The organism is Xanthomonas sp. PPL134 (assembly GCF_040595915.1).
In the GTDB taxonomy this organism is placed as follows: domain Bacteria; phylum Pseudomonadota; class Gammaproteobacteria; order Xanthomonadales; family Xanthomonadaceae; genus Xanthomonas_A; species Xanthomonas_A indica.
The window spans coordinates 56,888-171,040 of record NZ_JAMDLL010000001.1 but is presented as its reverse complement, the minus strand read 5'-3'; the positions used below and the strand labels follow the sequence as shown (position 1 = coordinate 171,040).

The following is a 114,153-nucleotide window of genomic DNA, read 5'->3' as shown; positions in this document are numbered from 1 at the left end:
CTCGGCATCGGCCAGCGGCGTGTCGCCGAGCAGCACCGCGAACTCTTCGCCGCCCAGGCGCGCCGGCAGGTCGGCGGCGCGGCAGGCACCCAGCAACAACTGCCCGACTTCGCGCAGCACCGCATCGCCGGTGGCATGCGAATAGCCGTCGTTGATCTGCTTGAAGCGGTCGATGTCCATCACCAGCAGGCACAGCGGCGCGCCGCTGCGCTGGGCGCGCTGCATGCTGTGCACCAGCACCTCGTCGAAGTGGCGCCGGTTCGGCAACGCGGTCAGCGCATCCTCGTGCGCCAGGCGTTCGAAGGCGGTGGCCTGGCGCTGCAGTTCCGCCAGCAACTGGCTCTTTTCGGCATCGGCCTGCAACAGGCGCTCGGTCTGCAGGCGCAGCGCGCTGGTGCGCCGCTCCACCAGCCGTTCCAGGCGCAGGGCGCGACGCTTGTAGCGCGCGATCAGGTAGCGATACAGCAGCACCAGTCCCAGCACCAGCAGCGCCACGGCCGCGGCATGCACGCTGTGCCGCTGCCACCACAGCGGCGCCACGCTGAAGCGCCACACGGCCTCACGGGTGCTCCAGGCGCCATCCGGATGCGCTGCGGCCACGTGCAGGGTGTAGTCGCCCGGCGGCAGGCCGATGAACTCCACGCTGCGCTGGTTGCCGCGGTCGACCCATCCGCTGTCCAGGCCGTCCAGCTTGGTGCGGTAACGGATGCGCTCGGGCAGCAAATAGCTCAGGCCGACATAGGACACGCTGATGCGCTTGGCGCCGGGCAACTGCGATTGGCTCCGCCAGGGGAACGGCTGACCGTCCAGCAGCACGCTCTCGATCGCTGCCGGCGGCGGCAGGCGATCGCGGAAACGGGCCAGGCGGCGCGGATCGACCGTGCTGACACCGCCGGCGGTGACCAGCCACACCGTGCCGTCGTGGCGCAGGATCATCGACGGCCCGGAGCTGCCGTTGCCCTGCGCATTCGACATGCCGTCGATCTCGTCGTAGCGGCTCACCTGCAGCCGGGCCTGGCGGCCGTCGGCGACCGCGTCCAGTGCCGCCGCAGTGGTCCGCAGCACGCCGCGGTTGCTGCTGATCCAGACATTGCCGAGGCGGTCGCGGACCAGTTGGAACACCGCATCCACCGGCAGGCCCTGCTCCAGTCCGACCCGCGCCAGGTGGCCGTCGCGGTCGCGGTGCAGGCCGCGGTCGGTGGAGATCCACATGTCGCGGCCCAGTGCCTGGAACCCGAACACGGTGCGCGCGCCGCCCAGCGGCTCCAGCGCCAGCTTCCGCACCCGGCCATCGCGCAGCACCGCCGCGCCTTCGACCGAGCCGATCCACAGCGCCCCGTCGACGCTGGCCAGGGCGGTGATCAGGCCATGCGGCAGGCCGGGCACGTCCGGCACCGACAGCTGCTCGCCATCGATGCGCATCACCCCGCTGCGCGTGCCGATCCAGACCGTGCCGGCGGCATCGACGCTGAGCGCACGCACCTGTCCACTCGGCAACCCCTCGCGCGTCCCGTAGTGGCGCACGACGCGGCCATTGCGCAGGCGGAACACGCCGTCGGCATAGGTGCCCATCCACAGGTCGCCGTCGCGGCCCCGCGCCAGGCTCAGCACCGAGGGCGCGTCGCGCATCGCGACCGGGGCGATCCGTCCGTCCGGCGCCATCCGGTCCAGGCCGGCGGCGCTGCCGATCCACAGCGCCCCGTCGGGCGTCTCCAGCAGCGCGCGCACGTAGTCGCCGCTGAGCCCGTCGCGGCGGGTGTAGCCGGCGAACAGGGTCTCGCGCAGGCGGAACAGACCGCCGTTGGCGCCGATCCAGATGCTGCCTTCGGCATCCTGCAGCAGGCTGACGATGCGCCCGTTGGGCAGCACGTCGCCCGGCAGCATGCGCTCGATGCCGTGCGCACTGATCCGCAGCAGCCCCTGGTTCTCGGTCCCCAGCCAGATCGCGCCGTCGCGATCGCGCAGCATCGACGTGAAATGGCCATAGCCCGGCAGGTGCTGCACCAGCACCGCGCGCTCGCCCTGCAACCGGTACAGGTTTTCGCCGGCCACCAGCCACAGCGAGCCGTCCGGCGCCCGGTACGGCCAGGCCAGCCCCGGCGGCAGGCCGAACGCGGCCGGCGCGCGCCGCAGCACTCCCTGCGCGTCGCGATACAGCAGGCCGTCGAGACTGCCGATCCAGACCCGCCCCCGGTCGTCGGCGGCCAGGTGCGGAAAGCTCGCCGCCAACGGCAGGTCGCGCGGCGCCGGCTGGTAATCGAAGCGGCCGTCGGGCCACAGGCAGCCCAGGCCATTGCCTTCGAACAGCAGCCACATGCGGCCGTCGCGGTCCTGGGTCATGGCGTGGATCAGCGCATGCGGCCAACCCGGCGGCTGCCGCCAGAAGCGCCAGTGGCCGGCCGCATCGTGGCGGCCGAGGTTGCCGCGCGAATCGCTGAGCCACAGCGCGCCGGCGCGATCCACGTACAGCGAACCGACGCCGTTGTCGGGCAGGCCCGGGCGGGTGCTGCGGTCGATGACGGTGAAGTCCAGGCCGTTGTAGCGCACCAGTCCTTCCCAGGTGGCGAACCACAGGCGGCCGTCCGGGGTCTGCGCCAGATCGCGCAAGGAGTTGTGCGGCAGGCCGTTGCGCGAGGTCCAGGAATCGATCGCGTAGTCGCGCAGCGGCGGTACCCCGTTCGCAGCGACGTCGGCGTCGGCGGCAACGGCGCGCCAGGCCGCGCCCAGCGCCAGCAGCAGGACCAGCAGCACCAGACACGCGCGCCCGCGGCCGCATGCGAGCACCGCGCCCCCCCTCCCCCTGGCGACGTTCACTGTCCCGACCCGATCCGACGCAGGCGGGGCGCGACAGGACCCTGGCGTGGGGGGCCAGAGTCGAAGGGACGGGGGCGACGCAGACTCATTACCGGAGCGGAACACGGGACGAGCGCCCATGGTAGGGCAAAAAAGCGCCGCAGCGGGCGCAGGCCTTAGCAGGTCACCGGAAAAAGACGCGTGAAGATTGCGAGGCGGTTAAGCCGGTAAGGGACTTGCGCGGGGACAGCGCCGACAAGGCTCGATCGCGCGCCCCCTTCTCCCACCGGGAGAATGTGCCCCGAAGGGGCGGATGAGGGTCCGGGCGAAGCCTGGGAAAAGTCGATTGCAGGAGCTGGGAAGGTACCGGCCAGGCCTGGTGTTGCCGTCCATCCCGCGAGGGGCTTCGCCCCCCGTACCCTCACCCCACCCCCTATCCCGGGGGGAGAGGGGCTCTGCTTGCTGCAGGCATGAGGAGGCACTGCAGGCTTCACAGGCCAGCAGCAATGCGCCGCCGTGCTCAGCCCATGCGCTGCCGCACCGCCTCGAACAGGGTCACGCCGGCGGCGACCGAAACATTGAGGCTCTCGATCTCGCCCGGCATCGGGATGCGGACCAGGCCGTCGCAGTGTTCGCGGGTCAGCCGGCGCAGGCCGTCGGACTCGCCGCCCAGCACCAGCGCCACGTTGCCGCGCAGGTCCTGCGCGTACAGCGAGGTCTCGGCCTCGCCGGCCAGGCCATAGATCCACACGCCCTGCTTCTGCAGGTCGCGCAGGCAGCGCGCCAGGTTGGTCACCGCCACGATCGGCAGGCGGTCGGCGGCGCCGGCCGAGGTCTTGCGCACGGTGGCGTTGACCGGCGCCGACTTGTCCTTGGGAATCACCACCGCGGTCACCCCGGCCGCGGCGGCGCTGCGCAGGCAGGCGCCGAGGTTATGCGGATCCTGCACGCCATCGAGCACCAGCAGCAGGGCGCGGCCCTCGGCGGCGCTGACCAGGCCTTCCAGTTCGCTCTCGGCCCAGGTCCGTGCCGCGGCGTAGCGCGCGGCCACGCCCTGGTGCCGGACCGAGCCGCCGACGCCGTCCAGCGCCTGGGTGTTCACCCGCCGCACCTCGATGCCCTTGCGCCGCGCGTTCTCCTCGATCTCCTGCAGGCGCGGATTCTTGCTGCCCGCCTCCACCAGCACCTCGCGCACGTTGTCCGCGTCGTTCTCGATCGACGAGGCCACGGCGTTGACGCCGACGATCCACTGGTTCTGCTTGCTCATGAGGCGGGACTACGCGAAAGGAAAGCGGGCATGGTAGGGGTTGTGGCCGCTGGCGTCATGCCTGGCGGGCGGGATTGGGGATTGGGGATTGGGGATTGGCAAAAGCCGCTTGCCCGCAACGTCATGCTTCCCACGATGTCGGAGGCATGCGTGTAGCGGCGGCAAGACCAGCGGCGCAGGGACGGCGGACAGATCGCAGCGCGGTTTTGTGGGAGGGACTTCAGTCCCGACGCGGTGACTTGGGGAACCCGCCCTCCTGCCTGGCGCGATCGATCGCCCGAGGTTGCCAGCGATCTCCCAACAACGCGCCGCGGGAGGTTGGCACTGCCGTAGCGGCTCAGGCCGGCCAGCGCGCGGTGTCGTGGTCCGGATGCTGGCGCGAGACAACATCGGCCAGGAACGACGCGGCGGCCAGGTCGCCTTCGGTGCGGGTCGCCGGCAGGCGATGCAGCGCGTCCACGAACGGCAGCTTCGCTTCGATGCCGTACTGGATGGTCGGCGGCAAGGCCTCGGGATGGTCGAAGGCGCCGGCCGCGATGGCAATGCCGTCCGGCGCTTCGTAGGTCAGCGGCGTGCCGCAATCGGCGCAGAAACCGCGCTGCACCAGGTTGGACGAGGCGAAGCGCCTGGGCGTGCCGCGGGTCCAGGTCAGCTCTGCGCCGCGGGTGGAGACCAGTGGCGCGTAGTACGCGCCGAACGCCTTCTGGCACATCCGGCAATGGCAGATCGAGGCATCGTGCAGCCGCCCGCGCACCCGGAAGCGCACCGCGCCGCATTGGCAACCGCCGCTGTACTCCTGTTCCTGCTCCATGTCTGCTCTCCGCTGCGAACCGCATCGCGCAGGTGACGCCTTCCGCACGATGCAAGGGAGACGCGATCGCGGCGGCCAGGCGGTCCGCCGCGACGCTGCGCCGTCAGTACTTCTTTTTCTTGCGCTTGGCCGGCTGCCCGCGCGGTGGCGGCGGCGGCAACTCGTCGTGCGCCGGTGCGCCTTCCTCGACCAGCCGGAAGTCGATCTTGCGCTCCTCCATGCTCGCCTTCAGCACCAGGATGCGCACGCGGTCGCCCAGGCGGAACTCGCGCCCGCGGCGCTCGCCGGTCAGGGTCTTGCGGGTGGCGTCGAACTGGTAATAGTCCTGCGGCAACTGGGTCACGTGGATCAGGCCGTTGACCTTGGACTGGTCCAGCTCGACGAACAGGCCGAAGCTGGTCACGCCGCTGACCACGCCGTCGAACTGCCCGCCGACGTGCTTCTCCATCCACGCGGCGCGGTAGCGCTCGTCGACCTCGCGCTCGGCCTCGTCGGCGCGGCGCTCGCGCTCGGAGCACTGCAGCGCCAGCGCCGCCATCTCGCGCGGCGCATACAGGTACTTGTCGGGCGCGCCGCGGGTCAGGGCGTACTTGATCGCGCGGTGCACCAGCAGATCCGGGTAGCGGCGGATCGGCGAGGTGAAGTGCGCGTAGGCCTCCAGCGCCAGGCCGAAGTGGCCGGCGTTGTCGGGCGAATACACCGCCATGCTCTGGCTGCGCAGCAGCACCGATTCCAGCAGCGCCGCGTCCGGGCGCTCGCGCACCTTCTTCAGCAGCTTGGTGAAGTCGCCCGGCACCACCTTGCTCCATGCCGGCAGGCTCAACTTGAACTCCTTGAGGAACTCCAGCAGGTCGGCATACTTGGATTCCGGCGGCCGCTCGTGCACGCGGAACGGCGCCGGCACGCGCGTCTCCAGCAGATAGCGCGCCGCGGCCACGTTGGCGGCGATCATGCACTCCTCGATCAGCTTGTGCGCGTCGTTGCGCACCAGCATGCCGGCCTGGGTCACCTCGCCGGTGTTGTCCAGTACGAAGCGCACTTCAGAGGACTCGAACTCGATCGCGCCGCGGCGCGCGCGCGCCTTGGCCAGCACGTGGTAGAGCTGGTGCAGGCGCTCCAACTGCGGCAGCACCGCCGCCACGTCCTTGCGCACCTGTTCGTCCTTCTCGCCCACCGCCTGCCACACCTGCTCGTAGGTGAGCCGCGCGTGCGAGTTCATCACCGCCTCGTAGAAGCGCGCGCCGGTCACCTCGCCCTGGCGGTCGATCTGCATATCGCAGACGAAGCACATGCGGTCGACCTTGGGATTGAGCGAGCAGATGCCGTTGGACAGCGTCTCCGGCAGCATCGGCACCACGAAGCCGGGGAAATACACCGAGGTCGCGCGCTTGACCGCTTCGGTATCCAGCGGCGTGCCCGGACGCACGTAGTGCGACACGTCGGCGATCGCCACGACCAGGCGGAAGCCGTCGGCGTTGGACTCGCAGAACACCGCGTCGTCGAAGTCCTTGGCGTCGGCGCCGTCGATGGTCACCAGCGGCGTCTGCCGCAGGTCCACGCGGCCCTTGATCGCCGCCGGCTCCACCGTCAGCGGCACCGCCGCGGCTTCGTCCAGCACCGCCTGCGGGAATTCGTAGGGCAGCTCGTGGCCGTGGATCGCCGCTTCCACCAGCAGCGACGGGGTCAGCTTGTCGCCGAGCACGGCGATGATCTTGCCGATCGGCGGGCGCCGCGCGTCCGGCGCGGAGGTGAGCTCGCACACCACCAGTTGCCCGTCGCGGGCCTCGCCGACGGCGTCGGCGGGGATCTGCACGTTGCGCTGGATGCGCTTGTCGTCGGGCACCACGAAGGCAATGCCGGCTTCCAGGCTGAAGCGGCCGATCATCCGGGTCAGGCCGCGCTCGAGCACGCGCGCGATGCTGCCTTCGCGGCGGCCGCGGCGGTCGATGCCGGTGACGTTGGCCAGCGCGCGGTCGCCGTGCAGCACCTTGCGCATCTCGTAGGGCGGCAGGAACAGGTCGTCGCCGCCCTCGTCCGGGCGCAGGAAGCCGAAGCCGTCCGGATTGGCGATCACCACGCCGGGGATCAGGTTGGTCTGCTGCAGCGGCGCGTAGCCGCCGCGGCGGTTCTGCACCAGTTGCGCCTCGCGCAGCATCGCGCCCAGGCGCTTGCTCAGCGCTTCCTTGCGGGTCGGCTCGGTCAGGCCGAGCTGTTCGGCCAGTTCGTCCAGGGTCTGCGGGCCATCGCAACGCTCGAGCAACTGCAGGATCGCCTCACGGCTGGCGATCGGCTGCGCATAGCGCTCGGCCTCGCGCGCGGCATACGGGTCTTGGATCGGCGCCGGCGCGTCGGCGGGCGCCGTGGAAGGAGGCGGCGACGGCGGGTGCAGGGGCTGCAGCGGCGGCTTGGGGCCGCGGCGCAGGAAACTGGGCATCCAGGCGGGCAGACGCGATTTCTTCGGCGTCTCGGCGGCGGGGGGGCGCTTGCTGGTGGGCGCGTCGCTGGACGCGGACTTGCCGGGCTTGCCGGGCTTGCTTTTGCGAGTTGTCATCCGGGCATGGTACTCCCATGCAGGTGGCCGGCACCGGAACCGGGCCGCGCCAGCGCCGCGAACGCGCGCCCCAGAAACGACGAAGCCCGCGTCAGCGGGCCGGTCGGTGCGAGAGTTCAGCGCTCTCGCGATGTTGCCTGTGGTGCCCAGGAGAGGACTCGAACCTCCACGGTTTTACCCGCTAGTACCTGAAACTAGTGCGTCTACCAATTCCGCCACCTGGGCGCTGAAGGCCGCGAATTCTGCGGTGCCCGCGCGACCTTGTCAACGCCTATTTTGCGTGCGGCCGCGATCGCCTGCGTCGATGACAGGTTGCGACCGCGGCACCCAGCGGTGCCCCACGTGCACCGGCCGCCGCGCGGCTGCGCACGCGCGCACGCTTCGACGGCGCGCGGAGTCGGTGGAAAACCGCAGGCGCGATGCCGATTCCGACACCGCGCTGTCACAAGCGGACCTGCTTCGAAGATGCGCCGTGACGGCCGCGGAAGTTCGCGATTTTGTCGGTTGACCCAACTCGGCACCCCGTTAGTTTGCATCCGGCAATCCGTCGCCCTCCCCCACGCTCCGGAGCATCCACCATGCACAGCCTGTCCGCTTCCCTGCTCGCCGCTGCCCTGTTCGCCAGCGCCACCAGCGCCTCCGCCGCCGCGGCCGGCGCCGACGACGCCACCCTCGGCTCGCTCACCGAGATCCAACGCGCCCTGGACAGCGGCGCCTCGGTCGCCGTGGCGATCGACCTGAGCCAGTGCACGCCCACCTCCGGCGGCGCCACGCCCAGCCAGACCCGCGGGGGCCTGCGCATCGGCGCCTACCGCGTCACCGCCGACGGCACCCTGTCCTTCGCCGACGAGCACGTGACCGTCGGCCGCGACGGCAAGCCGATCCAGCAGTTCCTGCGCTACCAGGTGCATCCGGACAACACGGTGGACTTCACCATGTTCGTGTTCGCCCTGCCCAGCTACCAACAGACCGGCAGCACCCTCGGCTATCGCTGTGCGATCAACCAGGGTCTGCGCTTCAACGTCGGCTACTGAGGGCACGACCGATGCGCACGCGACAGCGGTGCAACGCCGCTGTCGCAAAACGCTTGACAGCACCCACCGCGGCGCGCAGAATTCTCGTTCTGAGTTGCCCAGGTGGCGGAATTGGTAGACGCACTAGTTTCAGGTACTAGCGGGTAAAACCGTGGAGGTTCGAGTCCTCTCCTGGGCACCACGACCGATAGGTCGAGAAAGATCTCAAAACCCGCTTCGGCGGGTTTTTTGTTGGCTGCGTGCAGGCCGCGGCGCTCAGCGCTGCGGCGGACGCAACGGACCGATGTCCACGCGCACGCCCTTCACCCACACCGCCACCTTGTAGGCACGGTAGCCCGGGTTGTGGCGTTCGGCCGCACGCGCGGCCAGGTAGGCATTGGCGGCATGCACCAGCACCTGCAAGGACGGCTCCAGTTGCGCGATGCGCCGGAGTCTCACTTCGTAGGTGGCCATGCGCCCTCCCCCACGCACCGGCAGGCGCCGCGTCGTGCCGCTGTCGGCCAGCGCCTGGCGGCGGCGCACCGCGGCGCCGACACCCTCGTGTCCACAACCTCCATGTCCTGCATGCGCATCCTCGCGCGTCCGTGCATTCCGCACCGCGCGAGTATTGAATTTCCGAACAACTGGAGTCAAGCGTGACTGTACGACAAGCCGGCGGATGCTCCATATCTTGGTAGGCCCGCCGTCCCCCAAGGCCCACCGCGATGAATAGCTTCGGCGACCGGTTGCGCGAAGCCAGAAAAGCCGCCGGGCTGACCCAGGAACAGCTCGGCTTCGCGCTGGACGTGACCAAGTCGTCGGTGTCGGCCTGGGAGAACGACCGCGAAACGCCGAGCTTCCGCCTGCTGCCGACGCTTCGCAATGTGCTGAACCGCTCGCTCGACGAACTGGTGTGCGGCGTGGGCCCGGGCAAGCGCGTGCAGGACCTGCCTTCCGACTATCCGTTGCTGGCGCAGGACGCCCAGGAGCGCGCGCTGTTGGCGCGCTATCGCAACGCGCCGCCGGGCCACCGCGACGCCGTGCTGGAACTGCTCAAGCCCAGCAACGGCTGAGGCCGCGCCGGTAGCGAGCGACGAACGTCCATCGTAGGAGCGGCTTCAGCCGCGACGAGGGATTGCCGGTAGCGCTCGGTCGCGGCTGAAGCCGCTCCTACGAGGACCATGAAAGGACCATGGCGTGTGCTGCCGAGCCCGGAGCCGCGGCAAAGCGCATCGCTGGACGCCGCGGTTCAGCCGCCGACGCCGATCTCGCGCAAGGCCTCGCCCCAGATCGCGTAGCCGGCTTCGCTGGGATGGGTGCCGTCGGGCATCAGCGCCGCCGGCAGCGTGCCGTCCGGCTGCAGGAAGCGCGCGCCGATGTCGAGCCAGCGGACCTGCGGGTCGTGGCCGAAGCGCGCGGCCAGCAGGCGGTTGGTTTCCAGGATCGGCGCGCGCTGCGGCGCATCGGCGGCGAAGCCGCGCGGGAAGATGCCCATCAGCACGATCCGGCTGCGCGGCAGGCGCCGCCGGATCTCGGCGACCACCGCCGCCACGCCATCGGCGGTCTCCTGCGGCGTGTTGGTGCGCGCATGCTCGGTGCCGGCAAGATTGTTGGTGCCGAGGTTGATCACCACCCAGCGTGGCGCCAGGCCATCGACCTCGCCCTGGCGCAGCCGCCACAGCACGTTCTGCGTGCGGTCCCAGCCGAAGCCCAGGTTCAGCACGCGCGTGGCGCCGAAGGTGCGCTGCCAGGCCTGCGCGCCGTTCACCCGGATCGCCTGCGGCGCCCCCGCCCAGAAGTGGGTGATCGAATCGCCGAGCATCACCACCTGCGGCTGCAATTGGCGGGCGGCATCCAGCGCGGCATGGTGGCGGCCGTACCAGTCGTAGGAATCCTGCTCCAGCCAGGGCACCGCGATGCGCGCGGTGTCGACCTCGGTCATCGCGTCCAGCGGTACCCGCGGCGCTTCCTCGAGCAGCCGCGCCAGGGTCGGCTCGATCGCCTCGGCCATGCGCCGCTGCCCACGCGTGTCCGGGTGCAGTGCGCCGCTGCCGGGTTTCTCCCGCGGATCGTAGAACAGGCTTTGCTCCAGCGTGCCGTCGGGGCGCTGGAACACCGCGCCGATGTCCAGGTAGGCCACGCGCGGGTTGTCGCCGTAGCGCACCGCCAGCGCGCGGTTGACCTCGGCGTCGCGCGCGCGCTTCTGCGCCGACAGCCCGCTGGGCAGCAGGCCCAGCAACAGGATGCGCGTGCGCGGCAGGCGCTGCTCCAGCATGGCCACCACCGCATCGATGCCGCGCACCGTATCCGCCGCGCTCTGCCCTTCGTGGCCGGTGTTGTTGGTGCCGATCAGCAGGATCGCCACCTTGGGCCGCAGGCCGTCGACTTCGCCATGCTGCAGCCGCCACAGCACGTGTTCGGTGGCGTCGCCGCTGAAGCCGAGATTGAGCGCGCCGCGGCTGCCGTAGAAGGTCTGCCAGGTCGACTGGAAGTCCTGGTCCGGCGCCTGCGCCTTCTCGTAGTTCTGGGTGATCGAATCGCCGATCAACAGCAGCGGCGCCTCCGGGTGCGCGCGCACCTGCGCCAATACCTGCTGGTGGCGTTCGGCCCACCAGGCTTCGTGCAGGCGATCGGCCGGGGTCACCGGCACCGGCGAGGCCGCAGGCGGTGACGCGGCCCGGGCATGGCCCGGATGCGCGCCGAGGCACAGCAGCGCGAAGACGGCCGCGCGCGGAAGCGACGCGGCAAAGCGGGCGCCGAGGGCGCGAAGCAAGCGCTGCATGTGCGGGCTGCCGAAGGCTGCGAAGAACCGCATTCTGGTGCGCGGGCCGCGGCAGCGGCAAGTGCCGTGCCGGAGCGCGGCGCCAGACACGCGTGCCATGCCGGCAGCGATGCACGGCATGCCGGACGGCACGCCATCGTGCAATGGAACGCAGGCGACGCTGTCGCGTCATCGGCGCGGACTGTCTACAGTCCGCGCCGTGTGAACCCCGGCCTCAGTGACCGCCGGCAGCCGCCGCGCCACCGCCGCCGCCGAACGGCGGCTTGGCCAGCCACAGGAAGAAGATGATCCCGAGGAAGGTCCAGCCCAGCAGGTAGAAGATGTCGTTGAAGCCCATCTGCGAGGCCTGGTGGTTGATGGTGTTGTTGAGGAAGGCCGCGCCGTTCTGCAGGCTGCCGTTGCCCATCATCTGCACCTGTTCCTGCATGCCCGGCGTGTAGGTGGAGATGTGCTCGGTCAGGTGAGCATGGTGCAGCTGCGTGCGCTTGGCCCACAGGTAGGTGGTCAGCGAGGCGGCGAAGCTGCCGCCCAGCGTGCGCAGGAACGTGGCCAGGCCGGAACCGGCGGCGATCTCGCGCCCGTCCAGGTCCGAGAGCAGGATCTGCAGCACCGGCATGAAGAACAGCGCCACGCCCACGCCCATCAGCAACTGCACCCCGGCCACGTGCGGGAAATCCACCTGCAGGTTGAAGTCAGAGCGCATGAAGCTGGTGGCGGCCATGAAGATGAAGGCGATGCTGGCCAGCAGCCGCAGGTCGAAGCGCGAGGCGTACTTGCCGACGAACGGGGTCATGATCACCGGCAGGATGCCGATCGGCGCGGTGGCCAGGCCGGCCCAGATCGCGGTGTAGCCCATGTCGCGCTGCAGCCACTGCGGAATCAGCAGCGACACGCTGAAGAACGCGGCATACGCCACGATCAGCGCCATGGTGCCGGCGCGGAAGTTGCGGTGGCGGAACAGGCGCAGGTCGACGATCGGATCCTTGTCGGTCAGTTCCCAGATCAGGAACACCGCCAGCGCCACCGCCGAGATCGCGGCCAGCACGATGATCTTGGTCGAATTGAACCAGTCCTCGTCGTTGCCCAGGTCCAGCACCACCTGCAGGCAGCCCACACCGATGATCAGGGTGATCAGGCCGACGTAGTCCATGCGCGGGCGCTCGGTCGGCTCGGGACGGTCGCGCAGCTGCGAGCCGACCACCGTCGCGGCGATGATGCCCAGCGGCACGTTGATCAGGAAGATCCATTCCCAACTGTAGTTGTCGGTGATCCAGCCGCCGAGGATCGGCCCGGCGATGGGCGCGACCACGGTGATCATCGCCAGCAAGGCCAGCGCCTGGCCGCGTTTCTCGCGCGGATAGATCGACACCAGCAGGCTCTGGGTGATCGGGTACATCGGGCCGCAGACGAAGCCCTGCAGCGCCCGCGACACCACCAGCATGCCCATGCTCTGGGCCAGGCCGCACAGCAGCGAGGCCGCGGTGAAGGCCAGCGTGGCCCACACGAACAGCTTGGTCTCGCCGAAGCGGCGGCTGAGGAAGCCGGTCAGCGGCAGCGCGATGGCGTTGCTGACCGCGAACGAGGTGATGACCCAGGTGGCCTGCTGCGAACTGGCGCCGAGGTTGCCGGCGATGGTGGGCAGCGAGACGTTGGCGATGGTGGTGTCGAGCACCTGCATGAACGAGGCCAGCGCCAGGCCCACCGTGCACAACGCCACACTGGCCGGGCGGAACCCGGCGGCCGGTGCGCCCGGAACCCCGGGCGCGGCGGGAGCGGCAGCTTGGTTGGACATGACCGGGCTCAGTTCGCCTTGGCGGCGTCGGGCAGGTTGGCGTGGATGATCTGCTTCACTGCCGCATCGGCCTGCTGCAGCTGCTGCGCATAGACATCGGTATCCAGCAGCGTGCCGCTGGCCGGCTTGCTCGGCAGCACCGAGCCGTTCTGGTCATGCAGGTTGACGTCGACCTTCATCGACAGGCCGATGCGCAGCGGGTGCTGCTCCAGCTGCTTGGCGTCGATGGCGATGCGCACCGGCACGCGCTGCACGATCTTGATCCAGTTGCCGCTGGCGTTCTGCGCCGGCAGCAGCGAGAACGCGCTGCCGGTGCCGATGCCCAGGCTCTGCACGGTGCCGCGGTAGGTCACCGCGCCGCCGTACAGATCCGACTCCAGTTCCACCGGCTGGCCCAGGCGCATGTGCTTGAGCTGGGTTTCCTTGAAGTTGGCGTCCACCCACACCTGATTCAGCGGCACCACCGCCATCAGCGCGGTGCCGGGCTGCACGCGCTGGCCGACCTGCACCGAGCGCCGCGCCACGTAGCCGGCCACCGGCGCGACGATGGCGCTGCGGGCGTTGTTGAGGAAGGCCTGGCGCACCTGCGCGGCGGCCGCCTGCACGTCGGGCTGGTCGGCCACGCCGTTCTCGTCGATCAAGGCGCGGTTGCGCGCCAGGGTCTCGCGCGAGCCGCTGACCGCGGCCTCGGCGGCGGCCAGCTGGTCGCGGGCATGCGCCAGCTCTTCGGCGGAGATCGCACCGGTGGCGACCAGGCTGGCGCGGCGGGCGACGTCGGCGCGGGCGCGCTGCAGGGTCACCTGCTGCGCGGACAGTTCGGCCTGGGCCCCCTCGACCGAGCGGTACAGACCGCGCACCTGGCGCACGGTGCGCGCCAGATTGGCCTCGGCCTGCTGCAGCGCGACCTCGGTGTCGGCCGGGTCGAGCTTGACCAGCGGCTGGCCGCGCTCCACGCGCATGCCGTCGTCGGCGTCGATGCGCACCACGGTGCCGGCCACCATCGGGGTGATCTGCACCAGGTTGCCCTGCACGTAGGCGTCGTCGGTGTCCTCGTGCCAGCGGCCGACCAGGAAGTACCAGATCGCCAGCGCGATCAGCACCAGCACCACTACCACGGCCAGGCCGCGCAGCAGCTTGCCGCGCCGGCTGGCGGCGGGAGCGGGGGAAGCGGGGGTCGTTGTCTGATTCATTGCAGCGATCTCAGGAATGCGAAGGTGCGGAAGAAGAGCTCGGCGCGTCGGCGGCGGAGGTGGCGTCGTAGCCGCCGCCCAGCGCCTGATTCAGGCGCACCGAGACCAGGATCTGATTGGATTGCAGGGCCGCCAGGCGCTGCTGCGCGTCCAGCAACTGCTGCTGCGCGCTGAGCACGTCCAGGTAGTTGCCGATGCCGGCGCGGTAGCGCTGCTGCGACAGGTCGAAGGCGGCCTGCGCGGTCTCCAGCGCCTGCGCCTGCTGTTGCGCCTGCTCGGCCAGCGAACGCGCCGCGTTGACCTGGTCGGCCACCTCGCGCAACGCCGCCACCAGGGTCTGGTTGTAGTTGGCCACCGCCAGGTCGTACTGCGCATCGCGCTCGGCGAGCTGGCTGCGCAGCCGCCCGCTGTCGAACAGCGGCAGGCTCACGCCCGGGCTGAGCAGGCCCAGCACCGACGAACTCTTGAACAGGTCGCCCGGATTGGTGGCGGCGACGCCGCCCAGCAGACTCAGATTGACGCTGGGGTAGAACTGGGCCTTGGCCGCATGGATGCCCTGCGAGGCGGCTTCCACCCGCCAGCGCGCGGCGACCACGTCGGGCCGGCGGCCGAGCAGGTCGCTGGGCAGCACCGACGGCACCCGCGCAGCCTGCGGATCGAGCAGGCGCGGCCGCGCGATCTGCAGCCCGCGGTCCGGGCCGCGGCCCAGCAGCGCCGCCAGCGCGGTGCGCGCTTCGTCGATCTGTTGCTGCGCGGCGGCTTGCTGCTGGCGTGCCGCCGGCACCCGCGCCTCGGCCTGGCGCAGTTGCAGGTTGCTGTCGATGCCGGCGTCGCGGCGCTGCCGCACCAGCTTCAGGCTGTTCTCCGAGCGCGCCAGTTCGGCACCGGCCAGGTCGTACAGATGCCAGGCATAGCCCAGTTGCGCGTAGGCGCGGGCGACGCCGGCCGACAGGTCCAGGCGCGCGGCCTGCGCGTCGACCTCGGCCGCATGCGCCTGGTCCACCGCCGCTTCCCAGGACGCGCGCTTGCCGCCCCACAGGTCGAAGCCGTAGCTGAAATCCAGCAGCGCCTGTTCGTTGTGGATGTACTTGCCGCCGATCTCGTCGCCGGCCAGGCCCTTGGGCAGTTGCAGGCCGGTGTAGCCGGCCGACAGCGACAGCTTGGGGTCGCGGTCCGCATCGGCGGCGCCGGCCTGCGCCTGCGCCAGGCGCAGCCGCGCATCGGCGGCCTCCAGGCTGGGCGTGCCCTGCAGGGCCTCGGCGATCAGCGCGTCGAGCTGCGGATCGCCCAACGCCTTCCACCAGTCCTGCTGCGGCCAGGGCGCCGGCGCCAGCGCGTCGGCGGCCAGGGTCTTGCCCATATGCAGCTGGCGGTCGGCATCGAGCCGGCGCCCCTGCGGTTCCAGGCCACGGCTGCTGGCACAGGCCGCCAGCGCCAGGGTGAGGGCCGCGACCGCGAATGGACGCAGGCGGGAAAGCGAAGGAGACAGGTTCATGTGAGCGGATTCAGGGCGAATTGAGGGAGTCGCGGACGCGGGTCAACAGCGAAAACAGGTGCTCGCGCTCCTCGGCGGACAGATCGCGCAACGCATCGGCGATGGCGTCTTCGCCGCGCTGCTTGAGTTGCTGCCACAGCGCGCGGCCGTCGTCGGTGAGCACGATCTGCAACGCGCGGCGGTCCTGCGCATGCGCTTCGCGGCGTACCCAGCCCAGGTCTTCCAGCTTGTCCAGCAGGCGGGTCACCGCGCTGGGGTTCTGGTCGAGGGCCTGGGCCAGTTCGTTGGCGGTGCACGGCGACATGTAGGCCAAGGCCTTCATGCCGAGGTAGTGGCTGAAGCCCAGGTCCAGTTCCAGCCCGGCCATGGCCTCGTCCAGGCGCCGCATCAGGCCGTCACGCACCTGGCGCAGCAGCAGGCCGAACGAGGGCGGACCAGGCAGGGAGGGAGCGCAGTTCATGGGCGCCAATTATTTTCATTTAGAAATATATGTCAAGAAAATATCCCCGCAGAAAGTAGATGCTGCGTTGCAGCGAAGGAACACTGGCAGCGGTGCGCACTCTAGCGGCGGCGAGGCGTGGCCCGGTATTACAATCCGGACAATGGATATCGAAATCGCGCCAACCGGGTCCGCCCCTGCCTCCCCCGCCGTTGCATCCGGCAGCGCCCTGGACCCGCGTGCCCTCGACTGGTTCGAGCGCGCCGACGGCCCGCCCGCGCTGGCCTTCATGGCGCACTCGCCGGTGTCGCTGCGGCACGAGGTGGACTGGCACCGCCACGTGCGCGGCCAGTTGATCTATGTCGAGGAGGGCGTGCTGAGCACCTCCACCGCGCATGGCCAGTGGTCGCTGCCGCCGGGCTGCGCCGGCTGGATGCCGCCGCAGGAACTGCACACCGTGCAGGTGTCCGGGCGGGTGCGCAGTTACCTGGCGCTGCTCCGCCCCGACGTCTGCGCCGACCTGCCGCCGCGGACCTGCGTGATCGGCATGAACGGCCTGTTCCGGGAGGTGCTGCGGCGGATGACCCAATGGGGCGTGCCAGCGGCGCTGGACGCCGAACAGCAGCGCCTGTGCGCGGTGCTGCTGGACGAGGTGCGCAACGCCCCGATCGAGCACCTGCACCTGCCGATGCCGCGCGACCGGCGCCTGCTGCGCATCGCCACCCAGTTGCTGGAAACCCCCGCCGACGACCGTTCGCTGGCGCAGTGGGCACACTGGGCCGGGCTGTCGCCGCGCAGCCTGAGCCGGCACTTCCGCGACGAAACCGGCTTCGGCTTCGCCGGCTGGCGCCAGCAGGCGCGGCTGGCCGAGGCGCTGCGCCGGCTCAGCGACGGCGCCAGCGTCGCCGACACCGCCTTCCGCCTGGGCTACAGCAGCCCCAGCGCCTTCGTCACCGCCTTCCGCGGCCGCTTCGGCCACCCTCCGGCCCGCTACCTGGCCAGCGCCGGCGGCACGCGCGGCTTGGCATCGCCGGCCGCATCCGGATAATCGACCGGCTGACCTGCGGCGCCTGGCGCCGCGTTCCCCTATAGGTATTCCCTGCGCATGACCGATCTCGCCCGCCCCGCCTTCCATGGCTTCGAACAGCTGCCGCTGCGCGAATACGCCGAACGCGCCTACCTCGACTACTCCATGTACGTGGTGCTGGACCGCGCCCTGCCGTTCCTCGGCGACGGGCTCAAGCCGGTGCAGCGGCGCATCATCTATGCGATGAGCGAGCTGGGCCTGAACGCGGCGGCCAAGCCGAAGAAGTCCGCGCGCACCGTCGGCGACGTGATCGGCAAGTACCACCCGCACGGCGACAGCGCCTGCTACGAAGCGCTGGTGCTGATGGCGCAGCCGTTCTCCTACCGCTACCCGCTGATCGAGGGCCAGGGCAACTTCGGCTCCACCGACGACCCGAAGTCGTTCGCGGCGATGCGCTACACCGAGTCCAAACTGACCCCGATCGCCGAAGTGCTGCTGGGCGAACTGGGCCAGGGCACGGTGGACTGGTCGCCGAACTTCGACGGCACCCTGGACGAGCCGACCTGGATGCCGGCGCGGCTGCCGCACCTGCTGCTCAACGGCACCACCGGCATCGCCGTGGGCATGGCCACCGACGTGCCGCCGCACAACCTCAACGAGATCGTCAGCGCGCTGATCCGCCTGCTCGACGACCCCGATGCCAGCGTCGCCGACCTGTGCGAGCACGTGCGCGGCCCGGACTACCCGAGCACCGCCGAGATCATCACCCCGGCCGCCGACCTGCGCACCCTCTACGAAACCGGGCACGGCAGCGTGCGCGCCCGCGCCACCTACCAGAAGGAAAACGCCAACATCGTGGTCACGGCGCTGCCCTACCAGGTGTCGCCGTCGAAGGTGATCGAGCAGATCGCGCAGCAGATGCGCGCCAAGAAGCTGCCGTGGCTGGAAGACATCCGCGACGAATCCGACCACGCCAACCCGGTACGGGTGGTGCTGGTGCCGCGCTCCAACCGGGTCGACGCCGAACAGCTGATGGGCCACCTGTTCGCCACCACCGACCTGGAACGCAGCTACCGGGTCAACCTCAACGTGATCGGCTTGGACGGCCGCCCGCAGGTCAAGAACCTCAAGACCCTGCTGGAGGAATGGCTGCGCTTCCGCAGCGACACCGTGGTGCGCCGCCTCAACCATCGGCTGGACAAGGTCGAGCGCCGCCTGCACCTGTTGGAAGGCCTGCTGACCGCGTTCCTCAACCTGGATGAAGTGATCCGCGTCATCCGCACCGAGGACGAGCCGAAGCCGGCGCTGATCGCGCGCTTCGCACTCAGCGAGGAACAGGCCGACTACATCCTGGAAACGCGCCTGCGCCAGCTGGCGCGGCTGGAGGAGATGAAGATCCGCGGCGAGCAGGATGCGCTGGCCAAGGAACGCGAACAGCTGCAGGCGGTGCTGGCCAGCAAGACCAAGCTGAAGAAGCTGATCAAGGACGAGCTGATGGCCGACGCCAAGAAGTTCGGCGATGCGCGGCGGTCGCCGCTGGTGCAGCGCGACGCGGCCCAGGCGATCGACGAGACCGAGCTGGTGCCGAGCGAGCCGATGACCGTGGTGATGTCGGAGAAGGGCTGGATCCGCGCGGCCAAGGGCCACGACGTGGATCCGGCGGCGCTCTCCTACCGCGACGGCGACAGCCTGCTGGCGGCGGTGCGCGCGCGCAGCACGCAGCAGGTGGCGTTCCTGGATTCGGAAGGCCGCGCCTACTCGACCCTGGTGCATACCCTGCCCTCGGCACGCGGCAACGGCGAGCCGCTGACCGGGCGCTTCTCGCCCGCCGCCGGTGCCGCCTTCCAGGCCCTGGCCAGCGGCGACAACGACGCGCGCCTGGTACTGGCGTCCTCGCACGGCTACGGCTTCGTCACCCGTTTCGAGAACCTGACCAGCCGCAACAAGGCCGGCAAGGCCATGCTCAACCTGACCCCGAACGCCAAGGTGCTGCCCCCGGCGCCGGTGAGCGGCGCCGGCACCGACCGCATCGTCGCGGTCACCAGTGCCGGCCACCTGCTGGCCTTCCCGGTCGCCGACCTGCCCGAGCTGGACAAGGGCAAGGGCAACAAGATCATCGACATCCCCAAGGCCAAGCTCAGCACCGAACGGGTGGTGGCGATCGCCGCGGTGGCACCGGGCAACACGCTGCTGGTGAAGAGCGGCCAGCGCACCATGTCGCTGTCGTTCAAGGACCTGGACGCCTACCTGGGCGCCCGCGCCAGCCGCGGCGGGCTGCTGCCGCGCGGCTGGCAGAAGGTCGACGATCTGGCGGTGGAATAAGCCAGCTTCGCTGGACGAGCGTCCAGCGCCGGCATCGCAGTCATCCCAACGAAGGACCGCAACCATGCACGAGAACGTGATCAACGCCGGCAACGACGCTTCCTTGACGGCCAGGGTGGAGAGGCTGGAGCAACAACTCCAGGCCAAGGACCAACGCCTGCGCCGTGCCGTGACGGTCAACCGGGTGCTGCTGTTCGGCGTCGCCGCCCTGGTGGTCGCCAGCGCCGGCGCCATCACCAGCGTCGGCGAACAACTGAGCCAGTTCATGGAGTTCTCCAGCACGCCGGTGTCCTCGCCGGCGCTGGACACCTCGGTGCGCTGGGGCCGGCGCGATGCGTCCAATGTCGGCCCGGGCTACACCAACGAGATCCTGTCGCTGATCTCCGAGTCCGACCAGCAGAACTCCTTCAGTTGGCCGCTGTACATCCAGCTCAACGCGACCAAACATCCCAACGCGACCCAGGACAGTTCGCAGAGCGTAGGCGCCACCGTCCGCGCGTTCCAGCGCAGCACCGGTTCGCCGTGGCTGGCGGGTTTCCACAGCGAACTGTTCCACGGCTACGACGGGATCGCGGGGCAAAACGTCGCAACGCACGGCACCAGCATCCTGTTCAACGGCGAACTGACCTCCTACACCAACGGCGGTTCGACCATCGGCCTCAACCTGCTCAACACCCCGGGTTCCAGCACCGCCGGCACGCACGCCATCCAGATCCAGCCGGGCACGCGCGGCTGGCAGAACGGCATCCACTTCGACAGCGGCGCGCTCGGCAACATCGGCATCAACTTCGACCAGTCCAACTACAACATGGGCATCGACCTCGGCGACAACAGCCTCAGAATGAATGCCAATCAACGCATCATTCTCGAGAAGTACGGCAGCGTGTATCTGCGCTACAACAGTACGAGCGACAAGGTGGAAGTGGTCAAGAAGGGCAGCGTCGTCGCTTCCTGGTGAGGCCTTGAGCGGATCGCCAACTGTCCGCTTCGGCCAGTAGGCCCGTTTTATCGTAGGAGCGGCTTCAGCCGAGACGGCGCAGCGTGTCGCGGCTGAAGCCGCTCCTACGTCAAGCAGCCCCCGAATCGTCGCCGTTGTGCTCGAGCGCTCGACGGGTACGCGACGCCCTACCCGCATTTGCTCGCTGCCTCGCGATCGGAGGCGTAGATCAGGTCGGCCACGAGGCCGCGAACCGGTTGCAGTTGACGTGGATCGGCGTCGGGGACGACCTCGCTGAGCAAGCGCTCCTGCCGCTGATGATCTGCATGCCAATCCCCGGCGCCCGCGCAAGCCGTGACGGCCCGAGAAGACGGCGCGACCGGGTGCGCGCCGCTTCTCCCGCTTCGTTTCACTGATTCACACCGATGTCGGCGGCGCGTCCGTCCGCGCCGCCTGCACCGCACCCTGCGTGGTCGCCAGTGCGCGAATGCGTGCGGCCACGGCGGCGTCGACGGGAGTGTAGACGATCATGCCCAGATCCGGCCGGCCATCGACGGCGAAGGCCGAGTACTCGAGCGCGATCTCGCCGAGCACCGGATGCTTGAGACGTTTTTCGCCGTCGCCCTCGCCGTGGCTCAGCACCTCGTGGTCGTGCCACAAGGCCTCGAACTCGGCGCTGAGCGCGCACAGCTCGGTCACCAGGTCCCCCGCTTCCGAGGCGAGTCCCGCACGCACCACGTCGGCACGAAACGCGCCCACCACGAAGCGTGCCACCCTGTCCCAATCGTGCTGCTTGGCACGCGTGGCGGGATGACAGAACAGGAAGCGCAGGATATTGCGCTCGCCGACGGGCAGTTGGCCGTAATCGGTCAGCACCACGGCGGCCGCGCGATTCCAGGCCACCACGTCCCAGGTCGGCGTCTTGACGATGGCCGGACTCGTTTCCAGCGCATCGAGCACGCGCTGCAGCCGCGGGTTGACGCCGGCCACCGCGCGATAGCGCACCTCCGGCCGTCGCCCCAGTGCGACCATGAACAGATGCTCGCGTTCGGCATCGGTCAGTAGCAGCGCGCCGGCGATCCGCTCCAGCACCTGCGCCGAGGGCGCGCCACCGCGCCCCTGTTCCAGCCAGGTGTACCAGGTCGGGCTGATGTTGGCGCGCTGCGCGACTTCCTCGCGGCGCAGTCCCGGCGTGCGCCGACGGCCGGAGAAGCCGAAGCTGCTGGGATCGAGCCGGGTCCGCCGGCTGCGCAGAAACTCGCCTAGGGAACGGGCCGGATCGGACGTCATGGCGAGCCTGTTAGTCGTTTTACTACGATGAGATCACTACTTTAACGGGATAAGCGGATGCCGGAGAGTCGCTCGCACTCACCCAAGGGAGTTCACGATGCGTATCTTTCTGACGGGCGCGACCGGTTTCATCGGCTCGGCCCTGGTTCCCGAACTGCTCCAGGCCGGCCATCGCGTACTCGGCATGACCCGATCGGAGGCTGGCGCGCAGGCGCTGCGCGCGGCCGGCGCCGAGGTCCACCACGGCACGCTCGAGGATCCGGACAGCCTGGGTCGTGGTGCCGCGCAGGCCGATGCGGTGATCCATGCGGCGTTCGACCATGATTTCAGCAACTTCGCCGCCAATTGCGAGAAGGACAGGCGCGCGATCGCGGCCCTGGGCGCGGCGCTGCAGGGCTCCGATCGCCCGCTGCTGATCACCTCGGGCACGGGCGTGGGCAGCGGCGAACACGGCGAGCCGGCCAGCGAGGACGTCTTCAACGCCGCGCATCCGAATCCGCGCATCGCCTCCGAGCAGGCCGGCAATGCGTTGCGCGAGGCCGGCGTCAACGTCTCGGTGATGCGGCTGCCACAGGTGCACACCCCGTTGCGGCAAGGGCTGGTCACCCCGCTGGTGGCGATCGCGCGCGACAAGGGCGTGGTCGCCTATGTCGGCGACGGCAGCAACCGCTGGCCGGCCGGGCATCTGTCCGACGCGGTGCGGCTGTATCGTCTTGCGATCGAGAAGGCGCAGCCCGGCGCGCGCTATCACGCAGTCGGCGAGGAAGGCGTGCGCATCCGCGAGATCGCCGAGGCGCTCGGACGCGGCCTGACGCTGCCGGTGGTATCGATTGCGGCAGGCGAGGCGGCCGCGCATTTCGGCTGGATGGCGATGTTCGTGCAACTCGACATGCCGGCCTCGAGCGCGCTGACCCAGGCCAGGCTCGGCTGGACGCCGACCGGCCCGACGCTGATCGCGGATCTCGACGAAGGCAGGTTCGCCGCCGCGCCCTGATCCCGCCGGGGCGGCACCTGCAGCGCCTTGCGGGCGTCGCGCCGTGTCTGCGGACGCCTCGCTTGCAGTTGGCCTCAAGCCGCCGTTTGCTGGCGCGCGGTTCGCGCTGGCATCGGCCGCTGCGCCTTGCGATTGCGTTGGGTGGGCCACGCAGGTGCCGCACATCCGGAACCGACGCCACAGCCCCGCCTCACCCAGCCGCGGCCCCGTCGCGCAGTTGCTCGATATGGCTGGCGATCATCGCCGCCACGGTATCGGCCACCGCGCGGGCGCTCAGGCGGGTGTCGAACAGCAGCTCCACGGTCGCGTAGATCAGGTCGACCACGATGCGGCTGACCAGCCGCAACTGGCGCGGGTCGGCATCGGGGAAGGCCTCGCTGAGGAAGCGCACCTGGCCCTTGGTCACCTGCGCGTGCGAATCCAGGCGCACCTGCTGCAGCGCGGGCACCGCGCGCAGCGCGCGCAGCACCCACACCCCGCCCTCGGTCGCCTTGGTGACGCGGTAGGTATCCAGCACCAGCCCGGCCAGCGCACGCTGCAGCTCCTCGCGTGTGCCGCTCATCGCCTGCTGGGTGATCCACTTGGGAATGAGCTGGTTCTGCCGCTCCATCAGCCGCCGGCCCAGTTCCGACAGCAGCGCGTACTTGTTGGGGAAATAGCGGTACAGCGCCGGCGGCGTCAGCCCTGCACGCGCGCACACCAGGTTGGTGGACAGCCGCTCCACGCCGACATCGCCGAGCAGTTGCGCGGTGACCGAGAGGATCTGTTCGTAGGTCTCGGTGGCGCGATGCTGGGCCGGCACCTTGTTCCCGGTCAGGCGCGGGCGGTGCGGTGCGGGGGAACGCGGTGTGTCGGCGGGCATGGGATCTCGATGGTGGTGAAGCGGCAGACGCCACGCTGGCGGCGCTGCGTCGATCTGGCGGCATGCATCGCCACGGCAATGCATGCGCGGACGGCGCCGCAGCATCGCTGCACGCGCCGGCATCGCATCTTACCGCGCCCGCCCCTGGCACACCGGCTGCACTGCTCAGCGCCGCGCCAGCCAAGCGCTGAGGCCGGCCGCCAGGCGCTGCTGCAAGGACGTGTAGGGAGGAAAGAACGCTTTGACGATCGGCAGGCGGCCGCCCTGCAGCAACGCGCGCTCGTGCGAGAAGGCGCGAAAGCCGTGCACGCCGTGGCCGCTGCCGAAGCCCGAGGCGCCCACCCCGCCGAACGGCAGGCCGCTGTGCACGAACTGCTGCAGGCAGTGGTTGACCACCGCGCTGCCGGAACTGGTGCGCGCCAGCACCCGCGCGATGCCCGCGCGGTCGCGGCTCCACAGATACAGCGCCAGCGGCTTGGGCGCAGCGTCGAGCCGGTCGAGCACCTCGTCGAGGTGCGCGAACTCCACCACCGGCAACACCGGGCCGAAGATCTCTTCCTGCGCGATCCGTGCCTGCGCCGGCACCTGCGCCAGCAGCGTCGGCGCCACGTAGCGCCGTGCCGCGTCGTGCTCGCCACCGGCCAGCAGCTGCGCGCCGCCGGCGCGTGCCTCGTCGATCAGGTCGGCCACGCGCGCGGCATGCGCCGGGTGGATCATGCGCGCCAGGTGCGGGCTGGCGGCGACCGCCTGCGCATCGGTACCGTAGCGCTGCGCCAACAGCGCGCGGCAGTGGTCGAGCAGGCGCGCGCTGACATCGCGATGCACGAACAAGGTATCCGGTGCGATGCAGGTCTGTCCGGCGTTGACCAGCTTGGCCCAGACGATCACCTCGGCGGCGCGGCGCAGGTCGGCGCTGCGGTCGACGATCACCGGCGACTTGCCGCCCAGCTCCAGCGTCACCGGGGTCAACTGCCGCGCCGCCGCGGCCATCACCTGCCGGCCCACCGACGCCGAGCCGGTGAAGAACACATGGTCGAACGGACACGCCAGCAAGGCCTGCGCGGTCGCCGCACCGCCCTGCACCAGCGCCACTTCCTCCGGCGCGAACGCCTCCTCCAGCACTGCCTGCAGCACCGCGTTGACCTGCGGCGTGAATTCGGACGGCTTGATCAGCGCGGTGTTGCCGGCGGCCAGCGCCGATACCAGCGGCCCCAGCACGGTGGCCACCGGATAGTTCCAGGGCCCGATGATCAGGCAGCGGCCCTTGGGCTGGTAGGCGATGCGCGCGCGCGTGCCCAGGGCCAGCAGGGTCGGCGCGACCTTGCGCGGCCGCATCCAGCGCGGCAGCTGCGCGATGGCGGTGGCGATCTCGTCGACCACCGGCAGCAGCTCGGTCAATTCCACTTCCAGCGCAGGCTTGGCGAAATCTGCGGCGAAGGCGGCGACCAAGGCCTGCCGCCGCGCCAGCAACGCATCGCGCAGCGCCCGCAGATGCGCGCGCCGCGCGTTCGCCGACGAGCCGCGCCAAGCCAGCGCGGTGGCCTGCTGCGCGGCGAACAGCGCCGCGATCGTCTCCGGCGCGGTGTCGTGCACGGGCTCAGGCGACATCACCGTTCTCCTGCCGGACGTCGACAGCCACATTGCGCAGGGCAGCGCCCTGCCCCGCGCCACGCGTGCCCGACGGGCATGCGTCGCGGCCGCGATCACCGCGCATGCGAACCGGCCTGCACGGCGACCGGACCGCGTTGCCGCCGGCCGATCCACAGCGCCAGCAGCGCCGCCGCCAGCGCGAAGCCCAGGCCGACCAGCGGCACCGGCGCCGGATCGTCGGCGTGCAGCAACAGCGAGGCCAGCAACGGCCCGCAGGCCGAGCCGATCAATTGCGCGGCCGGTACCAGCACCGCCACCCGCCCCTGCGCATCGGCGCGCAGCGCCAGGCCGACATGGAACGGCATCAGGAACATCCAGGCGAAGCCGAAGGCCACGCACACCGCCGCGAACCCGAGTGCCGGATTGCCGGGAACCCGATACATGGCCGCGGCCACTAGGCACAGCACCAGGCTGCCCAGGGTCAGGGTCGCCGTCACCGACAGCCGCCGCACCCAGTAGATCGCCGCCAGTCCGCCGGCGATCTGCATGCCCAGCACCCACGAGGTCTGCAGTTGCGCCGCATGCGCGTCCAGCCCCGCACGCAGCGCCAGCGGTTCCAGGTAGGCCCACAGCGCGCCGATCGCCGACATCTGCAGGAACGCCACCAGCAGCGGCGCCAGCGTCGCCGGCGACCAGCGCAGCCTGGCGGTGGCGGTCGTCGCGCACGGCGCACTGGCTGCGGACGCCAGGGACGCTGGCGCGGTTAGTGCCGCCGCCAGCGGCAGCACCAGCAGGCAGGTCGCGGCCATGGCGACGAAGCCGCCCTTCCAGCCGGCCGCCGGCAACACCCACAGCGCCAGCGCCGCCGCCAGCGTGATCTGCGCCAAGGCCTGCAGCACCATGAACACCGCGGTGGTCCGGTCCGGCGTCGCCGCGCGCACGATGCTGACCGTGGCGACCCAGACCAGCAGGCCCTCGGCCAGGCCGGCGGCCGCGCGCAGCGCAACGAAGGCCGCGTCACCCTGCGCCTGCACCGTGGCCAGATTCAGCAGCGCCGCCAGCAGCGCCGCCACGATCGCGGTGGCGCGCTGCCAGGACACCGGCAGCAGCGCATCGCCCAGGGCCACGCCGATGCCCAGCGCGATGATCTCGCCCATCGCCACCACGCCCACCCCGGGCAGCGTGATCAGGCGCTGCTCGACCAGTGCGCCGAGCACGATCGGCTGTACGCCGAGGATCAGCAGGGCGATGGCCCCGATCGACAACGCCGCAGCGAGCGGACGCGTCGCCTGGACGGCGGTTGGCGCGATGGAAGACGGGGATGGCGTGGCGGTCATCGCGGTGGACCCTCAGTAGCCTTTGCTTTCGGCCGGCAATTCGCCCGCGGCGAAGGCCGCGGCGGCACGCATCTGGTCCTTGCGCAGCCGCCCGTTGGCGATGCGCCGGACCCACCAGGGCAACTCCCGCACCTGGCCACCGGTGGCGGCGGCGAGCACGTAGGCCTTGGCGCATTTCTCGAACAACTCCACGTTCAACGCCAGCCGCTGCGCGGTGATGCCCAGACACAGCGGGCGTGCGCCGAGCAGCAGCACGCTGCCGCCTGCCGGCGGCGCCGTCGCCAACGCCTCGACCGCAGAAAAAGGCGCCGGCATCGGCCCGATGTGCCGGGCCTGCTCGTCGAACACCTGCGGCAGCACGCCGCCGACATCGGCCAGGCGATGGCCGAACGCGCCCGCCGACCAGGCGCTGGCACCGACGTCGGGACGCCGCAGGTACACCTGCGCGTGCACCTGCGCCGCCACCGGCAGCGCCGGGTCGCGCCAGTCCAGCCACTGCGGCCGCTCCGCATCGAGCGCGCCGCAGCACATCGCCGTGCTGCCCGGACAGCGCAGCGCCAGCGCTGCCGCATCGTCGCCGAGCAGGCGCTTGGCCACGAGCCGCTCGCGGGTGTGCAGCCACAGCGATTCGATGTGCGAGAGGGTGGGCATGCGCTACACCAGCTTGAACACGTCGTCGAAGCGGTTCAGCGCTTCGTCCACCACCGCATCGGTATCGGCGCGGCTGGTGTAGATGCGGCTGCCGGCCAGGGTGATCAGCCCGTGCGCGGAGTACGCCGCGCCCATCTCCTCCATCATGTGCTTGCGCTGCTTGGCTTCGTTGCGCACGCGCCACAGCTTGTACAGGTTGCCGGTGTCCAGCAGCAGCACGCCGGAGGTCTGCAGGTGCACGATCGAGCCCATGTTGTAGACCACGTACGGCAGGCCGAGACGGCGGATGATCGCCTCCAGGCCCAGCCGCAGGCGATCGCCGGCACGGCCGGCCTGGCCGGCGGCATCGCTGCGCTGCGCCTCCAGCAAGGCGTGGTAGCCGGCCACGCAGGACAGCGGATTGGCCGACAGCGTGCCGCCGACGAAGGCCCGCCGCGCGGTGGTGCCGATGCCGCCGACCAGGCTCATCATCACCTCGCGGCGCCCACCGATCGCCCCGGCCATCGGATAGCCGCCGGCCAGGCATTTGCCGAGCACGGTGATGTCCGGCAGGACCCCGAAGTAGCCCTGCGCGCCGCCCGGGCCGAGCCGGAAGCAGGTGACCACTTCGTCGAAGATCAGCAGCGCGCCGAACTCGTCGCAGAGCGTGCGCACCTGCCGGTTGTAGTCGTGATGCACCGGCCGCGTGCCGCTCTCCGGCCCCAGCGGTTCCAGCAGCACCGCCGCGGTGCCGCCGCGCAGGCGGTTGAGCTGCAGCTTGCGGCGCAATGCCTCCAGATCGTTGGGATGGCATTCCTGGGTGTAGGCGGTGGCGCCACGCGGGATGCCGATCGCCTCCATGCGCCCGGTGCCCGGCAGGCGCATGCCGTACACCAACTGGTCGCTCCAGCCGTGGTAGGCGCCGCCGATCTTGATGATCCATTTCTTGCGGGTGTGGGTGCGGGCCAGGCGCACCGCACCCATCACCGCCTCGGTGCCGGAACCGAGCAAGCGCAGCATCTCCACCGCCGGCATGCTGGCGCAGACCAGTTCGGCCAGCTTGACCTCGTACTCGTGCAGCAGTCCGGTCACCGGGCCGCACTGGTCCAGCACCGCCTGCACGTGTTCGCGCAGTTCCGGCGGATTGGACCCGAGCAGGGTCGGGCCGCCGGCCTGCAGGAAGTCGATGTAGCGGTTGCCGTCGACGTCGGTCAGGTACGCGCCCTCGGCGCTGTGCATGGCCAGCGGGAACGGATGGTTGAACGCCAGGTTGTGCTGCACGCCGCCGGGAATCACCTGCTTGGCCGCATCGCCCAGGCGCTTGGAGCCCTGGCAACGCTCGTCGAAGTAGCGCATCACCTTGGCCATGCCGGCGGCGCCGATCGGCCGCATCGGCTGGTTCACCAGCGCATGGAAGCGCGCGTACAACTGGTCCACGTCGGGCCATTGCGAAATGGCGGGGGTCTGGCTCATGGTCGGTGCCGGGCTCGGGGGAACGGAAACGGAAAGGGCGTGCATGCGCTCAGGCCTCCAGGGCAGTGAGAACGGCGCGCAACGGCGCGGCCAGGCCGGTGTCGTGCAGGGCGCGGCGGCGGATGCGGCGTGTCAGGTGTTCGCGCGCCACCTGCTCCAGCGCATCGACCGCCGCCACCGCCTGCTCCAGGCTGCGGCCGCAGCACAGCACGCCGTGGTTGCGCATCAGATAGGCATTGCGCGATGGGCGCAGTTGCCGCGCCAGCAGCCAGGCCAACAGCCCGGTGCCGGACGGGAAGTAACCGACCATCGGCACGCTGTGGCCGATCGCCACCTGCAACGCCGGGTCCTCCACCGGCAGCGCCGCACCGAGCAGCGCGCAGGCGCTGGCCACCGGCTGATGGGTGTGGATGCTGCAGGCCACTTCGGGCCGGCGGCGCAGCACCTGCGCATGCAGCCCGGTCTCCACCGACGGCGTGGCGGCGCCATCCAGTTGCCGCAGGTCGGCCAGGCGCACCACGCAGATGTCTTCGGCGCGCATCGCCAGGTAATCGATGGCCGACGGCGTCACCGCAAAGCGCTCGGCGTCCAGGCGCAAGGCGACGTTGCCGCCGGTCCCGGCCAGGTAGCCGCGCCGCGACAGTTCCACGCACAGCGCGACCACGCGCGCGCGTTGTTCATGGGCAAACATGCTGGGGCACCTCCGGCACGCACTCGGGAAGGGGATTCATGCGCCGGTAGATCGGCGCCAGGGTGCGCTGCAACTCGCGGAACGTCGCATAGCGGTCGTCGTACAGCGCGCGCGTGGCCGCAGACGGTTCGTACACCCGGCGCGCACGTTGCAGCGCCGGCAGGTCGGCGAAGCGCAGCCGGCCCAGGCCCACGCCGGCGATGAAGGTGGCGCCGATCGCATTGGCCTGGATCGGGTTGTGCAGTTGCCGGATCGGCTGGCCGCTGACGTCGGCGATGATCTGGCACCACAGGTCCGACTGCGCGCCGCCGCCGACCGCGGCGACCACCCCGGGATCGCGGCCGAGCAGGCGCGCGAACGGCTCCATCATCCAGCGCGTGTTCAACGCCACGCCTTCCATGAAGGCGCGGATGATGTCCTCGCGGGTGTGCATCAGCGACAGGTTGACCAGGCCGGCGCGCAGGCTGTGGTCCTCCACCGGGGTGCGCTCGCCGAACAGCCACGGCATGTACACCAGGCCGTTGGCGCCCGCCGGCACCCGCGCGGCGATCACGTTGAGCACTTCGTACACGTCCGGGCGCTCCTCGTCGCGGAGCAGTTCGTCCGGATGGAACAGGATGCGGTCGCGCAGGAACGACAGGTTGGCGCCGGCGGTGGACTGCAGCGCGGTGGCCAGGTAGCGCCCGCCGACCGCACACGGCACCGCGGCGATATTGCTGAACACGTCGGTCTTCATCCGCGGCACGTGCGCGCCCAGCCACGACGAGGTGCCGAGGTACAGATGCGAGGCGTAGTCCTCGACGGCCGCGGCCACCGCCACCGCCGAGTTGTCGATGGCGCCGGCGATCACCCGGGTCTGCGGCGACAGGCCCAGCTGCGCGGCCACGCCCGGCAGCAGCGGTCCCAGCACCTCGGTCGAGGCTACCAGGTCCGGCAGCTTGTCGCGCTCGATGCCGAGCAGGCGCAGCAGGCCGTCGTCGTAGCGGATCCGCATCGGGTCGCGGTTGTCGGTGACCCAGGTGGTGAGCACCGAATCGGCGGTGGCGCAGAAGCGCCCGGTCAGGCGCAGGTTGAGATAGTCCAGCGCGTTGAGGAACTTGTGCGTGCGCTGGTAGCGCTTCGGTTCGTGGTCGCGCAGGTAAGCGATGTGGCCGGCGCAATCCTTGCCGCTGCCGGCCGGCGCCCCGCCGCTCAGGCGCAGCCAGCGCAGCAGCTTCAGCGGCGCGTAGCCGCGCACGTTGAGCCAGCGCCCGCGCAGGCGCCGCGCGATCGCCGCCTGCCCGCGCATGTCCAGCCACAGCATGGCATTGCCCAGCGCACGGCCGTCGCGGTCCACGCACACGGTGCACTCGCCCTGGGTGGAGCAACATACCGCGGTCACCCGCCGGCGCAGCGCCTCGCCCCCTTGCAGCACCGCTGCGGCGGTGACCAGCAGCGCGTTCCACCAGTCGCGCGGATCCTGCTCGGCGCACACCCCGTGCACGTGCAGCGGCACCGGTTCGAACGCCCAGGCGATCACCTGGCCGTCCAGGGTGACCAGCGCGCACTTGCAGCCGGAGGTCCCCAGGTCCACCGCCAGCACCAGCGGCTGGTCGCCGCCACGGTCGGCATCGAGCAGTTCGCTGCGCATGGGTCAGAACGTGTAGCCGATCGAGGCCACCAGGGTGTCGCCGTCGGTCTTGCGGATGCGCGCGCCGTCCTGCACCCAGTACAGTTCGTGCGCATTGACCCGGGTGCTGACCCAGTCCAGGTTCCAGTCCAGGCCCCAGCGCTTGTGGGTGACGCCGATCTGGTAGTCGGCGAAGCTGCCCTCGCTGAAGTTGCGCAGCTTCTGGTAGCCGGCGTGCAGGCGCAGCGTGGTGGACGGCAACAGCGACGGCAACAGGGGGGTCTGGTAATTGAGATCGCCCAGCAAGGTGCCGCGCGAATCGTGGTCGCCGCGGGCGAAGCAGCGCAGCGCCACGGTCGGGTCGGCGGCGAACTGCAGGATCTGCGCGCACACGCCGCCGGTGTCGGCGCCGCGGTAGGTCTTGGAGAACACGTACAGCAGGCGGCCCTCGACCGCGCCGTAGCCGAGTTCGAGCACGCCGAAATTGCTGTCGTAGTCGGTGCGGCGGATGTCCTCGGGCGTTCCGGTCTCCAGGTCGATCCGGTGCGGGGCCAGGAAGCTGGCGCCGGGGAAGCGCTCGGTCGCCAGGCCGACGCCGGCATGCCAGGCATCGGGGTTGCCGAAGCGGTAGCCGGCCGCCGCAGTCATGCCCAGGCCGTCGCCGTCGAGGAACTGCTTCTTGCTGACCTTGGCTACCTCCAGCAGCGCGACGAAGCCGCTGGCGTGCACGAACTGGGTGGTCCACTTCAGCGACGGGCGCATCAGCGAGTCGGACACGCCGCGCGTACGCTGCTCGCTCATCAGCTTGATCTGGTTCTGGAACTCGTAGTTGACCATGCCATCGGGGTCGGCCTGCTGGGCCTGGGCCTGGGCGCAGCACGCGCCGTGCAGGGCCAGTGCGCCCGCGAGGGTCGCCATGAAGCGGACTGCAGTCATCTCAATCTCCCCTGGTTCGCTGAGGAAGTGGGACGCGCGGCGGTCCGCACGTCGATGGCGCCAGCGCGTTGCGCGCGGCGGGTGGGCTACTTGGCGCAGACCGGCGTGCTGGGCAGCGCCTGCACGCGGGTGAAGCGCTCGGTCTCGCCAAGCACCTCCACGCCGACAAAGGCGCGCAGGTCCAGCGCCTTGCCGCTGGCGCGCAGCGTGGCCTTGTAGCGCTTGCCGCTGCGCGGGTCGAAGGCCCAGCCATCGCGCCAGGTATCGCCGTCCTCGCGCCCGAGGCGCGCGATCTGCACGCCGCAGGTATCGGTGGCGGTGCCGGCGTCCTTGTCCCAGACGATGCGCCCGCACAAGGCGGTGGCCGCATCCGCGCAGGGCGCGAACTCCACCACCGCGTCCTTGGCCGCGGTCAACCACAGCCCCTGCGCCGTGGCCGGGGCGGCGCACGCGGTGGCGCTCGCCAGCAACCATCCGGCGACGGCCGTACCGATCGCGCCGTACCGCTTCATTCCCGGACTCGCCTGCATCGAACGCCCCCTCGCCATCGCGCAATTCAGTAGTGAAAACTACCGTATAGCGATCACTACTGTTTTGCAAGCGTTGCACGCACCCTGCTGGCCGCGGACGCAGCAAAGCGCACAGCCCCTTGGATTCAAAGGGATTTTTTGCGTAGCGCCAGGCATGCACCGGCCACTTTTGCGGCGCCGCAACAGCCACCGGCGAAGATGGCGACGCGGATCGGCCCGATTTCGCGCCCTGTCAGCCGCCGCGCGCCGAGCGCATGCGTCGGTCGCGTGCGCAAGCACCTGCGCGCCGCCGAACGCGGTCGGCGACGTCACGCAACGGCTAAGACAACGGCCAATGCAGCGAGATCGGTCGGCATGGGGTGCCACCTGGCTGCAGCGGCAACCTTCACTACATCGACAATGCGTACTGTCACCCGCGAAGAGCGGCAGTGCCGCTGCGGACCAGCAAGAGAGAGAGGGCGACCGGTACGCGCGACCGGCCGCAAGCGGCCGATGATGGCGCGGCCGCAGTGGCGGGAAACCCCGCGCTCAGTGCATCGGCGCCTCCCGCACGCGGGAGGCGCGCGGACGGATCAGGCGTCCTTGCCGGACACGTGCCCGTCGATCTTCGAGGTCTGGTACAGCGCCATGCCGATGCGCTTGATCAGGCCGAGCTGCTGCTCCAGCCACCAGGCATGGTCTTCCTCGGTGTCGCGCAACTGCGCCAGCAGCACGTCGCGGCTGACGTAGTCGCCGTGCTGCTCGCACAGCTTCATGCCCGCGGCCAGATTGGCGCGCACTTCGTACTCGACCTTGAGGTCCTTCTCCAGCATCTCCTCGACCGTGCGTCCGGGTTCGAAGGCATGCGGGCGCATGTCCGGGTCGCCCTCCAGGAACAGGATGCGCCGCAGCAGCGCATCGGCGTGCTCGGTCTCCTCTTCCATCTCGTGGTTGATGCGTTCGTACAGCGCCAGCAGGCCCTGGTCCTCGTAACGCCGCGAGTGGATGAAATACTGGTCGCGCGCGGCCAGCTCGCCGCGCAGCAGCTCCTTGAGGCATTGCACAACGTCGGGGTGTCCCTTCATGGGGCGGGCTCCGTGGGGTCGACTGAGGGCGCCATAGTGCCCGATGCCGCCGCGCCGCGTTCCAATCGGAATCATTCACATCCCGAGTCGCACCACCCACGATGCGTGACCCCGCGCACAGCGTGCCGCGCCTACGCGGGAACGACACGCACTCGTGTCTAGAATCGGAGACTTGCCACCGGAGAGAGACGATGCGCGGTCGATGGAAACGCCTGCTGCTGGGCATGCTGCTGCTGGCGGCAGCCCTGGTGCTGTGCGTCTGGCTGCTGCTGCGCGGCAGCCTGGCCACGCTCGACGGCGATGTCCCGCTGCAAGGCCTGCAGGCGCCGGTGAGCATCCAACGCGACGCGCTGGGCGTGGTCACCATCGAGGCCGCCGACGAAGCCGATGCGATGCGCGCGCTCGGCTACGTGCACGCCCAGGAACGCTTCTTCGAGATGGACCTGCTGCGCCGCGCCGCCGCCGGCGAACTGTCCGAGCTGGTCGGCCCGCACGCACTGGACGTGGACAAGGCGCGGCGCGCGCATCGCCTGCGTGCCCGCAGCAGCGCGCAGCTGGCCGCGTTCGCCGGCACGCATGCGGCGGCGCTGCAGGCCTACAGCGCCGGCGTCAACCAGGGCCTGCACGCGCTGCGGGTGCGGCCGTGGCCGTACCTGGTGCTATTCGCTGCGCCGCGTGACTGGCAGCCGGTGGATTCGGCGCTGGCCGGCCAGGCGATGTACTTCGATCTGCAGGGCAAGCAGCTCGAGCGCAAGCTGGACCTGTACCGCCTGCAGCAGCGCTTGCCGGCGCCGCTGTACGCCCTGCTGCGCCACGAGGGCAGCAGTTGGGACGCCGCCCTGGATGGCAGCGTACGCGGCGATGCGCTGCTGCCCACCGCCGACCAGGTCGATCTACGGCGCCTCGCGGACGCGCCCGCCGCCGCGGGCGCCGTGGCCAGCAGCGCGCCCGGCAGCAACAACTGGGCCATCGCCGGCAGCCGCACCGCGGACGGCCGCGCCATCGTCGCCAACGACATGCACCTGGGCCTGCGCGCGCCCAGCCTGTGGTTCCGGGTACGCCTGCGCTATGCCGATGCGCAGGCGCCGGGCGGCCGCGTGGACGTGTCGGGGTTCTCGCTGCCGGGGCTGCCGGCAGTGATCGTCGGCAGCAACGGCCACATCGCCTGGGGCTTCACCAACAGCTATGCCGATACCGCCGACTGGTACCGGCTCACCCCATGCGCGGCGGTCGCGCAGCCCGGCTGCACACCGGTCACCGTGCACCGCGAACAGATCCGCGTCTCCGGCGCACCCGCCACCACGCTGCAGGTGGAGGACACCGCCTACGGCCCGATCCTGCAGCACGAGCCCGATGGCAGCGCACTGGCGCTGCGCTGGGCGGCGCAACTGCCGGGCGCGCTGAACCTGGGGCTGGCCGACTTCGCCCGCACCGATACGCTGGGCAGCGCCTTCGCGCGCGCGCAAGGCATCGCCACGCCGGCGCAGAACCTGGTGCTGGCCGACCGCGACGGCCACATCGGCTGGCGCGTACTCGGCCCGCTGCCGCTGCGCGGCCCGCACTGCGCGGCCGACGCGGTGATGCACGACGTGCGCGCGACGGTGCCCGCGGACGCCCGCTGCGCGCCGTGGCCGCTGTCCACCACGCAGTCGCCGCAGCGCATCGACCCCGCCGACGGGCAACTGTGGACCGCCAATGCCCGCGTGGTCGGCGGTGCCGACCTGGCACCAATCGGCGATGGCGGCTACGCGCTGGGCGCGCGCGCGCAGCAGATCCGCGACGACCTGCGCCTGCACCCGCACCTCAATGAACAGCAGTTGCTGGCGATCCAGCTCGACGATCGCGCGCTGTTCCTGCAGCGCTGGTGGGCGCTGCTGCAGCAACGCGACGCCGACGCGGCCACACCGGCGCTGCATGCCGTGTCGCAGGCGGCCAAGCATTGGGAGGGCCGCGCCAGCACCGGCTCGGTGAGCTACACCGTGGTCCGCGCATGGCGCCTGGCGGTGTTGACGCGGATCCGCGACGGCCTGATCGCGCCGGCCCGTGCCGGCTCCGGCGGCGCTGCCGCGCCACCGCCGCTGCCGCAGTTGGAAGGTGTGGCCTGGCCACTGCTGCAACAGCAGCCGCTGCACCTGTTGCCGCGCCGCTACGGCAGTTGGCAGGCGCTGCTGGAAGACGCCGCCGCCGAGGTACGCACGACGCTGCAGGCCGATGGCCCGCTGGACACGCGCCGCTGGGGCCTGGAGAACCGCGCGGCGATCTGCCATCCGCTGGCGCAGGGCCTGCCGGCACCGCTGCGTCGCTGGCTGTGCATGCCGGACACGCCGCTGCCCGGCGACGACGACATGCCGCGCGTGCAGCGCCCGGCCTTCGGCGCTTCCGAGCGCATGGTGGTGGCGCCGGGCCACGAGGCCGACGGCATCGTGCACATGCCGGGCGGCCAGAGCGGCCATCCGCTGTCGCCGTTCTGGGGCGCCGGCCACGCCGACTGGGTGCAGGGTCGCGCCACAAAGTTCCTGCCCGGCCCGACCCGGCACACGCTGACATTAAGGCCGCCCGCTCCACAATGACCCGATCTCGGTTCCGCGCACGCGTCTGTCTCATGCGCCGGCCTACCGTCTTCCCTCCCCCCACTGCCGAGTCTGCCTACCGATGAAGCGCCCTCCCCTGCTCGCCCTGTTGCTGCCGCTTGCCGCGGCCGTGTCGTTCTCCGCCTGTGCCACGCCGGCCGCCGACGCGCCGACTGCCGCGTCCGACTGCAGCGTGCGCGCCGAACCCGGCGACGATCTGCAGGCCGCCATCGACCGCGTCCCCAACGACGGCAAACCCGCCACGGTGTGCCTGAGCGCCGGCGAGTTCCCGGTCGGCAAGCTGCTGTCGATCCAGCGCGACGGCCTGCGCCTGCGCGGCCAGGGCGACAGCACCGTGCTGCGCATGCGCGATCACGTGCAGCAACCCACCATCGTCATCGGCGACTATCAGAACGAGCGCCCGATCCGGCCGATCCGCGACGTGCGCGTGGAACAGTTGCAGATCATCGGCGGCACCATCGACAAGGAGTTCATGCCCGAGCGCCCGTACCTGAGCAACAGCCTGGTGGTGGTGCGCAACGGCCAGAACATCCAGCTGACCCACCTGCGGGTGAGCAAGTGCCGCAGCGCCTGCCTGCTCAGCGAGTTCGACAGCCGCGACCTGCTGATCGCGCACAACGACGTGTCCGGGGCGATCTGGGACGGGGTGTCGTTCAACCGCACCGCCAAGGTCAAGCTGATCGACAACGTGATCCACGACAACGTCGCCGCCGGCATCACCACCGAGCACCTGGAAGACAGCGAGATCCGCGACAACCGCCTGGAGCGCAACGGCAGTCAGGGCGTGTACCTGGCCGACGCACGCCGCAACCTGTTCGCGGGCAACCAGTTCATCGACAACAAGGGCGCCGGGATCTACCTGACCTGCTCGATCCGCCAGCGCACGCCGCAGATCCTGTGCTGGGACAACAGCATGAGCCAGGACAACACCTTCGAGAACAACACCTTCCGCGGCAATCCCTACACCTACACCATCGGCGTGGACAGCGCGGCCAACTGCACCGGCAAGGACTTCCGCCCCAACCTGTGGCGCAAGAACAACCAGGCCGATGCCTCGGGCATCGACATCCAGCCCGAACGCTACGGCCACTGCGTGCGCTTCGAGTAAGCGCGCGCTGCCGCCTCGCCGCCCCTGCCGCCCCGCCTGTCTCGGGCGAGGCGGCGTGGCGCGGTCGTCGCGCCGGACGCGGCGCTGACGCGCGGCACGCGTCCGGCGCGGGCAGCCCGCGGCCCTCCCCCTGGTACCGCATGACGGCCCGCCATGACCCCGGCGGCGCAAGCAGTCGTCGAAGACGCTAAAGCTCCGCCTGCAGCGGCCGCTAACCGGTGACGACGCCCCAGCGACCGATGGACCGCGCTGGACCACCGCACCGGCCGTGCCGCGCAGACGCTGGAGCACTGCAGCGCCCCTCAGGGAACGCAGATGACCTACCCCAACCACATCCGCCGCGTGCTTGGCCGGCCGATCCTGGCCCTGCAATGCCTGATCCTGCTTGCCTGGCCGGTGTCGCTGCTGTGCAACCCGTATCTGCAGCAGCCCTTGGACCTGCGCTACGCGCTGGCCTTCGCCGCGCTGCTCGGCACCAGCGCGATCATGTGCCTGACCAAGCGATTCTGGCAGTGGCGGCTGTTCGGCTTCCTGTCCGTGCTCGCGGCCGGCGCCGCGCTCCGGCTCGAGTTGCACGACATGGGCGCCGCCAGCGTGGACTGGATGCTGCCGGTCGCGGTCACCCTGTGCCTTGGACAGAGCATCCTGTTCTCCTACTCCCGCGACTATCTGCTGGCGATGGTCGCCACCTGGGCAATCCTGCTCGGCTGGCAGGACACGCTGGTGACCTCGTCCGCCGACCTGCCGCTGTTGATCATCCTGGTGGCGGCGGTGACCCTGATCGGCGTCACCCTCAACCGCACCTTCGTCACTGCGATGCGCACCACGCATGCGCTCAAGGAAGGCTACCGGCGCCTTGCCGAGACCGACGCGTTGACCGGCATTCCCAACCGGCGTGCGCTGATGGCCGACCTGCAGACCGCGGCGAGCGCGCCGCAGCTGCTGCAGTTCGCCATGTTGGACATCGACGACTTCAAGCAGATCAACGACCAGCATGGCCATCATGTCGGCGATGCGGTGCTGCAGGCGCTGGCGACGGAACTGCTGCGGCTGGACCCGCGCTGCCGTGTCGGCCGCCTCGGCGGTGAGGAGTTCGGCCTGCTGTTCGAAGGTCTGTCGCAGGCGAAGGCCAACGACCTGCTGCAGCGGCTGCTGCAACGCGTCCGCGGCCTGCAGGTGGACGGCGTGCGCTTCGCGTTCAGTGCCGGCCTGGCGTCGCTGTCGCCAGGCAGCGAGGTGTCCGACCTGCTCGCACGCGCCGACCGCGCGCTGTATGCCGCCAAGGGCAGCGGCAAGGGCGTGATCCGGCTCGACACGGCGCCCGCCCCTGCGCCCGCCGCGGCATCGGCGATTGCGGTCGGCGATGCCACGATGCCCTCGACGAGCACGGTATGACCCGTGCGGGCCGCTACACGGCCCGCCACAGCAGGCGCAGGCCCAATCCGCTCATCAGCACCGCACTGAGCCGGTCCAGCGGCCGCCGCGCACGCATCCACCAGCGCCGAGGCGCCGGCGCGGACAACGCCCCGGCCACGAGCGCGAACCAGGCCGCATCGATGGCGAAGGCCAGCAGCGGCAGCGCGACATCGTCTTCCAGCACGCGCTGCGCCGGCAGCAGCGCGGCGAACAGGCCGGCGAACACCAGCGCGGTCTGCGGGTTGCTGAGTTGGGTCAACAGGCCCATGACGAAGGCCGAACGCACGGCCGGCACCTCCTGCGCCAACGCGACGGGCGGGGCCGGCGTTCGCCACGCCCGCCAAGCCAGCCACAGCAGATAGACGGCACCGGCAACCGACAGCGCACGGTGCAGCGCCGGCACCCGTTCCAGCACCGCCTGCAGGCCGAACAACGCCGCCAGCGCGAACAGGGCGCATCCCACGCCCATGCCCAGCGCCGCGGCGACCCCGGCCGCGCGCGAGCGTCCGGCGGCCAGCCGCGCCACCAGCAGGAAGCTTGCGCCGGGGCTGATCGCCCCCAGCAGCAGCACGCCTGCGATCGCCAGCAGGCTGGCAGCGGTCATCCCAGCGCCTGCGCGTGCACCCCCGCCACCGCACGACCGGAGGGATCGGCCATGGCCGCGAAGCTGGCATCCCAGGCGATCGCCGCCGGCGAGGAACAGGCGATCGACTTGCCGCCGGGCACGGTCTCGGCCGCGGCCGGGGTCGGGAACACGCGCTCGAACAGGCTGCGGTAGTAATAGGCTTCCTTGGTCTGCGGCGGGTTCACCGGGAAGCGCTTGTCGGCCGCGGCCAATTCGCGGTCGCTGACCTGGGCCTCGGCGTGCGCCTTCAACCCATCGATCCAGCCATAGCCGACGCCGTCGCTGAACTGCTCCTTCTGCCGCCACAGGATCGACTCGGGCAAGTAGCCCTCGAAGGCTTCGCGCAGCACCGCCTTCTCGATGCGCTTGCTGCCGTCGGCGCGGGTGCCGGCCATCTTGTACTGGGCGTCCATGCGCATGGCCACGTCCAGGAACTCCACGTCCAGGAACGGCACGCGCGGCTCCACGCCCCAGGCCATCATCGACTTGTTGGCGCGCAGGCAATCGTAGTTGTAGAGGGCGTCGAGCTTGCGGATCAGCTCCTCGTGGAACTCGCGCGCGTTGGGCGCCTTGTGGAAATACAGGTAGCCGCCGAAGATCTCGTCGCTGCCTTCGCCGGACAGCACCATCTTCACGCCCATCGCCTTGATCCGCCGCGCCAGCAGGAACATCGGCGTGGAGGCGCGGATGGTGGTGACGTCGTAGGTTTCGATGTGCCGGATCACCTCCGGCAGCGCGTCCAGGCCTTCCTCGAAGGTGTATTCGAAGCCGTGATGCACAGTGCCTAACGACTCGGCCGCGATCGCCGCGGCGGCCAGGTCCGGCGAGCCCTTCAGGCCGATCGCGAACGAGTGCAGGCGCGGCCACCAGGCCTCGGCCTCGTCGTTCTCCTCGATGCGCTTGCGTGCGAAGCGCGCGGCCACCGCCGCCACCAGCGACGAATCCAGCCCACCGGAGAGCAGCACGCCATACGGCACGTCGGTCATCAGTTGGCGGTGCACGGCGCGCTCGAAGGCCTCGCGCAGTTCCTGCTTGCTGACCTCCACGCCCTGCACCGCGGCATAGTCGCGCCACGGCTTGCGGTAGTACTGCACGAGTTTGCCGCTGGCGCTGTCGTAGTAGTGGCCCGGCGGGAACTGGGCGACGTCGGCGCAGCTGTCGGCCAGCGACTTCATCTCCGAGGCCACGCGCAGCCGGCCCTGCGCGTCATGGCCCCAGTACAGCGGGCACACGCCCATCGGATCGCGCGCGACCAGCACGCGGCCGGCGGCCTTGTCCCACAGCGCGAAGGCGAAGATGCCATTGAGGCGGTTCAGCAGCGCGTCCGGCGTGGTCTCGCGGTACAGCGCGTTGATCACCTCGCAGTCCGAACCGGTCTGGAAGGCGTAGGGCTGGGCCAGTTGCTTCTTCAGTTCGCGATGGTTGTAGATCTCGCCGTTGACCGCCAGCGCCAGTTGCCCGTCGTCGGAGAGCAGCGGCTGCGAACCGCCGGCCGGATCGACGATGGCCAAGCGTTCATGGACCAGGATCGCGCCGTCGTCGACATACACGCCGCTCCAGTCCGGGCCGCGGTGGCGCTGCCGCTGCGAGCAGTCCAGCGCCTGCCGCCGCAGGGCCTGCAGGTCGTCGCCCGGTTGCAGGCCGAAGATGCCGAAGATCGAACACATGGGAAAGCTCCTGATCGTGGGGTGGTGGTCGCGAGGGATGCACATTCCAGGCACAAAAAAACCCGCATCGGCCGATGCGGGTTTTCTGGTGGCTGGGCGTGGTGTTTCTGGTAGCGCCTAGTCGCAGACCCGCATCGGCCGCGCACGATTATTCGCCAGCGCATTATTGCGGCCGTTGGCGTTGCTCGAGCGGAGGGCGGGCAGCGAGGTCATGCAGCGACCGTAACCCGCCGCGCGGGCCGGTGCAACTGTTACCGCAGCAACCGTTCGATCAGGCGCAGGTACAGATCCGGCAGCGCCTCCAGGTCGGCCACGCGCACGTGCTCGTCGACCTGGTGGATGCTGGCGTTGACCGGGCCGACCTCGATGCACTGCGCGCCCAGCGGCGCGATGAAGCGTGCATCGGAGGTGCCGCCGCCGGTGCTCTCCTCCGGCGGCGCGCCGGCAACCTCCCCCAGCACCTCGCGCGCCACCCGGCGCAGCGTGCCTTCCGGCGTGTAGAACGGCTCGCCGCTGCGGTGCCAGCGCAGTTCGTAGTCCAGGCCATGGCGATCGAACAGGGCGGCGATCTCCGCCTCCAGCCGCGGCGCGTCCCAGTGCGGGGTGTAGCGCAGGTTGAAGGCCACCTGCAGCTCGCCGGGGATCACGTTGTTGGCGCCGGTGCCGGCGTGCACGTTGGAAATCTGCAGGCTGGTCGGCGGGAAGCTTTCGTAGCCGTCGTCCCAGTGTCGCGCGACCAGGTCGGCCAGCGCCGGCGCGGCCAGGTGGATTGGGTTGCGCGCCTTGTGCGGATAGGCCACGTGCCCCTGCACGCCGCGCACGCGCAGCGCGCCAGAGAGGCTGCCACGGCGGCCGACCCGCAGCAGGTCGCCGAGCCATTCGGTGGATGAGGGTTCGCCGGTGATGCACCAGTCGATGCGTTCGCCGCGCTCGGCGAACACGCGCGCCACGTGGCGCACACCGTCGATCGCATCGCCTTCCTCGTCGCTGGTCAGCAGCAGCGCCAGCGTGCCCGGGTGCTGCGGCTGCGCGGCCACGAATCGCTCGGCGGCGACCACGAACGCGGCCACGCTGCCCTTCATGTCGGCGGCGCCGCGTCCGTACAGCACGCCGTCGCGCATCTGCGGAACGAACGGATCGCTGGCCCAGGCCTCGCGCGGTCCCGGCGGCACCACGTCGGTATGCCCGAGCAGCGCCAGCACCGGACCATCGCCGCCGCGGTGGGTCGCCCACAGGTTGTCGACCTGCCCGCAGCGCAGCCGCTCGATGACGAAACCGGCGCGCTGCAGCCGCTGCGCAATCAGGTCCTGGCACCCAGCATCGTCAGGGGTGACCGACGGGCGGGCGATCAGGTCGCAGGCGAGTTCAAGGACATCGGACATGCAGGGACACCATTAGAAAGCACCAGGGAGACGCGATGAGGATCGCCGGCGGCAGCGTCGCGGGCGGGCGGCGCCGGAAACGCAGTGTACGAGCGGGACTGGCGGATTCGAAGCGTCGGCCAGGATCGCCTGGCGGGGATGTGGCCGCGATTCCGGCCGCCGCTACGGGACGACGCCGGGCCAGCGCATGCACTGCACGCGCACCGCGAAGGCTTCGTTGCCCGGCATGCGCCCGCGCTGCAGGCCGGTCTCGACGAAGCCGCAGGCACGGTAGAACGCCAGTGCCGCGGCGTTGCCTTCCAGCAGTTCCAACGTCAGGCCGGACGGACTGGCGTCCTGCACCGCGACCACCAGCGCCTGGCCGACGCCGCGCCGGCGCGCGGCCGGATCCACGTACAACCAGGCCAGTTCCTCGCCATCGTCGGCGACGAAGCCGAGCACCTGGCCCTGCCACTCGGCGACCTGCACGCGGTAGTCGAACAGGGCCTCGCGCTCGGCCGCGATCGGCAGCGGCAGGAACGCCTCCACCAGGCCCGCCGCCTGCAATTCCTCCAGACGCGCGGCATCGTGGATGGCGCACAGCCGCGCCCAGTCCTCGGCCCGGTACGGGCGGATGTTCACGCCACCCCGAATCGCTGCTTGAAGCCGTTGTCGGAGAAGCCCTGGCTGAGCCGGCCGTCGTCGGTCACCACCACCGGCCGCCGGATCAGCTGCGGATACTCGCGCAGCAGCAACTTCCACTCGGCATCGGAGCCAGGTGTCTTCTTGTTGTCGGGCAGTTGCCGCCAGGTGGTGGAGGATTTGTTGACCAAGGTGTCGAACCCGCCGGCCTGGCCGGCCCAGTCCAGCAGGGTGTCCGGCGTCGGCTTATGCTCGCGGTAATCGACGAAGGTGTAGGCCACGCCGAAGCGGTCCAGCCACTTGGTCGCTTTCTTGCAGGTGTCGCAGTTCTTCAATCCGTACAACGTCGTCATCGAAACATCCCTTCAAGCGAGGAAGCGTGGCTAACAACACGTTGCGAGCAGCCGACAGATGGCCGGGACGGCGCGCGCAGGAACCGGAGTGTACAAGTGCGTACATGATTCCGAGCACCCTCCCCGCTCGCCTGGCGGCTGCGCAGCAGATTCGTTAGCTGCTCTGAGCCCCTCTCCAATCGGGAGGGGGTTGGGGTGAGGGTCGGGGCGCCGTGCTGCCATGGCACATGCAGACAGCCCGCGTTGCCTCACCGCCCGCGGACGCCATCGGTGCCGTTGCTGCAGTGAGACGGGGCGATCGGACAGCCACCTCTCGCTAGACCAAGCCTCACTGCGCCGGCAGTTCCTGGAGCTTCGCCGAGTCGATCCGCCAGCGCAGCTGCGCGGCCGAGGCCCCGTCCACCCCATTGACCCGGCGCAGCACGTAGTCGCCGCGGAAGCGTTGCCGGGTGCCGTCGGTCAGCGTCGCCTCCACGGTGACCGGCACGGGCTGATACACCGAGCCGGCGGCACCGTCGCCGGCGCCGAGCGCGCCGATCGTCACTGTCACCGCACGGGTCCTGGCGAAACCGGCCTTGAACGCATCGTAGGACTGCCCCGGGCGTCCGTCCTCGCCCCATTGCTGCCAGGCCACCGGGTAGTCGCGCGCGTTGATTGCCGCGTAGTAGCGTCGCACCACGTCGGCCGCTGCCTGCGGGCTGTCGGCGGCCGCACCGCACCCGGCGGTGGTCGGTCCGTCGCGGCCGAGCAGCGCGCAACTGCGGGCGATCTCGTCGTCGATCATGGCGCAGCTGTTGGCGGCATTGCAGGGCGGATGGGTGACTGGCGACACCGCGCGGCAGGTGGCCACGCGCGCCGCCGCCGCGTCGGCACCGATCTCGGCGGCGCAGGACAGTGGTTCACTTGCCACGCTGGCGCTCTCCGTCGTCGCAGGCGCTTTTGCAGGCGCAGCGATCGCGGCCGACGTGGGATCTGGCGCAGCGCCCGTCGCGGTGGGCGTATGGCCGCCCGCAGGTGCCGCTGGCGCCGGCGCGCCCTCGCGACCGCACCCGGACAATGCCAACGCCGCTACCATCCAGCAAGCCCATTTCATCTTCCGCATCGGTGTCTCCTGTCGGCACAGTGGCAGCACCCGGCAACGGTCTACGCCAGGCATCGTCGGCCCGATGCGCATCGCCGCGGCAGCGCTCGAACCCGCGCGTGGCAGCGTATCCAGCCACCGATGTACGTCGGGTGTGCGCCCTTCCCTGGCCGCGAGACCACGAGTTCTGCGAGACAATGGCCTCGCGCCGTGCGACGACCACATCATGTGCCTGGCCTACCCGCAGACAGCGCACTGGCAGTGGATCCGCCGGAGGTTCGGCATACCGGATGCCGACGACGACGGAAGCCACAGCGTGCTTTACCGCCTTTGCGTTTGCTTTTGATCTACCGGGTCCCCTTCCGCAGCGGCGGATGGACCGGGGAAACACCCGAAGGGCGGCAGGGGCAGGGCTCGCCGGGAGAAGGCGAAGCACTGCTTCGTCCCGGCGGGCGGGCCGGCGCCGTGAGGCGACTGCCCCGGACAAGGGCGAAAGCCTTTGCTGCTGCCGCAAGCTCAAGTGCTTGATGATTGGAAATGTAAGAGCGGCTGCGGCGTGGATGCAGTGCAATGCAGCACCACCGTGCTGCATGCTTTCGCGAGTGCCACCGCGCTGGGCACTCTTACAGGAACACGCACAGTAACCGCACAACGCACAAAGACCCCCACCTGACCACGAAGTCGACAGGAAGCAGCACACCAAAGCGAGACCGGGCTGGGCCCGGTCCCACCATCCTCAGTCGGCCAACCCGCGCAGCAGATCGTTGACGCTGGTCTTGCTCCGGGTCTTGGCGTCGACCTGCTTGACGATCACCGCGCAGTACAGCGAGTGCGACCCGTCCTTGGACGGCAACTGCCCGGACACCACCACGCTGTACGGCGGCACGTAGCCGTAGGAGATCTCGCCGGTGGCGCGGTTGTAGATGCGCGTGCTCTGGCCCAGGAACACGCCCATCCCGATCACGCTGTGGTGGCCGACCACCACGCCCTCCACCACCTCCGAGCGCGCACCGATGAAACAGTGGTCCTCGATGATGGTCGGGCTGGCCTGCAGTGGCTCGAGCACGCCGCCGATGCCGGCGCCGCCGGACAGATGGCAATGCTTGCCGATCTGCGCGCAGGAACCGACCGTGGCCCAGGTGTCGACCATGGTGCCCTCGCCCACGTGCGCGCCGATGTTGGTGAAGCTCGGCATCAGCACCACGTCCTTGCCGAAATAGCTGCCGCGGCGCGCCACCGCGCCCGGCACCACGCGCACCCCGGCCTTGCGGAACTCGGCTTCGTGGTAGCCGGCGAAGCGCGCTTCCACCTTGTCCCAGAACGGCGCCGGCTGCGCTTCCACCACCGCCATCTCGTTGACCCGGAAGTACAGCAGCACCGCCTTCTTCAGCCACTCGTTGACCTTCCAGCCGCCGTGCCCGTCCGGCTCGGCGACGCGGAACTCGCCGCTTTCCAGGCCATCGATGACGCGGTTGACCACCGGCCGGGTCGAGCCCTCGATCTCGTCCAGGGTCAGCGTGGCGCGGCGCTCGAAGGCGCTGTCGATGGTGAACTTCAGCTCGTCGGCGCTGGGCATGGCGGCCGGCTTGGCGCGCAGCGGCTTCGGTGCGGACTTGGCGGGCTTGGCCGCCGCGGTCGGCACCGCAGGCTTCGCGGCAGCCGGCTTGGCCGGCGTCTTGGGGGCCGGCTTCTTCTTGGCCGCCGTCTTGGCAGCAGGCGTCTTGGCGGCAGGCTTCTTGGTGGCCATCAGCGGGGGTCTCCAGGCGGGGTATCGGGGTCCAGGCAGGCCTGCAGCGCGGCCTGCAGCGCCTGGCGGGAGGCGTCGGGCAACGGCAGGTTGTGCTCGTCGGTGATGTGGAACAGATCCTCGGCGCGCTCGCCGAAGGTGGCGATGCGCGCGTCGTGCACGCGCAGGTGGTGCCGGCGCAGCACCTGGGCCACGTCCGACAGCAGCCCGGGGCGATCCGGCGCGACCAGGCTCAGGCGGGTGCGCCGACCGTCCACGCTCTCGCGGAATTCGATGCGCGGGGCGAAGCGGAAATGCCGCAGTTGCCGCGGCACCACCCGCCGCGCCGGGCGCAGGCGCGCCAGGTCGCCGGCCAGCGCCTCGCGCAGCGCGGCCTGCAGTTGCACCAGGTCGCCGCTGGCGAAGGCATCGGCCGGCATCACCTCGAAGGTATCGAAGATCGCCTCGTGCGGGGCATCGAGCACACGCGCGCGGTGGATGCCGTAGCCGAGCCGGTCCAGGGTCATCACGATCGCGGCGAACAGGCCGTCGCGATCCGGCGAGTACACGAACACCTCCAGCGCCGCGTCGTCGGGGGTGACCGGACGCACCTTGACCAGGGTGCCGCCCAGTTCCACCTCCATCAGCGAGGTGGCCTGCCAGGCCAGTTGCTCGGGGCGGAAGCGCAGGAAACTCTCGTCGGGCATGCCGGCGAACTGGCGATCGATGGTGACGTCGTCGTGGCCCTGCAGGTGCATCAGCGCGCGCGTGGCTTCGCGCGCCTCCTGCAGGCGCTCGGCGATCGGCAATGGATGCTCCAGGCCCTCGCGCAGGGCGCGGCGCGTAGCGAAGTACAGATCGGCCAGCAGCCGGTCCTTCCACGCGTTCCACAGCTTGGGGCTGGTGCCGGCGATGTCGGCGCAGGTCAGCAGATACAGATAGTCCAGCCGCTCGCGGTCGCCGACCAGGCTGGCGAAGCGATGGATCACCTCCGGATCGGCGATGTCCTGCTTCTGCGCGGTCACCGACATGCGCAGGTGCTGCTCGACCAGCCAGGCGACCAGGTCGGTATCGGCGGCACTGAGCGCATGCGCGGCGCAGAACGCGCGCGCGTCCACCGCGCCCAGTTCCGAATGGTCGCCGCCGCGGCCCTTGGCGATGTCGTGGAACAGGCCGGCCAGCAGCAGCAGTTCCGGCTTGCGCAGCCGCGGCCAGACTTCATGCGCGATCGAGAAGCGTTCGTCGGCGCGCGCATTGGCGAACACCGCCATGTTCTTCAGCACCATCAGCGTGTGCTGGTCGACCGTGTACACATGGAACAGGTCGAACTGCATGCGCCCGGAGACCTGCGCGAACGCCGGGATCCACTGTCCGAGCACGCCCAGCCGCGCCATCCGGGTCAGCGTCTGCACCGCGCGCGGGCCGCGCAACAGCGCCAGGAAGCGCTCGCGCGCGCTCGGGCTGGCGTCGGCGTAGGCCGGCAGATGCGGCAGCGCCTCGGCCAGCGCGCGCGCGGTCAGCGAATGCAGGCCGCGGATCTCGCCGTGCGCCGCCCAGGCGGCGAACAGCGCGAACACCTGCACCGGATCGGCCTGCGGCCAGCGTTCGTCGTCGGCGGCCAGGTAGCCGCGGCGCAGCGAGAAGCCGCCGTCCAGCGGCTGCGGCTGCGCCTCGCCGTCGAACTGTTCCTCGAAGCGTTGCAGCAAGCGGTCGCTGAGCCGGCGCACGATCGCCGCGCTGCGATAGAAGCGCTGCATCATCTTCTCCACGCCCAGGCTCTCGGGGTCGTCGGAGAAGCCCAGGCGCTGCGCCAGGGTCTTCTGGTAATCGAAGCGCAGGCGCTCTTCCGGGCGATTGGCGACCAGGTGCAGCCCGTAGCGCAAGCGCGCCAGTTCGCGGCGCTCGCGGCGCAGCGCGGCGGCTTCGTCGCCGCCGACGTGGCCCAGCCCGATCAACGGCTCCAGGTCGCGCACGCCGAACGCGCGCAGCGCCATCCAGCCCAGCGTGTGCAGGTCGCGCAGGCCGCCGGGGCCGTCCTTGATGTCCGGCTCCAGGTTGTCGGCGGTGTCGCCGAAGCGCTGGTGGCGGGCCTGCAGTTCCTCGCGCTTGGCGATGAAGAATTCGCGCGGCGGCCACACCCGCGGCGGCGCGATGGCCGCCGCCAGCGCCGCCTTGGCCGCGGCGTCGGCCTGCAGCGGGCGCGCCTCGATCAGCGCGGTCAGGACGGTCTGGTCGGCGCAGGCCGCGGTGCACTGCGCGGCCGAGCGCACCGCATGGCTCACCGGCACGCCCGCGTCCCACAGCAGCGGGAACAGCCGCGCCAGCGCCGGTTCGTACGCCGGGTCGAGCTCGCCGAACACCAGCAGGTCGATGTCCGAGCGCGGGAACAGTTCGCCTCGGCCGTAGCCGCCGACCGCGAACAGCGCCAGCACGGCCTCGCGCGGCACGCAGCGGCTCCAGGCATGGCGGATCAACTGGTCCAGCGCGCGCGCGCGCAGCGCCAGCAGGCGATCGATGTCGTCGCCCTGGTCGAAGCGCTTGCTCAGCCGCGCATCGGTCTGCGCCAGCAGTTGCCGGACCGCGGCCGCCCAGCCGGCGTCATCGACGCCGGCGTCGGGCATGCCGGCATCGGCACCGGCCGGCAGCAGGCTCACGGTTCGCCGAGGCCGCCCGGCGACAGGGTCAGCACCTCCACCCCATCCTCGGTGACGGCGACCATGTGCTCCCATTGCGCCGAGAGCTTGCGGTCCTTGGTGACCACGGTCCAGCCGTCCGGCAACACGCGGGTGTAGCGCGTGCCCTCGTTGATCATCGGCTCGATGGTGAAGGTCATGCCCGGCTTCAGCACCAGGCCATCGCCCGGCCGGCCGTAGTGCAGCACCTGCGGTTCGTCGTGGTAGACCTTGCCGATGCCGTGGCCGCAGTACTCGCGCACCACGCTGAAGCGCTCGCTCTCGGCGTACTGCTGGATGGCATGGCCGATGTCGCCGAGCGTGGCGCCCGGCTTCACCGCGCGGATGCCGCGCCACATCGCCTCGTAGGTGGCCTCGATCAGGCGCCGCGCCATCACCGAGGGGGTGCCCGCGCAGTACATGCGACTGGTGTCGCCGTGCCAGCCGTCCTTGATCACAGTGACGTCGATATTGACGATGTCGCCGTCCTTCAGGACCTTGCTCTCACTGGGGATGCCGTGGCAGATCACGTTGTTCACCGACGTGCACACGGTCTTCGGGAAGCCGCGGTAGCCGACGTTGGCCGGCACCGCCCCCTGCACCTTGACGATATGGTCGTGGCAGATGCGGTCCAGCTCGGCGGTGGTGACGCCGGGCTTCACGTACGGGCCGATCAGGTCCAGTACCTCGGCGGCCAGGCGGCCGGCCACGCGCATCTTCTCGATGTCCTGCGGAGTTTTCAGATTGACGGTCATGGTCGTCATTATCGCTCATCCCAGCGCTGGCTGAACGCGCCGGGCGTGTCGGCGGTTTTCCGGCGTCGCGGTTCGCCTCCCGCCGCCTTCATCGCACTGAACGCGGCCCCCCGTGGTCGCCATCCCATGTGAAAACTGGATCGCGATCCATAAAAGTGTGAACTGGCCTGCAGTTTGCAAGCAAAGGCAACACCGGCGTTTCACCGCCATCATCGAAGAACCCCGCCATGTACCTCTTCCATCGCGTTCTCGCCTTCCTCGTGCTGTTCGCCGCCGGGACCGGCCTGGCCTGGGCCCAGTCCGACTCGCGCACCTTCAACGTCAAGATCCAGATCACCAGCGTCTGCGACATCCAGACCGCCCCGACCGACGTGGATTTCGGCAGCGTCAATTCGAACCAGACCGCGATCAACAGCACCGGCACCTTGAACGTGCGCTGCACCTCGGGCACGCCGTACAACATCGCGCTCAACGCCGGCTCCGGCTCCGGCGCCACGGTCACCACCCGCACCATGGGCAGCGCCGCCGCCGGCAATACCACGCGCGTGCCCTACGCGCTGTATCGCAACGCCGCGCGCACGCAGAACTGGGGCTCGACCATCGGCACCGACACCCAGGCCGGCACCGGCAATGGTGCGGTGCAGCCGATCACCGTCTACGGCCAGGTCGCCAACACCAACTACCCTGCCGGGTCATACAGCGACGTCGTCACCGCCACGGTCAGTTGGTAACCGGAGCCGCCTGCATGCAAGTGCGATTGCCTTCCTTCCTGCGCCTGCCGGCGCTTGCCGCGCTGTGGCTGGCGGCGGCCGGCACGGCCGTGGCGGCGAGCCTGCAGGTGGCGCCGACGTCGGTGTCGCTGCGCGCCGAGGAAACCGCGCAAGGCGTGTGGCTGAGCAACAGCGGCGACGTGCCGCTCCGCGCGCAGGTCCGCGTGTTCCATTGGCAGCAGCGCGACGGCGAGGACGTGCTCGACCCCAGCGACCGCATCGCGCTCAGCCCGCCGATGCTGGAACTGGCGCCGCACTCGCGGCAACTGGTCCGGGTGATCCGCCTGGATCCCGCGCCCGTTGCCGGCGAGGACGCCTACCGCATCCTGGTCGACGAGTTGCCCAGCCAGGACGCCGGCGGCACCGCCAGCGCCGGGCTGCAGTTCGTGCTGCGCTACTCGGTGCCGGTGTTCCTCAAGCCGGCCGTGGCCACCGCGCCGGCATTGCGCGCGCGGCTGGTCCGCGACGGCGCGGGCGCAGCGCTGGAAGTGCGCAACCAGGGCAACGGCCACGCGCAGTTGGTGGACCTGCAGTTCGTCGCCGGCGATGGGCAACGCAGCGCCATCGCCGCTGGCCTGGCCGGCTACGTACTGCCGGGCCAGCGCAAGCGCTGGCCGCTGCCGGCGGCGCTGGCGCAGACACAGGGAACGTTCGAGGCAAGGATCAATGGCGAGCCACGCGCGCAGTCGCTGGTCATGGACGCCGCGGCGCCCTGAGCTGCTGCTGGCCCTGTGGGCCGGCACCGTCGCGCCCGCCGTCGCCCAGCCTCAAGTCCCCACCCCGCCCCAGGCCGCTGCGCCGGCGCAGGAGACCCTGTACCTGGAAGTCACCCTGAACCAGACCCGCCAGCCCGGCCTGTTCCAGTTCCAGCGCGACGGCGCGCAACTGCGCGCCAGTGCCGCGACCCTGCGCCAGCTCGGCCTGCGCGTGGACGCCAGCGACGCCACCGCGGCGATCGCCCTGGGCGACCTGGACGGCGTGCGCTTCCGCTACGACGCCAGCCTGCAGCAACTGGCCATCGACGTGCCGGTGGCGCTGCTCGACGTCGCCACCACCCGCATCGACGCCCGCGGCAGTGAACCGTCGCTGCCGGCGACCAGTTCGCCCGGCGCCCTGCTCGACTACGACCTCTACGCCAGCCGCCAGGGCAGCGCCAGCAACCTCACCGCCAGTGGCGAACTGCGCGTGTTCGGCCTGGGCGACGGCCTGCTGCGGCAGTCCTTCGTCGGCCGGCTGTACCGCGAACCGCAGCAGGACTGGCGCGCCCAGGCGATCCGCCTGGACACGCAGTGGCAGTGGTCGCTGCCCGAGCGCATGACCAGCGTGGTGCTGGGCGACACCTTCAGCAGCAGCACCAGCTGGAGCCGCACCCTGCGCCTGGGCGGGGTGCGGGTCGGCAGCGACTTCGGCCTGCAGCCGTATCGCGCGATCACCCCGTTGCCGGAATTCCTTGGCGAAGTGGCGGTGCCGTCCAGCGTGGACCTGTACGTCAACGGCATCCGCCAGTACGGCGCGCAGTTGCCGGCCGGGCCGTTCCAGTTGTCCGCGGCACCGGGCGTGGACGGCGCCGGCAATGCCCAGGTGGTGATCACCGACGCCTACGGCCGCACCCGCTCGCTGGCCTTTCCGTTCTATGCGACCCAGGATCTGCTGGCCAGCGGCCTGACCGACTGGTCGCTGGCGCTGGGCCGGGTGCGCGAGGAGTACGGCGTCGCCGATTTCGCCTATGCCGGCGACACGGTCGGCAGCGCCAGCTGGCGGCGCGGCGTCGGGCCGCGCTTCACCGCCGAGGCGCATGCCGAAGCCGGGGCCGGCGTGCGCAACGCCGGCGTCGGCGGGCTGTGGCTGCTGCCGCGCGCCGGCGTGTTCGGCGCCTCGCTGGCGCACGGCGGCGGGGCCGGCCAGCAAGGCCTGCAATACGCGCTCAGCTACCGCTGGAACAACGGCCGCTTCAACCTGGCGCTGGATACCCAGCGCGCCCAGTCCGGCTACCGCGACGTGGCCGCGCGCTACGGCGCCGCGCCGCCGCGGGTCAGCGAGCGCGCCCTGTTCGGCAGCAGTTGGAACGGCCTGGGCAGCATCGCCCTGAGCTATGTGCGCCTGGCCTACCCGGACAGCGACGACCAGCGCTACGCCAGCCTGTTCTGGACCCGCGCCCTGCCGCGGCAATCGTCGTTGAACCTGAGCATCAACCAGAACCTGGACCAGGCCCGCGACCGCAGCGTGTACCTGGGCTGGTCGGTGGCGCTGGACGGCCGCCGCCAGGCCGGCGTCGCCATGCAGCGCATCGGCGCGCGCACCAGTGCGACGGCCGACCTCAGCCAGGCGGCGGCGGCCGACGGCGGCAGCGGCTGGCGGCTGCAGGCGCGCGGCGGGCAGGACGGCGGCGGCGGCCTGGCCGAAGCCAGTTGGCGCGGCGCCAGCGCCCGCTACGCCGGCGGCATCGCCAGCACCGGCGGCCAGACCTACGGCTACGCCGAGGCCTCGGGCGGCGTGGCCTGGATCGGTGGCGGCTGGTTCCCTGGCCGCGATCTCGACCAGGCCTTCGCCCTGGTCTCCACCGGCGGCGTCGCCGACGTGCCGGTGTTGCTGGAGAACCGGCCGATCGGCCGCACCGATGCGCGCGGCTTCCTGCTGGTCACGCCACTGCTGGCCTGGCAGCACAACCGGCTGTCGATCGATCCGATGCGCCTGTCGGCGGAGCTGCGGCCCGAGCAGGTCGACCAGATCGTGGTGCCGCGCGACCGCACCGGGGTGGTGGTGGCGTTCCCGATCCACCGCAGCGATGGCGTGCTGGTGCAACTGCACGATGCCGACGGCGTGCCGCTGCCGGTCGGCAGCCGGGTGCATGGCCCCGGGGTCGACACGGTGGTCGGCTACGATGGCCAAGCCTATGTGGAAGGACTCGGCGCCGGCCGCAACGACCTGGAGGTGGACATGCACGGCAGCCGTTGCCGGTTCCGCATCGAGCGCACGACGCAGGCCCCGCCCACCGGGCTGGGCCCGCTGCGCTGCCTGCCGGAGACCGCGCCGTGAGCGTGCGCGCCTGGCGCCTGCTGCTGCCGGCGCTGCTGCTGGCGGCCGCGGCCTTGCTGCCGTCGCGCGCCGCGGCCACCACCACCTGTACTGCGCAGGCCACGGCACTGAGCTTCGGCACGCTTTCCGATAGCGCCGCCACCGACGCCACCGCGCAGGTCGTGGTCACCTGCCAGACCGGCGCGATCAGCGTGCTGGGCACCATCTACGTGCGCATGTGCCTGAACATCGACGAAGGCGCGCAAGGCGGCGGTCTCGGCATCACCCCGCGGCGCATGCTCAACCCGCTCAACGACAGCCTCGGCTTCCAGCTCTATCGCGACAGCGCCCGCAGCCTGATCTGGGGCAGTACGCTGAGCGGCTCCACGCCGCTGCAGGTGGACCTGACCTACTCGTCGCTGGCGACCGGCGGCAGCGGCACCGCCACCTACACCCTCTACGCGCGGGTGCCGCTGCAGAGCGGCATCGCCACCGGGCTGTACCAGAACAGTTTCAGCGGGGTGTACACCAACCTGCAGTACCGCTACGACGAACCGCTGATCGGCAACCCCGCGGTGATCCCCACCTCCTGCACCACCGGCGGCAAGGGCGGCGGCACCTCGGTGCAGTTCCCGTTCGTGGCCAGCGCCACCGCCACGCCGACCTGCACCATCGCCAGCATCGCCGATCTGGATTTCGGCACCCAGTCGGGCCTGATCGACACCCCGCTGAACTACACCACCGCGCTCAGCATGACCTGCCGCGCCCGCACCGCCTGGCAGGTCAGCCTGGACAACGGCCAGAACGCCAGCGGCACCGTGCGGCGCATGCGCAGCGCCAGCGGCCAGTACCTGACCTACGAGCTGTACCGCGACGCCGCGCGTACCCAGCGCTGGGGCAGCACCCTGAACACCGACACCCAGACCGGCACCGGGACCGGCGCCGCGCAGTCGCTGACCCTGTACGGCCAGGTGCCGGCCCAGCAGACCCCGGCCCCGGGAAGCTATAGCGACGTGGTCAAGGTCACCGTCACCTACTGAGGCCTGAACGGGACCGCGGCGCGGGTCAAGTTGCCGGGATGGGAGCCGTTATCGATTGTGTCTACTTCGGAGCCCCGATCGATGCGCCTGCCGTTCCTGCGACCGCTGCTGTTGGCGAGCCTGTGCGTGGCCGGCATCGATGCGGCGGCGCAGCCCACGGTCGGCAGCGGCAGCGCCACGTTGCGGATCGGGATCCGCATCGAGCGCAGTTGCGAGATCGGCACCGCGGTCGGCGCGCAGCCCGGGGCGCTGCCGACGATCGCCTGCAACCGCCCGCTGGCCTACCAGGTCAGCATCGACGGCACGCCCGTGCCCAGCGCCGGCACCGCGCTGGCCTTGAGCCTGTCCACGACCGGCGCCGCGCCGCGCGACGCGGCGCGCTACGCCACGGTCGCGTTCTAGTGGGCGGTGCCCGCCGCCGAATGCGCACAGGCCTGCTGCCAGCGCTGCTGCTGGCGCTGGCCGGTAGCGCCGATGCGGCCGGGGTGCGGATCAGCCCGACCCTGGTGCAACTGGCGCCGGAGGAGACCAGCACCGAGATCTGGCTGAGCAACACCCAGGACCGCCCCTGGCAGGCGCAGGTCCGGGTGTACCGCTGGCAGCAGATCGAGGGAATGGACGCACTGGAGAGCACCGACGAGGTCCGCACCAGCCCGCAATCGATCGACATTCCCGCGCAGGGGCGGCAACTGCTGCGGCTGGTGCGCATCGGCCCCGCCGCTACCACCGAGCGCGCCTACCGCCTGGTGCTGGAGGAACGTGCCGCTCCAGCCGACGCTGCCGCGCCTTCGCCCGTCACGGCAGGCGCGCCCCTGCTGCTGCGCTATTCCACGCCGGTGTTCCTGAGCCCAGCGGACCCGGCGGCCGCGCCGCGCCTCAGCGCCCACCTGATTGCCGGCGCGCAGGGGCCGGAGCTGGTGGTACACAACCGCGGCAGCGCCCACGCCCGGCTCAGCGACCTGAGCTTCATCGCCGCCGACGGTCATACCGTGCCCCTGTTCCCCAGCCTCGCCGGCTACGTCCTGCCCGGCGCCTACAAGCGCTGGCCGCTGCCGGCCGCCGCGGCCGCGCCGGGCGGCCGCTTCGCGGCGCGGCTCGACGAGCAGGCACCGCTGCAGCCGCTGCCGGCCGAGTAAGCCGGCCGGCGCATTGCGCCACCGCCCCCCGCCAGGTATAGTGCGCGGCTTCGTCGTGCCTGTCATGGCCCGATGAACCGTCCACGCCGGACGCACCGGCGAATTCACACCTGCTGCCATCGCCCGTGCCGGGGTGCTCCGCAAGGAGTTCGGTCACGGAGACAGCAGGGAGGCCCAACCCCGGAATCGTCGTGCGGACCCACAAGGCCGCACCGTCATGCGCGCGCTTCACCCATCCCTGCCCGCGCACGGCCGGTTCCCCATCAGGAGTCACTGCAATGCCCCAGGTCACCATGCGTCAGATGCTGGAAGCCGGCGTCCACTTCGGCCACCAGACCCGCTACTGGAACCCCAAGATGGCGCCGTACATCTTCGGCGCGCGCGGCAAGATCCACATCATCAACCTCGAGAAGACGGTTCCGCTGTTCAACGACGCGATGAACTTCATCTCCAGCGTCGCGCAGAAGCGCGGCACCATCCTGTTCCTGGGCACCAAGCGCAGCGCCCGCGACGCGGTGAAGGAAGAAGCCGAGCGTTGCGGCCAGCCGTTCATGACCCAGCGCTGGCTGGGCGGCACGCTGACCAACTTCCGCACCGTCAAGCAGTCGGTGGCGCGCCTGAAGGAGCTGGAAGCGGCCGAAACCGACGGCACCTTCGATAAGCTGGTCAAGCACGAAGTGCTGACCCTGCGCCGCGAGCGCGACAAGCTGGAAGCCTCGCTGGGCGGCATCAAGGAAATGAACCGCCTGCCCGACGCCCTGTTCGTCATCGACATCGGCCATGAAGACATCGCCATCAAGGAAGCCAAGAAGCTCGGCATCCCGGTGATCGCGGTGGTCGACACCAACTACAACCCGGACCTGGTGGACTACGCCATCCCGGGCAACGACGACGCCATCCGCGCCGTGCAGCTGTACGCCCGTGCCGCCGCCGACGCCGTGCTGGAAGGCAAGGCCGCTGCGCCGAACGCCGCCAGCGTGCGCGAGGAAGAGTTCGCCGAGGGCGGCGACGACAAGGGCCGCGGCCCGCGCAAGAACGGCAAGAAGGCCGAAGAAACCGCTCCCGCCGCCGAGTAACCGGCGCGCCATGCGGCTGCGCGATCATGCGCAGCCGCTGCCCGGCGCGTTCGGCGCGCCCGGCTTCGCGAGCGCCGCCTGCGGCGCCCGCTTCCCAGATCTACCGGCCGGCCGCAAGCCGGCCTTTTCCCACCTTTCGTGAGGACATCCCGTGGAAATCACTGCTTCCCTGGTCAAGGAACTGCGCGAGCGCACCGGCGCCGGCATGATGGAGTGCAAGAAGGCACTCACCGAGAACGCCGGCAACATCGACAACGCCGCCGAGTGGCTGCGCAAGTCGGGCCTGGCCAAGGCCGACAAGAAGGCCGACCGCGTCGCCGCCGAAGGCCGCATCGCGATGGCCCAGGACGGCGGCAAGGCGGTCCTGGTCGAAATCAACTCCGAGACCGACTTCGTCGCCAAGGACAACAACTTCCTGGCCTTCACCGATGCCGTGGTCCAGGCCGCCCTGGCCTCCGGCGCCGTCGACGTCGAAGCGCTGAAGAGCGCCAAGCTGCCCAGCGGCGAGACCGTCGAAGAAGCCCGCGCCGCGGTCATCGCCAAGGTCGGCGAGAACGTGCAGGTGCGCCGCCTGGTGCGCATCGACAGCGCCAACAACGTCGCCGCCTACGTGCACGGCGGCCGCATCGGCGTGCTGGTCGAGGTCAAGGGCGGCGACGCCGACCTGGCCCGCGGCATCGCCATGCACATCGCGGCGATGAACCCGCCGCACGTCAAGGCGTCCGACGTCCCGGCCGAGTTCGTGGCCAAGGAAAAGGAAATCGAGCTGGCCAAGATGTCCGAGAAGGACAAGGCCAAGCCGGCCGACATCCTCGAGAAGATCATCAGCGGCAAGATCGCCAAGATCGTCAACGAGGTCACCCTGTACGGCCAGCCCTACGTGTTGAACACCGACCAGACCGTGGAGCAGGCGGTGAAGGCCGCCGGCGCCGACGTGGCCGGCTTCCAGCGCCTGGCGGTGGGCGAAGGCATCGAGAAGGTGGTGGAAGACTACGCCGCCGAAGTGATGAAGCAGGCCGGCCTGGCCTGATCCCGCGCCCGGGAAGAAAAGAGCCGCGCACTGTCGCGGCTTTTTTTTTGCGGGTGTACGCTGCGCGGGCTGGGACAGGCCGCTGCCCCATCTCTTATTCCATGCCGTATCGGAAGTGCATGCATCCTGAACTCGAAGCGATCCTGAGCCACTCCCGCGACCTGCCCTCGCCTCCCGGCATTGCCTTGCGCATCATCGAGCTGGCGCAGGACGCGGACGTGGATCTGGCGGCCACCGCCGACGCCATCGCCATGGACATGGCGCTGAGCGCGCGGATGCTGCGCATCGCCAATTCCCCGCTGTACGCCAGCCGCCGGCGCATCGACAACCTCGGCCAGGCGCTGACCATGCTCGGCCTGAACGCCGCGCTGAGCCTGGCGCTGGGCTTTTCGATGGTGCAGAGCCTGCGTGGCGACGCCAGCGCGCCGCAGGAACGGCTGTGGCGGCGCAGCGTGCTGGCCGCCCTGGCCAGCCGCCTGCTCGGCCAGGCCGCCGGCCTGCGCAAGCACGAGGAACTGATGCTGGCCGGCCTGCTGCAGGACATGGGCGCACTGGCCCTGCTGCACGTCTGCCACGACCGGTACGCGGCACTGCTGCAGGAGGCCGAAGGCGATCCGCAGCGGCTGAGCGCCCTGGAGCGCGAGCACCTGGGCGCCGACCGCGCCGAGGTCGGCGCCTGGCTGGCGAAGAAATGGAAGCTGCCCGGCTACCTGCAGCGCAGCATCGGCAACGGCGGCGACGCCGAGGCGAGCGAACCCTTCGACATCTGCGTGCGCCTGTCCGGGTCGATCGCCGACATCTGGCTCAACGAGGACACCGAAGCCGCACGCAGCCACGCCATGCAGCGCGCCTATCGCGACCTGCAACTGGACAGCCGCCGCTTCGACGAAGTGATCGGCCATATCGCCGAAGCGCTGCCGTCGGTCAGCCCGATCTTCGACGTGCGCATCGCGCAGCCGGAGCGGGTCGACGCGATCATCAGCCACGCCCGCGAGCTGATGGTGCTGCGCAACCTGCGCGACGTGCAGGAGGCCAATCGCGTGCGCCAGCGCGCCGACGAATACGAGCAGCACGCCCGGCGCCTGGCCGAGCAGGCCAGCCGCGACGCCCTCACCGGCGTGTTCAACCGGCACCAGCTGGACACCCTGCTGCAGCAGCAGTTCGAACTGGCCAACCGTCACGACTGGCCGCTGTCGGTGGCCTTCATCGACCTGGACGACTTCAAGAAGATCAACGACGCCCACGGCCACCTGGTCGGCGACCAGGTGCTGCGCGCGTTCGCCCAGACCCTGCAGCCGCTGCTGCGCAGCAGCGACATCGTGGCGCGCTTCGGCGGCGAGGAATTCCTGGTGCTGTTGCCCAACACCGGCGAGGAAGCCGCGCTCGGGGTGATGCGGCGCATCCTGTCCGAGATCGCGCAGCGGCAGATGGCCCAGACCAGGCAGGGCCCGCTGCACATCAGCTTCTCCGCGGGCGTGGCCACCCAGGGCGGCCGCGAGCGCTTCAACAGCGCGCAGGAACTGCTGCAGGCGGCCGACGACATGCTATACAGCGCCAAGCACGGCGGCCGCAACCGCGTCACCGCGCGTTCGTGCGGCGAAGCGCAACGCTGAAGCCTGCCCGGCGCCGCAGACGCGCTGGCGCGCATCGGCTAAAATCGTGTGGTTTGCCCGTCATCCCCCAACGAGGTCGCCATGTCCCAGCTCGCCTATCGCCGCATCCTGTTGAAACTTTCCGGCGAAGCGCTGATGGGGGATGGGGACTACGGCATCGACCCCAAGATCATCAACCGCCTCGCCCATGAGGTGATCGAGGCCCAGCAGGCCGGCGCGGAAGTGGCGCTGGTGATCGGCGGCGGCAACATCTTCCGCGGCGCCGGCCTGGCCGCCGGCGGCATGGACCGGGTCACCGGCGACCACATGGGCATGCTCGCCACCGTCATCAACGCGCTGGCGATGCAGGACGCGCTGGAGAAGCTCGGCGCCAAGGTGCGGGTGATGAGCGCGATCAAGATCAACGACGTGTGCGAGGACTTCATCCGCCGCCGCGCGATCCGCCATCTGGAAAAGGGCCGCATCGCGATCTTCGCCGCCGGCACCGGCAACCCCTTCTTCACCACCGACTCCGGCGCGGCGCTGCGCGCGATCGAGATCGGCGCCGACCTGCTGCTGAAGGCGACCAAGGTCGACGGCGTGTACGACAAGGACCCGAAGAAGCACCCCGACGCGGTGCGCTTCGACAGCCTGACCTACGACGAGGTCATCGCCCGCAACCTCGAGGTGATGGACACCGCCGCCTTCGCCCTGGCCCGCGACAGCGACCTGCCGCTGCGCATTTTCAACATGGGCCAGCCCGGCGAACTGCTGAAGATCCTGCGCGGCGCCGAGATCGGGACGTTGGTGAAGGGTCGGGGCTGAAACGCCGGGAATGGGGAATCGGGATTGGGGAATCGCCACAGCGTTGCGCGCTGCAACATTGGCTCTGGCCCCGATTCTCGCAACATTGGCGTTGTTTAGGCGAGCCGGAATCCGCCTTGCCATTCCCCATTCCCGATTCCCCACTCCCAGCAGGCTATAATCGTCCGATTCAGATTCAGCACGGACACCGGCGATGCTCAACGAAATCAAGCAAGACGCACAGACCCGCATGGCCAAGAGCATCGACGCGCTGCGTCATGCGCTCATCAAGGTGCGGACCGGGCGCGCGTCGACCGCCCTGGTCGAGCATCTGAAGGTCAACTACTACGGCTCTGACATGCCGCTGAGCCAGGTCGCCAGCGTGGCCGTCGCCGATGCCCGCTCGCTGACCATCACCCCGTGGGAAAAGCAGATGGTCGGTGCGGTCGAGAAGGCGATCCTGGCCTCGGACCTGGGCCTGACCCCGAACACCGCCGGCACCACCATCCGCCTCAACCTGCCGGCACTGACCGAAGAGCGCCGCCGCGAGCTGTCCAAGGTCGTGCATGGCGAAGGCGAGGACACCAAGGTCGCGATCCGCAACATCCGCCGCGACGCCAACCAGCAGGTCAAGGACCTGCTGAAGGACAAGAAGGTCACCGAGGACGAGGCCCGCGCCAGCGAGGACGACATCCAGAAGCTGACCGACAAGGCGATCAAGGACGTGGACGAAGTGGTCAAGGGCAAGGAACAGGAACTGATGGCGGTCTGAGCCTGCGCCTGCCGGCCATGCCTTCCGACCCCGTCCCCATGTCCCTGCCCCGCCACCTGGCCATCATCATGGATGGCAACGGCCGCTGGGCGCAGCGCCGCCGTCGACCGCGCGTGATCGGCCACCGTGCCGGCGCCCGCGCGGTCAACCGCACCATCGACTTCTGCCTGGAGCGCGGCATCGCCGCGCTGACCCTGTTCGCGTTCTCCAGCGAGAACTGGGGACGCCCGCAGGAGGAAGTGGACGCGCTGATGAAGCTGTTCCTGCACGCGCTCGACCGCGAGGTCGAGGAACTGCAGCGGCGCGGCGTGCGCGTGCGCTTCATCGGCGACCGCTCGCGCTTCGCGCCGTCGCTGTGTGAGCGGATGGCCCAGGCCGAGGCGCGCACCCGCGACAACCAGGCACTGCACCTGTCGATCGCCGCCAGCTACGGCGGCCGCCAGGACATCGCCCTGGCCGCGCGCGCGCTGGCCGAAGACGTCGCTGCCGGGCGCCTGCGCCCGGAGCAGATTGACGAGGACGCGCTGTCGGCGCGCATGGCGCTGGCCGACCTGCCGCCGCCGGACCTGTTCATCCGCACCGGCGGCGACCTGCGCATCAGCAACTTCCTGCTGTGGCAGCTGGCCTACACCGAACTGTGGTTCACCGAGACCCTCTGGCCCGAGTTCGGCCCCGAGGTGCTGCAACAAGCCCTGGACGACTACGCCCGCCGCGAGCGGCGTTTCGGCCTCACCAGCGCGCAGGTCGCCGAAGCGGCGACGGAGAACGTTTCCGCATGACCCGTACCCGCGTCATCGCCGCGCTGATCATGGCCCCGCTGGCCATCTGCGCCATCCTGCTGCTGCCGACCCAGTGGCTGGTCGCGCTGGCCGCCTTGATCTTCCTGATCGGCCTGTGGGAATGGCTGAAGCTGGCCGAGGTCGACGACACCCTGCCGCGCACCATCCTGCTGATGCTCAACCTGCTGCTGATGGTGCTGCTGGTGTGGGCCTCGGCCGGCTCGCTGGTGCTGTTCCAGCTGACCACCCTGATCGGCGCCGGCTGGTGGTGCGTGGCCTTGCTGTGGCTGGGCTTCTACCGCTTCGGCTCCGACCACGCCACCTACGCGCGGGTGTTCAAGCTGGCGGCCGGCACCCTGGCGATCGTGCCCGCCTGGGCCGCGCTGGGCCTGATCCACGCCAGCGAGCCCAACGGCCACCGCTGGCTGCTGACCGCCCTGGCCACGGTGTGGGCCGCCGATTCCGGCGCCTATTTCGCCGGCCGCCAGTTCGGCAAGCACAAGCTGGCGCCGCGGATCAGCCCCAACAAGACTGTGGAAGGCCTGGTCGGCGGGCTGCTGGCCGGCCTGATCGTGGCCGCCGGCTTCGGCTGGCTGGCCGGGGTGACCCTGCCGCACCTGCCTGGGCTGCTGATCGTGGCTGCGGTCAGCGTGCTGGCCTCGGTGGTCGGCGACCTGTTCGAGAGCCTGCTCAAGCGCCACGTCGGCGCCAAGGACTCGGGCAACGTGATCCCCGGCCACGGCGGCGTGCTGGACCGGATCGACGGCGTGCTGGCGGCGCTGCCGATCTTCGCGCTGGGCAAGGACATCTTCGGGTTCTGAGGCCAGTGAACACGCGACACAGCAAGGACCCGGCGGTCCGCACTATCGCCGTGCTCGGCGCCACCGGCTCGATCGGCGCCTCGGCGCTGGACGTGATCGCGCGCCATCCGCAGCGCCTGCGCGCCGGCGTGCTGGCGGCCGGGCGCAACGTCGACGCGCTGCTGGCGCTGTGCGCCACGCACCGCCCCGCGCATGCGGTGATCGCCGATCCGGCCCTCTACCCGGCCTTGCGTGACGGCCTGCGCGCGGCCGGGCTGTCGACCCAGGCGCATGCCGGCGACGCCGCCCTGGATCAATTGGTAGCCAGCGACGCCTGCGACAGCGTGGTCGCCGCGATCGTGGGAGCCGCCGGCCTGGCCTCGACCCTGGCCGCCGCGCGTGCCGGCAAGCGCCTGTTGCTGGCCAACAAGGAGGCGCTGGTGCTGGCCGGGGAGCTGGTCACCGCCGCGGCCGCGGCCGCCGGCGCCGAGATCATCCCGATCGACAGCGAACACAACGCCATCTTCCAGTGCCTGCGCTCGCGCCAGACCGGCGCCGAGGTGCGGCGGGTGCTGCTGACCGCCTCCGGCGGCCCGTTTCGCGGCTGGGACCGCGCGCGCCTGCAGGCGGTGACCCCGGCGCAGGCCGTGGCGCACCCGAAGTGGTCGATGGGGCCGAAGATCTCCGTCGATTCGGCGACGTTGATGAACAAGGGCCTGGAAGTCATCGAGGCCCACCACCTGTTCGCCCTGGCACCCGAGCGCATCGAGGTGCTGGTGCACCCGCAGAGCCTGGTGCACTCGCTGGTTGAGTTCATCGACGGTTCGACCCTGGCGCAGATGGGCCTGCCGGACATGCGCACCACCCTGGCGGTGGGCCTGGGCTGGCCGGACCGCATCGCTTCCGGGGTCGCCGGGCTGGACCTGCTGGCGCAGGGCCGGCTGGACTTCGAGGCGCCGGACCTGGACGCTTTCCCCTGCCTGGCCCTGGCCTGGCGCGCGATGCAGGCCGGCGGCAGCGCCCCGGCGATCCTGAATGCGGCCAACGAAGTGGCCGTTTCAGCCTTTCTTCAGGGCCGGATCGGTTTCCTATCGATTCCTGCGCTGGTCGAGAACGCCCTGACCGAGCTGCCTGCGGTCGCGGCCGATTCCCTGGACGCATTGCTGGCGGCGGATGCGCACTCGCGCAAGATCACCGAACTCGCCATTGCCCGCCACTTCGCCCATGCTTGATTCGCACGCCGCCATGAGCCACGCGCATGGGTAATGTCGTCGGCTCCATCTGGTGGATGCTGGTCAGCCTGGGCATCCTGGTGACCTTCCACGAGTTCGGCCATTTCTGGGTCGCGCGCCGCTGCGGGGTCAAGGTCCTGCGCTTCTCGGTGGGCTTCGGCAAGCCGCTGTGGTCGCGCTACGACCGCCACGGCACCGAGTTCGCGATCGCCGCGATCCCGCTCGGCGGCTACGTGAAGATGCTCGACGAACGCGAGGGCGAGGTGGCCCCGGCCGAGCGCGCGCAGGCCTTCAACAACAAGAGCGTGTGGCAGCGCATCGCCATCGTCGCCGCCGGCCCCATCGCCAACCTGATCCTGTGCGTGGCGTTCCTCTGGGCGATGTTCGTGATCGGCAAGCAGGACTACGCGCCGATCGTCGGCCGCGCCGAGGGCCTGGCGCAGCAGGCCGGGTTCCAGCCCGGCGAGCGCATCGTCCGCGTCGGCGACCGCGACGTCGCCACCTGGAGCGAGGCCGCCATGCAGCTGACCGTCGCCGCCATGGATCGCGAAGACGTGCCGGTGCTGACCGAGGACGCGCAGGACGGTACCAGCCGCACCCACACCCTGCGCCTGTCGCAACTGCCGGTCGGCTTCGACGAGCAGCAGGTGCCGGCCCTGGCCGGCCTGACCTGGCGCTTCACCCTGCAGCCGGCGGTGATCGCCAACGTCACCCCCGGCTCGGCCGCCGACGGCGTGCTGCGCCCCGGCGACCGCGTGCTGGCGGTGGACGGCAGCCCGATCACCAGCGCCGACCAGGTCGCGCCACGGGTGCAGGCCCTGGGCCGCGACGGCGGCAACGGCCTGATCGAGGTCGAGCGCAACGGCGAGCGGCTGGCCCTGGAAGTCCATCTCAAGCAGGCCGCCGGCGCCGGCGCGCCGACCTGGAAGCTGGGCGTGGGCATCGGCGAGCAGCGCCGCCCCGCCTACGACGCCACCCTGCGCTACGGCCCGCTGGCGGCGATCCCGGTCGCCTTCCGCGAGACCGGCCGGATGGCCGGCGACACCCTCGGCATCCTGCGCCGCATGCTGACCGGCGAGGCCTCGCTGAAGAACGTCTCCGGCCCGATCACCATCGCCAAGGTCGCCAATGTCTCGGCCAAGCAAGGCCCGGACTGGTTCCTGAATTTCCTGGCCATGCTGTCGCTGAGCCTGGCGATCATGAACCTGCTGCCGATCCCGATCTTGGACGGCGGGCACTTGCTGTATTACCTTATCGAGTTGGTCAAGGGCAGCCCGCTGAGCGAGCGCGCCATGGCGGCGGGACAATTCGTGGGCCTGACGTTGCTGGCAGGGCTGATGGGGTTGGCGTTCTACAACGACCTCTTCGGCCAGGCCCTGCGATGACCCGCGCCGATTCACTCGACCCGCTGTCGTCTTGCGCCGGCGCCCATGCAACAACGATATCGACCTCTACCGGACGTGACATGACGAGATTTCCCACTCGCCGCCTGCTTGCCCTCGCCCTCGCCGCCAGCCTCAGCCTGCCGGCCCTGGCCCAGGTAGCGGAGCCCTTCACCGCCAGCGACATCCGCGTCGACGGGCTGCAACGCATTTCGTCCGGCACCGTGTTCACCTACCTGCCGGTAGAGCGCGGCGACACCGTGGACGAGGCCAAGGTCGCCGAGGCGATCCGTGCGCTGTACCGCACCGGCTTCTTCGAGGACGTGCGCGTCGACCGCCAGGGCAACATCCTGGTGGTCACGGTCAAGGAGCGCCCGGCGATCAACAAGCTGACCGTCACCGGCAACAAGGACATCAAGAGCGAGGAACTGCTCAAGGGCCTGTCCGACATCGGCCTCAGCGAAGGCGGCACCTTCGACCGGCTGAGCCTGGACCGGGTGACCCAGGAGCTGACCCGCCAGTACAACAACCGCGGCAAGTACAACGTCGAGATCACCCCGACGGTGAGTCCGCTGGACCGCAACCGCGTCGACGTGGCCATCGCGATCAAGGAAGGCAAGGCGGCCAAGATCCGCCACGTCAACCTGATCGGCACCGAGAAGTTCCTCAACAAGGACATCCTGGAAAACTGGGAGTCGCGCGAGCACAACTGGCTGTCCTGGTACCGTCGCGACGACCAGTACTCCAAGGAAAAGCTGTCCGGCGACCTGGAGAAGCTCAACTCCTGGTACCTGGACCGCGGCTACGTCGACTTCAGCGTCGATTCCACCCAGGTGGCGATCAGCCCCGACAAGCGCGACATGTACCTGACCGCCGGCATCACCGAAGGCGAGCAGTACAAGATCTCCGACATCAAGGTCACCGGCGACACCATCCTGCCGCAGGAAGAGATCGAGAAGCTGGTGATCCCCAAGCCGGGCGACACCTTCTCGCGCGCGCTGCTGGAATACAGCTCCGACGCCATCACCAACACCCTGAGCAACATCGGCTACGCCTTCGCCAAGGTCACCCCGATCCCGACCACCGACCGCGAGAAGCGCACGGTGGCGGTGAACCTGCAGGTCACGCCGGGCCCGCGCGTGTCGGTGCGGCGCATCGTGTTCCGCGGCAACACCCGCACCTCCGACGAAGTGCTGCGCCGCGAAATGCGCCAGTTCGAGGACACCTGGTACTCGCAGGCGGCGATCGACCGCTCCAAGATCCGCCTGCAGCGCCTGGGCTACTTCGAGACGGTGGACGTGGAAACGCCACCGGTGCCGGGCAGCAACGACAAGGTCGACGTGGTCTACAACGTCAAGGAGACCACCTCGGGCAGCTTCACCTTCGGCCTGGGCTACTCGCAGACCTACGGCGTCACCACCTCGGTGCAGCTGTCGCAGAACAACTTCCTCGGCGGCGGCAACCGCGTCGCGGTCGACGCTTCGCGCAGCAGCTACCAGGAGCGCTACGCGTTCTCCTACACCAACCCGTTCTTCACCGACGACGGCGTGTCGCTGGGCTACAACCTGTCGTGGCGCAAGCTGGACTACTCCGACTTCGGCACCGCGCAGTACAACAGCACCAACGGCGCGGCGCAGGTGATCTTCGGCGTGCCGATCACCGAGACCGACAGTGTCTCGCTGATGTTCGGCGTGGACAGCAACCAGATCACCACCTATCCCGGCTTCACCCCGCAGGCGATCATCAACTACATCGACGCGATGGGGACGAAGACCTTCCACGCCTGGCGCAGTGAACTGGGCTGGGCACGCGACACCCGCGACCAATACTTCATGCCGACCCGCGGCATGTACCAGCGCGTGGGCCTGGAAGCCACCCTGCCCGGATCGACCGTGGAGTACTGGAAGCTCAACTACCAGATCTCCAAGTACTGGCCGCTGTCGTCGTCGCTGGTGCTGAATACGCGTGCCGAATTCGGCTACGGCGACAGCTACGGCAGCGACGTGTCGCGCGATATCTGCGGCACCTACACCAACGGTGCGCAAGGCACCACGACCTACAACCCGCAGGCCTGCGACGGTTCCAACCTGATCCGCCGCGTCACTGCCTCGGGCCTGCCGTTCTACGAGAACTTCTACGCTGGCGGCACCAACTCGGTCCGCGGCTTCGAGGACAACACCCTCGGCCCGCGCTCCGAAGCCACCGCCTCGTACCGCCGCGGCCAGCCGCTGGGCGGCTCGTTCAAGACCGTCGGCTCCTTCGAAATGTACTTCCCGAAGCTGTTCGATAGCCCGTCGGCGCGTATTTCGGCGTTCGTCGATTTCGGCAACGTGTTCAACGGAGTGGACAACTTCAAGTCCAACGAGCTGCGCGCGTCCACCGGCATCGCCTTGCTGTGGCGCGCGCCGGTCGGCCCGATCTCGATCAGCTATGCGATTCCGTTGAAGAAGGAAGACAACGACGAAATTGAGCGCCTCCAGTTCACCTTTGGCGGGCAGTTCTGATCGAGGCGTGACGCTGCCTTCACAGAGCTTCGTTGTTGTGCCAGTGTAATGCCGCCGCCAATCGCGGCGGCATTACATTCAGGACGCAATCAGATGAAGAAGAGCAATCGCGGTTCTGTATCTGGGTGGTGTTTTGCTTCCTTGTTGGCCCTCTCAACGTTCTCGGGCGTGGCGATGGCCGACTGTTACGACAACTATTCCGCTTGTCTGGCACATCCAGATGGCATGAACTGTGACGCAAACTTGAGATATTGCCTTGCGCACACCAAGTCGCCAGGCCACGGACAGATCGTCCTCAGCGAGCAGCTTCAGAGTAGTGTCGCCAAGCACGATCTTGCGAAAGTAGCCGCAACCGATCCGAAATCCACTAGCCACCGCGGCAGCTGATCTCGGCAAAGCAGTTTCCTGATGCATCCACGAGGCCCGGTCAACCCGGGCCTCGTCGTGACTAGCACACGAGCAGAGAATAGACTTCTATCCGTGATGAATTCCTATACCGCTGACGAGATCGCCGAGCGTTTCGGCCTGCAGGTGCATGGCGACGGCAGCGTCGCGGTGCGCGGCGTGGCCACGCTGGCGCAGGCCGGCCCGGGGCAGCTCAGCTTCCTGGCCAATCCCCGCTACCGTGCGCAACTGGCCGACAGCACCGCGGCCGTCGTGGTGCTGCGCGCCGACGACGCCGAGGCGGCGCCGGGCACCGCGCTGATCGCGCGCGATCCGTATGTCGCCTTCGCCAAGATCGCCGCGCTGTTCGACGTGGCCCCGCTGCGGCCGCCCGGCATCCATCCCAGCGCCAGCATCGATCCCAGCGCGCAGGTCGCGGCCAGCGCGCACATCGGCGCCTTCGTCAGCATCGGCGCGCACAGCCTGGTCGGCGAAGGGTGCGTGATCGGCCCTGGCTGCGTGATCGGCGAGGACTGCCAGGTCGGCGCCGGCAGCGAACTGATCGCCCGCGTCACCCTGGTCACCCGGGTGCGCCTGGGCCAGCGCGTGCGCGTGCATCCCGGCGCGGTGCTCGGTGCCGATGGCTTCGGCCTGGCGATGGACGCCGGCCGCTGGATCAAGGTGCCGCAACTGGGCGGCGTCAGCATCGGCGACGATTGCGAGATCGGCGCCAACACCTGCGTGGACCGCGGTGCGCTGGAAGACACCACCCTCGAAGAAGACGTGCGCCTGGACAACCTGGTGCAGGTCGCGCACAACGTGCACATCGGCGCGCATAGCGCCATCGCCGGCTGCACCGGCATCGCTGGCAGCGCCAAGATCGGCCGCTACGTGATGCTCGGTGGCGCGGTCGGCGTGGTCGGCCACCTGGAGATCTGCGACAAGGTCGTGGTCACCGGCAAGTCGGTCGTGCGCAACTCCATCCACGAGCCGGGCGAGTACTCGTCCGGCACCCCATTGACCGACAACCGCACGTGGCGCAAGAACGCCGCGCGCTTCAAACAGCTCGATGCCCTGGCCCGTCGCATCCTGTCTGTCAGCAAGGAGAAGGAATGAGCCACGATCAGCCCCTGCCGGACATCGCCCAGATCCGCGCACTGCTCCCGCACCGCTACCCGTTCCTGCTGGTGGACAAGGTGGTCTCGCTGGATTTCGAGAACCGCCGGATCGTTGCGCACAAGAACGTGAGCATCAACGAGCCGTATTTCCAGGGCCATTTCCCCGGCCAGCCGATCATGCCCGGCGTGCTGATCATCGAGGCGCTGGCGCAGGCCGGTGGCATCCTGACCCAGTTGGCGATGGGCCGCGACGCGCAGTCCAAGCTGTTCTACATGGTCAAGGTCGACAACGCCCGCTTCAACAGCCAGGTGGTGCCCGGCGACGTGCTGGAGCTGCACGTGGAGATCAAGCGGGTGATCCGCAACATGGCGGTGTACTACGGCGAGGCCAAGGTCAACGGCAAGGTCGTGGCCTGCGCCGAAGTGCTGTGCGCCGGCACCCGCGAATGACCCTGGCAGGAGACCTGCAATGAGCGCCAACGCTCCCCTGATTCACCCCTCCGCGATCATCGACCCGGGCGCGACACTCGCCGCCGACGTGCGCGTCGGCGCCTTCACCGTGATCGGCGCCGAGGTGGAGATCGGCGAAGGCTGCGAGATCGGCTCGCATTGCAGCATCGTCGGCCCGACCCGGCTGGGCCGCGACAACCGCCTGGTCGGCCACGTCGCGCTCGGCGGCGACCCGCAGGACAAGAAGTTCTCCGGCGAACGCACCGAACTGGTGATCGGCGATCGCAACGTGATCCGCGAGTTCGTCACCGTCAGCCGCGGCACCGGCAGCGGCGGCGGCATCACCCGGGTCGGCAGCGACAACTGGTTCCTCGCCTACACACACGTCGCCCACGACTGCATCGTCGGCAACCATTGCGTGTTCTCCAACAACACCACCCTGGCCGGGCATGTGGAAGTGGGCGACCACGTCATCATCAGCGGCTTCGCCGGCGCGCATCAGTTCTGCCGCATCGGCGATCACGCCTTCCTCGGCATGGGCGCACTGATCAACGGCGACGTCCCGCCGTTCACCATGGTCGGCGGCAATTCGCTGGGGCGCCCGCGCGGCATCAACAGCGAAGGACTCAAACGCCGCGGCTTCGATCCCGAACGCGTGGCCGCGATCAAGCGCGCCTACCGCGCGCTGTACGTGGCCGGCCTGCCGCTGGCCGAGGCCAAGCACCAGTTGGCGGTGCTGGCCGAAGGCAGCGAGGACGTGCGTGCGATGCTGGAATTCATCGAATCCAGCGAGCGGCCGTTGTTGCGATGACGGCCGGGAATGGGGAATCGGGAATGGGGAATGGGAAGAGCGGTCGCCCGCCCGGCCCCGGCTCCGCTGTTGCTTCAACCATTCCCCGTTCCCCATTCCCCATTCCCGGCGCAGCACCGCTGCGCATCGCCCTCGTCGCCGGCGAAGCCTCCGGCGATCTGCTGGGCGCGGGGCTGATCGAGGCGCTGCGCGCGCGTTACCCCAACGCCGAGTTCGCCGGGGTCGGTGGCGAGGCGATGCGCCAGGCCGGTTGCGCGACCTGGTTCGACGCCAGCGAGCTGGCGGTGATGGGCCTGCTGGAAGTGCTGCGGCACCTGCCGCGCCTGCTCAAGCTGCGCCGCGCGCTGCGCGAGCGGGTGCTGGCCTGGCAGCCGGACGTGTTCGTCGGCATCGACGCCCCCGACTTCAATCTTGGCGTGGAGCGCTGGCTGAAGCAGCGCGGGCTGCGTACCGTGCATTACGTCAGCCCGTCGGTGTGGGCCTGGCGCGAGCAGCGCGCGGCCAAGATCGGCGCCAGCGCCGACCGGGTGCTGTGCCTGTTCCCGATGGAGCCGCCGATCTACGCCAAACACGGCGTGGATGCGCGCTTCGTCGGTCACCCCATGGCCGACGCGATCGCGCTGCACGCCGACCGCGACGCCGCGCGCGCCGCCCTCGGCGTGGCCGCCGACGTGCCGGTGCTGGCGGTGCTGCCGGGCAGCCGCCTGGGCGAGATCGGCAAGCTCGGCGACACCTTCTTCGCCGCCGCCGCGCAGGTGCTGCAGCAGTTGCCGAACGCGCGCGTGCTGGTGCCGGCCGCCAATGCCGCGTGCAAGGCGCTGATCGCCGAGCAACTCGCGCGCTCGGCCTTGCCGCCGGCCGCCACCCAGGTGCTGGACGGCAACGCGCGCACCGCGCTGCTCGCCGCCGACGCGGTGCTGCTGGCCTCCGGCACCGCGACCCTGGAAGCCATGCTGGTGAAGCGGCCGATGGTGGTCGGCTACAAGGTCGCCCCGCTCACCTACTGCATCGTCAAGGCGCTGGGTCTGCTGAAGGTGGACCGCTACGCGCTGCCCAACATCCTGGCCGGCCACGACCTGGCGCCGGAACTGATGCAGGACGCCTGTACGCCCGATGCGCTGGCCGCCGCCCTGCTGCACTGGCTGCGCAACCCGCAGGCGGTGGCGGCGCTGCAGCCCGAGTACGAGCGCCTGCACCTGCTGCTGCGCCAGGACGCCTCGGCCCGCGCGGCGGATGCGGTGCTCGAATTGCTGGAGGGCCGGGATCCGGGAATCGGGAATCGGGAATCGTCAGGAGCAACGGCATGAAGCGCCCCCTTTCCTCGCCGTCGCCGCAGCAGTCGCTTTTGTCCCATTCCCCATTCCCCACTCCCGATTCCCGGCTCTACGCCGGCGTCGACGAGGCCGGCCGCGGTCCGCTGGCCGGGCCGGTGGCGGTGGCGGCGGTGGTGTTCGATCCGGCGCGCACCCGCATCAACGGGCTGGACGATTCCAAGCAACTGACTGCGGCGCGGCGCGAGACGCTGTACGCGCGCATCGTTGAGCGGGCGCTGGCCTGGCAGGTGGTGCTGATCGAGGCCGAGGAGATCGACCGCCTGAACATCTACCAGGCGACCATGCTGGGCATGCGCCGCGCGGTCGAAGGCGTGGCCCACGTCGCCGGCTTCGCCCGCATCGACGGCAACCGCGTGCCCAAGGGCCTGCCCTGCGCCGCCGAGGCGTTGGTCGGCGGCGATGCCCGCGACCGCGCGATCATGGCCGCCTCCATCGTGGCCAAGGTCACCCGCGACCGGATCATGCAGCGCCTGCACGACGAGCACCCGCACTACGGCTTCGACCTGCACAAGGGCTACGCCACCACGGCGCACCTGGCGGCACTGGCCGCGCACGGCCCCTGCGTCCACCACCGGCGGAGCTTCGCGCCGGTCAGGATGGCCCTGGCGGGCCAGGATTCGGCAGTGGAGATTGGGGATTCGCTGGAGTCGCTGCAGCTCGCGTAGGAGTTCAGTTGGGATAGGCGGGCAATCACGCGCACTCACCGCCCACTGAGACCGCCACCAATCCCCACTCCCGAATCCCCGCGCCCACCTGTCAAGCCTTGCCCGGCTCGCCCCCCGCCGCTACCCTGCCCGGGCATCGCTCTGGTTCCGCATGTCCACTTCCCGCTTCGCCCATCTGCACATCCACACCGAGTTCTCGCTGGCGGATTCGACCATCCGTGTGCCCGAGAAACCGGATCAGGCTGACCCGAAGAAAGCCAAGCAGGCCAACCTGCTCAGCCGCGCAGTGGAGCTGGAACTGCCTGCGCTGGCGGTCACCGACCTCAACAACCTGTTTGCGCTGGTCAAGTTCTACAAGGCCGCCGAGGGCGTGGGCATCAAGCCGATCGCCGGCGCCGACCTGCTGATCGCCGACGGCACCCAGGCGCCGTGGCGGCTGACCGTGCTGTGCCGCAACCGCGACGGCTACCTCAGCCTGTCGCGACTGCTGACCCGCGCCTGGCTGGAAGGCCACCGCAGCGAAGGCGGCGTAGCGCTGCGCCCGGAATGGCTGCAGACCGGCAGCGACAACCTGTTCGCGCTGGCCGGCCGCGAGAGCCTGGCCGGGCGCCTGGCCAGCGAAGGCCGCCACGACCTGGCCGAGCAGCAACTGGCCGACTGGCAGCGCATCTTCGGCGACGGCCTGCACCTGGAACTGACCCGCACCGGCCGCGACGGCGAGGAGGCGTTCAACCAGTTCGCCCTGCACGCCGCCGGCACCCGCGGCCTGCCGGTGATCGCCAGCAACGACGTGCGCTTCCTGTACGCCAGCGACTTCGCCGCGCACGAGGCGCGCGTGTGCATCTCCTCCGGCCGCGTGCTCGACGACCCCAAGCGTCCGCGCGACTACAGCGACCAGCAGTACCTGAAGTCGGCCGAGGAAATGGCTGCGCTGTTCGCCGACATCCCTGACGCGCTCGACAATACGCTGGCGCTGGCGCAACGCTGCAACATCGAGATGCAGCTGGGCACCTACTTCCTGCCCGCCTACCCGGTGCCCGACGACGAGACGCTGGACAGTTGGATCCGCAGCCAGTCGCGCGACGGCCTGGCCGCACGCCTGGAAAAGAACCCGCTGGCGCCCGGCAAGACCCGCCAGGACTACGTGGACCGGCTCGAGTTCGAGCTGGACACCATCATCAAGATGGGCTTCCCCGGCTACTTCCTGATCGTGGCCGACTTCATCCAGTGGGGCAAGAATCAGGGCATCCCGATCGGCCCGGGCCGCGGCTCCGGTGCCGGCTCGCTGGTGGCGTGGGCGCTGCAGATCACCGACCTGGACCCGCTGCCGTACAACCTGCTGTTCGAGCGCTTCCTCAACCCGGAACGCGTGTCGATGCCCGACTTCGACATCGACTTCTGCATGGATCGCCGCGACGAGGTGATCGACTACGTGGCGCGCAAGTACGGCCGCGACCGGGTCAGCCAGATCATCACCTACGGCACCATGGCGGCCAAGGCGGTGGTGCGCGACTGCGGCCGCGTGCTCGGCTTCCCGTACGGCCTGGTCGACGGCGTCGCCAAGCTGATCCCCAACATCCTCGGCATCACGCTGAAGGATGCGATGGGCGAAGGCAAGGACAGCGAGATGGCCTCGCCGGAGCTGATCCAGCGCTACCAGGCCGAGGACGACGTCCGCGACCTGATGGACCTGGCGCGGCAGCTCGAGGACCTGACCCGCAACGCCGGCAAGCACGCCGGCGGCGTGGTGATCGCGCCGACGCCGCTGTCCGACTTCTGCCCGCTGTTCGCCGAACACGACGTCGACAACTTCGGCAAGAACCCGGTCACCCAGTTCGACAAGGACGACGTCGAACAGGTCGGCCTGGTCAAGTTCGACTTCCTCGGCCTGCGCACCCTGACCATCATCGACTGGGCGGTGAAGGCGATCAACGTGCGCCACGCGCGCGCCGGCATTCCGCCGGTGGAGATCGCCGCGATCCCGCTCGACGACGCGCCGACCTACAAGGGCATCTTCGCCTCGGGCAATACCGGCGCGGTGTTCCAGTTCGAATCCTCGGGCATGCGCCGGCTGCTGAAGGACGCCCGCCCCGACCGCTTCGAAGATCTCATCGCGCTGGTCTCGCTGTACCGCCCCGGCCCGATGGACCTGATTCCCTCGTTTAACGCGCGCAAGCACGGCCAGGAAGAGATCGTCTATCCCGATCCGCGCACCGAAGCGATCCTGAAGGACACCTACGGCATCATGGTGTACCAGGAGCAGGTGATGCAGATGGCGCAGATCGTCGGCGGCTACTCGCTGGGCGGCGCCGACCTGCTGCGCCGCGCGATGGGCAAGAAGGTGCCGGCGGAAATGGCCAAGCACCGCGAGATCTTCCGCGAGGGTGCGGCCAAGGGCGGCGTCGGCGAGGCCAAGGCCGACGAAATCTTCGACCTGATGGAGAAGTTCGCCGGCTACGGCTTCAACAAGTCGCACGCCGCCGCCTACGCGCTGGTCAGCTACCAGACCGCGTGGCTGAAACGCCACTACCCGGCCGAGTTCATGGCGGCCACGCTGTCCTCGGACATGGACAACACCGACAAGGTGGTCGGCTTCCTCGACGAGGTGCGCAACCTCGGCCTGACCGTGCTGCCGCCGCGCATCAACGCCTCGGCCTACATGTTCGAGGCGGCCACGCCGGACACCATCCAGTACGGTCTGGGCGCGATCAAGGGCGTGGGCCGCGGCGCCTGCGAAGCGATCGTGGCCGAGCGCGAGCGCGGCGGCGAATACGCCTCGCTGCTGGATTTCTGCACCCGCGTGGAGTCGGCCAAGCTCAACAAGCGCACGCTGGAAGCGATGATCAACGCCGGCGCGATGGACGGGCTGGGCAGCAACCGCGCCACGCTGATGCTGCAGTTGCCGGAGGTGATGAAGGCCACCGAGCAGATGGCGCGCGAGCGCGCCTCCGGGCAGAACTCGCTGTTCGGCGGCGCCGACACCAGCGCCCCGGCGCTGCGCCTGGACCTGCCGGAGAGCAAGGAATGGCCGCTGGGCCAGTTGCTGGCCGGCGAGCGCGAGACGCTGGGCTTCTACCTCAGCGGCCATCCGTTCGATCCGTACCGCGACGAAGTGCGCGAACTGGTCGGCTGCGACCTGAGCGCGCTGGAAAAGATCTGCGCGCAATCCGGCGGCGGCCGCGGCGGCGGCGACGGCGAGAAGCGCGCGTGGCGCCCGGAGGTCAGCGCGATCCTCGCCGGCCAGGTGGTCGGCGTGCGCCGCAAGGGCGACAGCCAGGTATTCGTGCAACTCGAGGACGGCCGCGGCCGCATCGAGTGCAGCGCGTTCTCCGACGCCATCGCCGAGTTCGGCCACCTGCTGACCCGCGACCGCATCCTCATCGTCAAGGGCGGCGTGCGCGAGGACGAATTCAACGGCGGCTACGCCATGCGCATCCGCCAGTGCTGGGACTACGAGCAGATCTGCACGCACCACGCGCAGCGCCTGTCGCTGCGCCTGGACCTGCGCCAGCGCAGCGCCTGGCCGCGCATCGACGGCCTGCTCGCCCGCCACCGTCCAGGCAAGACGCCACTGCGCCTGGACCTGCTGCTGCAGTCGGCGCAGGGCGGCATCGCCGGCATGCTAGACCTCAACGGCAGCCATTCGGTGCGCGTGGACCCCCAGCTGCTGGACGCCCTGCGCGGCGACCCGGCGGTGCGCGCGGTGAAGGTCAAGTACAGCCCGCCGTGGGCGTGAGCCGGGAATGGGGAATGGGGAATGGGGAATCGGGAGTCGGGAGTCGGGAGTCGTATAAGCCGGCCTCCCGATGGCGTGAACATCGCGCGGAGCCGCCCCGCTCTTGCCATTCCCGATTCCCCATTCCCGGCCTCGTCCCCCCGTCCCCCCCCGTACGGGCCATCCGCATCGCTTCGGCTACACTTCCCCCTTTAGTTCACCACGGCTTCCAATGAACCCGAACTACCTCGACTTCGAGCAACCCATCGCCGATCTGGAAGCCAAGATCCAGGAACTGCGCAACGCCAGCACCGGCCCGGCGGTCAACGTCGACGCCGAGGTCGGGGCGCTGGAGGACAAGCTGCGGGTGCGCACCGCGCAGATCTTCCGCGACCTGTCCTCGTGGCAGATCTCGCAGCTGGCGCGGCATCCGCAGCGCCCGTACACGCTGGACTACATCAACGTGTTCTGCGACGAGTTCCAGGAACTGGCCGGCGACCGCGCGTTCGCCGACGACAAGGCCATCGTCGGCGGCCTGGGCCGCATCGACGGCCGCGCGGTGGTGATCATCGGCCACCAGAAGGGCCGCGACACCAAGAGCAAGATCGCGCGCAATTTCGGCATGCCGCGTCCGGAGGGCTATCGCAAGGCACTGCGCCTGATGAAGCTGGCCGAGCGCTTCAAGCTGCCGCTGCTGACCTTCATCGACACCCCCGGCGCCTACCCCGGCATCGGCGCGGAGGAGCGCGGCCAGAGCGAGGCGATCGCGCGCAACCTGCTGGAGATGGCCGAACTGAAGGTGCCGGTGATCTGCACCGTGATCGGCGAAGGCGGCTCCGGCGGCGCACTGGCGATCGGCGTGGGCGACCGCACCCTGATGCTGGAATACGGCACCTACTCGGTGATCTCGCCGGAAGGCTGCGCCTCGATCCTGTGGAAGGACGCGTCCAAGGCCAAGGACGCCGCCGAGCAGCTCGGCCTGACCGCCAAGCGCCTGTCCGCGCTGGGCCTGGTCGACAAGGTGATCCGCGAACCGATCGGCGGCGCCCACCGCAACCCCACGCAGATGGCCAAGCGCCTGAAGGCGGTCCTGCTCAACGAACTGGACGCACTGGAACAGCTGCCGATCGAGCAACTGCTGCAGAAGCGCTACGCGCGCCTGCGCAGCTACGGCGCGTACGAGACGGCGTGATCTCGCAGCGGCGTTGCCGCTGCGGGGGAATGGGGAATCGGGAATGGGAAAAGCTGGCCGCCTCGACGCTGTGGCATGCGAGACGAATCCAGCTCGCGCTCTAACAGCTAGCGTCGCGCTGCTTTACCCATTCCCGTCTCTCCATTCCCCATTCCCAGCCCCACTCAAAACGGCTTCGCCAGCACCAGCCAGATCACCACCAGCAGCCCCAGCACCGGCAGTTCGTTGAACAGGCGCAGCGCGCGCGAGGACGGCAGGGCCTGCGGCTGGCCGACGCGCTTGAGCCAGCGGCCGGTGAAGATGTAGTAGGCCAGCATCAGCGCCACCAGGCCGAGCTTGGCGTGCAGCCAGCCGCTGTGGCCAGGCGCGACCATGGTCGGAAAGTCCGGCAGCACCTTGTAGCCCAGCCACAGGGTGAGCCCCAGCAGCAGCGCCAGGCCGAACATGCTGTGGCCGAAGCGGTACAGGCGCCGCCCCATCAGCGCCAGGCGCTCCTGCACCTGCGGCTGGCCCGCGCTCTCGGCGATGTTGACCAGGATCCGCGGCAGGTAGAACACCGCCGCCATCCACGCGATCACGAACAGCAGATGCAGGGACTTGATCCACAGGTAGAGTTGCATGCGCTGGCTCCGTGTCGCTGGCGTAGGATGTGCGGCCATTTTCGCCGATTCGCCCGGCGCCCGCACGGACCACACGCCTGCATGGACAAACAGTACGACGCCGACTACTTCCAACGCTGGTATCGCCGCGACGGCATCGGCGACGCTGCGCGCCTGGCGCGCAAGGTCGCACTCGCCGTGGCCCAGGCCGAGTACTACCTGGAACGGCCGATCCGCAGCGTGCTCGACATCGGCTGCGGCGAAGGCGCCTGGCGCGCGCCGCTGCTGAAGCTGCGGCCCAAGCTGCGCTACCTCGGCTTCGACAGTAGCGACTACGCCGTCGCCCGCTACGGCCGCCACCGCAACCTGCACCCGGCGCGCTTCGGCGATTTCGCCTGGTTGCGGCCATGCGCGCCGGTGGACCTGCTGGTGTGTTCGGACGTGCTGCACTACGTGCCCAGCCGCGAACTGCGCCAGGGCCTGCCCGGCCTGGTGGAGCTGTGCGGCGGGGTGGCGTTCCTGGAGACCTTCGCCGCCGAGGACGACTTCGACGGCGACCACGCCGGCTTCCAGCCACGCGCGGCACGCTGGTACCGGCGCCAGTTCGGTGCGCTCGGCCTGCGCCCGGTGGGCAGTCATTGCTGGCTGGCGCCAGCGCTGGCGGGCGATGCGGCGGCGCTGGAGACGATTGGTCTGGTGCCCCATTAAGGTGCAAATGCCCGGGATGGGTTATGCTGCACGGCAGCATACGCTCAGGATGGAAACGCCGGCATGCTCTACCAGTGGCACGAACTGACCCGTAACCTGCTCGCCCCCTGGGTGCACCAGGCCGAAGCCAACGCCAAGATCTTCTCCGACCCCAACAGCCTGTGGTCGACGCTGCCCGGCGCCGAGCGCCTGGCCGCGAGCAACGAGTTGATGCACCGCCTGGGCAAGGACTACGAGAAGCCGGCCTGGGCGCTGGACCATGTCGAGGTCGATGGCCACGCGCTGCCGATCGTCGAACAGGAAGTGCTGCGCAAGCCGTTCTGCCGCCTGCTGCGCTTCAAGCGCTTCAGCGACGACGCCAAGGTGGTGGACGGACTCAAGAAGCAGCCGGCGGTGCTGGTGGTGGCACCGCTGTCCGGCCACCACGCCACGCTGCTGCGCGACACCGTGCGCACCCTGCTGCGCGACCACAAGGTCTACGTCACCGACTGGATCGACGCGCGCATGGTGCCGCAGGCCGACGGCGACTTCGGCCTGGACGACTACGTGCGCTACGTGCAGGACTTCATCCGCCACATCGGCGCCGAGTCGCTGCACGTGATGAGCGTGTGCCAGCCGACCGTGCCGGTGCTGGCCGCGGTGTCGCTGATGGCCGGGCGCGGCGAGACCACGCCGCGTTCGCTGGTGATGATGGGCGGCCCGATCGACGCGCGGCGCAGCCCTACCGAGGTCAACAACCTGGCCACGCGCAATCCGCTGTCCTGGTTCGAGCACAACGTCATCCACACCGTGCCGCCGGCCTACCCCGGCCACGGCCGCGAGGTCTACCCGGGCTTCCTGCAGCACATCGGCTTCCTGGCGATGAACCCGAGCCGGCACTTCATGTCGCACTGGGATTTCTACGCCAACCTGGTCAAGGGCGACCTGCAGGACGCCGAGGCGCACCGCCGTTTCTACGACGAGTACAACGCGGTGCTGGACATGCCGGCCACCTACTACCTGGACACCATCCGCGTGGTGTTCCAGGAGTTCCTGCTGCCGCGCGGGGAATGGGTGATCGACGGCGAGCGCGTCGACCCGGCCGCGATCCGCGACACCGCGCTGCTCAGCATCGAGGGCGAACTGGACGACATCTCCGGCCTGGGCCAGACCGCCGCCGCGCAGGACCTGTGCACCGGCATCCCCGCCGCGCGCCGCCAGCACCTGGAAGTGCAAGGCGCCGGTCATTACGGCATCTTCAGCGGCCGCCGCTGGCGCGACATCGTGTATCCGCAGGTGCGCAGCTTCATCGCCGCCAATGCCGGCGCCAGCCGCGCGCCGGCGGCCGGCAACGTCACCCCGCTCAAGCGTCGCGGCACCCGCAAGGCGGGCTGAGCCGCGCAGCGTCCGCGGCCGGCATTCGCACCAGCCGCGGCCCCTCGTCACTGCCCCGCGCTGTGCACCAGCAGGTGCTTGGCGAGCATGCCGTGCAGCTTGCCGACCGCACGCGCCAGGTGCAGCGTGCCGACCAGCAGCACGATGCCCAGCGCACTCCACACCGGCAGCAGCCACGGTGCGCTTTCGGTGACGTTCCAGTCGACGAACATCGCATTGAACTGCTGCGGCAGGAACAACCCCAGCGGCGCCGACGCCAGCGCCAGCCCCGTACTCAGCAGGGTGATGAACACGCTGAAGTAGAAGGTGCCCAGCGGCAGCATCAGCAGGAAATACAGCATCGTGGTCCAGGTGCGCGCGTCGGTGAACATCTGCCCGATGCGCCGCAGCCAGGGTTGTGTGCGCTCGCTGTACAGCGGCCGCCGCGGCATGCGCTCGCCCAGCAGCACTTCCACCACCCGGCCTTCCACCAGCGACAGCAGCCGCACCGAACCGAAGAACAGCACCAGCAGCGGCACGCCGACGATCAGGATCAGCATGCCCGCCGACACGCTGACCCCGGTCACCACCCAGGTGAAGTAGAAGATGCCGGTGACCAGCGACAACAACATGTAGAACAGGCTGCCGTAGGCGCGCGGGTCGGCGGCCACGCCAAAGAAGCGGCCGGCCAGCGAGCGGCGTTTGGGTGGCGCCGGCGGGCGCAGCGCGCGGTTCACCGTCACCTCGGTATCGCGGTAGATCTCGGCCACTTCATCGGGCGCGCCGTAGCTGCCGGCGACACCGGCAATGACCTCGGCCTCGCTCTTGCCCGGCTGCTCGGCCAGCTCCGAACGCAGGTATTCCTCCGCGTCGTACAGCGCGTCCTGGACCAGCGCCGGGTCGGCGCCGGTTAGCGCCGCGCGCAGTTGCGCCAGGTAGTCGGGAATGGTGGTCGGCAAGAGCCGCGGTGCGGTGTGTGCGCTGCTCATTCTGGAATCCCCTTCAGCACGGAATCGACGGAATCGCGGGTGGCGCGCCACGCCGCGGCCCACTGCCGCAGCGTGGCCAGGCCCGCCGCGGTGATGCGGTAGTAACGCCGTGGCGGCCCGGCCACCGACGGTTCGACATGGCTGGACAGCAGCCCCGCCGCCTCCAGGTTGCGCAGCACCGGGTACAGCGCGCTCTGCTTGCCGCTGAGCACGCCCTCGCCCACCTGCTCCATGCGCTTGGCGATGAGATAGCCGTACAGCGGCGCCTCGGCGGCGGCCAGCACCGCCAGCAAGGCCAGCGACACGGTGCCGGCGCTCAGCTCCTTCTGGAATTTCTTCAGCTGCGCATCCGGCTCGACCATGGCATCCCTCACTAGGTTGAAGTGGATACTAGTGCAGAGTTCGACATAGCCCCTGTGCCGTTGGTCATGTGCGCCGCCCCAGCCGGCGTTCCAGGCGACAAACGTTTCGGCAACACCGCGCTGACTACACTGCGTGGCCTTCCTTCGTGCATGCCATCCAGGAGGTCACGCATGAGTTCGACGCCCGCCACCCCAGAGCCCGGGCAGGCCACCGAGGCCAGCTTCGCCAGTTCCGGCAACCAGTTCTCGACCGGCGCGTTCAAGCGCGATCCAGAGGCCGGTTCGGCCTCGGTCGAGTACAGCCGCACGGCTGCACAGGCCAAGTACGGCCCGCTGGAATACGCGGCAGTGCATACCGGCAAGGTCGGCGCCGGGCGCAAGCAGGAAAATGGCGACACGGTGTTCAACGTCGAGATGGAGTTCACCCAGGGCCATCGCATCCAGGGCGACTTCAAAGCCGGACGCCTGGCCGCCGACGGCAGCCTGACCCAGGCCACCGGCGAGCGCGGCCGCTACGAAGTCCGGCTGCGCGGCGATGCCACGGCCGACGCCGCTGCGCGGGTGAATCCCTTCGACCCCACGACCATCCCGGAAGGCGGCCGCGTCAAGCTCGATGGCCAGGTGTTCGCCAAGACCTCGATGGAAGCGGCGTTCCGCGGCTTCGCCACGTCCAGCGAGCGCACCGACGCGGCCGGCATGAGCTATGCGGTGGAGCGCCTGGATGCCGATCGCGTGCGCGTCGCGGTCGGTCCGACCCAGGCGGTGGAGCGGCTGGAGGCGGTGGGGCTGAAGACCGACATCGCCCAGGCCATGCTGGGCCGGCAGGATGCGCTGGGCCAGGCGACCATGAACACCGCCACCTTCGACCTGCGCGATCCGCAGGCCCAGGCCGCCTACGGCGCGTTCCTGGCCAGCGGCAAGCTCAACGCCAATGCGCCCGGCGTCGGCGACGTGCAGAAGGTCGAAAGCCTGACCATGAGTTCGGAGACCCGCGCGCAGCTCGGCCTGGGTCCGTTCAAGGCCGAATTGGGCGGCCAGCGCAACACTGGCGAGAACGTGCGCACCACCTATGCCGACGGCAGCTCCAGCGTGGTCGGCAAGGTGCAGTACGCCGGCAACGTGCCGATGACCCTGACCCGCCAGTTCGACCCGGCGGGCAAGGAGCGCGTGGACGAACGCAGCTACCAGTTCACCTTCGACAAGGTCGACCACAACCAGGCGCAACTGCTCAACGCCGCGCTCACCGGCAAGGACAGCGCCTCGGCCGAAACGCCGATCGCGGCCGGCCAGAACGCCACCCTGCGCTTCTCCGAGCAGCAGATGGACGCGCTGCGCCAGCAATACCAACGCGCCGCGCAGGCCAGTCCGATGACCGCGCACGAGGCGGCGGAGTATGCAAAGCAGAGTCCGCAGGACTTCGCGATCGGCCTGGCGCGCAACCTGGGCAATTCCCAGTACGGCCTGAGCGAGCGCCTGTTCCGCGTGGCCAGCAGCGCGGGCGGCACGCCGGGCGGCGAGTTGGTGCGCATCGACGCGCAGGTCGACCGCGCCGGCCAACCATCCCCGTCAGCGCCCACGCGCGCCGCCCCGAGCCCCGGCGCCGCGTCCGATGCGCGTGCCGCCGCCGATCCGCAGCAAGAGGCGATGCAACAGGCGATCGCGCGCAAGCTCGCGCCCTACGACGCCAACGTCGCGAGCGGCTTGCTGCTGGCGGCACGGCGCGATGGCCTGACCCAGGTCGATCACGTGCTGCGCAACGACAACGGCCGCGTGTTTGCGGTACAGGGCGACCCGATGTCCGCCGACAAGCGCGTGGCCTACGTGGACGCCGCGCAGGCGGCAACCATCCCGGCCGCCGAAAGCGCCAGGCAACTGGCCGCGCTGCCGCCGACGCCGACGCCGACGCCGACGCCGACGCCGAATCAGGCTCCGATGCCGGACATGCAGGAATCGCAGAGGCGCGCGCTGTCGTAGGCGCTGCCGGTGGCACGGCGATCGCGCCGTGCCGCCGGCGCATTGGCAGCGGCCACCGCTTCGGTGAGAATCGAGCGCTCACCGACCGGGCCGCCCTCATGCCGCTGCGCACTTCTCTGCTCGCCCTCGCGTTGTCGCTGTCCGCCTCCGCCGCATGGGCGGGAGCACCACCGCCGGCCGTGCCGTACCGCAGCCCGCAACAGATCCTGGACGCCTCCAAGCCCAGCGACTGGCGCACGCTGGATCCGGCCAACACGCTGTACCTGGAGCTGGACACCGGCCGGGTGATCATCGAGCTGGCGCCGGCGTTCGCGCCGCAGCACGTCGGCAACATCCGTACCCTGGCCCACGAGCACTTCTGGGACGGCCTGAGCATCTACCGCTCGCAGGACAATTTCGTGGTGCAGTTCGGCGACCCCGATGGCGAGGAGCCGGGCAAGGCCAAGTCGCTGGGCAGCGCCAAGACCCACCTGCCCGCCGAGTTCCAGCGACCCGCCGCCGGCCTCGCGTTCCAGCCCCTGCCCGACCGCGACGGCTGGGCGCCGCAGGTGGGCTTCGTCGACGGCTTTCCGGTGGCGCGCGATCCCAAGGCCGGCACCGCCTGGCTGGCGCATTGCTACGGCACCGTGGGTGCCGGCCGCAACAACGACGAAGACAGCAGCATCGGCGCCGAACTGTACGTGGTCACCGGGCAGTCGCCGCGGCAACTGGACCGCAACATCACCGTGGTCGGCCGCGTGGTCAAGGGCATGGAGTTGCTCAGCGTGATCCCGCGCGGGCCGGACCCGATGGGCTTCTACGAAAAACCCGAGCAGCGCACGCCGATCCGCGCAATCCGCCTGGCCAGCGACGTGCCGGAAGCAGAGCGCACCCCGCTGCAACTGCTGCGTACCGATACCCGCACCTTCCGCGAGGTGGCCGAGGCGCGGCGCAATCGCCGCGACGCGTTCTACAAGCGTCCGGCCGGCCACATCGACCTGTGCAACGTGCCGCTGCCGGTGCGTACACCGCCGAAGTGACGCGTCATGCGCGCGCCGCACGGCGCGCGCTCAGGCGCCGCCGACGCTGCGCCGCTGCGGCTGTTGCACGTGCAGGAAACGGGTGAACAGTTCGCGCGGCTGCTCCACGGCGCACTCGGTCAGCAGCATGGCGATGTTGCCGCGGTGGAAGGCGCCATGCGCGAGCACGTGGAACAGCATTTCCTGGCGGCTCATGCGGCCGGCGTCGCCATCGGTGAAACGGAACGCCAGCGTCTGCTGCAAGGCGGGCGCGTCGAGCCGGGCGACATAGTCGGCATACCACCGGTCCGATTCGATCACGGCCGCGCCCAGCGCCTCCAGTTCCGGCGTCTGCGGCGTGTTGCTCGCGGTGAATGCATGGGTGCCGCCCTCCAGGTGTGCGGCGAAGATCCGGTCCACCACGTAGGTGTGGTTCAACAGCCGGATCGCACGCTGACGCTGCGCCGGATACGCGACTGCATCGATCTGCGCCAGCGCCTGCAGCATCTCGGCGTTGGCCCACGCCTTGAAAGCGAACTGCGATGCGAGCAGGGAATCGGTCATTGCGTCGTCCTCCAGGCCAGGTGGTCGTGCCACGCGGCGTTTGCGGCGGCACCACGCGTCCGCGCCAGTATCCTGCATCTCACCCACGCCTGCTCTCTGCGGATCGGCCATCGCGTCCGCGGACCTGCGCTCGCGTTCCGACGCCGCCATGCGGCACCTGGCAGGCCCAAGCCAACCGGCGATGTGACCAGGGACTGGATGCCAGGCCCTACCGCGCGCGCTGGCTGAAGGCGACGCTGCCCAGGATCAGCGCACCGGCCAGCAGCATGGTCCAGGTCAACGGCTCGCCCAGGAACCACCAGGCCAGCAGCGCGCCGAACACCGGGATCAGGTAGGTCACGGTCGAGGCGCGGGCCGGGCCGATGCGCTGGATCAGCCGGTAGTACATCAGGTAGGCCAGGCCGGTGCAGACCACGCCCAGGCCGCCCGCACAGGCCCAGGCCAGCGCCGATACCGGCGCGGTCGGCCAATGCGTCCAGGCCAGCGGCGCCAGCAGCAGCGCGCTGCAGCCGAGCGTGGCCGCCGCCGACGCGGCCGGCGGCAGGTCGCCCATGTGCCGCTTCACCAGGTTGTAGCCGATGCCGTACAGCAGCGAGGCGGTGGCGCCGGCGAAGGCGGACGGACCGACGCTGAGCCCGGCCGACTTGCCGGTGGCCAAGACCAGCACGCCGATGAAGCCGACCAGCAAGGCCAGCGCGCGGCGGGTGCCGATGCGCTCGCCGAAGAACAGGAAGGCGATCAACGCAGTGAACAGCACCGTCATCGCGTTGCAGATCGCGCCGATCGCCGCCGGCGCATGCTGCGCGCCCCACGCGAACAGCAGGAACGGCAGCGCGGAATTGAGCACGCCGATCGCCGCCAGGGTCGGCCAGCGCCGCAGCGGGAAACGCGCCCGCGCCAGCCACAGGAACGGCAGCAGCACCGCTGCGCCCAGCGCCAGGCGCAGTTCCACCAGTGCGTAGGCGCCGAATTGCGGCGCCGCCACGCGCATGAACAGGAACGAGCAGCCCCAGACGACGCCGAGGAAGCCCAATTCCAGCGGCGTGCGCCAGTCGCGCGACGCAGCGCCGTCGGCTACGGGCGCGGGAGGGGCGGAGACGATGCCAGGTTGCAGGGAGGTGTCGGAAGTAGGCATGGAGGAGGCTCGCGGTCGACCGGGAACGCGCCGCAGCGATCCTGCGACGCCACGCATCCGCCGCCGGCTGCGGATGCCGGGTGGCGCCCCCGCACCGCCCCAGATCGCTGCTGCCCGCCGCGCATGTCGTGTTCGGCTGCCAGCATCGTCCTGCGCCACACGGCGGACAAGCGCGTAGTATCGTCGCGAGCCACAAATCTGCCGCGTGTCTGACCGTGCAACTGCGTCCGTCCCTGCTGCCCGCGCTTGGCGTGTTCGCCGCCGCGGCACGCCACCAGAACTTCGCCCATGCCGCGGAGGAACTGCATCTCACCGCCAGTGCGGTCAGCCACCATGTGCGGCGCCTGGAAGCGCTGCTCGGCGCCACGCTGTTCCAGCGCCACGCGCGCGGGGTCAAGCTGACCGCCGAAGGCCGGCAACTGGCCGATGCCGCCAGCGCGGCGCTGGCCGATATCGCCGCGGTGGCCGGCAACCTGCATCCGCAGGCCGACACCGCGCCGCTGCGCCTGACCACGCTGCGCTCGCTCTCATACTGCTGGCTGCTGCCGCGCCTGCCGCGCTTCTGCCAGGCCTACCCGCACGTGCGCCTGGAGATCCAGACCGACTCCGCCTTCTCGCGCTTCGAAGAGGGCGGCCCCGAGCTCGGCATCCGCTACGGCCAGGGCGACTGGCCGGGGCTGACCTCGCACCACCTGATGGACGACGCACTGTTCCCGGTGGCCTCGCCGGCCTTGCCGCAACTGGCGACGCTGCGCCGGCCCGAGCAGATCGCGCAGTTGCCCTTGCTCACCGACATGTCGCCGCAGGGCTGGCGCGACTGGTTCCGCGCCGCCGGCGTGCGCGGCGTGGCCCTGCCGCCGATGCACACCTTCAACGACAGCACCGATGCGATGCGCGCGGCGGTGTACGGCGTGGGCGCGGTGCTGGCGCGCAAGCACATCGCCCAGCCGTATCTGCAGCGCTACGAGCTGGTGCGCCTGCCCGGCCCGGCGCTGACCGCGCGCTACTCCTACTACATCGTGCATCCGACCCACCGCCTGCTCAGCCCGGCCGCCAGCCACTTCGTCGACTGGCTCAAGCGTGAGGCGCTGGACGAACGCACGCCGCTGCCGGCATTGCCGGCGGAATTGCTCGGCTTGCCGCCGACGGCGGGTTAGTTCGTTTCGCCGTGCGTGCGCAGCGAGTGCGCAGTGAGGTGGTGGCGCGACAGAGACCTTGAGTCTCACGGCGGGTCGCGTCGGGACTGAAGTCGCTCCCAAAGAGGGCGGAAGCCCCTCTCCGATCGGGAGAGGCGTTGGGTGAGGGTCCGGCGCAAAGGCGACTCGCGGAGCCTGGATGTACGAGGCTGCGCCCGTTCCCTCATCCGCCCCTGCGGGGCGCCTTCCCCCGAAAAGGAGGCCATGGTCCCGATGGGAGAAGGAAGCGCCGTCGCCCCTCTCCGATCGGAAGCGCAGCTCAAGGTGAGGTTCCAGCCGTCTCAGCGACCTGCAGCGCATGCCCGCCGGACTGCGAATGCGGCAGCGGCCGGATGCGCACCCGGTGCGCACAGACGTCCACATCCGGATACAGCATCGAACGTCCGTTGCGAAAGGTGAAGCGAAGATCGTAGCGGCAGGCAGCGCCTGCGAGCGGGAAGGTCGCTGCGTCGCCACCGCCCAGCAACGGCGCGTGGAGTGCGACCTCACGGAACGCTCCACTGCCCGGCGCAGCGACCGCCAGCGACGTCAGCGCGTCATAGGCACGGTTGCTGAGTTCCAGATAGCGGACCGGTTCGGCGGCGGCCGCCGGTGCGGTCGCGACGGACAGGGAGACGGTGAAGGCAGAGAGACGGATCAAGGGCATGACGGGATCTGCGATGGGAAGGATTCGCCAGCCACACGGGGTAGATTCCCCTGTGCCGGCCTCCCATCAGGCCGCGTGATCGCGCGGCTGCAAATCGATTCGGGACGAATCGTCGCTCTCGCGCTCCCAATCGTAGTGCGCACGCACCGGCGCTTTCCACGGCGTGTCGCTGCGCCTAGGATGCGCCCGTCCCCCCTCGACCACCTCTGGATGAACGTCCGACTCGGCACTACCGAAATCCGCCTGGGGCGCTATATCGCGCTGTGGACGCTGGTGGCCATGGTGTTCATGCTCCAGAACATCATCAACAACGGTGCGTCTGCCGGCAGGTGGCCTCTGGACGTGCTCATCCGGTGGTCGCTGATCCAGTGGTACAGCTGGGCCCTCCTGGCGCCCACCGTCTTCCGGCTCGCCGAACGCTTCCCTGTCCGCGGCGCCCAGCGCTTCCATGGACTTGGCGCGCAGGCAGTCGCCAGCCTGTGCGTGACGTTTGCCGCGATGTTCATCGGCGCACTGGTCTCCACCCTGTTCGAACCCAGCGGTTTCGCCGAACAACTGGGGTATTTCCTGGAGCAGCACTTCGCGATCGGGCTGCTGACCTACTGGACCTTGTTCGCGATCCAGCAAGCGTTGCACTTCCACGCCGAGAAGGCACGGCGCGAAGTGGAAGCCAGCCGCCTGGCCGCCGAGCTCGCGCAGTCGCGTCTGCAAGCGCTGAAGAGCCAGCTGCAACCGCATTTCCTGTTCAACACGCTGCATGCAATCGTCACCCTGCTGGACGAAGACACACTCGCCGCCGAGGACATGCTGCTGCGGTTGAGCGAGCTGCTGCGCGCGTTTCTGGAAGACTACGACGGCCAGGAAATCACCCTGGAACGCGAACTGGCCCTGCTCGACCTGTATCTCGGCATCCAGCGCAAGCGCTATGGCGACCGCCTGAGCGCGAAGATCTATGTCGCGCCCGGCACCCTGCACTGCGCAGTGCCCAGCCTGCTGCTGCAACCGCTGGTGGAGAACGCGATCCGCCACGGCATCGGCCAGCATGTCGGCAGCGACCGCATCGAGATCGAGAGCCGGCGCGAAGGCGAAACGCTGTCCATCGAAGTGCGCAACGGCAACAGTACGCTGGAGGAAAACGGCAGTGCGAGCGGACACGGCATCGGTTTCTCCAATACTCGCCTGCGGCTGAAGGAACTCTACGGCGACAAGGCCGACATCCGGCTCGACATGCTCTATCCGCTAGGCGTTTCCTGCCGCATCCGGCTGCCCTTCCGCGAACTGGACGCCGAGGAAGCCCCGGAGCACGTCGCCGTATGAGTATCACGGCGCTGGTCATAGACGACGAGCCGATCGCGCGCCACGCCATCGTGCGGCTGTTGCGCGCCGATCCGGACATCGAACTGCTGGGCGAATGCGGCGATGGCGCCTCTGCGGTGATCGCGATCCGCAGCCATTCGCCCGACCTGGTGTTCCTGGACATCCAGATGCCGGCACTGACCGGCATGGACGTCGTGGCCACGATCGGTGCGGCCAACATGCCGGCAACGATCTTCGTCACCGCCTACGAGCAGTACGCGGTGCGTGCATTCGAGGCCAATGCAGTGGACTACCTGGTCAAGCCCTTCAGCCGCGAACGTTTCGCCGAGACAATGCAGCGCGCAAAGCGGCGCCTGTCCGCCGGCAACGGCATGGGATCCTTCGCCGAGGCGCGCATTCTGCAGACCCTGGATGCGCTGCGCCAGCGCGACGACTATCTGCAACGGATTCCGGTGCGCGTCGACGAAGCAGTGGTGCTGGTCGCGGTCGAGGACATCGTCTGGATCAAAGCCAGTCGCAACACGGTGCTGATCCACTTGGCCGACCGCACCCATGAACTGCGCGAGACCATGGCCACGCTGGCCGCGCGGCTGGACCCGCGCCACTTCGCCCGCGTGCATCGATCAGCGATCGTCAACCTGCGTCGGGTCAGGGCGATCCATCCTTGGTTCAACGGCCACCATGTGGTCACGATGGAGACGGGGCAGCAACTGCGCATGAGCCGCTACCAGCATGAAGCCTTCCTGCGCCTGGTGACCACACGCAAGGAAAGTTGAAACGCGCGCACCTCGCCGGTCACGTCTTTCGCGACAGCGATTCTCCTCATGGACGGAGAACGTCATGGGGGAAACCGCGTCACCGCGTCGATTCGACACTTGACATGGACCAGGCGACACGTATTAATTAACTAATTCGTTAATTAGCTAAGCCCCGATGTCCATCGATCGCATCTTCGAAGCCCTCGCCTCGCGCCCGCGCCGCGAGATCCTGGCCTACCTGTCGGCGCAGGAACTCACCGCCGGCGCGATCGCGCAGCGCTTCGCGATGAGCGCGCCGGCGATCTCGCGGCACCTGTCCGTGCTGGAAGCGGCCGGGCTGGTGGCGAGCGAGCGCCGCGGCCAGTTCGTGGTGTACCGGCTCACGCCCGACAACCTGGTCAACACCCTCAGCGGTTTCGCCTTCGAGATCTGCCCCAGCGCCGGCCCGCTCAAACGCGAATCGCGCAGGCAGGCCAAGCGCACCGCCTGACCCGTCCGCCCCGGCAACAGGAGTCCGCCGATGACCGCCGCACCGCTCAGCGAACACGCCGCCGCGCAAACCGGGTTCCCCTCGGTGCGCCTGCCCTCCTACAGCGGCGGCCTGCCGGTGGAGGTCATCCTGATCGCCCAGCTCGGCGTGGGTGCCGGCGATCCGCTGATCGCCCAGGCCTGCCTGCGCCAGCGCGCACATCCGCAGTTCCGCGACGCGTTGGACGAACCGTCGGCGCGCCTGGCCGGCACCGATTTCGGCAATGGCGAGTCCACCGCGCTGTATTCGTTCGCGGTCGGCAGCGGCGGTCACCCCTTCCATTGCCATGCCGGGCATCGCATGTTCACCGCGATCACCGGCAGCGGCGGCGCGCTGCTGCGTTTCAGCACCGCCTCGCCGGCGCAACTGGCGCAGGATCCGCAGCATTTCCTCGACGCGCTGCGGCACGTCGAACTGCCCGCCGATTGCCTGTTCAGCGTGCGCTTCGGCGGCGGCACCTGGCACCAGTTCGCGCCGCTGCGCGCGCAGTCCGGGCACCCGGCGTTCTTCGCCCTGTCCTGCCACAGCGACGAAGCCGGCGGCACGCTGGCCGAGGACGTGCGCGCGCAGGTGCTGGCCGGCACCGCCGACATCGCCACCCTCACCGAACTGCTGCCGCCCGCAGTCACCGCGCTGCTGGCCTCGCCGCAGGCGCAGGCGCTCTCCGTGCCGACGGTGCAGCTGTCGCTGGCCGCCTCGCCGGGCAGCCGGCGCCTGGCCTGGTGCGCGGGCCTGCGTGCGCTCAGCGGACGTGTGCGGCAGCGGCTGGGTGCCTGGCGGCATCCGGCCGGCTTCGCGGCACTGGCGCCGCGCCTGCCGCGGGCGCGGGTGACGCCACAGTTGCTGCCCGGCTCGCTGCTCGAACCGCAACTGCCCGTGCATCACCACCAGGACAGCGTGCGGCTGACGGTGCCGGCGCAGGCGCTGCGGCCGCTGGGCGCGCACGCGCTGATGGCAGCGTTGCTGGATGGCTTCCTGCAGCACCCGCCGCGCGGCGTGACCTGGCTGATGCGCCTGCGCAACCTGCTGGTCGCGCCGTTGCGGCTGCGCACCTCGCCGCTGGGCTGCCCGGTGTCCTCGCTGCTGTCGCCGCAGCGCGATCAGGTGTTCGCCGGCCGCTTTCCGGTGCTGGCGCAGGCCTCCACCGCGCAGGCGCAGCGCGTGCAGGTGCTGCTCGGCGCCGACGATCGCCACCTGGTGTTCCGCAGTTGCGTCGGCGTGGCGCTGCGCGACGATGGCAGTGCCGAGCTGAGCCTGGAGACGCGGGTGACGTGCCGCAACCGCTTCGGGCACCTGTACATGGCACTGATCGCTGCCGCGCACCGCCGCTACATCGCCCCGACGCTGCTGCGCACGGCCGCCGAGGCACTGCTGCTGCCGGTGGCCGAGCACGCCGGGCTGGACGCGGTCGTGCCGCTGCGCTGAGCACGTCATCACCCCGCCTTAGCCGATGCCTGCCTAGCCTGCGCCTTCCCCCTAAGAGGAAGGCACATGCCCCAGGTCCGCATCCGCATCACCGGCAGCGAGGACGACGCCCGCGCCATCATCAACCTGCTGTCGAGCCTGGACGGCATCGAACACGTCGAGGAGATCGACGACCTGATGCCGCACATGGACGACGACGATTCCAGCTCCGCCGGCCTGCCCGACGACCAGGGACCCGGCACCCACGAAGTGGAAGTGGAGGCCGGCAATGCCGCCACCGCGCAGAAGGTGCGCGAGGCGGTGGAAGCGCTGGCGTTCGAGCTGGACGTGGTCGTGGAGTTCGAACAGGACGAAGGCTGAGGCCTGTACCGGGACGTTGCGCCGTCTGGCGCAGCGCCCTGGCATGCGCATGGGCAGCATCCTTGCTTTCCAGCGGCGCCAGCCGTGCCCCGGGTACCCGACTTCAAGGCGTCGGGACTGAGGTCCCTGCACAGTGCACCCAGTCAATGTATCGCGAGCCCCAGCAGGAGTCGTTTTGCTGCCGCTCAAGCGTGGGTGTCAGACGAGAAGAACGGTAGGAGCGGCTTCAGCCGCGACCGGCAACCCATCATCGTCCGCTGCCGCTGGATGACGTGCCACCGTTCGTCGGCAACGCATGGCAGCACTGCTGCTCGCGCATTACCTCCAACCGATCCCGCCCGATCCCGTCGGACGGGAACAGCCTCCTCCGCTAAGCGGAACGACGCCGACGTCGGCGCCAGGCGATCAGCCGCCACAGCGCATAGCCGAGCAGCACGAACGGTGCCAACCCCACTACCGCGCGAATCGCCCAGGCGATCGATCCGGCGAAGATTTCGCCGCTGTCGCGCAGCGCATCGCCGATGTCGCTGCGGCTACGCTCGGCGGTCGGCGCCGAGAACGTCAACGTCACCCGCTGCGTATCCAGGCGCCGACGCTGCTGCGCGGCCTCCTGGCTGGTGGCGAGCAACTGCGTTTCCACGGCGGCCAGCTTGTCCGACAGCGCGATCATGTCGGCCACGCTGAGATCGCGGCGTTGCTGGAACTCCTGCAGGCGCCGCTGCTCGGCCTGTAGGCGCTGGCGCTGCGCGTCGTTGTCCTGCACCGCCTGCGCCAGGTCCTCGGCATGGGTGGTGCGGCTCTCGATCTGGCCATCCTTGCCCGCCTGCGCGATCAACGGCTCGACCCCGGCCGGCGCGATCCGCACGCTCAGTTCGCCGTGCGGCCGCTCGCCACCGCGCTGTTCGACCTGCAATACCGTGCAGGCGCCGAAACTGGATTTCAGGCAGCCTTCCTGCAACTGCTTGAGTCGGGCGGGAATCTGCGCTGCCGGCAGCGCCACGCTGACCTCGTGCTCGTAGGCCAGCGTCGCCATGGCACGATGCTCTTCGCCAGGCGCGGCTGCGGCAAACGACGCGTCTGCCGCCTGCGCCGCGGCCTCGGCGGCCGTGGCAGCACTCCCGGCGGCATCGGCGGCGTAGAGGTCGGCGGCCGGCAATCGCGCGCTCTCGCCATCGCGGCTGCAGGCAGCGATCGACATCATCAGTGCCAGGGAGGCGCCCCAGCGACGCCAGTCACGACGCGCAGGCGGCAGACCGGGGCGAGCGCCTGCGGGCGCGGCGCGCCCTGCTGCTGTGGCGGCTGGCAGCGCGGCATCGACCGCGCCAACCGCCGCGGCGGTCTCCGGATCGAACGAGCGATCGCACACGACACGACCGTCATGGCAACGTCCCTTGTCCTGCATTCCTGTGCTCCTGAACGGCGAAAGCGTCCAGGGTAATCCAATGGCAGGGGCGCCGGCAGCCGCACCGGCGCTACCCTGGCGGATCGACCCATTCCAGGAACCCCGATGCGCAAGCACCTGCTCGCCGCCGCCCTGCTCGCCGCCCTCGCCGGCTGCCAGAAACCCGCCGACGCGCCCGCCGCCGGCAACGCCGCCGCCGGCCAGGCCGCAGCCACGGCCGACGCGGCCGCCGACGCCAGCTTCGCCGCACTGTCCAAGCGCGCCGTCGACACCTGGATGCAGCTGTCCCCGGTCGGCGCCACCCAGACCGGCGACCACCGCTACGACAGCGAACTGGACGACCTCAGCGCCGCGGGCCGGCAGAAGAGCCTGGACGCGAGCAAGCAGTTGCTGGCCGAACTGGACAAGCTCGACGTCGCCAAGCTCTCGCGCGAGAACCAGGTGGACGCGGCGATCCTGCGCAACCAACTGCAGTCCGACATCTGGAACAGCGAGGTGGCGCAAGGCTGGGCGACCGATCCGCAGGTCTACAACGGCCTGGCCGGCGGCGCGATCTACGGGCTGATGGCGCGCGAGTTCGCGCCGCTGCCGGAGCGGCTGAAGTCGGCCACCGCGCGCATGGAGAAGATCCCGGCGCTGTTCGCGCAGGCGCGCGCCAACCTGGACCCGGCGCGCGTGTCGGAGATCAGCGCCAAGACCGTGGCCAAGCAGAACCGCGGCATCCTCAGCATCGTCGACAGCTTCATCGTCCCGCACATCCAGGAACTGCCGCAGGCCGACGCGCAGCGTCTGCAGGCCGCGATCGAGGGCCTGAAGAAGGCCGTGGCCGAGCAGCAGACCTGGCTGGACCAGACCCTGGTGCCCAACGCCAAGGGCGACTTCCGCCTGGGCTCGGAGAAATACGATCAGAAGCTGAAGTTCGCGCTCAACTCCTCGCTGTCGCGCGCCGACATCAAGCAGCGCGCCGACGCCGAACTCAAGCGCGTGCGCCAGGACATGTACGGCATCGCCCGCACCGTGCTCAAGGACAAGCCCGGCGCGCCGGCCCTGGTCGATGCGCCCAGTGACGAACAGCAGCAGAAGGCGATCGAGGCGGCGCTGGAGCTGGCCTACGCGCAGCATCCCGCACGCGACAAGGTGGTCGAGGCCGCCAAGGCTTCGCTGGCCGACGCCACCGACTTCGTGCGCAAGAAGGACCTGGTGACCCTGCCCGACGCGCCGGTGGACATCATCCTGATGCCCGAATTCCAGCGCGGCGTGGCGGTGGCGTACTGCGATTCGCCCGGTCCGCTGGACAAGAACCTGAAGACCTTCTACGCAGTGTCGCCGATTCCCGACGACTGGACCGCGCAGCAAGCCGACTCGTTCCTGCGCGAATACAACAGCCGCATGATCCACCTGCTGAGCATCCACGAGGGCGTGCCCGGGCATTACGTGGAAGGCTGGCACTCGGCCAAGTTCCCGTCCACGCTGCGCGGCGTGCTGCGTTCGGGCGTGTTCGCCGAGGGCTGGGCGGTGTACACCGAGCGGATGATGCAGGAGCAGGGCTACCTGGACAACGATCCGCTGTTCCACCTGGTGCAGCTGAAGTTCTACCTGCGCAGCATCGCCAATGCGCTGCTCGACCAGGGCGTGCACGTGGACGGCTGGAGCAAGGAACAGGCGCTGCACCTGATGGTCCACGACACCTTCCAGCAGCAGAGCGAGGCCGAGGGCAAGTGGGTGCGCGCACAGCTGACCTCGGCGCAGTTGCCGACCTACTTCGTCGGCGTGCAGGAGCACCTGGACCTGCGCAAGGCGATGCAGGACAAGCTCGGCGCCAAGTTCAACCTCAAGGCCTACCACGACCAGGTGCTGTCCTACGGCGCGCCGCCGGTGCGGTTCGTGCGCGAGCTGATGCTGGACGAGCCGATCAAGTAATCGGGACTGGGGAGTCGGGATTGGGGATTGGCAACGTCCCGTCCCGGTCGCTGAGGCAGTTGGAGAAGAGCCCCCCTCGAATGAGGGGGTTGCCGAAGCAGGCGAAAGCAGGCGAAAAACGGCGAAGCCGGGAGTGTGTGGCTGCGGTTGTCGTGCATGCGCGCAGCGGCCATCGCGCTGCGGTACACCGAGACCGCGTCAACCCGAGGCGGACGCAGCAGCGCAAAGGCGTTGCCCGACGCCGCCGCATTCAGCGGCGGCGCCGGCACTGCTCACTCGCCGTAGACCTCGATTTCCGAGTACGCCAACCACGAGTACAGGTTGTTCGCCTCGATCTTCAGGTACTGGGCGCTGCTGCCATTCAAGGCGATGTACACCGGCGCCACGTCGGACTGGTCGGGCTCGGTGTAGTACTGCGGGTTGTCGAAGTACACCGGTCCGGGATTGGTGCTGCCGCCGAACACCGCGCCATGCCGGCCGGCGGAGACGGCGAAGTCGATCGGCTGCGGCGTGCCCGTGGTCTCGCTGGCCGCGGTGCGCACGGTGATGCGCACGCCGGTGACCTTGCGCGTCTGCCCCAGGTTCACGGTGATGCTGCCCCAGTTGGTGCGCGCGTTCCAGTAGTCGGTGTCGCTGAAGAAGCGGCCGTCGTACAGCGAGGCCAGGTTGTCCGAATTGGTCGGCGAGGTCGCACCGACGATCGGCAGGCGCTTGATCAGGTTGAGCGAGGACGGCGCCACGTACTGCACCTTGCGCAGCGGCAGGCCCGCCTCGCTGTAGCCGGTGTTGCTCAGGCCGGCCTTGATGTAGGACTCGCGCTCGATCGGGCGGGTCTGGGTGTTGCCGTAGCGCGAGGCGATCGCGGCGACGATCGGCGCGGCGAATGAGGTGCCTGAGACCGCTTCGGTGCCGCCGTCGTAAATGAGGTTGGTGATCTCGTGTGCCGGCGCCCAGGCCTCGATGCAGGGTCCGACCGTCGATCCCTTGGCGTAGCCACCCCAGCGATCGCTGTTCTGGGCGCCGCCGAAGCGCGCGCCGTCGCGCTGCAAGCCGCCGACCACGACGATGCCGTCCATGTCGCGTGCGGCTCCCTGCTGGGTCTGCGGATCGATGTAGCCGAACGCCACCTTGCACGCGTCCTGCTCCTGCGGCGAGAGCCCGACGGTGTAGGCATTGCCCGCCGACTGGGTGATGAAGAAGCGATTGCTCGCCGCGCGCATGCGGCGGCCCCAGCGATTGCTGGCGTTGAACGGGTTGTACGTCCCGCCCGGGCTCTGATTGAACGACATGTTCAGGACGGCGAATTCACCCGACGCTTCGGCGTAGCGCACTGCCGCATCCAGCGCCGTGGCCACCGTGCTTTCGTTCAGATCGGCAAGGCCGAACGCCTTGATCGGCTGACCAGGATTGACGCCGCGCACCAGCTGCCCATTCTGCCTGGCACCGATCAGGCCGGCCGTCGCCGTACTGTGCAGCGGGTTGGGCGACAGCGTTGGGAAGTCCTGTCGATACACCACGTTGAGCTCGGAATGTGGCGGATTGTCGAGCACCGCATCCAGCAGATAGGCAGGATTGGAGGTGGTGAATCCATCGTTGGTCTGCGTATACGGCAGCGCCCAGGAGGTGATCTCGCCGCCATTGACGATGTCGCCCGCGGCGGAGAACGTGGCGTGCGCCGCCTCGACGCCGCGCACCGACACCACCCAATCGGCCTTGAGCACCTGTGCCGCGGTGCGTTCGGGCATCCAGGCATAGACGGTGCTGGAGACCGTGGACAGCACCCGCTCGATCTTCACTCCCGGCAGCTGCGCGATCTGGTCGGCGAAGTGGACCATGCCGGTGCTGTTCTCGTGCGCGCGGATCGCCGGGTCGAGCGTGCGGTAGTCCGAGGGACGGGACTTGGCGTACAGGCGCGTGGTCTCCTGCAGCACGAACGGGTTGAGGTCAATCGCGTACAGGCGCCGCCCCTGGGTGTCGGTGCGCGGCAGGGTCGCTTCCTGCAACGTGCGCTTGGCCGGGAACTTGCCGCCGCCCGTCGCGTGCGGCTGCGCGTGCGCGGAGGCGACGGCCAGGCTCGCCAGCAACGCCGCCAGCAGCAGTTCGGTCGATGTCTTCTTCATGGACTCATCCTTTGACTGGGGGATGCCCCGCTCGTCGGGACACCGGAACAGGGGGTTCCATCCATCAAGGACGAGGGGCGCGCGCACCTCCCCTACCGCACGGGCGACATCGTCTACTCAGGCAGACGCTGCACGCTGTGCATCACAGTCCGCGCATTCGTCGCATCGCCGCGGCAGCGCCGGCAAGCCGCCATGAAGTGGGCACCGAGGCCGCGATGCAACGCCGCAATCGTGCGCGCATGCACGCTGCATGACGCGCCTGACCCCACAACACGACGCACCGCGCCCGCTCAAGTGCGGGCGCGGCAACACGGCGTATCACGCAGCGCGGTCGGCCGGCGTCTCGCTGCTCCACAGCAGCATCGCATCGCCATAGCTGAAGAAGCGGTAGCGCTGGGCGATGGCGTGGCGGTAGGCGGCGAAGATCCGCTCGCGGCCGGCGAAGGCCGAGACCATCATCAGCAGCGTGCTCTCGGGCAGATGGAAGTTGGTCACCATCGCGTCGACGCTGCGGATGCGGTAGCCCGGCAGGATGAAGATCTGCGTCTCGCCGGCGAAGGGATGCAATTCGCCGTCCTTGGACGCGCTCTCCAGCGCGCGCACCACCGTGGTCCCGACCGCGATCACGCGGCCGCCGGCCGCGCGCGTGCGCCGCACCTGTTCGACCAGGCTGGCGCCGACGTTGAGCCACTCGCGGTGCATCTGATGCTGTTCCAGCGCCTCCACCCGCACCGGCTGGAAGGTGCCGGCGCCGACGTGCAGGGTCACATGCCCGACCTCGACTCCGCGCGCCTGCAGCGCCTGCAGCAGCGGCGCGTCGAAGTGCAGCCCGGCGGTCGGCGCGGCGACCGCGCCGGCCTCGCGCGCGAACACGGTCTGGTAGCGCTCGCGGTCGTCCAGGCTCGGCTCGCGGCGGATGTACGGCGGCAACGGCAACCGTCCGGCCTGCTGCAGCCAGTGCTCCAGCGCGCCATCCACATGGAACTGCAACTGGTAGAACTCGCCGTCGCGGCCCAGCACCTCGGCCTCGCCGCCGGCGTCCAGGGCGATGCGTGCGCCGGCCTTGGGCGACTTGCTCACGCCCAACTGCGCCCGCGCGCGCTGGCCGCCGAGCAGCCGCTCGATCAGGATCTCGACCCGCCCGCCGGTGTGCTTCTGCCCGAACAGCCGCGCCGGAATCACCCGCGTGTCGTTGAAGATCAGCAGATCGCCGGCACGCAGCAACTCCGGCAGGTCGCGCACGTGGCGGTCGGCGAAGGGCGCCGGCGCCGGTGGCACCAGCAGCAGGCGACTGGCCGAGCGCTCGGCCAGCGGCGCTTGCGCGATCAGGTCTTCGGGCAGGTCGTAGTGGAAATCGGACTTTTTCAAGGCGCCGGGGGAGATCGGGAATTTGGCCGGCCATTGTAGCGGCGCCGGGATTGGGGATTCGGGATTGGGGAGTTGCCTAGACAGAAGCGGGATCGCGCTCTTGCCAATCCCCAATGCCCAATCCCGAATCCCGGCCCCTCAGCGCTCGAACTTGGTGGACAGAATGATCGACGAGGTCGTGCGCTCCACCCCATCCAGCGCACCGATGCGGTCGGTCAGTTCGTCCATGTCGTTGACGCCCGGCACCACGCCCAGCGCGATCAGGTCGAAGGAGCCGCTGACCGAATGCAGCACGCGCACCGCATCGATCTCGCGCAGCGCCTTGACCACCGAAGTCATCTTCTTCGGCAGCACGGTGATCAGGATGTGCGCGCGAATATGGCCCTGTTCGTAGTCGTCGCGGGTGCGCACGGTGTAGCCACAGATCACGCCCTCGCGCTCCAGGCGCTCGATCCGGCTCTGCACCGTGGTGCGCGACAGGCCGAGGCGGCGGGCGATCTGGGCGGTGGAGGCGCGCGCGTCCTCGCGCAGCAGCGACAGCAGGGCGTCGTCGGAGGCGGTGATCTTCATGGCCAGGGATTTTCGTCGAATCGACGAAATTGCGTCAATTCCTGCACGGATTCACGCTGCCATTCGACGATCCTGTCCCGATAATAGACAGGATCGTCACCAGACAGCCCGCCTTCAGGAGATCGCCCATGACCGTACTCGGCCCCCTCGCCCCGCTCCGTGCCCACGCCGGCGACCGCCTGACCCACGGCCTGGACGACGCCAGCATCGAGCGTCTGGCGGCCTCGCATCCGGCGCTGCACGCGGCGATCGAGGCGGCGGGCGAAGACTACGCGCGCATCGCTGCCGAATTCGGCGAATTGCTGGAACTGGACGAAGCCGAGCAGATCCGCCATCTGCAGGCCGGTTTCGTCAATTTCTACGCCGACGACGCGGTCACCCCCTACGTGGCGCTGAGCGCACGCGGCCCGTGGGTGGTCACGCTGAAGGGCGCGGTGCTGTACGACGCCGGCGGCTACGGCATGCTCGGCTTCGGCCACACGCCGGAGGCGGTGCTGGAGGCGATGGCGCGGCCGCAGGTGATGGCCAACGTGATGACCCCCAACCTGTCGCAGTTGCGCTTCGAGCGCGCGCTGCGCGCGGAGATCGGCCACCGCCGCGGCGGCTGTCCGTACAGCCGCTTCATGTGCCTCAACTCCGGCTCCGAAGCGGTGGGCCTGGCCGCGCGCATCGTCGACATCAACGCCAAGCTGCAGACCGATCCGGGCGCGCGCCATGCCGGCGCCAAGATCAAGCGCCTGGTGGTCAAGGGCAGCTTCCACGGCCGCACCGACCGGCCGGGCATGTACTCCGACTCCAGCCGCAAGACCTATCTGCAGCACCTGGCCAGCTACCGCGGCGACGATGCGCTGATCGCCATCGCGCCCTACGACGTGGAGGCGCTGCGCCGCGCCTTCGCCGAGGCCGAGCAGCACGGCTGGTTCATCGAGGCGGTGTTCCTGGAGCCGGTGATGGGCGAAGGCGACCCCGGCCGTGCCCTGCCGCCGACGTTCTACGCCGCCGCGCGCGAGCTGACCCGCCACCACGGCAGCCTGCTGCTGGTGGACTCGATCCAGGCCGGCCTGCGCGCGCACGGCGTGCTGTCGGTGGTGGACTATCCCGGCTTCGAGCAGCTCGACCCGCCGGACCTGGAAACCTATTCGAAGGCGCTCAACGCCGCGCAGTACCCGCTGTCGGTGCTGGCGGTGACCGATCACGCGGCGCAGGTGTACCGCAAGGGCACCTACGGCAACACCATGACCAGCAACCCGCGCGCGCTGGACGTGGCCACCGCGACCCTGGCACAGCTGACCCCGCAGGTGCGCGCCAACATCCGCGAGCGCGGCGCCGAGGCGGTGCAGAAGCTGGAGAAGCTCAAGGCCGAACTCGGCGGCGCCATCACCCAGGTGCAGGGCACGGGCCTGCTGTTCTCCTGCGCGCTGGCCCCCCAGTACAAGTGCTACGGCGCCGGTTCCACCGAGGAGTGGCTGCGCCAGCACGGTGTCAACGTGATCCACGGCGGCGAGAACTCGCTGCGCTTCACCCCGCACTTCGCGATGGACAGCGAGGAACTGGACCTGCTGGTCGGGCTGATCGGCCGCGCCCTGCGCGAAGGCCCGCGCCTGGCGCAGGCGGCTGCGGCCTGAAGTCTGCCGTGTGCGGCGCCCCCCTCGGGCGCCGCACCGCGGCCAATCCATTCGCATAGGCGCTTGCCGCCACTGCACAGCGGGCATGCACTGCCCTGTCCTCAGGCTCGCCCGCGCTGACGACACCTTGGCGGACGCGATCTGACGGAGCACGACGCGCCCCTCGCCGCACGTCGAGGCGCACGTAGGGCACGCCCGTAGCGGCAATGCGCGGCCGGTGCCGCACCGTTTCCAGAAAACATCGGCTACCCGACACCGGCGCTCTACCTCTCTGGTCTCTTGCGTTCGGACTTCCACGCATCCAGCGCCCGCGTCGTTGGCGCCCGAGTTGCGCCCGCGCACACCCGCATCATCGCCTCGGCGCTCCGTCATCGGGCGCCGAGCGCCACCTCGGCGGGCGGACCGCGCTTTCCGAAGAATCGTGACATCCGAACCGTGGCGGGCCAGCTTCAATGACAAAGAGATTGCAAACAATTCGCATTTGCATGGAAAATGAACGCACTGCCCGCATCGCACCAGCGGCAGCGCCCTTCGCCAGCCACCCGACCCCGGCGCCGCGTCCGCCCCACTGGGGGACGGCGCTGTCCGCCGTCGGGCCGTCCTCCATCCTGCAAACCGAACCGCCCATGACCTCTCCGATCAAGCGCCGCAAACACACCGTGACCTGCCAGGCCGCGGCACCGACGACCCTCACCACCGCCATGCTGCTCGGCGGGCTGAGCCTGCTCTCCTCCGCGCACGCGGCGGCGGCCGACCAGCCCACGACGCTGGACCAGGTCGACGTGCAGGCCCAGCGCGCCAAGCGCTACCTGGTGGAAGTGCCGGATTCGCCGAAGTTCACCCAGCCGCTGATCGACACCCCGCAGACCCTCAACATCATCGGCAAGGACCTGTTCAACGAACAGGGCGCCACCACGCTCACCGAAGCGCTGCGCAACAGCCCCGGCGTGGGCACGTTCTATGTCGGCGAGAACGGCAATACCAGCACCGGCGATGCGATCTACATGCGCGGCTTCGACAGTTCCAGCAGCATCTTCGTCGACGGGCTGCGCGACCTCGGTTCGATCTCGCGCGACGTCTTCAACATCGAGCAGATCGAGGTCGAGAAAGGCCCGGCCGGCACCGACAACGGGCGTAGCGCGCCGACCGGCGCGATCAACCTGGTGAGCAAGCAGGCGCACCTGGACAACGCCAGCAGCGCCACGCTGTCCGGCGGCGACCATGGCCAGCGCCGTGCGACCGCGGACTGGAACCAGGCCCTGGGCGCCAGCAGTGCGCTGCGGGTGAACGTGATGGGCCAGGACAGCGACGCCATCGGCCGCGACCATGTCGCCAACAAGCGCTGGGGCCTGGCCTCGTCGCTGGCGTTCGGCCTGGGCACCGAGACGCGCTACCTGCTCGACCTGCTGTACGTGAAGCAGGACAACGTGCCCGACGGCGGCGTGCCGACCATCGGCCTGCCCGGCTACAGCTCGCCCGATCCCACGCGGCCGTGGCTCGGCGGCGCCGCGCGCGTGGACAGCGCCAACTTCTACGGCACGCGCGCCGACCACGACGACGTGACCGCGAAGATGGGGACCTTCCGCATCGAGCACGACGTGTCCGACACGGTCAAGCTGACCAATACCGCGCGCTGGGGCCGCAACGAACAGGATTATCTGCTGTTCGCGTTCATGCCCAACGCCGCCAACCTGCGCACGCCGAATCCGGCCGATCCGGCGACTTGGACGGTGGCGCGCAGCCTGCCGACCTTCAAGGACCAGCAGTACACCCTGCTCGCCGACCAGTTGAACCTGCGCGTGGACTTCGCCACCGGCGCGGTGCAGCACAACCTCAGCACCGGCGTGGAAGTCTCGCGCGAGGAGTTGCGCAGTTGGGGGCACAACCTCGTCGACCGCGCCGCCTGGCTGGCGGCCAATCCGGCCAACCTGTATGCGCCGGACTGGAACACCACGCCGCTGCGCACGGCGCGCAACGGCGCGCGCAGCCATGGCACCACCACCACCTACTCGGCCTACGCCTTCGATACGCTGAAGTTCGGCGACAACTTCCTGGTCACCGCCGGCGTGCGCGCCGACCGCTACAAGACCGACTTCGACAGCCTGGTCTGCACGTCCGCCACCTCCACCGCCGCGCCCTGCGCCACCGTGGTCGGCCTGGACACCGACATCGCCGACACGTTGTTCAGCTGGAAACTCGGCGCGGTCTACAAGGCCAACGAGGACGTGAGCGTGTACGCGAACTTCGCCACCTCGCAGCAGCCGCCCGGCGGCAGCACGCTGGAACTGAGCGCCTCGGCCAACAACGCCAACAACCCGCGCTTCGACCCGCAGAAGGCCAGGACTGCCGAGGTCGGCACGAAGTGGAACTTCCTCGACGACGCGCTGTTCGCGACGCTGGCGCTGTTCCGCACCGACGTGAACAACGAGATCGTGCAGGGCAGCGACGGGCTGTACTACCAGAGCGGCGAGAAACGCGTGCAGGGCATCGAACTGTCGGCGGTGGGCAAGCTGACCGAGCGCTGGTCGCTGTCCAGCGGCTACACCAAGCTGGATGCGCGGGTGCGGCAAGGCACGACCGTCTCGCAGGACGGCAGTCAGGACCTGGCCTACACGCCGGACAGTGCGTTCACCGCCTGGACCACCTACACCCTGCCGTTCGGACTGACCGTCGGCGGCGGTGTCCGTTACTCGGGCGAGATGAAGCGCGGCCGCGACGGCGCGGTCGGCACGCCGGCGTTCGTGAAGTCGTACACGGTGTGGGACGCGGTGCTGAGCTATCCGGTCAACGACCACGTGGCGCTGCGCCTGAATGCCTACAACCTGTTCGACAAGGACTACGTCGCCGCCATCAACAAGAGCGGCTTCCGCTACACGCCCGGCGCGCCGCGCTCGGTGCTGCTGACCGCCGAGGTCCGGTTCTGACCGACCGCACCTGCCAGTGCGCGGTGGACGCCCTATCCTGGGCGTCCACCGCCGGAGCGCCCCATGCTGCTGCACATTCCCGACATCCTGACGGCCGATGAGGTCGCGCGGTTTCGCCAGGCACTGCAATCTGCCGACTGGGTGGACGGCCGCGAGACCGTCGGTACGCAAGGCGCGCAGGTCAAGCGCAACCAGCAACTCGCCGATGCCTCGCCGCTGAAGCAGGACCTCGGCCAGGCGGTGCTGAGCGCCCTGGCGCGCAGCCCGCTGTACTTCGCCGCGGCGCTGCCGCTGCGCACCATCCCACCGCGCTTCAATCGCTACACCGGCGGCGGCAGCTACGGCCTGCACGTCGATGGCGCGGTGATGACCCAGGCCGCCACCGCCGCGCAGCCGGCGCTGACCGTGCGCAGCGACCTGTCCTGCACCCTGTTCCTCAGCGCGCCGGAGGAGTACGACGGCGGCGAGCTGCTGATCCACGACACCTACGGCGAGCACGAGGTCAAGCTGCCTGCGGGCGATCTGATCCTGTATCCGTCCAGCAGCCTGCACCGGGTGGCGCCGGTGACCCGCGGCGCGCGCCTGGCCTCGTTCTTCTGGGTACAGAGCCTGGTGCGCGACGCCGGCCGGCGGCAGACCCTGTTCGACCTGGACACCGCGATCCAGGCGCTGACCGCCAGCGGCACGGACGCGGCGGCGCTGCTGCGCCTGACCAACGTCTACCACAACCTGCTGCGCGACTGGTCGGAGACATGAGCGCGCGCGGCAATCGGAACGCCGCACACGCCATCGGCGCACGCTCGCGCGGCGGCGGATGCCGTCACGCCGGCGTTGCATCGCCGCGCTTCGTTGTCGCGTGAGCGGCCCCGCGTCGCCGCCGGCGACACGCCCCAGCGCCGGCATCGCCACGCTGCACGGCAGCAGCATGGGCACGCGCTGGAACGCCAGGCTGCTGCCGCCCCACGGCAGCGATCCGCACACGCTGCGCGACGCGATCCAGGCGCAGCTGGATCTGGTCGTCGCGCAGATGAGCACCTGGGACGCGCGATCGGACCTCAGCCGCTACAACCGCGCCGATGCCGGCACCTGGCACACCTTGCCCGGCGCGCTGGACACGGTGCTGCATTGCGCGGTGGAGGTGGCGCAACGCAGCAGCGGCGCCTTCGATCCCACGATCGGCACCGTGCTCGGCCTATGGGGCTTCGGTGCCACCGCCGGGAATCGGCGCGTGCCCGACGCCACGGCGCTGCGACAGGCCCGCGCCGCGGGCGACTGGCGCCGGCTGAGCGTCGACGCGCAAGGCCGCTGGCACCAGCCTGGCGGGCTGCACCTGGATCTGTCGGCGATCGCCAAGGGCTACGGCGTCGACCTGGTGGTCCGGGCGCTGCAGGCGCGTGGCGTGGAAAGCGCACTGGTGGAGGTCGGCGGCGATCTCTACGGCTATGGCCGCAAGCCGGATGGGCAGGCGTGGCGGGTGCTGCTCGAGGCGGCCCCGGAAGACTACCTGCGTGGCGATGCACCGCCGCGCACGCTCGCGGTCGACGGCCTGGCGGTGGCCACCTCCGGCGACCGCTGGCACCACTTCGAACAGGATGGCCGGCGCTACGGGCACCTGCTGGACCCACGCAGCGGCCAGCCGATCGCGGCAACGCTGGCCACGGTCACCGTGGCCGCCGCCGATGCCATGCGGGCCGATGCCTGGGCCACCGCGCTCGGCGTGCTGGGCGCCGAGGTGGGCCTGGCCTGTGCCGAGCGCGAAGGCCTCGCGGTGCGCTTTCTGCTGCGCCAGGACGGTGGCGTGCAGGAACGGCGCAGCAGCGCCTTCGCCGCGCTGGCGCAGGCCTGAGCGCAGCGCGCTGCTCCTCCACGCGCCGCGGTCACGAGGAACACCCGTCACCGCGCGACACACCGCGCCGGTGCGTGCCGGAGGACACGCCGCTACTCCGCCTTTGGGGGCTGCGGTGACAACTGCGGGCTCTGCTTCTGCGGCGGCGACGCCAGGCGTGCCACACCACCATACCTTCATGCCGTCACGCCCTCAGCGCGCGGCCGGCAGCCCCATGCGCTGCAGTTCGAACACATAGCCCTTGCCGCGCACCGTGCGGATCCATTGCGGCACCAGCGGGTCGTCGCCGAGCTTCTGGCGCAACCGCGAGACCTGCAGATCGATGCCGCGGCTGCCCGCCACTGCGCTGGCCTCGCCGTCGCCCAGCGCCGTCCGCAGCACTTCGCGGCTGAGCACCTCGCCCGGCTGTTCGAGGAACACCGCCATCAGCCGCAGTTCGCCCGGCGACAGCGGGATCGTCCGTCCGTCCGGCGCCACCGCCTGGTGACGCGCGGCATCGACCTGCCAGCCGCCGTGCGCGGCCGGCGGTGGCTGCGTCGCACGCACCCGGCGCAGCACGGCGTTGAGCCGCGCCACCAGTTCGCGCAGGTCGGGCGGCCGCACCAGGAAGTCGTCCGCCCCCAGATCCAGCCCGATCACCCGGTCCACCGGTTCGGCGCGGTCGGCCATCATCACGATGGCGATGTCGCCGCGGTCGCGCAGTTGCCGGCACAGGCGCAGGCCTTCGGCGCCGTCGAGGCCGGCGTCGAGGACCACCGCGTCGTAATGCCCGGCCGCCAGTTGCGCCTGCAGGTGCGGCGCGCTGTCGGCGTCGTGCGTCTGCAGGTTGAAGCAGGCCAGGTAATCGCGGATCCGATCGCGCAAGGCCGCGTCCGCGTCCGCTACCAGGATTTTTGCCAGCCACCTGTTGTCCGAGAGCACCTGTCGGCTTCCGCTGAGCGGCCCGGATGGCCGCGCCCGCGCATTGGACGCGGTCGGCGCCGACGCCGCAAGACCCGCGCGCGGGGTCGCGCAGGCTCAGTCCGTGGGCGTCGGCGCGGCCTCGAGACGCATCGCCAGCAACTCCCCACCCCCGCTCAAAGCGAAGCGGCGCCTGGCATCGGCGGCCAACCAGGCGCTGTCGCCGGCCGCCAGTGGCGGCAGTCCGCTGGCCGCATCGAACTGCGCTTGCCCTGCCAGAAGATGAACGGCCCAGGCGACACCGGGTTCGGCGAAGAACAACATCGGCCCGACCAGCGGCCGGTGCAGCAGTTGCGTGCGCAGCCGGTCACGTCGCCACATGAGATTGAAATCGTGGGTCGGCCCGTCCAGCAACTCGCCGCGCAGCGGCCGCTCGCCGGCGAAGCGCAGGCGCGCATACGGGTCCTGCAGCACCTGCTCCTCGCCATCGTCGAAGCGCAGGCGCACGCCGTTGCCGCGCAGCAGGACCAGTTCGCGGTCGATCCCGGGGAAGGCGGAGAACGCGGCATCCTGCTCGATCTCGGCGATGGACAGGCGCAGCAGCCAGTCGTCGCCGGATGCCGGCAGGCGCAGGATCTCCCCGGTCCAGCCCAGGCCATTGCGCCAGCGTTCGCGGCGATACGCGTTGGCGGGAATCACCCGCGCGGGCAGCATGTACCGGTCCATCCGCACATTCTGCACGATCGCGGCATCGGCGCCTGTCCCCGGCCAGCCGGCAGGGCCACGCAAGACGCGCCATGGCCCCCAAAAAAACATCGCCCGGCTGCACGTCACTGTGCAACGCCGGGCGACGATGTACCTCCCTGTCGGCTTCCTGCCTTCCCCCCTTCGCGTCCTGCTCAGTGAGGCTGCGGCCGCGCGTCCAGCGCCGGCCCTATCCTTTCGTTGCAAATCCCTTTAACGCCTTTCCACCGGCTTGGCAGCTGCCTGCTTGGCGGCTGTCGGCGCGGGTGCCTTCGTGGCGCCCACATCGATCCGGTCGCGGTTCCGTTCGACCGTCTTGAGTCCGATGCCTTTCACCAGGGCCAGTTCCTCGGCGCTCTTGAAAGGTCCGTGCGCCTGCCGGTAGTCGACGATCGCCTGAGCCTTGGAGGCTCCCACGTTCACCAACACCTGGTCGATTTCCTCCGCTCCAGCGGAGTTGATGTTGACCTTGTCCGCGGCGAGCGCGGAACCGGACAGCATCAGGGCAACGACCAGCGACTTCAGGACCACGATAAAAGACTGCATGGCAACGCTCCTTGTGACTTGGATGGGGACTTCGCCGGCCTTTCCTGCCGGCGTGGTCAGCATCGCTCGCCACATGGGTACAGCCTATCGTCGGAGCGCGTCACAAACAGCAGGTAAACGGCGCGTCGACGTGTAGGAAAAACCCTACACCGGCACCGGGGCGTAGAATGACTGCACACGTGTGCAATCACTTCGGAGTTTTTCATGGACAGTGCCAAGATCGACCGTTTCCTGAGCGAAAAGTGGGATGACGACATCGTCCCGCAACTGGTCGATTACATCCGCATCCCCAATAAATCGCCGATGTTCGACGCCGATTGGGTCGCGCACGGCTACATGGCCGATGCGGTGGCGCTGATGGAGCGCTGGGCGCGGGCGCAGGCGATCCCGGGCCTGCAGGTGGAGGTGGTGCAACTGGAAGGCCGCACTCCGTTGATCTACCTGGAAGTGCCGGCCAGCAGCGAGGCGACCGGCGAGGACACGGTGCTGCTGTACGGGCACCTGGACAAGCAGCCGGAAATGTCCGGCTGGGACGCCGACCTGGGTCCGTGGACCCCGGTGCTCAAGGGCGACCGCCTGTACGGCCGCGGCGGCGCGGACGACGGCTACGCGCTGTTCGGTTCGCTGGCGGCGATCCAGGCGCTGCAGGACCAGGGCATCCCGCACGCACGCTGCGTGGTGCTGATCGAAGCCTGCGAGGAATCGGGCAGCTACGACCTGCCCGCCTACGTCGACCACCTGGCGGCGCGGATCGGCAAGCCCTCGCTGGTGGTGTGCCTGGATTCGGGCTGCGGCAACTACGAGCAACTGTGGTGCACGACCTCGCTGCGCGGCCTGGCCGGCGGCAACTTCAGCGTCAAGGTGCTCAGCGAAGGCGTGCATTCGGGCGACGCCTCCGGCGTGGTGCCGTCGAGCTTCCGCGTGCTGCGCGACCTGCTGTCGCGGCTGGAGGACGAGGCCACCGGCAAGATCAAGGTCGACGGCCTGTACGCCGAGATTCCCGAGGAGCGGCTGGCGCAGGCGCGCAAGGTCGCCGAGGTGCTGGGCGACGAGGTCTACAGCAAGTTCCCGTTCCTGCCCGGCATGCGGCCGATGCACGAGGACCTGTCCGAGCTGGTGCTCAACCGCACCTGGCGCCCGGCGCTGTCGGTGACCGGTGCCGACGGGCTGCCGCCGCTGGCCTCGGCCGGCAACGTGCTGCGCCCGGAGACCGCGGTGAAGCTGTCGCTGCGCCTGCCGCCGACGCTGGACGGCAAGCGCGCCGGCGAACTGCTGAAAGAAGTGCTGCTGCGCGACCCGCCGTATGGCGCCGAGGTGTCGCTGGCGCTGGAGAAATCCTCCTCCGGCTGGAACGCGCCGGCACAGTCGCCGTGGCTGACCGACGCGATCGAATCGGCTTCGCAGGCGGCCTTCGGCAAGCCGGCGATGTACATGGGCGAAGGCGGCTCGATCCCGTTCATGGGCATGCTCGGCGAGAAGTTCCCCGGCGCGCAGTTCATGATCACCGGCGTGCTCGGCCCGCATTCCAACGCACACGGCCCCAACGAGTTCCTGCACATCCCGATGGGCAAGCGGGTCACCGCCTGCGTGTCGCGGGTGATTGCGGCCCACCACGCCGCCAGCCTGCGCGGCGAGACCACCGGCAGCGCCGCGGTGGCCGGCGGCGAGCAGCATGGCGGGCACGGCTGCTGTTGAGAGGCCGGGATTGGGGAGTCGGGATTGGGGATTGGCGGAGCCGGTTTCCTGGCTGCCTGACTTCCCTGGTTTGCTGCAGGAGAGGCGTCGGTCCAAACGCGACGCCTCATCCGTGGCGTGATCGCTGGTAGCGTGAGCGGCCAGCCCCGTTGGGTTGGGCCGCCTGCGCCGCGCACGCAAGCATCGACGCCATCACCGTCGATCTGGCACGATCCGACGCTGATTCCCTTCCGCGTCCGGATCGCTCTCCATGCACACTCTGTTCGGCAGCGACAGCTGGCTCTACATCATCCTGGTGGGCTTCGTGGTCGGCCTGCTGGCGCGTTTCCTCGGCCCCAGCAGCGGGCGCTCCGGCTGCCTGTTCACCGTGCTGCTGGGCATCGCCGGCGCGTTGCTGGCCGGTTGGTTCGGCCACTACATGGGCTGGTACAGCCGCGGCGAGCCGGCGGGCTTCCTCGGTGCGCTGCTCGGCGCCATCGCCCTGCTCGCCTTGTTGCGGCTGTTCTCCAGCAAACGCTGAGGCACGCGGCGCCGCTCGCCACGGCGGCGGCGCCCGTTTACGCTGTGCGGCTCGTTTCCGCCACAGCCTGCCGATGAGCGCCAGCCCGACCGTTCCCGATGTCCTTGCGGCACGCGCCGCGCACCGCCTGGCCTGGGCGCGCACGGCCCTCGACGACGCACAGGCGACGCTGGAGCGCGCCTCGGTGGACGCCGGCCAGCGCAGCTACTGGCGCAGCCACGGCCGCGGCATCAGCCGCATCGTGATGGATTCGCCGCCAGACCTGGAAGACGTGCGGCCGTGGCTGCGCATGCACGCCCTGCTGGAGAGTGGCGCGGTGCGGGTGCCGGAAATCCTGGCGCAGGACGCGGAGGCCGGTTTCCTGCTGCTGGAAGACCTGGGGCAACCGACCCTGGCACAACGCCTGGACACGACCACGGCGGACGCGCACTTCGACGCGGCGCTCGGCCAGTTGCTGCGGCTGCAGGCCATCGCGCCGCCACCGGGAATGGGCGTGTTCGGCGAGGCGCTGCTGCAACGCGATGCCGGGCTGTTCGAAGACTGGTTCCTGCAGCGCCACCTGGGGATCACCCTGGAGGCCGACGAGCGCGCAGCCCTGCACGGGGTGCAGCGCCAGCTCATGGACAACGCGCTGGCGCAGCCGCAGGTGCTGGTGCATCGCGACTTCATGCCGCGCAACCTGATGCCGGCAGCCGACGGCCCGGCGGTGCTGGATTTCCAGGACTGCGTGGTCGGGCCGGTGGCCTACGACCCGGTCAGCCTGTTCAAGGACACCACGGTCAGCTGGCCGCTGGCGCAGGTGGACGCATGGCTGGCCGGTTATCACGCGCGCGCGCTGCAGGCCGGGATCCCGGTGCCGCCGCTGGCGCAATTCCTGCGCGACGCCGAGTGGATGGGCGTGCAGCGCCACCTGAAGAACCTGGGCATCTTCGCGCGGCTCAACTACCGCGACGGCAAGGCCTGGTACCTGGACAACGTACCGCGCTTCATCGCCTACCTCGACGAGGCGTTGCCGCGGCACCCCAGCCTGCAGCCGCTGGCGCAACTGCTGCAGACGCGGATCAAGCCGGCCCTGGCGCAGCACGCGGCGGCCGGCGCATGAAGGCGCTGATCTTCGCCGCCGGCCTGGGCGAGCGCATGCGTCCGCTGACCGCGCACACGCCCAAGCCGCTGCTGGCGGTGGGCGGCACGCCGCTGATCGTCTGGCACCTGCGCAAGCTTGCCGCGCTCGGCGTGCGCGAGGTGGTGATCAACACCTCCTGGCTGGCCGAACAGTTCCCGCAGACGCTCGGTGACGGCAGCGCGTTCGGGCTGCACATCGCCTATTCCTACGAAGGCGCCACGCCGCTGGAAACCGGCGGCGGCATGCTGCACGCGCTGCCGCTGCTCGGCGAGGCGCCGTTCCTGCTGGTCAACGGCGACATCTGGACCGACTTCGATTTCGCCCGGCTGGCGCCGGAGCCGCCCGGCCTGGCGCAACTGGTGCTGGTGGACCCGCCGGCCTATGCCGCGCACGGCGATTTCGCCCTGCAGGACGACGGGCACGTGCACAACGCCGGCGACCCGCTGCTGACCTACGCCGGCATCGGCATGTACCGCCCGGCCCTGCTGCGCGACTGGCAGACCATCGCCGCGCCGGCACCCGCCGCGTCCGGCGCGCCGCCCCGCTTCTCGGTGGTACCGCTGCTGCGCGCGCAGGCCGAACAGGGGCGCCTGCACGGTCTGCGGCACTACGGCCGCTGGACCGATGTGGGGACGCCGCAGCGGTTGGCAGAACTGGATGAGGTGCTGGGAATCGGGAATGGGGAATCGGGAATGGGGAAAAGCTGAGTCCCGCGAGCTTCGGCAGCCTCAACCGCGGCATGTGTTGTCGCTCACCCCAGATCGCAGGTTCAAATCCTGCCCCCGCCACTATCTTTGCCTGCAGCGGCAATCAGTGCATCGATTGCAACTGCTTTTTGCTTTTCCGGCTTCTGCGTACTGCTTCAGTTCTCGCGCTTCAGCTTTTCCCCATTCCCGATTCCCCACTCCCGATTCCCGGCCCTTCCAACACCCTGCGCAAGAACGGCACCGTCACCCGCCGCTGCGCCGCCAGCGATTCGCGGTCCAGGCGCTCCAGCAGGCCGATCAGGCCGGTCAGGTCGCGTCCGGCATGGGTCAGCAGCCAGTCGATCGCCGCGTCTTCCAGCACCAGGCCGCGGCGCTGGGCGCGTTCGCGCAGGACCGCGGCACGACCGGTGTCGTCCAGCGGAGCCAGCGCGATGCGGGTGCACTGCGACAGCCGCGAGCGCAGATCCGGCAGGCTGAGCGCCAGGCCGTCGGGCATCGCCTGCGCGGTGTACAGCAGGGTTACCCCGGCGCTGCGCGCGCGGTTGTGGAAATCGAACAGCGCCACTTCGTCCTCGCGCTGCCCGGCGATCGCTTCCAGGCCGTCGAGGGCGACCAGGTTGCGTCCTTCCAGCGCCTCCAGCGCATCGCGCAGGCGCCCGGCGGCGGCCTGCAGCGGCAGGTAGGCGGCGCTGCGCCCGGCCTGTTCGGCGGCCGCGCACACCGCCAGGGCCAGATGGGTCTTGCCGGTGCCGGCGGGGCCGGACAGGTACACCCAGTCGTCGGCGGCGCCGTCGGCCACCGCCTGCAGCTGCGCCAGCAGCCCGTCCGGCGCGCCCAGATAGCGGTCCAGGCGCTGTTCCGGCGGATAGCGCAAAGCCAGCGGCAGTTGCGGCACGCTCACGGCTGGTCGGGGCTGCGCGGCGGCAGTTCGATGATGGTGGTGCGCTCGGTGACGGTGTCCAGCAGGATCGCCGACTTCTCGCCCGCGTACAGCTCGCTCTGCCGGTACTGCTCGTGCAGGTAGTGCAGCAGCACGTTGGCCACCGCCGCCACCGGCAAGGCCAGCAGCATGCCGAGGAAACCGAACAGCTGGCCGCCGGCCATCACCGCAAAGATCACCGCCACCGGATGCAGGCCGATCTTGTCGCCGACGATGCGCGGGGTCAGCACGTAGCTCTCCAGCAACTGGCCGACGGTGAACACCACGCCGACCAGGATCAGCAACTGCAGGTCGAAGCCCTTGGCCTGCACGAGCGCGGCCAGCACCGCCAGCAGGATGCCGGTGGTGGCGCCCAGGTAGGGGATGAAGCTGATCAGGCCGGCGACGATGCCGATCAACAGGCCGAGCTTGAGCCCGACCAGGGTCAGGCCGCCGGCGTAGATCACGCCCAGCGCCAGCATCACCAGGAACTGGCCGCGGATGAACGCGCCCAGCACCTCGTTGGACTGCTGCGCCAGGCGGGTGATCGTGCCGACGTGGTTGCGCGGAATGGTGGCGGCGACGCGCGCGACCAGCAGGTCCCAGTCGCGCAGGAAGTAGAAGGTCAGGATCGGCAGCAGCACCAGGTTGACCACCCAGGTCACCATCGCGAAGCCCGAGCGCGACAGGTAGCCGAAGAAGGTCGCGGCGACGCCGCCGGCCTGCTGCCAGTGCCCGCGGATCCAGTCGATCAGCCGCTCCGGGTCCAGCCAGGCCATCAGTTCCAGCCCGGTCTTCTGCTCGGCCCACGGGATCGCGGTGCCGATGAACCAGTCGCGCGCCTGCGGCAGCACGTCGATGAAGGTGACGATCTGCCGCTCCAGCATCGGCACCAGGATCACCAGCGCCAGCACCAGCAGCAGGACCATCAGCACGAACACCAGGGTCACCGCCATGTTGCGCGAGCGCCCGGCGCGCTCCAGGCGGTCCACCAGCGGATCGCCGAGCCAGCCGAGCAGCAGCGCCAGCACGAACGGGGTCAGGATCGGCGCCAGCAGCCACACCACCCACAGCACGCCGACGATCACCGCCGTCCATTTCAGGCGGCGCAGGAACAGCGCGATCTCGGCTTCGGGCGACAACGTCATTTGAGGCGGTACTCCGTCGGCTCGCTGTTGAGGATCACCGGACCCTCGACCGGCGCGACCACCGGCTGCAGCGCGCCGTCCGGGCCGAGCATGCGGTTCAGCCCGGACACGCCGCTGAGCAGGTCCAGATCCAGTTCCAG

99 protein-coding genes, 2 tRNA genes and 1 other RNA gene (2 of these 102 only partly in view) are annotated in these 114,153 nt (G+C 69.8%); 54 read left to right on the top strand and 48 right to left on the bottom strand.

The genetic code is table 11. The features are described from left to right. The 5 genes from M3U25_RS00760 to M3U25_RS00740 all read right to left on the bottom strand — a co-directional run. Positions 1-2,664: the 5' portion of a two-component regulator propeller domain-containing protein gene (locus tag M3U25_RS00760; protein ID WP_355496366.1), read on the bottom strand. Its footprint begins 198 nt before the window's first position; the window shows 2,664 of its 2,862 coding nt (coding positions 1-2,664); it begins with the start codon at positions 2,662-2,664; its stop codon lies beyond the left edge, outside the window. 649 nt (positions 2,665-3,313) lie between these two features. Next, positions 3,314-4,060, bottom strand: coding sequence for a 23S rRNA (guanosine(2251)-2'-O)-methyltransferase RlmB (gene rlmB / locus M3U25_RS00755; RefSeq protein WP_160945835.1), 747 nt, complete (start codon positions 4,058-4,060; stop codon positions 3,314-3,316). Between the two features lie 337 nt (positions 4,061-4,397). Beyond that, on the bottom strand, positions 4,398-4,871 hold the full coding sequence (locus M3U25_RS00750; RefSeq protein WP_355496015.1) for a GFA family protein: 474 nt from the start codon (positions 4,869-4,871) through the stop codon (positions 4,398-4,400). A gap of 103 nt (positions 4,872-4,974) precedes the next feature. Then, a complete protein-coding gene (gene rnr, locus M3U25_RS00745) occupies positions 4,975-7,422 on the bottom strand; it encodes a ribonuclease R (protein WP_355496018.1) in 2,448 nt (815 codons plus the stop codon). Between the two features lie 140 nt (positions 7,423-7,562). Next, positions 7,563-7,647, bottom strand: a tRNA-Leu gene (locus M3U25_RS00740). Positions 7,648-8,000: 353 nt separating this feature from the next. Between M3U25_RS00740 and M3U25_RS00735 the strand changes: the two genes are divergently transcribed. Continuing rightward, entirely contained in the window at positions 8,001-8,456 is a 456-nt protein-coding gene (locus M3U25_RS00735; protein WP_355496021.1) for a VirK family protein, read from the top strand. Positions 8,457-8,552: 96 nt separating this feature from the next. Then, positions 8,553-8,637: transfer RNA gene (locus M3U25_RS00730), tRNA-Leu, on the top strand. Between the two features lie 74 nt (positions 8,638-8,711). On the opposite strand, the gene M3U25_RS00725 is transcribed toward M3U25_RS00730, so the two are convergent. Further along, positions 8,712-8,909 carry a hypothetical protein gene (locus M3U25_RS00725; protein WP_048491806.1) on the bottom strand — a complete coding sequence of 66 codons (198 nt, stop codon included), beginning with the start codon at positions 8,907-8,909 and terminating at the stop codon, positions 8,712-8,714. Positions 8,910-9,160: 251 nt separating this feature from the next. On the opposite strand from M3U25_RS00725, the gene M3U25_RS00720 reads away from it, so the two are divergent. Next, positions 9,161-9,508, top strand: a complete 348-nt coding sequence (locus M3U25_RS00720) for a helix-turn-helix transcriptional regulator (RefSeq protein WP_019798064.1) — start codon at positions 9,161-9,163, stop codon at positions 9,506-9,508. A gap of 176 nt (positions 9,509-9,684) precedes the next feature. On the opposite strand, the gene M3U25_RS00715 is transcribed toward M3U25_RS00720, so the two are convergent. From M3U25_RS00715 to M3U25_RS00695, 5 genes are all read right to left on the bottom strand, one after another. After that, complete coding sequence (locus M3U25_RS00715; RefSeq protein WP_355496026.1) at positions 9,685-11,217, bottom strand: GDSL-type esterase/lipase family protein; 1,533 nt, start codon at positions 11,215-11,217, stop codon at positions 9,685-9,687. 214 nt (positions 11,218-11,431) lie between these two features. Further along, a complete protein-coding gene (locus tag M3U25_RS00710) occupies positions 11,432-13,009 on the bottom strand; it encodes a DHA2 family efflux MFS transporter permease subunit (protein ID WP_242159323.1) in 1,578 nt (525 codons plus the stop codon). A gap of 8 nt (positions 13,010-13,017) precedes the next feature. Next, a complete protein-coding gene (locus tag M3U25_RS00705) occupies positions 13,018-14,199 on the bottom strand; it encodes an efflux RND transporter periplasmic adaptor subunit (RefSeq protein WP_242159324.1) in 1,182 nt (393 codons plus the stop codon). Positions 14,200-14,209: 10 nt separating this feature from the next. Beyond that, positions 14,210-15,694: an efflux transporter outer membrane subunit gene (locus M3U25_RS00700; protein ID WP_355496031.1), complete on the bottom strand. Its 1,485-nt coding sequence runs from the start codon at positions 15,692-15,694 to the stop codon at positions 14,210-14,212. Positions 15,695-15,704: 10 nt separating this feature from the next. Beyond that, a complete protein-coding gene (locus tag M3U25_RS00695; RefSeq protein WP_355496034.1) occupies positions 15,705-16,154 on the bottom strand; it encodes a MarR family transcriptional regulator in 450 nt (149 codons plus the stop codon). Between the two features lie 142 nt (positions 16,155-16,296). Here M3U25_RS00695 and M3U25_RS00690 point away from each other — a divergent pair, with 142 nt between their 5' ends. The 3 genes from M3U25_RS00690 to M3U25_RS00680 all read left to right on the top strand — a co-directional run bounded on the left by M3U25_RS00690 (position 16,297) and on the right by M3U25_RS00680 (position 20,440). Beyond that, a complete protein-coding gene (locus M3U25_RS00690; protein WP_242080868.1) occupies positions 16,297-17,181 on the top strand; it encodes a helix-turn-helix transcriptional regulator in 885 nt (294 codons plus the stop codon). 57 nt (positions 17,182-17,238) lie between these two features. Further along, positions 17,239-19,482, top strand: a complete 2,244-nt coding sequence (parC, locus tag M3U25_RS00685) for a DNA topoisomerase IV subunit A (protein WP_355496037.1) — start codon at positions 17,239-17,241, stop codon at positions 19,480-19,482. A gap of 64 nt (positions 19,483-19,546) precedes the next feature. Continuing rightward, complete coding sequence (locus M3U25_RS00680) at positions 19,547-20,440, top strand: hypothetical protein (protein ID WP_242159328.1); 894 nt, start codon at positions 19,547-19,549, stop codon at positions 20,438-20,440. Positions 20,441-20,836: 396 nt separating this feature from the next. Here the strand turns inward: M3U25_RS00680 and M3U25_RS00675 are convergent, their stop codons facing one another. After that, on the bottom strand, positions 20,837-21,709 hold the full coding sequence (locus M3U25_RS00675; RefSeq protein WP_355496041.1) for a helix-turn-helix transcriptional regulator: 873 nt from the start codon (positions 21,707-21,709) through the stop codon (positions 20,837-20,839). A gap of 97 nt (positions 21,710-21,806) precedes the next feature. On the opposite strand from M3U25_RS00675, the gene M3U25_RS00670 reads away from it, so the two are divergent. After that, positions 21,807-22,703, top strand: coding sequence for an SDR family oxidoreductase (locus M3U25_RS00670; RefSeq protein WP_355496044.1), 897 nt, complete (start codon positions 21,807-21,809; stop codon positions 22,701-22,703). Positions 22,704-22,893: 190 nt separating this feature from the next. On the opposite strand, the gene M3U25_RS00665 is transcribed toward M3U25_RS00670, so the two are convergent. The 10 genes from M3U25_RS00665 to bfr form a co-directional block, all read right to left on the bottom strand. Next, positions 22,894-23,565 carry a TetR/AcrR family transcriptional regulator gene (locus tag M3U25_RS00665; protein WP_242159331.1) on the bottom strand — a complete coding sequence of 224 codons (672 nt, stop codon included), beginning with the start codon at positions 23,563-23,565 and terminating at the stop codon, positions 22,894-22,896. A gap of 165 nt (positions 23,566-23,730) precedes the next feature. Continuing rightward, on the bottom strand, positions 23,731-25,173 hold the full coding sequence (locus M3U25_RS00660) for an aldehyde dehydrogenase family protein (RefSeq protein ID WP_355496048.1): 1,443 nt from the start codon (positions 25,171-25,173) through the stop codon (positions 23,731-23,733). A gap of 95 nt (positions 25,174-25,268) precedes the next feature. Continuing rightward, positions 25,269-26,420, bottom strand: a complete 1,152-nt coding sequence (locus M3U25_RS00655; protein ID WP_355496050.1) for an MFS transporter — start codon at positions 26,418-26,420, stop codon at positions 25,269-25,271. Between the two features lie 84 nt (positions 26,421-26,504). Further along, positions 26,505-27,143: a hypothetical protein gene (locus tag M3U25_RS00650; RefSeq protein WP_355496052.1), complete on the bottom strand. Its 639-nt coding sequence runs from the start codon at positions 27,141-27,143 to the stop codon at positions 26,505-26,507. 3 nt (positions 27,144-27,146) lie between these two features. Next, positions 27,147-28,595, bottom strand: a complete 1,449-nt coding sequence (locus M3U25_RS00645; RefSeq protein ID WP_355496055.1) for an aminotransferase class III-fold pyridoxal phosphate-dependent enzyme — start codon at positions 28,593-28,595, stop codon at positions 27,147-27,149. 49 nt (positions 28,596-28,644) lie between these two features. Further along, a complete protein-coding gene (locus tag M3U25_RS00640; protein ID WP_355496057.1) occupies positions 28,645-29,286 on the bottom strand; it encodes a class II aldolase/adducin family protein in 642 nt (213 codons plus the stop codon). Continuing rightward, positions 29,273-30,916, bottom strand: a complete 1,644-nt coding sequence (locus tag M3U25_RS00635) for an FGGY-family carbohydrate kinase (RefSeq protein WP_355496059.1) — start codon at positions 30,914-30,916, stop codon at positions 29,273-29,275. The genes M3U25_RS00640 and M3U25_RS00635 overlap by 14 nt, the downstream gene beginning before the upstream one ends. A gap of 3 nt (positions 30,917-30,919) precedes the next feature. After that, entirely contained in the window at positions 30,920-31,813 is an 894-nt protein-coding gene (locus M3U25_RS00630) for a TorF family putative porin (RefSeq protein WP_355496062.1), read from the bottom strand. A gap of 104 nt (positions 31,814-31,917) precedes the next feature. Next, positions 31,918-32,343, bottom strand: coding sequence for a DUF2147 domain-containing protein (locus tag M3U25_RS00625; RefSeq protein ID WP_355496065.1), 426 nt, complete (start codon positions 32,341-32,343; stop codon positions 31,918-31,920). A 590-nt stretch (positions 32,344-32,933) separates the two neighbouring features. After that, positions 32,934-33,425 carry a bacterioferritin gene (gene bfr / locus M3U25_RS00620; protein ID WP_026143459.1) on the bottom strand — a complete coding sequence of 164 codons (492 nt, stop codon included), beginning with the start codon at positions 33,423-33,425 and terminating at the stop codon, positions 32,934-32,936. Between the two features lie 191 nt (positions 33,426-33,616). Here bfr and M3U25_RS00615 point away from each other — a divergent pair, with 191 nt between their 5' ends. The 3 genes from M3U25_RS00615 (at position 33,617) to M3U25_RS00605 (ending at position 38,519) form a co-directional block, all read left to right on the top strand. Further along, a complete protein-coding gene (locus M3U25_RS00615; protein WP_355496070.1) occupies positions 33,617-35,995 on the top strand; it encodes a penicillin acylase family protein in 2,379 nt (792 codons plus the stop codon). Positions 35,996-36,077: 82 nt separating this feature from the next. After that, on the top strand, positions 36,078-37,124 hold the full coding sequence (locus M3U25_RS00610; protein WP_355496073.1) for a right-handed parallel beta-helix repeat-containing protein: 1,047 nt from the start codon (positions 36,078-36,080) through the stop codon (positions 37,122-37,124). A 315-nt stretch (positions 37,125-37,439) separates the two neighbouring features. Then, positions 37,440-38,519: a GGDEF domain-containing protein gene (locus M3U25_RS00605; RefSeq protein ID WP_355496076.1), complete on the top strand. Its 1,080-nt coding sequence runs from the start codon at positions 37,440-37,442 to the stop codon at positions 38,517-38,519. A 13-nt stretch (positions 38,520-38,532) separates the two neighbouring features. Here the strand turns inward: M3U25_RS00605 and M3U25_RS00600 are convergent, their stop codons facing one another. The 7 genes from M3U25_RS00600 to M3U25_RS00570 all read right to left on the bottom strand — a co-directional run bounded on the left by M3U25_RS00600 (position 38,533) and on the right by M3U25_RS00570 (position 43,972). After that, a complete protein-coding gene (locus M3U25_RS00600; protein ID WP_355496079.1) occupies positions 38,533-39,144 on the bottom strand; it encodes a LysE family transporter in 612 nt (203 codons plus the stop codon). Continuing rightward, complete coding sequence (asnB, locus tag M3U25_RS00595; RefSeq protein ID WP_355496082.1) at positions 39,141-40,832, bottom strand: asparagine synthase B; 1,692 nt, start codon at positions 40,830-40,832, stop codon at positions 39,141-39,143. The genes M3U25_RS00600 and asnB overlap by 4 nt, the downstream gene beginning before the upstream one ends. 251 nt (positions 40,833-41,083) lie before the next feature. Next, positions 41,084-42,214, bottom strand: coding sequence for a succinyl-diaminopimelate desuccinylase (gene dapE / locus M3U25_RS00590; protein WP_355496085.1), 1,131 nt, complete (start codon positions 42,212-42,214; stop codon positions 41,084-41,086). A 162-nt stretch (positions 42,215-42,376) separates the two neighbouring features. Continuing rightward, positions 42,377-42,835, bottom strand: a complete 459-nt coding sequence (locus M3U25_RS00585) for a GNAT family N-acetyltransferase (RefSeq protein ID WP_355496088.1) — start codon at positions 42,833-42,835, stop codon at positions 42,377-42,379. Next, positions 42,832-43,188, bottom strand: a complete 357-nt coding sequence (locus tag M3U25_RS00580; RefSeq protein WP_355496091.1) for an arsenate reductase — start codon at positions 43,186-43,188, stop codon at positions 42,832-42,834. The genes M3U25_RS00585 and M3U25_RS00580 overlap by 4 nt, the downstream gene beginning before the upstream one ends. Positions 43,189-43,216: 28 nt before the next feature. Then, positions 43,217-43,294: non-coding RNA, sX9 sRNA (locus M3U25_RS00575), on the bottom strand. Between the two features lie 222 nt (positions 43,295-43,516). After that, a complete protein-coding gene (locus tag M3U25_RS00570; RefSeq protein ID WP_355496093.1) occupies positions 43,517-43,972 on the bottom strand; it encodes a hypothetical protein in 456 nt (151 codons plus the stop codon). Here M3U25_RS00570 and M3U25_RS00565 point away from each other — a divergent pair. After that, on the top strand, positions 43,971-44,615 hold the full coding sequence (locus tag M3U25_RS00565; RefSeq protein ID WP_355496096.1) for a hypothetical protein: 645 nt from the start codon (positions 43,971-43,973) through the stop codon (positions 44,613-44,615). The two genes, M3U25_RS00570 and M3U25_RS00565, sit on opposite strands and share 2 nt — an antisense overlap. 390 nt (positions 44,616-45,005) lie before the next feature. Here M3U25_RS00565 and dapD read toward each other — a convergent pair whose 3' ends face one another. From dapD to map, 3 genes are read right to left on the bottom strand one after another with little or no spacing between them, the layout of a single operon-like run. Continuing rightward, a complete protein-coding gene (dapD, locus tag M3U25_RS00560) occupies positions 45,006-46,016 on the bottom strand; it encodes a 2,3,4,5-tetrahydropyridine-2,6-dicarboxylate N-succinyltransferase (RefSeq protein WP_355496099.1) in 1,011 nt (336 codons plus the stop codon). Continuing rightward, complete coding sequence (locus M3U25_RS00555) at positions 46,016-48,616, bottom strand: [protein-PII] uridylyltransferase (protein ID WP_355496369.1); 2,601 nt, start codon at positions 48,614-48,616, stop codon at positions 46,016-46,018. The genes dapD and M3U25_RS00555 overlap by 1 nt, the downstream gene beginning before the upstream one ends. Before the next feature lie 29 nt (positions 48,617-48,645). Further along, positions 48,646-49,422: a type I methionyl aminopeptidase gene (gene map, locus M3U25_RS00550; RefSeq protein WP_160946051.1), complete on the bottom strand. Its 777-nt coding sequence runs from the start codon at positions 49,420-49,422 to the stop codon at positions 48,646-48,648. 227 nt (positions 49,423-49,649) lie between these two features. Here map and M3U25_RS00545 point away from each other — a divergent pair, with 227 nt between their 5' ends. From M3U25_RS00545 to M3U25_RS00430, 24 genes are all read left to right on the top strand, one after another. After that, positions 49,650-50,153: a spore coat U domain-containing protein gene (locus M3U25_RS00545; RefSeq protein ID WP_019796707.1), complete on the top strand. Its 504-nt coding sequence runs from the start codon at positions 49,650-49,652 to the stop codon at positions 50,151-50,153. Between the two features lie 14 nt (positions 50,154-50,167). After that, positions 50,168-50,908 (top strand): molecular chaperone, encoded by a 741-nt coding sequence (locus tag M3U25_RS00540; RefSeq protein WP_355496103.1) that lies wholly within the window; start codon positions 50,168-50,170, stop codon positions 50,906-50,908. Then, positions 50,859-53,228 (top strand): fimbria/pilus outer membrane usher protein, encoded by a 2,370-nt coding sequence (locus M3U25_RS00535; RefSeq protein WP_355496106.1) that lies wholly within the window; start codon positions 50,859-50,861, stop codon positions 53,226-53,228. The genes M3U25_RS00540 and M3U25_RS00535 overlap by 50 nt, the downstream gene beginning before the upstream one ends. Then, complete coding sequence (locus M3U25_RS00530) at positions 53,225-54,247, top strand: spore coat U domain-containing protein (RefSeq protein WP_355496109.1); 1,023 nt, start codon at positions 53,225-53,227, stop codon at positions 54,245-54,247. The genes M3U25_RS00535 and M3U25_RS00530 overlap by 4 nt, the downstream gene beginning before the upstream one ends. An 81-nt stretch (positions 54,248-54,328) precedes the next feature. Beyond that, the gene (locus M3U25_RS00525) at positions 54,329-54,649 is read left to right on the top strand and encodes a hypothetical protein (RefSeq protein ID WP_355496112.1); all 321 of its coding nucleotides are present in this window, start codon (positions 54,329-54,331) and stop codon (positions 54,647-54,649) included. A gap of 20 nt (positions 54,650-54,669) precedes the next feature. Continuing rightward, positions 54,670-55,383 (top strand): fimbria/pilus periplasmic chaperone, encoded by a 714-nt coding sequence (locus tag M3U25_RS00520; protein ID WP_355496115.1) that lies wholly within the window; start codon positions 54,670-54,672, stop codon positions 55,381-55,383. Between the two features lie 278 nt (positions 55,384-55,661). Next, positions 55,662-56,459 carry a 30S ribosomal protein S2 gene (gene rpsB, locus M3U25_RS00515; protein ID WP_017908839.1) on the top strand — a complete coding sequence of 266 codons (798 nt, stop codon included), beginning with the start codon at positions 55,662-55,664 and terminating at the stop codon, positions 56,457-56,459. 151 nt (positions 56,460-56,610) lie between these two features. Further along, entirely contained in the window at positions 56,611-57,489 is an 879-nt protein-coding gene (gene tsf, locus M3U25_RS00510; RefSeq protein WP_355496119.1) for a translation elongation factor Ts, read from the top strand. 119 nt (positions 57,490-57,608) lie between these two features. Next, positions 57,609-59,102, top strand: a complete 1,494-nt coding sequence (locus M3U25_RS00505; protein WP_242159356.1) for a GGDEF domain-containing protein — start codon at positions 57,609-57,611, stop codon at positions 59,100-59,102. Positions 59,103-59,183: 81 nt separating this feature from the next. Next, positions 59,184-59,906, top strand: coding sequence for a UMP kinase (pyrH, locus tag M3U25_RS00500; protein ID WP_160945796.1), 723 nt, complete (start codon positions 59,184-59,186; stop codon positions 59,904-59,906). Positions 59,907-60,099: 193 nt separating this feature from the next. Next, positions 60,100-60,657 carry a ribosome recycling factor gene (gene frr, locus M3U25_RS00495; RefSeq protein WP_019796890.1) on the top strand — a complete coding sequence of 186 codons (558 nt, stop codon included), beginning with the start codon at positions 60,100-60,102 and terminating at the stop codon, positions 60,655-60,657. 38 nt (positions 60,658-60,695) lie between these two features. Continuing rightward, the gene (gene uppS / locus M3U25_RS00490; RefSeq protein WP_160963978.1) at positions 60,696-61,436 is read left to right on the top strand and encodes a polyprenyl diphosphate synthase; all 741 of its coding nucleotides are present in this window, start codon (positions 60,696-60,698) and stop codon (positions 61,434-61,436) included. Further along, on the top strand, positions 61,433-62,257 hold the full coding sequence (locus tag M3U25_RS00485; RefSeq protein WP_017908843.1) for a phosphatidate cytidylyltransferase: 825 nt from the start codon (positions 61,433-61,435) through the stop codon (positions 62,255-62,257). Before uppS ends, M3U25_RS00485 begins: the two co-directional genes overlap by 4 nt. A 5-nt stretch (positions 62,258-62,262) precedes the next feature. Beyond that, positions 62,263-63,468, top strand: a complete 1,206-nt coding sequence (locus M3U25_RS00480; protein ID WP_355496125.1) for a 1-deoxy-D-xylulose-5-phosphate reductoisomerase — start codon at positions 62,263-62,265, stop codon at positions 63,466-63,468. 26 nt (positions 63,469-63,494) lie between these two features. Further along, complete coding sequence (gene rseP / locus M3U25_RS00475; protein WP_355496128.1) at positions 63,495-64,853, top strand: RIP metalloprotease RseP; 1,359 nt, start codon at positions 63,495-63,497, stop codon at positions 64,851-64,853. A gap of 80 nt (positions 64,854-64,933) precedes the next feature. Further along, on the top strand, positions 64,934-67,354 hold the full coding sequence (bamA, locus tag M3U25_RS00470) for an outer membrane protein assembly factor BamA (RefSeq protein WP_355496130.1): 2,421 nt from the start codon (positions 64,934-64,936) through the stop codon (positions 67,352-67,354). Positions 67,355-67,447: 93 nt separating this feature from the next. After that, entirely contained in the window at positions 67,448-67,741 is a 294-nt protein-coding gene (locus M3U25_RS00465) for a hypothetical protein (protein WP_355496132.1), read from the top strand. Between the two features lie 96 nt (positions 67,742-67,837). Continuing rightward, positions 67,838-68,854, top strand: a complete 1,017-nt coding sequence (gene lpxD, locus M3U25_RS00460; protein ID WP_355496135.1) for a UDP-3-O-(3-hydroxymyristoyl)glucosamine N-acyltransferase — start codon at positions 67,838-67,840, stop codon at positions 68,852-68,854. Continuing rightward, positions 68,851-69,306, top strand: coding sequence for a 3-hydroxyacyl-ACP dehydratase FabZ (fabZ, locus tag M3U25_RS00455; protein WP_242159360.1), 456 nt, complete (start codon positions 68,851-68,853; stop codon positions 69,304-69,306). The genes lpxD and fabZ overlap by 4 nt, the downstream gene beginning before the upstream one ends. Positions 69,307-69,325: 19 nt before the next feature. Then, on the top strand, positions 69,326-70,117 hold the full coding sequence (gene lpxA / locus M3U25_RS00450; protein WP_355496140.1) for an acyl-ACP--UDP-N-acetylglucosamine O-acyltransferase: 792 nt from the start codon (positions 69,326-69,328) through the stop codon (positions 70,115-70,117). Between the two features lie 23 nt (positions 70,118-70,140). Then, entirely contained in the window at positions 70,141-71,424 is a 1,284-nt protein-coding gene (gene lpxB / locus M3U25_RS00445; RefSeq protein WP_355496143.1) for a lipid-A-disaccharide synthase, read from the top strand. Next, entirely contained in the window at positions 71,421-72,116 is a 696-nt protein-coding gene (locus M3U25_RS00440) for a ribonuclease HII (protein ID WP_355496146.1), read from the top strand. The genes lpxB and M3U25_RS00440 overlap by 4 nt, the downstream gene beginning before the upstream one ends. Positions 72,117-72,267: 151 nt before the next feature. Then, positions 72,268-75,852 carry a DNA polymerase III subunit alpha gene (dnaE, locus tag M3U25_RS00435; protein ID WP_355496149.1) on the top strand — a complete coding sequence of 1,195 codons (3,585 nt, stop codon included), beginning with the start codon at positions 72,268-72,270 and terminating at the stop codon, positions 75,850-75,852. Positions 75,853-76,063: 211 nt separating this feature from the next. Then, on the top strand, positions 76,064-77,023 hold the full coding sequence (locus tag M3U25_RS00430; protein ID WP_342072258.1) for an acetyl-CoA carboxylase carboxyltransferase subunit alpha: 960 nt from the start codon (positions 76,064-76,066) through the stop codon (positions 77,021-77,023). 164 nt (positions 77,024-77,187) lie between these two features. Here M3U25_RS00430 and M3U25_RS00425 read toward each other — a convergent pair whose 3' ends face one another. Next, positions 77,188-77,643, bottom strand: coding sequence for a CopD family protein (locus tag M3U25_RS00425; protein WP_355496152.1), 456 nt, complete (start codon positions 77,641-77,643; stop codon positions 77,188-77,190). 81 nt (positions 77,644-77,724) lie between these two features. Between M3U25_RS00425 and M3U25_RS00420 the strand changes: the two genes are divergently transcribed. Next, positions 77,725-78,330: a class I SAM-dependent methyltransferase gene (locus tag M3U25_RS00420; RefSeq protein ID WP_010344055.1), complete on the top strand. Its 606-nt coding sequence runs from the start codon at positions 77,725-77,727 to the stop codon at positions 78,328-78,330. 63 nt (positions 78,331-78,393) lie between these two features. After that, positions 78,394-79,704 (top strand): polyhydroxyalkanoate depolymerase, encoded by a 1,311-nt coding sequence (gene phaZ / locus M3U25_RS00415; protein ID WP_355496155.1) that lies wholly within the window; start codon positions 78,394-78,396, stop codon positions 79,702-79,704. 47 nt (positions 79,705-79,751) lie between these two features. Here the strand turns inward: phaZ and M3U25_RS00410 are convergent, their stop codons facing one another. Continuing rightward, on the bottom strand, positions 79,752-80,672 hold the full coding sequence (locus M3U25_RS00410) for a sensor domain-containing protein (protein ID WP_355496159.1): 921 nt from the start codon (positions 80,670-80,672) through the stop codon (positions 79,752-79,754). Beyond that, complete coding sequence (locus M3U25_RS00405; RefSeq protein ID WP_242159367.1) at positions 80,669-81,034, bottom strand: PadR family transcriptional regulator; 366 nt, start codon at positions 81,032-81,034, stop codon at positions 80,669-80,671. The genes M3U25_RS00410 and M3U25_RS00405 overlap by 4 nt, the downstream gene beginning before the upstream one ends. 171 nt (positions 81,035-81,205) lie before the next feature. Here M3U25_RS00405 and M3U25_RS00400 point away from each other — a divergent pair, with 171 nt between their 5' ends. Further along, positions 81,206-83,008: an XVIPCD domain-containing protein gene (locus M3U25_RS00400; RefSeq protein ID WP_355496162.1), complete on the top strand. Its 1,803-nt coding sequence runs from the start codon at positions 81,206-81,208 to the stop codon at positions 83,006-83,008. Between the two features lie 98 nt (positions 83,009-83,106). Further along, a complete protein-coding gene (locus M3U25_RS00395; protein WP_355496165.1) occupies positions 83,107-84,027 on the top strand; it encodes a peptidylprolyl isomerase in 921 nt (306 codons plus the stop codon). A 30-nt stretch (positions 84,028-84,057) separates the two neighbouring features. Here M3U25_RS00395 and M3U25_RS00390 read toward each other — a convergent pair whose 3' ends face one another. Together M3U25_RS00390 and M3U25_RS00385 are read right to left on the bottom strand one after the other, a co-directional pair. Beyond that, a complete protein-coding gene (locus M3U25_RS00390; RefSeq protein ID WP_355496168.1) occupies positions 84,058-84,570 on the bottom strand; it encodes a DinB family protein in 513 nt (170 codons plus the stop codon). Between the two features lie 208 nt (positions 84,571-84,778). Beyond that, on the bottom strand, positions 84,779-85,705 hold the full coding sequence (locus tag M3U25_RS00385) for a DMT family transporter (protein ID WP_242159371.1): 927 nt from the start codon (positions 85,703-85,705) through the stop codon (positions 84,779-84,781). A 215-nt stretch (positions 85,706-85,920) separates the two neighbouring features. On the opposite strand from M3U25_RS00385, the gene M3U25_RS00380 reads away from it, so the two are divergent. After that, a complete protein-coding gene (locus tag M3U25_RS00380; protein ID WP_355496173.1) occupies positions 85,921-86,862 on the top strand; it encodes a LysR substrate-binding domain-containing protein in 942 nt (313 codons plus the stop codon). 298 nt (positions 86,863-87,160) lie between these two features. Here the strand turns inward: M3U25_RS00380 and M3U25_RS00375 are convergent, their stop codons facing one another. Further along, positions 87,161-87,547, bottom strand: coding sequence for a hypothetical protein (locus M3U25_RS00375; RefSeq protein WP_355496176.1), 387 nt, complete (start codon positions 87,545-87,547; stop codon positions 87,161-87,163). A 75-nt stretch (positions 87,548-87,622) separates the two neighbouring features. Here M3U25_RS00375 and M3U25_RS00370 point away from each other — a divergent pair, with 75 nt between their 5' ends. From M3U25_RS00370 to M3U25_RS00350, 5 genes are all read left to right on the top strand, one after another. Then, on the top strand, positions 87,623-88,864 hold the full coding sequence (locus tag M3U25_RS00370) for a histidine kinase (RefSeq protein ID WP_355496179.1): 1,242 nt from the start codon (positions 87,623-87,625) through the stop codon (positions 88,862-88,864). Next, positions 88,861-89,640 carry a LytTR family transcriptional regulator DNA-binding domain-containing protein gene (locus M3U25_RS00365; protein WP_355496181.1) on the top strand — a complete coding sequence of 260 codons (780 nt, stop codon included), beginning with the start codon at positions 88,861-88,863 and terminating at the stop codon, positions 89,638-89,640. Before M3U25_RS00370 ends, M3U25_RS00365 begins: the two co-directional genes overlap by 4 nt. A gap of 157 nt (positions 89,641-89,797) precedes the next feature. Next, a complete protein-coding gene (locus M3U25_RS00360) occupies positions 89,798-90,112 on the top strand; it encodes a metalloregulator ArsR/SmtB family transcription factor (RefSeq protein ID WP_242159376.1) in 315 nt (104 codons plus the stop codon). A 30-nt stretch (positions 90,113-90,142) separates the two neighbouring features. Next, the gene (locus M3U25_RS00355) at positions 90,143-91,576 is read left to right on the top strand and encodes a DUF2867 domain-containing protein (protein ID WP_355496184.1); all 1,434 of its coding nucleotides are present in this window, start codon (positions 90,143-90,145) and stop codon (positions 91,574-91,576) included. 66 nt (positions 91,577-91,642) lie between these two features. Further along, positions 91,643-91,936 (top strand): hypothetical protein, encoded by a 294-nt coding sequence (locus M3U25_RS00350; RefSeq protein ID WP_242159378.1) that lies wholly within the window; start codon positions 91,643-91,645, stop codon positions 91,934-91,936. Positions 91,937-92,306: 370 nt separating this feature from the next. On the opposite strand, the gene M3U25_RS00345 is transcribed toward M3U25_RS00350, so the two are convergent. Continuing rightward, entirely contained in the window at positions 92,307-93,134 is an 828-nt protein-coding gene (locus M3U25_RS00345; RefSeq protein WP_355496188.1) for a DUF4349 domain-containing protein, read from the bottom strand. A gap of 309 nt (positions 93,135-93,443) precedes the next feature. Here M3U25_RS00345 and M3U25_RS00340 point away from each other — a divergent pair, with 309 nt between their 5' ends. Beyond that, on the top strand, positions 93,444-95,258 hold the full coding sequence (locus tag M3U25_RS00340) for a DUF885 domain-containing protein (RefSeq protein WP_355496191.1): 1,815 nt from the start codon (positions 93,444-93,446) through the stop codon (positions 95,256-95,258). A 272-nt stretch (positions 95,259-95,530) separates the two neighbouring features. On the opposite strand, the gene M3U25_RS00335 is transcribed toward M3U25_RS00340, so the two are convergent. The 3 genes from M3U25_RS00335 to M3U25_RS00325 form a co-directional block, all read right to left on the bottom strand. Continuing rightward, entirely contained in the window at positions 95,531-97,378 is a 1,848-nt protein-coding gene (locus M3U25_RS00335; RefSeq protein WP_355496194.1) for a S8/S53 family peptidase, read from the bottom strand. Between the two features lie 318 nt (positions 97,379-97,696). Beyond that, positions 97,697-98,746: a tRNA preQ1(34) S-adenosylmethionine ribosyltransferase-isomerase QueA gene (queA, locus tag M3U25_RS00330; protein WP_355496197.1), complete on the bottom strand. Its 1,050-nt coding sequence runs from the start codon at positions 98,744-98,746 to the stop codon at positions 97,697-97,699. Positions 98,747-98,884: 138 nt separating this feature from the next. Next, positions 98,885-99,316 (bottom strand): Lrp/AsnC family transcriptional regulator, encoded by a 432-nt coding sequence (locus M3U25_RS00325; RefSeq protein WP_010344072.1) that lies wholly within the window; start codon positions 99,314-99,316, stop codon positions 98,885-98,887. A 128-nt stretch (positions 99,317-99,444) separates the two neighbouring features. Between M3U25_RS00325 and M3U25_RS00320 the strand changes: the two genes are divergently transcribed. The 4 genes from M3U25_RS00320 (at position 99,445) to M3U25_RS00305 (ending at position 105,711) form a co-directional block, all read left to right on the top strand. Beyond that, on the top strand, positions 99,445-100,941 hold the full coding sequence (locus M3U25_RS00320; RefSeq protein ID WP_355496201.1) for an aminotransferase class III-fold pyridoxal phosphate-dependent enzyme: 1,497 nt from the start codon (positions 99,445-99,447) through the stop codon (positions 100,939-100,941). 626 nt (positions 100,942-101,567) lie between these two features. Then, positions 101,568-103,865, top strand: coding sequence for a catecholate siderophore receptor Fiu (locus M3U25_RS00315; protein WP_355496204.1), 2,298 nt, complete (start codon positions 101,568-101,570; stop codon positions 103,863-103,865). A 63-nt stretch (positions 103,866-103,928) separates the two neighbouring features. Further along, a complete protein-coding gene (locus M3U25_RS00310; RefSeq protein ID WP_355496207.1) occupies positions 103,929-104,621 on the top strand; it encodes a Fe2+-dependent dioxygenase in 693 nt (230 codons plus the stop codon). 169 nt (positions 104,622-104,790) lie between these two features. Then, entirely contained in the window at positions 104,791-105,711 is a 921-nt protein-coding gene (locus tag M3U25_RS00305) for an FAD:protein FMN transferase (RefSeq protein ID WP_355496373.1), read from the top strand. 192 nt (positions 105,712-105,903) lie between these two features. On the opposite strand, the gene M3U25_RS00300 is transcribed toward M3U25_RS00305, so the two are convergent. The 3 genes from M3U25_RS00300 to M3U25_RS00290 form a co-directional block, all read right to left on the bottom strand. After that, the gene (locus tag M3U25_RS00300) at positions 105,904-106,632 is read right to left on the bottom strand and encodes a response regulator transcription factor (protein ID WP_311195496.1); all 729 of its coding nucleotides are present in this window, start codon (positions 106,630-106,632) and stop codon (positions 105,904-105,906) included. A 96-nt stretch (positions 106,633-106,728) separates the two neighbouring features. After that, the gene (locus M3U25_RS00295) at positions 106,729-107,337 is read right to left on the bottom strand and encodes a HutD family protein (RefSeq protein ID WP_355496211.1); all 609 of its coding nucleotides are present in this window, start codon (positions 107,335-107,337) and stop codon (positions 106,729-106,731) included. Positions 107,338-107,568: 231 nt separating this feature from the next. Beyond that, positions 107,569-107,901, bottom strand: coding sequence for a ComEA family DNA-binding protein (locus M3U25_RS00290; protein WP_017909203.1), 333 nt, complete (start codon positions 107,899-107,901; stop codon positions 107,569-107,571). Between the two features lie 204 nt (positions 107,902-108,105). On the opposite strand from M3U25_RS00290, the gene M3U25_RS00285 reads away from it, so the two are divergent. From M3U25_RS00285 to murU, 4 genes are all read left to right on the top strand, one after another. Further along, positions 108,106-109,596 carry a M20 family metallopeptidase gene (locus M3U25_RS00285; RefSeq protein WP_242080818.1) on the top strand — a complete coding sequence of 497 codons (1,491 nt, stop codon included), beginning with the start codon at positions 108,106-108,108 and terminating at the stop codon, positions 109,594-109,596. Positions 109,597-109,846: 250 nt separating this feature from the next. Then, on the top strand, positions 109,847-110,116 hold the full coding sequence (locus tag M3U25_RS00280) for a GlsB/YeaQ/YmgE family stress response membrane protein (RefSeq protein WP_010344083.1): 270 nt from the start codon (positions 109,847-109,849) through the stop codon (positions 110,114-110,116). A gap of 73 nt (positions 110,117-110,189) precedes the next feature. Beyond that, positions 110,190-111,218, top strand: coding sequence for a phosphotransferase (locus tag M3U25_RS00275; RefSeq protein ID WP_355496216.1), 1,029 nt, complete (start codon positions 110,190-110,192; stop codon positions 111,216-111,218). After that, positions 111,215-111,946 (top strand): N-acetylmuramate alpha-1-phosphate uridylyltransferase MurU, encoded by a 732-nt coding sequence (gene murU / locus M3U25_RS00270; protein ID WP_242159391.1) that lies wholly within the window; start codon positions 111,215-111,217, stop codon positions 111,944-111,946. The genes M3U25_RS00275 and murU overlap by 4 nt, the downstream gene beginning before the upstream one ends. A gap of 169 nt (positions 111,947-112,115) precedes the next feature. Here the strand turns inward: murU and hda are convergent, their stop codons facing one another. The 3 genes in view from hda to M3U25_RS00255 are tightly spaced (each overlapping or abutting the next) and all read right to left on the bottom strand, a layout consistent with a single transcriptional unit that may run on beyond the window. After that, positions 112,116-112,847 (bottom strand): DnaA regulatory inactivator Hda, encoded by a 732-nt coding sequence (hda, locus tag M3U25_RS00265; protein ID WP_355496219.1) that lies wholly within the window; start codon positions 112,845-112,847, stop codon positions 112,116-112,118. Next, on the bottom strand, positions 112,844-114,013 hold the full coding sequence (locus tag M3U25_RS00260; RefSeq protein ID WP_242159393.1) for an AI-2E family transporter: 1,170 nt from the start codon (positions 114,011-114,013) through the stop codon (positions 112,844-112,846). The genes hda and M3U25_RS00260 overlap by 4 nt, the downstream gene beginning before the upstream one ends. Continuing rightward, positions 114,010-114,153: the final stretch of a DUF2066 domain-containing protein gene (locus M3U25_RS00255; RefSeq protein ID WP_242080813.1), read on the bottom strand. The gene runs 960 nt beyond the window's last position; 144 of the gene's 1,104 nt are visible here — the last part of the coding sequence; the start codon falls outside the window, past its right edge; its stop codon occupies positions 114,010-114,012. The genes M3U25_RS00260 and M3U25_RS00255 overlap by 4 nt, the downstream gene beginning before the upstream one ends.

Excerpts from the sequence above, each read along its gene's own strand:
- M3U25_RS00645 (WP_355496055.1), bottom strand. The coding sequence starts at position 28,595 with ATGAGCCAGACCCCCGCCATTTCGCAATGGCCCGACGTGGACCAGTTG.
- M3U25_RS00410 (WP_355496159.1), bottom strand. The coding sequence starts at position 80,672 with ATGAGCAGCGCACACACCGCACCGCGGCTCTTGCCGACCACCATTCCC.
- M3U25_RS00440 (WP_355496146.1), top strand. The coding sequence starts at position 71,421 with ATGAAGCGCCCCCTTTCCTCGCCGTCGCCGCAGCAGTCGCTTTTGTCC.
- M3U25_RS00425 (WP_355496152.1), bottom strand. The coding sequence starts at position 77,643 with ATGCAACTCTACCTGTGGATCAAGTCCCTGCATCTGCTGTTCGTGATC.
- M3U25_RS00400 (WP_355496162.1), top strand. The coding sequence starts at position 81,206 with ATGAGTTCGACGCCCGCCACCCCAGAGCCCGGGCAGGCCACCGAGGCC.
- frr (WP_019796890.1), top strand. The coding sequence starts at position 60,100 with ATGCTCAACGAAATCAAGCAAGACGCACAGACCCGCATGGCCAAGAGC.
- M3U25_RS00520 (WP_355496115.1), top strand. The coding sequence starts at position 54,670 with ATGCGCACAGGCCTGCTGCCAGCGCTGCTGCTGGCGCTGGCCGGTAGC.
- M3U25_RS00390 (WP_355496168.1), bottom strand. The coding sequence starts at position 84,570 with ATGACCGATTCCCTGCTCGCATCGCAGTTCGCTTTCAAGGCGTGGGCC.
- M3U25_RS00680 (WP_242159328.1), top strand. The coding sequence starts at position 19,547 with ATGCACGAGAACGTGATCAACGCCGGCAACGACGCTTCCTTGACGGCC.
- M3U25_RS00505 (WP_242159356.1), top strand. The coding sequence starts at position 57,609 with ATGCATCCTGAACTCGAAGCGATCCTGAGCCACTCCCGCGACCTGCCC.
- M3U25_RS00650 (WP_355496052.1), bottom strand. The coding sequence starts at position 27,143 with ATGCCCACCCTCTCGCACATCGAATCGCTGTGGCTGCACACCCGCGAG.
- M3U25_RS00305 (WP_355496373.1), top strand. The coding sequence starts at position 104,791 with ATGGGCACGCGCTGGAACGCCAGGCTGCTGCCGCCCCACGGCAGCGAT.
- M3U25_RS00710 (WP_242159323.1), bottom strand. The coding sequence starts at position 13,009 with ATGTCCAACCAAGCTGCCGCTCCCGCCGCGCCCGGGGTTCCGGGCGCA.
- M3U25_RS00610 (WP_355496073.1), top strand. The coding sequence starts at position 36,078 with ATGAAGCGCCCTCCCCTGCTCGCCCTGTTGCTGCCGCTTGCCGCGGCC.
- M3U25_RS00275 (WP_355496216.1), top strand. The coding sequence starts at position 110,190 with ATGAGCGCCAGCCCGACCGTTCCCGATGTCCTTGCGGCACGCGCCGCG.
- M3U25_RS00465 (WP_355496132.1), top strand. The coding sequence starts at position 67,448 with ATGAAGAAGAGCAATCGCGGTTCTGTATCTGGGTGGTGTTTTGCTTCC.
- lpxA (WP_355496140.1), top strand. The coding sequence starts at position 69,326 with ATGAGCGCCAACGCTCCCCTGATTCACCCCTCCGCGATCATCGACCCG.
- M3U25_RS00325 (WP_010344072.1), bottom strand. The coding sequence starts at position 99,316 with ATGAAGATCACCGCCTCCGACGACGCCCTGCTGTCGCTGCTGCGCGAG.
- M3U25_RS00555 (WP_355496369.1), bottom strand. The coding sequence starts at position 48,616 with ATGCCCGACGCCGGCGTCGATGACGCCGGCTGGGCGGCCGCGGTCCGG.
- M3U25_RS00350 (WP_242159378.1), top strand. The coding sequence starts at position 91,643 with ATGCCCCAGGTCCGCATCCGCATCACCGGCAGCGAGGACGACGCCCGC.
- M3U25_RS00280 (WP_010344083.1), top strand. The coding sequence starts at position 109,847 with ATGCACACTCTGTTCGGCAGCGACAGCTGGCTCTACATCATCCTGGTG.
- bamA (WP_355496130.1), top strand. The coding sequence starts at position 64,934 with ATGACGAGATTTCCCACTCGCCGCCTGCTTGCCCTCGCCCTCGCCGCC.
- M3U25_RS00695 (WP_355496034.1), bottom strand. The coding sequence starts at position 16,154 with ATGAACTGCGCTCCCTCCCTGCCTGGTCCGCCCTCGTTCGGCCTGCTG.
- rpsB (WP_017908839.1), top strand. The coding sequence starts at position 55,662 with ATGCCCCAGGTCACCATGCGTCAGATGCTGGAAGCCGGCGTCCACTTC.
- M3U25_RS00565 (WP_355496096.1), top strand. The coding sequence starts at position 43,971 with ATGGCGCAGCTGTTGGCGGCATTGCAGGGCGGATGGGTGACTGGCGAC.
- M3U25_RS00525 (WP_355496112.1), top strand. The coding sequence starts at position 54,329 with ATGCGCCTGCCGTTCCTGCGACCGCTGCTGTTGGCGAGCCTGTGCGTG.
- M3U25_RS00310 (WP_355496207.1), top strand. The coding sequence starts at position 103,929 with ATGCTGCTGCACATTCCCGACATCCTGACGGCCGATGAGGTCGCGCGG.
- parC (WP_355496037.1), top strand. The coding sequence starts at position 17,239 with ATGACCGATCTCGCCCGCCCCGCCTTCCATGGCTTCGAACAGCTGCCG.
- M3U25_RS00570 (WP_355496093.1), bottom strand. The coding sequence starts at position 43,972 with ATGATCGACGACGAGATCGCCCGCAGTTGCGCGCTGCTCGGCCGCGAC.
- M3U25_RS00290 (WP_017909203.1), bottom strand. The coding sequence starts at position 107,901 with ATGCAGTCTTTTATCGTGGTCCTGAAGTCGCTGGTCGTTGCCCTGATG.
- M3U25_RS00750 (WP_355496015.1), bottom strand. The coding sequence starts at position 4,871 with ATGGAGCAGGAACAGGAGTACAGCGGCGGTTGCCAATGCGGCGCGGTG.
- M3U25_RS00340 (WP_355496191.1), top strand. The coding sequence starts at position 93,444 with ATGCGCAAGCACCTGCTCGCCGCCGCCCTGCTCGCCGCCCTCGCCGGC.
- dapE (WP_355496085.1), bottom strand. The coding sequence starts at position 42,214 with ATGTCCGATGTCCTTGAACTCGCCTGCGACCTGATCGCCCGCCCGTCG.
- map (WP_160946051.1), bottom strand. The coding sequence starts at position 49,422 with ATGACCGTCAATCTGAAAACTCCGCAGGACATCGAGAAGATGCGCGTG.
- M3U25_RS00720 (WP_019798064.1), top strand. The coding sequence starts at position 9,161 with ATGAATAGCTTCGGCGACCGGTTGCGCGAAGCCAGAAAAGCCGCCGGG.
- M3U25_RS00260 (WP_242159393.1), bottom strand. The coding sequence starts at position 114,013 with ATGACGTTGTCGCCCGAAGCCGAGATCGCGCTGTTCCTGCGCCGCCTG.
- M3U25_RS00635 (WP_355496059.1), bottom strand. The coding sequence starts at position 30,916 with ATGCGCAGCGAACTGCTCGATGCCGACCGTGGCGGCGACCAGCCGCTG.
- rlmB (WP_160945835.1), bottom strand. The coding sequence starts at position 4,060 with ATGAGCAAGCAGAACCAGTGGATCGTCGGCGTCAACGCCGTGGCCTCG.
- M3U25_RS00670 (WP_355496044.1), top strand. The coding sequence starts at position 21,807 with ATGCGTATCTTTCTGACGGGCGCGACCGGTTTCATCGGCTCGGCCCTG.
- M3U25_RS00335 (WP_355496194.1), bottom strand. The coding sequence starts at position 97,378 with ATGAAGAAGACATCGACCGAACTGCTGCTGGCGGCGTTGCTGGCGAGC.
- M3U25_RS00375 (WP_355496176.1), bottom strand. The coding sequence starts at position 87,547 with ATGCCCTTGATCCGTCTCTCTGCCTTCACCGTCTCCCTGTCCGTCGCG.
- uppS (WP_160963978.1), top strand. The coding sequence starts at position 60,696 with ATGTCCCTGCCCCGCCACCTGGCCATCATCATGGATGGCAACGGCCGC.
- M3U25_RS00365 (WP_355496181.1), top strand. The coding sequence starts at position 88,861 with ATGAGTATCACGGCGCTGGTCATAGACGACGAGCCGATCGCGCGCCAC.
- M3U25_RS00355 (WP_355496184.1), top strand. The coding sequence starts at position 90,143 with ATGACCGCCGCACCGCTCAGCGAACACGCCGCCGCGCAAACCGGGTTC.
- M3U25_RS00540 (WP_355496103.1), top strand. The coding sequence starts at position 50,168 with ATGCAAGTGCGATTGCCTTCCTTCCTGCGCCTGCCGGCGCTTGCCGCG.
- pyrH (WP_160945796.1), top strand. The coding sequence starts at position 59,184 with ATGTCCCAGCTCGCCTATCGCCGCATCCTGTTGAAACTTTCCGGCGAA.
- fabZ (WP_242159360.1), top strand. The coding sequence starts at position 68,851 with ATGAGCCACGATCAGCCCCTGCCGGACATCGCCCAGATCCGCGCACTG.
- lpxD (WP_355496135.1), top strand. The coding sequence starts at position 67,838 with ATGAATTCCTATACCGCTGACGAGATCGCCGAGCGTTTCGGCCTGCAG.
- M3U25_RS00640 (WP_355496057.1), bottom strand. The coding sequence starts at position 29,286 with ATGTTTGCCCATGAACAACGCGCGCGCGTGGTCGCGCTGTGCGTGGAA.
- M3U25_RS00625 (WP_355496065.1), bottom strand. The coding sequence starts at position 32,343 with ATGAAGCGGTACGGCGCGATCGGTACGGCCGTCGCCGGATGGTTGCTG.
- M3U25_RS00580 (WP_355496091.1), bottom strand. The coding sequence starts at position 43,188 with ATGACGACGTTGTACGGATTGAAGAACTGCGACACCTGCAAGAAAGCG.
- M3U25_RS00345 (WP_355496188.1), bottom strand. The coding sequence starts at position 93,134 with ATGTCGATCGCTGCCTGCAGCCGCGATGGCGAGAGCGCGCGATTGCCG.
- M3U25_RS00600 (WP_355496079.1), bottom strand. The coding sequence starts at position 39,144 with ATGACCGCTGCCAGCCTGCTGGCGATCGCAGGCGTGCTGCTGCTGGGG.
- M3U25_RS00430 (WP_342072258.1), top strand. The coding sequence starts at position 76,064 with ATGAACCCGAACTACCTCGACTTCGAGCAACCCATCGCCGATCTGGAA.
- M3U25_RS00285 (WP_242080818.1), top strand. The coding sequence starts at position 108,106 with ATGGACAGTGCCAAGATCGACCGTTTCCTGAGCGAAAAGTGGGATGAC.
- M3U25_RS00395 (WP_355496165.1), top strand. The coding sequence starts at position 83,107 with ATGCCGCTGCGCACTTCTCTGCTCGCCCTCGCGTTGTCGCTGTCCGCC.
- rseP (WP_355496128.1), top strand. The coding sequence starts at position 63,495 with ATGGGTAATGTCGTCGGCTCCATCTGGTGGATGCTGGTCAGCCTGGGC.
- M3U25_RS00385 (WP_242159371.1), bottom strand. The coding sequence starts at position 85,705 with ATGCCTACTTCCGACACCTCCCTGCAACCTGGCATCGTCTCCGCCCCT.
- M3U25_RS00665 (WP_242159331.1), bottom strand. The coding sequence starts at position 23,565 with ATGCCCGCCGACACACCGCGTTCCCCCGCACCGCACCGCCCGCGCCTG.
- M3U25_RS00315 (WP_355496204.1), top strand. The coding sequence starts at position 101,568 with ATGACCTCTCCGATCAAGCGCCGCAAACACACCGTGACCTGCCAGGCC.
- M3U25_RS00705 (WP_242159324.1), bottom strand. The coding sequence starts at position 14,199 with ATGAATCAGACAACGACCCCCGCTTCCCCCGCTCCCGCCGCCAGCCGG.
- M3U25_RS00295 (WP_355496211.1), bottom strand. The coding sequence starts at position 107,337 with ATGGACCGGTACATGCTGCCCGCGCGGGTGATTCCCGCCAACGCGTAT.
- M3U25_RS00485 (WP_017908843.1), top strand. The coding sequence starts at position 61,433 with ATGACCCGTACCCGCGTCATCGCCGCGCTGATCATGGCCCCGCTGGCC.
- dnaE (WP_355496149.1), top strand. The coding sequence starts at position 72,268 with ATGTCCACTTCCCGCTTCGCCCATCTGCACATCCACACCGAGTTCTCG.
- M3U25_RS00675 (WP_355496041.1), bottom strand. The coding sequence starts at position 21,709 with ATGACGTCCGATCCGGCCCGTTCCCTAGGCGAGTTTCTGCGCAGCCGG.
- M3U25_RS00700 (WP_355496031.1), bottom strand. The coding sequence starts at position 15,694 with ATGAACCTGTCTCCTTCGCTTTCCCGCCTGCGTCCATTCGCGGTCGCG.
- M3U25_RS00545 (WP_019796707.1), top strand. The coding sequence starts at position 49,650 with ATGTACCTCTTCCATCGCGTTCTCGCCTTCCTCGTGCTGTTCGCCGCC.
- M3U25_RS00715 (WP_355496026.1), bottom strand. The coding sequence starts at position 11,217 with ATGCAGCGCTTGCTTCGCGCCCTCGGCGCCCGCTTTGCCGCGTCGCTT.
- asnB (WP_355496082.1), bottom strand. The coding sequence starts at position 40,832 with ATGTGTTCGATCTTCGGCATCTTCGGCCTGCAACCGGGCGACGACCTG.
- M3U25_RS00535 (WP_355496106.1), top strand. The coding sequence starts at position 50,859 with ATGGCGAGCCACGCGCGCAGTCGCTGGTCATGGACGCCGCGGCGCCCT.
- dapD (WP_355496099.1), bottom strand. The coding sequence starts at position 46,016 with ATGGCCACCAAGAAGCCTGCCGCCAAGACGCCTGCTGCCAAGACGGCG.
- M3U25_RS00690 (WP_242080868.1), top strand. The coding sequence starts at position 16,297 with ATGGATATCGAAATCGCGCCAACCGGGTCCGCCCCTGCCTCCCCCGCC.
- M3U25_RS00320 (WP_355496201.1), top strand. The coding sequence starts at position 99,445 with ATGACCGTACTCGGCCCCCTCGCCCCGCTCCGTGCCCACGCCGGCGAC.
- M3U25_RS00615 (WP_355496070.1), top strand. The coding sequence starts at position 33,617 with ATGCGCGGTCGATGGAAACGCCTGCTGCTGGGCATGCTGCTGCTGGCG.
- murU (WP_242159391.1), top strand. The coding sequence starts at position 111,215 with ATGAAGGCGCTGATCTTCGCCGCCGGCCTGGGCGAGCGCATGCGTCCG.
- M3U25_RS00405 (WP_242159367.1), bottom strand. The coding sequence starts at position 81,034 with ATGGTCGAGCCGGATGCGCAGCTGAAGAAATTCCAGAAGGAGCTGAGC.
- M3U25_RS00360 (WP_242159376.1), top strand. The coding sequence starts at position 89,798 with ATGTCCATCGATCGCATCTTCGAAGCCCTCGCCTCGCGCCCGCGCCGC.
- M3U25_RS00725 (WP_048491806.1), bottom strand. The coding sequence starts at position 8,909 with ATGGCCACCTACGAAGTGAGACTCCGGCGCATCGCGCAACTGGAGCCG.
- M3U25_RS00630 (WP_355496062.1), bottom strand. The coding sequence starts at position 31,813 with ATGGCGACCCTCGCGGGCGCACTGGCCCTGCACGGCGCGTGCTGCGCC.
- phaZ (WP_355496155.1), top strand. The coding sequence starts at position 78,394 with ATGCTCTACCAGTGGCACGAACTGACCCGTAACCTGCTCGCCCCCTGG.
- rnr (WP_355496018.1), bottom strand. The coding sequence starts at position 7,422 with ATGACAACTCGCAAAAGCAAGCCCGGCAAGCCCGGCAAGTCCGCGTCC.
- M3U25_RS00660 (WP_355496048.1), bottom strand. The coding sequence starts at position 25,173 with ATGTCGCCTGAGCCCGTGCACGACACCGCGCCGGAGACGATCGCGGCG.
- M3U25_RS00605 (WP_355496076.1), top strand. The coding sequence starts at position 37,440 with ATGACCTACCCCAACCACATCCGCCGCGTGCTTGGCCGGCCGATCCTG.
- bfr (WP_026143459.1), bottom strand. The coding sequence starts at position 33,425 with ATGAAGGGACACCCCGACGTTGTGCAATGCCTCAAGGAGCTGCTGCGC.
- lpxB (WP_355496143.1), top strand. The coding sequence starts at position 70,141 with ATGGGGAATGGGAAGAGCGGTCGCCCGCCCGGCCCCGGCTCCGCTGTT.
- M3U25_RS00420 (WP_010344055.1), top strand. The coding sequence starts at position 77,725 with ATGGACAAACAGTACGACGCCGACTACTTCCAACGCTGGTATCGCCGC.
- M3U25_RS00735 (WP_355496021.1), top strand. The coding sequence starts at position 8,001 with ATGCACAGCCTGTCCGCTTCCCTGCTCGCCGCTGCCCTGTTCGCCAGC.